Source organism: Microbacterium sp. (assembly GCF_031178445.1).
Taxonomy (GTDB): Bacteria; Actinomycetota; Actinomycetes; order Actinomycetales; family Microbacteriaceae; genus Microbacterium.
Window position 1 is genome coordinate 1 of record NZ_JAPSIY010000011.1, and the last position, 88,716, is coordinate 88,716.

The following is an 88,716-nucleotide window of genomic DNA, read 5'->3' on the forward strand; positions in this document are numbered from 1 at the left end:
GGGATTCCTCCACCGCGCGTCGACGACGATCGACGAGGCAGCCGACGGAGCGGCCAGGCGGGCAGCCGAGGAGGACTGACCCGAGAGAGACGGAAGGGGGGGGGCCCCCCCCCCCGGGGGGCGGCCGCCCCCCCCGCGGGGGCCCGCCGGGGGGGGGCCCCGCTTCGACGTTCTACACCCCTCGCCAGACGGGCCCCGCCGGCCGGAGGCTCCGCGCGCCGCCCTTTTCGCGGAACGCGACGTGCTTCTGTGCCTGCGGCGTGTGGAGAAGCCGCCGGTGACGCGGGGGCACGAACGTCCCTCCGCGCCTCAGAGCTGGTTCACGCGAATGAGATTGCCCGAGGGGTCTCGGAACGCGCAGTCGCGCACGCCGTAGTCCTGATCGGTCGGCTCCTGCACGATGTCGGCGCCGCCTGCCTCCAGGCGCTCGAACAGGCCGTCGAGGTCCTCCGTCGCGAGCGTCACGGCTCCGTAGACGCCCTTCGCGATGAGGTCGAGGATCGTCTCGCGCTCCTCGTCGGTGATGCCGGGGTCGACAGCCGGCGGGTGCAGGACGATCGAGGTCGACTGACCGGCGGGCCCCACGGTGATCCACCGCATGTTCTCGTACCCGACATCCTTGCGGACCTCGAAGCCGATCAGATCGCGGTAGAAGCCGAGGGCGGCGTCGGCATCGGTGTGCGGCAGGAAGGCGTTGTGGATGCTGATGTTCATGTGCTCAACGCTAGGACGAGGACGCCGAGACCGCTTCTCGATTCCTGACCGGTCTGGTGAACTGCTTGGCGAGGCACGGCGGGATGCCCTCGACCGATCGGGATGGATCCGCGCGGTAGGCGCTGGGGGAGAGGCCGACCAACTCCGAGAAGCGCGTGCTGAAGGTGCCAAGCGACGAGAAGCCCACGGCGAAGCAGACCTCCGTCACGGACAGGTCACCGCGGCGCAGCAGCGTCATCGCCCTCTCGATGCGGCGCGTCATCAGGTAGGAGTACGGAGACTCGCCGTAGACACGACGGAACTCCCGGCTCAGGTACCCGGCGGACATGTGCGCACCGCGGGCGAGCTCGTCGACGTTCAACGGCAGCGCGAAATCCCTGTCGATGCGGTCGCGTACACGTCGGATGACGGTGATGTCGCGTCGATCGCCGGCAGCAGCCATGCGTCCATCCTGGCATCGACCGCCGTCTGCCGCGCGCCGTCGGCGCGCCGGCTCACTTCGCGGGGTCCGGATGCTCGCCTTCTGCGGCGGTCACCGGCGCCGCCCCGAGGCGCTCCAGTGCCTCCGCGACCTTCTCTGCGAGATACCGATGTCCTGCGGTCGAGGGGTGCTTGCGTCCGACTCCCACATCGATCACGGAGAGATAGTTGTCGGGCGTGATCCACTGCTCCTCCACGGGGGAGACGTACCACCAGCCTCGCGATCCGGCGAGGGCAGCGAGCTCCCGGTCGATGCGCGCCGTGCTGGTGCCGACGGGAAGCTCGTGCGGGGCGGGTCCCAGCACCACGACGGGCACCTCAGGGAACTTCTGCGTCAGTGCGTCCCAGGCCGCGTTCACCGCAGCCGGGAGTGCTGCCGCGTCCTCGCGTCGGTCGTTGATCGAACCTTGGATGATGATCGCGTCGACATCGAGCCTCGGGTCGAGACCGGCGATCCGCTCGCCGAAGGCGGGACCTGTCGACCCGGGCCTCAGGTATCCGCTGCCTGGGACGCCGTCGACGATGGTCTCCCCGCCGATGAGATCTGCGAGCACGTACGCGTACCCCAGCGTCGGAACGCTTGCCGCAGCCCCGTACGTCCACGAGTCACCGAAGACGAGCAGGGTCGGATGCTCGGGCAGCGCGAGCGGCGCCGGAGCGACTCCGTCCTGCGCCGCCGCGACGGGGGCCGTCTCGACGGGCGGCTGCCAGGGCCTCGTGATGCTGAGGGAGACGCCGAGCACCACCGCGAACACGCCCGCGATCACGAGCGCTGTGCGGCGCCGTCGGGTGCGGACGCGCAAGGTCATGGGTCGAGGGTAAGCGATGAGAGGCCAGATGCGAATTCAGGCGTCCGTGAACGCCGATCGCCCCTCCGCCGCGAGGTGCGGGGAGGGGCGATCCGGAGTGTCGGGCTACTTCGAGGTGCCCTGCGACACCGACCCCTGCAGCTGACGCTGGAAGAGGACGTAGACGAGCAGCACGGGGATGATGGTGATCATCACCGCCGCGAACATGGCGCCGAAATCGACCTGGTAGCCGGCCGCCGAGGCGAAGCTGGCCATACCCTGCGACAGGACGTAGTTGCTCTGATCCGTGTTCAGTGAGATCGGCAGCAGGAACTGGTTCCACAGACCGAGGAAGTTCATGATCGCGACCGCCGCCATGCCCGGCTTCGCCATAGGCAGCATCACCTGGAAGAACGTCCGCCACTCGCTGGCACCGTCGACGTAGGCGGCCTCCTGGATCTCGTACGGCAGCGACTTGAAGAACGAGAACAGGAAGAACACCGTGAACGGCAGCGCGAAGGCGACGTACGTGATGATCAGGCCGGGGAGCGTGTTCAGCAGCCCCATGCCCTGCAGGATGAAGAACAGCGGCACGATGGCGAGGAACACGGGGAATGTGAGACCTGCGAGCATCAGGTAGTAGATGACTCGGCTGCCGGGCAGCGAGAAGCGGGCCAGAACGTAGGCGCACATCGCGCCGAGGATCATGACCAGCACCAGCGCCACGCCGACGACGATGACCGTGTTGAGGAACATCTGCCCGAAGTTGTTCTTCACCCACGCATTGACGTAGTTGTCGAAGTTCCAGTTCGCGGGCAGCCCGAACGGCGATCGGAAGATCTCCGGGGTGGTCTTGAACGAGCCGAGCAGCGTCCACAGCATCGGCAGGATCACGACGAGCGACCAGATCGCCAGGATCACGTGGGAGGTGCCACCGACCACCTTGTCGCTGGTGGTGGACTTCGTGGTGCGGTCGCGCGGCGCCGAGCCGGACCGTCTGGCCTTGTCGATCGTGACCGCGGCACGAGTGTCGGTGCTCATGAGCGTCCTCCTTCATCCTTGCCGCCGATAAGACGGAACACGCCGATGACGACAGCGGCGAACACGAGGGTGAGTACAGCCAGGACGACGCCCATCGCGCTGGCCAGGCCGAACTGGCCCTTCTCGAAAGCGGTGCGGAACAGGTACTGGCTCATCACCAGGGTGCTGTTACCGGGACCGCCTGTCGCGTTCAGACCGGCCATGTAGACGAAGGCGTCCAGTGCGAGGATGCCGAGGTAGATGTATGCCGTCTGCACGTTGTCGCGGATCTGCGGCATGAGGATCGACGTCACCGTGCGGAACCTGCCTGCGCCGTCGATGCGAGCGGCCTCCAGCGTCTCGGCGGGGATCCCCTTGATGGCTGCGACGAACAGCACCATGTAGAACCCGACCATGCTCCAGACGATCACGAAGATCGTCGCTCCCATGGCCGTACGGCCGTCACCGAGCCAGGCGAACTCGTTCGTGTCGATGCCGAACAGGCCCAGGATGCCGTTGAGCAGGCCGCTGGGCGTGTAGATCATGTTCCACAGGATGGCGATGACGATCGCCGGGATCACGTACGGGAAGAACGACACGACGCGGTAGAAGCTCGATCCCTTGAGCCCGCGCACCTGCCCGTGGCTGGCGCCGCCGACGGTGATCATGCTCGCGAAGATCAATGCGATCGTCAGGGTGATCAGCGGGACGACGATCGCCAGCAGGGCGTTGTTGCCCATCGCCTGCAGGAACGTCGAGTCCTGGAAGAGCCTCACGAAGTTCTGCACCCCGATGAAGTCCATGTTCGGCGAGAAGCCGGTCCAGTTCGTCATCGCGTAGTACACGGCCTGGATGAACGGCGAGATCACGAAGATCAGGAAGATCGCCAGTGGCAGGCCGAGGAACACCAGCAGGAAGGAGATGTAGTCGAAGGTCAGCTTGCGCCGCCCGAGGCGGGGCGGCTTGCGCCGCCCCGCCCGAGCTGCCGTGACTGCGACGGTGTCCAGCGCCGCGTCAAGACCTGGTGCTGCTGTCACTTGATCTCGATCTTCGTGACCGACGAGTCCTCGCGGACCTTGTCGGTCAGTGCCTGCAGCTGCTTGGTGATCTCCTCCACGCTCATCTTCCCGTCCAGGAACGAGTTCCAGATGGGAAGCTGGTCGGAGTTCATGCCGTAGAGGTTGAACGACTTGATCGTGAAGACGTTGTCACCCGCTGCAGCGAGCAGCTCCGACTGCGAGACGAGGGCGGTCGATCCGAAGCCGTCGGCGGGAACGGTGTCCTTGACGATCGTCGGGGCCAGCTTCGACTTCGCGAAGGCGGTCGCCGACTCCTTCGACAGCATGGTGCGCAGCAGTTCCTTGCCGCCCGCGGGGTTCTTCGCCTTCGACGGGACGATGAACGGCTCGCCGGCCTCGGCACGCATCGTGCCGGCAGGAGTGGTCTGGTTGCCGTCCAGCGGAAGCTCGGCGATGCCCTTCATCATGAAGTTCTCGGCCGTGGTGTCCTTCATCTCGTTCTCGATCCACGAGCCCGAGGGGTACAGCAGCGCCTCCTGGTCGAGGCTCCACTGCGCCTGCGCCTGGGTGAACTGCGTGCCGCCGCCACCAGGCTTGACGTAGCCCGACTGGATGAGGTCGTGCAGGATCGTCAGGATGCCCTGGAGAGCCGGGTGCGACCAGCAGCCCTCCTCCAGGTTCTCCAGAGGCAGGCGCACGTCGTCGCCGGCCTGGATCACGGCGGAGTCCACGACCATGGTCTGGTAATAGGTGGCCGCTTCCTTGCCCCACAGGAACAGGTACTTGCCCTTGGCCTTGGCCTGCTCGCCGAGCGACTTCAGGTCCTGCCACGACTTCGGCACCTCCCACCCGTTCTCCTCGAACAGGCTCGACGAGTACCAGATGCCGTACACCGTCATGACGTAGTTCAGCGCCACGAACCGTCCGTCGAACGTTCCGGGTGCTTCGACGCCGCCGAAGAGGGTGTCACGGATCTTGGTGCCCTCGAGGTTCTCCGCGTCGAGCACGTCATCGAGCTCCTCGAGCTGGTCGAGGATGGTGTTCCATCCGATCGAGTTCGCTCCGGAGTTGTCGATGAGGTCCGGCGGGTTGCCGCCCACGAACCGCGGCTGCAGCTCCTGGGCGATCTTGGTGGAGGCCGACACGGCGACGGTCACGCCCTCCAGTGCCTCATTGCCTTCCATGATCTTCGCCGAGTTCTCGACGTAGTCCACGCCGTAGCCGCCGTCGAAGATGACCGCGTCGACCTTGGCGTTGGCTGCGACGCCGAACGGGTTGTCAGCGGTGACCTCGCCCTGCGGGCCGGTTCCGCCGCCCCCGCCGCCGCCGGGCGCTGCGCAGGAGGCCAGGGTCATGCCGAACGGCAGCAGCATCGCTGCGGCAGCCGCGCCGCGCAGCAGGTTGCGGCGGCTGATGGATGCTTCGTTGAGTTCCATCTTCATACCTTCCTAGTGATGTGATCGGTGTTTGGGTTTCGGGCCGACCGGAGATCCGATCAAGCTCCCCGCCTGATGCGGCCCGCATAGCGGTCCTCAAGGACGGAGTTGTGCTCATCGCCGCCCGGGATGTTGGCGGAGATGTACATGGGGGGAGTGTCGCCTCGCTCTGCGATCGTGCGCGCGACGCCGAGCGTCAGCAGCTGCGCGATGAAGGCGGCCGTGATGGACGAGATCGCGCCGGCGCCGATGCCGTCGGCCACTTCCAGCGTCGAGTCGCCGTAGGGCGCGAGGTTGTCGATGACGATGTCGGCGACCTCGCTGAGACGCTTGCCGCTGGGGTGCTTGGGCTCGACTCGAGCGGTGTGCTCCAGGCTGGTCACGGCGATGACCTTGTGGCCGTGCTCCTTCGCCCACAGGGCCGTGCCGACGATGGATCCGTTCACTCCCGAGTTCGAGGCGATGACGAAGACGTCGCCCTCGCCCACGGGCACGGTCGCCATCAGCTCGTCCACCACCCAAGGTTCGCGCTCCAGGGACCCGGTCAGCACGTCGGTCTCGCGGTCGCCGTGCATGACGATGTCGCGCAGCGCGAAGCGATTGGTGGGGATGAGGCCGCCCGCACGGCCGGCGATCTCCATCGCGAAGGCTTCCGAGTGTCCGGTGCCGAAGGCCTGGATCACTCCGCCGCGGTCGAGTGCGTCGACGAGCAGCGCGATCGCGTCGTCGAGGGCTCCGCCCTCGGCGTCGGATGCGAGCCGGTCGAGACGGCCGGTGGCCTCGCGAAGCAGGTCGGACGGGGTAGCGGTCATCGGATCTCCTCGAGCAGTTGCGGGTTGTGGGGGTTCTTGGCGGTGCGCGCCGGACGACGATGCGCCGAGACGGCCATGGCACTGGCGGCGAGTCGCCGCGACGCCTGGCCGAACATCTGCTGCGCGATGAGCAGGTAGAGCAGATCGAGCACGAGCAGCTGCGAGTGCTTGACCGATAGGTCGTCCGGACGCAGATATCCGGTGGGCGCAGCCGTCGCCAGCGACACGTCGGCGAGACCGGCCAGCCAGGATTCGGCATCGTGCGTGATCGCCACGGTGAACGCGCCGGCGGCTCCGGCCTGAGAGAGCATCTGCACTGTCTCGTCGGTGCGGCCCGTGCTGGAGATGCCGACCGCGACCGAGTCGCGGTTCTGCAGCACGGCGCTCGTGAGTCCGTCGTGGACGTCGGACCACGCGTGCGCGTTGACGCCGATGCGGTACAGGCGGCCCTGGAACTCGCGTGCGATCACCCCGCTTCCGCCGACGCCGTAGATGTCGACGTGCCGGCTGGCGGTGATCGCGTCGGCGACACGCAGCACGTTGTCCAGATCGAGGCGGGCGGCCGTGCTCTCGAGACTGTCCACGTGCAGGGCGACGAGCGTCTGCAGCACCTTGCCCGGTTCGTCCTCGGCGCCGAACTCGCGGCCGATATCGGCTTCCCAGCTCTCCTCGGCATCACCGCGGCCGATCTCGCTGGCCACTCCGACGCGGAACTGGGTGTACCCGTCGAAGCCCAGTGCGCGGCAGAAGCGTGTCACCGTCGCGGGAGAGGTGCCGGCTCGGTCTGCGAGTTCCGTTATCGTCAGCTCGACGGGGGCGGTGGGGTGCTCGGTCACGACATCGGCGATCTTGCTCATCGCCGTCGGCATGGCCCGGCGACCTGCCGCGATGCGGCGAGCGATCGTCAGTCCGTTGCCGATGTCCCTGGACCGTGGCACCATAGCCTCCTGATTGCACTTCGCTGTCAATCTGCGTTGAGATGAAAACTATTCTCACGCGACGAAAACGTCAAATAGGACAACATCACGAATGAGTCACGAAGCGCTCCTGCTGGGTATCGATGCCGGGGGAACCTCGACCAGGGCGGTGCTCACCGACTCGCGCGGCGAGTGCCTCGGATACGGCATAGGCGGCCGCGGCAATCCGATCTCGGCAGGCCCTGAGCGCGCCGCAGACGGAGTCCTCGAGGCTATCGGCAGGGCGCTGCAGCCGTCGGGGGCCTCGCTGGCCGACATCGCCGTCGTCACCCCTGCGATGGCGGGCAGCAGGGCATCGGGCGACCACACCTGGCTGCACTCGCGGTTGATGCGCGAGGGGTTCGCGGGGCGGCTCGTGTTCGAGTCAGACCTGCTCGCGGCGTACTTCAGCGGCTCCGCATCGCCGTTCGGATACGCACTGGTGTCGGGAACCGGCGCATGCGTGGTGCGGGTGCGCGACGGCCGCATCGACGGCACCGGCGACGGCCTGGGCTGGCTGCTCGGCGACCGCGGCAGCGGGTTCTGGATCGGGCACGCCATCGCGCGTGCGGTGGTGCAGGACCTCGACCGCACGGGCCCCGCCACGGCCCTGACCGGCCAGGTTCTCGACCACTACGACCTGGTTCCGTCGGAGAGCGTCGTGCAGGGTCGGTCCGGCGCTCTGGACGCCCTGATCGAAGCGCTGTACTCGCGCCCTCCGATCGAGCTCGCAGCGCTGGCACCCTTCGCCTTCGATCAGCCCGACCCGGTCGCGGAGGGGATCCTCCGCGACGCCGGGCGCCATCTCGCCGACACGCTCGCGGCGGTGCTCGCGGGGCCGGGACCGCTGGTGATCGGCGGCAGCGTGCTCTCGCGCACGGGCCCGGTGCGCGACTCCTTCCTCGAGCGGCTCGGTGCCGCCGCAGAGGGACTGGACCTGCTCCCGGTCGGCGATGGCGCGATCGGTGCAGCCTTCCTCGCCGTGCGCGCGGCGGGCGGAGAGCCGGATGCGGAAACGCTGGATGCACTCACCCGCACGATCAGCCGGTTCCGCTGACCTCGCCTCGTTCGGAAAGGCACCCGGGAGCGACCCTGGCAGCGCGGCTAGGATTGTTCGTCTATGAACCCTGAAACCCTCGCCGCAGCCGTTCTCGCCGTCCTCGCTCCGATCGCGGCTTCGCTGCGACCCGACGAGGAGCTGGGCATCGCGGCATCCGACGTGGTCCTCGAACGCCCGCGCAACCGTGAGCACGGTGACTGGGCGACGAACGTCGCCATGCGCCTCGCGAAGCGTCTCGGGACGAACCCGCGTGAACTCGCGCAGCAGATCGCGGACTCGCTGTCCACGAGCGAAGGCATCGCCGCGGTCGAGGTCGCCGGTCCCGGGTTCATCAACATCCGCCTGGATGCTGCGGCGGCGGGGGCGCTGGCCAAGACGATCGTGGAGGCGGGTGCCGGTTACGGCACCAACGACTCGCAGGCCGGTGTGTCGGTCAACGTCGAGTTCGTCTCGGCCAACCCCACGGGCCCACTGCACATCGCGCACACCCGCTGGGCGGCGCTCGGCGACTCGATCGTGCGGCTGCTGCTCGCGAGCGGCGCGAACGCCGTCCGCGAGTACTACATCAACGACGCCGGGGCGCAGATGGAGCGCTTCGGGCGTTCCGTTCTGGCCGCGGCGAAGGGCGAGCCCACGCCCGAAGACGGCTACCCGGGTGCCTACATCGGCGAACTCGCCGCCAGGGTGCTCGCAGCGCGGCCCGACCTGCTCGAGCTGCCAGTGGACGAGCAGCTCGTCGTCGCGCGAGACCAGGCCTACGAGTACCAGCTGGCCGAAATCCGCACGTCGCTGGAGCGGTTCAACGTGCCGTTCGACGTGTGGTTCTCCGAGCGCGCCCTGCACGCAGCGGGAGACGGCGGTGAGCCGAGTCTGATCGATCGTGCCGTCGACAGGCTGCGCGAGCAGGGGCATGTCTTCGATGAGGACGGCGCGGTCTGGGTGCGCACGACCGACTTCACCGACGACAAGGATCGCGTGATCCGCCGCTCGAACGGCGAGTACACGTACTTCGCCGCCGACGCCGCGTACTACCTGAACAAGGGCGACCGCGGTTTCGAGAACAAGATCTACCTGCTCGGCGCCGATCACCACGGATACGTCAACCGTCTCAAGGCCGTTGCCGGCGCCGCGGGCGAGGATCCTGAGAAGAACATCCAGGTGCTCATCGGTCAGATGGTCTCGATCAACGGCGCCCGCCTCTCCAAGCGAGCGGGCAACATCATCGAGATGGACGATCTGCTCGACTGGCTCGGAACCGATGCGCTGCGCTATTCGCTGGAGCGCTCCCCGGCGGACTCGCCGCTGGATCTCGACCCTGAACTGCTGCAGAAGCGCACCAACGACAACCCGGTCTTCTACGTGCAGTACGCGCACGCCCGCACGCACAACGTGGAGCGCAATGCGGCCGATTCCGGAGTGGACCGCTCCGAGTTCTCCCCGGAGCTGCTCACCCACGAGACCGAATCCGCGCTGCTCGGAGCGCTGCAGGAGTTCCCGCGCATCGTCGGGTTCGCGGCCGAGGTGCGCGAGCCGCACCGCGTCGCCCGCTACCTCGAGGAGCTCGCCGGGCTGTACCACCGCTGGTACGACAACTGCCGGGTGATCCCGAAGGGCGACGATCCGATCGAGAGCGTGCACCGTACGCGACTGTGGCTCAACGACGCCACCGGCCAGGTGCTGCGCAACGGGCTGCACCTGCTCGGTGTCTCGGCGCCCGAGCGGATGTGACATGTCGGCGGCGCGGCGGGCGCGGTGGCCCTGGGTCCTGCTGATCCTGGCAGTGGTGCTTGCCACGCTGGTCGTCGCCGCGGAGCTTGTGGCCAGGGCAGTGGTTCCCGGTGTGGTCCGCTCCGTCGTCATCGACCAGCTCGACCTGCCCTCCGACCAGCAGATGCACGTCGAGGCGTCCGGTCTGCTGCTACCTCAGCTCGCCGTCGGCCGCCTCGACGAGCTGCACCTCACCTCGGACCGGGTAACCATCGGCGGCGTCACCGGCTCGGCGGACGTCACCGCGACCGGAGTGCCGCTGCAGGGCGGTGCGCTCGATCGCGCGCACGGCACCGTGGCCATCGAGGCCGACCAATTCCTGGCGCTCGTCGAGCCGTCCGACCTGCCCGTCGAGGGCATCGAGTTCCAGGAGCCGGATGTCACCGTCAGCGGCACGGTCGAGGTCTTCGGGCTCGCCTTGCCGCTCGGTCTGACCGTGACTCCGGGGGCCGACGGGGGTGAGTTGCTGCTGACGCCCGTGTCGGCATCGGTCGCGGGGGAGCTGCTCGACCTGCAGGAGCTTTCGGACAGGTTCGGCGGACTGGGGCGGGAACTGGTCGAGACCCGGCGGATCTGCATCGCCGATCAGCTTCCCGCAGGGATCACGCTGACCGGGCTGCGGATCGAGGGTACGAGAGCCGTCGCCGACATCGCCGCGGACGGCAGGATCGCCGTGGACCCCGCGCTGTTGGAGAACGGCACCTGTTGACGTCGGCTCAGTCTGGAGACCGCTCCGCGGCCACCGCCTCCTGAGCATCGCGCAGGCGTGCCGTCGCCGAGCGGACGTCCTGCTCCGCCAGGCGCAGCGCGTTCTCAGCCAGGGTCGAGGAGCCGTAGCGCTCCCCGACCCTGTCGCGCTCCTCATCGGCGGCCGTCGCGATGAACGCGCTGGCGAGGAGGATCACCTGAGTCGACAGATTCAGCCAGAGCAGCAGAGCCAGCAGAGAGGCGAACGAGGCCAGCAGCGGGTTGACACGAGCGCCTCCGATGAAGAGCCCGGAAAGCTCCTGCAGGCCTACGAGGGCGAGAGCGCCCAGAGCGGCACCGGGCAAGAGCGAACGCATCGGGGCGCGCACGCCCGAGAGCATCCGGAATGATGCCCCGATCAGGACGGCGTCGAGCGCGAAGACCACGACGAGCGAGAGCAGCCGCACGCTCCAGAACGCGACCGCCGAGTCCTGCGGTACGCCGAGCAGGCCCGCGCCGGCGTTCACGATGGCCTCACCGGCGAACGTCAGGACCGCGGCCCCGAGGAACGTTGCGGCGATGATGAGCGCGAGCAGCAGATTGCGGGCCACCACCAGATACCAGGCGGCATCGGCGCCGTCCGTGCCTGCGACGGTGCGGATGCCGACGCGCAGCGATCCGATCGCACCCAATGCGGCGCCGACGAGGCCGATCAGTGAGATCACCCCGGCGATCGAGAGTCCTGCGGGAGCGCGGATCGTGTCGAGGTCGACGATTCCGTCGCCGTCCGGCGTGGTCTTCACAAGTCCGGGCAGCGCGGCGTCGACGGCCGACACGACCGCGTCCCACGCCACGCTGTCGCTCGACAGCCAGAGCGCGACGGACGAGAAGCCGAGCAGAAGGGCGGCGAACACGCTGAACAGCGCGCGGTACGTGACTGCGTCGGCGAGCACGGGGCCGCGGCGACCCGCGTAGCGCAGCGCCGCGCGTACCAGCCTCCACCCCAGCAGGCGGCGGATCAGCGCCGCCAGGGCCGAGGCGAGGCGGCCGGGTCGGGCCGATCCGGAGGAGTCATCCATCTCCTCCACCCTAATCAGATCGGTGTCACAGCCGTGGAGGGTTGACAGGAGGCGGCCTGCCGGTGCCCTAGAATCGGGGGCAACCTCGGAGCCGCCGTCCGCCCGAGGTCCGTCCCACGATTGGTGCTCCGTGCATTCCGCTGCCTCATCACCCGCTCCCGGATGGCTCGTCGAGCCCGACGACGCCAACGACCTCGTCCTTTCGGTGTGGCCGGCCTCAGCGGGCCGCGACGAGGCCGGTTCACTGCAGCTCGGCGGTGTCGGCGCCGGCGACATCGTGCATCAGTACGGCACGCCTGTGATGGTCATCGACGAGTCCGAGGTGCGCAGTCGCGCAAGGGCGCTGCGCACGGCCTTCGAGCGCGCGGCGTCGGAGCACGCGACCACGGCACGCGTGTACTACGCGGGCAAGGCGCTGTTGAGCACCGAGATCGTGCGCTGGGTCATGGACGAGGGGCTCAACGTCGACGTCTGCACCGGGGGTGAGCTCGAGGTCGCCCTGGCCGCAGGTGCCGACGCTTCCAGGCTCGGCTTCCATGGGAACAACAAGTCGGTGGCCGAACTCGCGCGTGCAGTCGGGGCCGGCGTCGGCACGATCATCGTCGACAGCGCGATCGAGATCGAGCGCCTCGCCGCGCTCACCTCGCGCACCGGGACCGTGCAGCGCGTCATGGTGCGGGTGAACAGCGGCGTGCACGCCGAGACCCACGACTTCCTCGCGACGGCACACGAAGACCAGAAGTTCGGCTTCCCGCTCGGTGAGGCTCCGGCGATCGTCGCCCGCATCCGTGAGATCCCCGGACTCACTTTCGTCGGCCTGCACTGCCATATCGGCTCGCAGATCTTCGGCGTCGCCGGGTTCCGCGAGTCGGCCTCGCGACTGCTCGACGTGCACCAGGAGCTGCTTGCAGGAGGCGACATCCCGCAGCTCAATCTCGGCGGCGGCTTCGGCATCGCCTACACACGGGTCGACGACCCGACGCCGATCGCCGAACTCGCCGAGGGCATCGTCGCGGCGGTCGCCGAGGGGTGCGCCGCGCGCGGCATCCCGGTGCCGGCGCTGTCGTTCGAACCCGGCCGCGCCATCGTGGGCAACGCAGGCGTCACCCTGTACGAGGTCGGCACGATCAAGGACGTCACCCTGGATGCGGGCACGCGCCGCTACGTCAGCGTGGACGGCGGAATGAGCGACAACGCGAGGACGGCGCTCTACGGCGCGCAGTACTCCGCCCGGCTGGCGTCCCGCGTCGGCGGCGGGCCCCCGGTGCTGGTGCGCGTGGTCGGCCGTCACTGCGAATCCGGTGACATCGTGGTGGATCATGAGTATCTGCCCGCGGACGTCACGCCGGGAGACCTGCTCGCTGTGCCCGCGACCGGCGCGTACTGCGCACCGCTTTCGAGCAACTACAACCACGTTCCCCGACCCCCGATCGTCGCCGTGCGCGATGGGGCGTCGCGCGTGATCGTGCGCGGCGAGTCGATGCGGGATCTGCTGGCGCGCGACGCCGGCATCCAGCTGTGACCTGCGGACGGCCGTGCGCCGCCGCCTGACGAATGCGAAGAAACCCGACGTGCTGAGGAGCGCAGATGACTGACTACCGACGACTTCGCGTGGCGCTGCTGGGAGCCGGAGCGGTTGGTTCCCAGGTGGCGTCGCTGCTGCTGAAGCACGGTGACGAACTCGCCGACCGCGCCGGGGCATCGCTCGAGCTGGCCGGGATCGCCGTGCGCGACCTCGATGCGCCGCGAGACGTCGAACTTCCCCGCGAGCTCTTCACGACCGACGCCGAGTCGCTGATCACCGGCGCCGACATCGTCATCGAGCTGATGGGCGGCATCGAGCCCGCCCGTTCGCACATTCTGCTGGGGCTGGGCTCCGGTGCCGATGTGGTCACCGCCAACAAGGCGCTGCTGGCGACGCATGGTCCCGAGGTGTTCGAAGCGGCCGACAGGGTCGGCGCCTCGGTCTACTACGAGGCGGCAGCGGCGGGGGCCATCCCGATCATCCGACCGCTGCGGGACTCGCTCGCGGGGGACCGCGTCGTGCGGATCATGGGCATCGTCAACGGCACCACCAACTACATCCTCGATCGGATGGACAGCGAGGGCGCCGACTTCGCCGACGTGCTCGCCGACGCTCAGCGCCTCGGCTACGCCGAAGCCGATCCGACGGCCGACGTCGAGGGCTACGATGCAGCGCAGAAGGCCGCCATCCTCGCCAGCCTCGCCTTCCACACCGCTGTGCCCCTCGACGCCGTGCACCGCGAGGGAATCACCTCCATCACGGCCGCCATGATCGAAGAGGCCGCCGCGGCAGGCTTCGTGATCAAGCTGCTCGCGGTGTGCGAGCGCCTGAGCGGCGACGACAGCGAGTCCATCTCGGTGCGGGTCTACCCGGCCCTCGTGCCGCGCTCGCACCCGCTGGCATCGGTGCACGGCGCGAACAACGCCGTGTTCGTCGAGGCGGAGGCGGCTGGCTCGCTGATGTTCTACGGGGCGGGTGCAGGTGGTGTGCAGACCGCATCCGCAGTGCTCGGTGACGTCGTCTCGGCTGCCCGCCGGCACATCGCGGGCGGCGTCGGCGTCGGCGAGTCGACCAGGGCGAACCTGCCCATCGTCTCGATCGGGCATGTCACCACGCGCTACCAGATCACCCTCGAGGTCGCCGACGAGCCGGGCGTGCTCGCGACCATCGCCGGCATCCTCAGTGACGGCGGCGTCTCCGTCGCCACTCTCGTGCAGACGGTCGCGCAGACCGAGGAGGGCGCGACTGCGCACCTCATCATCGGCACCCATCGCGCTCCCGACAGTGCGCTGAGTGCCGCCGTCGACCGGCTGGCGGACAGCGGCGTGGTCGAGCGCGTCGTATCCGTGCTTCGCGTCGAAGGGGAGTGACAGTGAGCGTCACCGTCGTCCCCGCCGAGATGGCGCCGGCCGTCGTCGAGCCGCAGCACGTCGACGGGGCGCTGCGCACCGTCACCGTGACAGTCCCCGCGACGAGCGCGAACCTGGGGCCGGGATTCGACACCCTGGGCCTGGCCCTCAGCATCTACGACTCCCTCACGGTGTCCGCCTTCGCCGACGATCGTCTCGAAATCGAGGTGACGGGCTCGGGCGCGGAGGAGATCCCGCGCGACGGGACGAACCTGGTGGTGCGCGCGATCGCCCACGCGTACGCGGATGCCGGCCGCGACACGCCCGGGCTGCGCATGCACGCCGCGAACGGCATCCCGCACGGTCGGGGCATGGGCTCGTCCGGTGCCGCGGTGACCGCCGGCATCCTGATCGCCAAAGGGTTGCTCGCCGGTGACGTCGATCTCGACGACGACCGGCTGCTGCGTCTGGCCACGGAGCTCGAAGGACACCCCGACAACGTCGCACCCGCGCTATTCGGCGGGCTGACGATCGCGTGGTCGGGGGAACGGGGGCCTCAGCACAAGAAGCTGCTGGTGCATCGAGGCGTCGCTCCGCTGGTGTTCGTCCCCGGCTTCACGATGTCGACATCGCTCGCACGGTCGCTGCAGCCTCACCAGGTGCCCCGCGAGGACGCCGTGTTCAACGTGTCGCGCTCGGCTCTGCTGGTGGCCGCCTTGACGCAGAGCCCCGAGCTGCTGCTGGACGCCACCGCCGACCGGCTGCACCAGGACTACAGGGGAGCGGCCATGCCCGAGACGCTGCGCCTGGTTCAGGAACTGCGCGCGCAAGGGCTCGCCGCGGTCGTCTCGGGCGCCGGGCCCAGCGTGCTCGTGCTCGCCGACGGTCCGGGCGAGCGTCAGCGGGCGGTGGAGCTCGCCGACTCGGTGACGGACACCCCGTGGGAAGCGCACATGCTCGCAGTCGATGTGTTGGGTGGTACAGTTAGGGATCGAGCGGAGGGCTCCACGTGACTACGTGAATCTCGCCCCCTCGCACTTCTGCGAAATCCGCACGCGATCCCCAGAGTCATGGTGTTGCAGCATCACTGTTGCAGTGCGGTGCCGTATCGCCGTGAATCTGGCCACAGGCCTCAGCGCCGCGCGTGTGCGTGCAGCTTCCGCTGCACGCTTCCGGATCGCTCATCCCCACGACATATGAGGGAGTACTCGTGGAGAACTTCTCCGAGACCCAGAACGATCATCCGGCCGCCGATTCGGCCGCACCCGCGACCGAGGCTCCGGCCGCTCCGGCCCGCAAGCGCGCACCTCGACGTGCGACTTCCGCGTCCGCCGCGGCGACGGCCGAGGCGACCGTGAGCGAGGCGCCGCAGGCGACCTCCGCCGAGGCTCAGGCCTCGCCCGCCGAGGCATCAGGAGCCGATGAGGCACCGAAGGCGAAGGCACCGCGCCGCACTCGTGCGAAGAAGGCGGACGTCGAGAACGCGGATGCCGAGAAGGCGGAGGCCGCGACATCCGCCGCCCCGGCAGCGGAGGCCCCCGCCGATGCCCCCGCGAAGCCGGCGCGGAAGCGTGCGACGAGCAAGAAGGCCAAGGCGGACGACGAGGCGCCGGCATCGGACGCCGCGGACCAGCCCGCCGCAGCCGTTGCAGCACCTGCCGAAGGCGGCGACGAGACCAAGCAGGCGAAGCGTCCCGCACGCGGGCGCCGCGGTGCAAAGTCCGGTGACGCCGACGCCTCGGCGGAGCAGGGCGGCGAGGATTCGGCACCCGCCGAATCCTCTTCGCAGGCGGACCAGTCGCAGGGCGGCGAAGGCGCCGACAACGACGGCGAGGGCGGCGGACGTCGCAGCCGTAACCGCAGCCGCAACCGCGGCCGCGGTCAGAACGGCGGCCAGAACGACAGTGCCCCGGTCGAGGAGGACCAGTCCTCCGGTCGCACCCGCCAGCGCAACAAGCGCCGTGGCGGCGGAAACCAGACCGCCGACGAGTTCGAGACCGAGATCGGCGAGGACGACGTGCTCATCCCGATCGCCGGCATCCTCGACATCCTCGAGAACTACGCGTTCGTGCGCACCACCGGCTATCTCGCCGGCTCGAGCGATGTGTACGTCTCGCTCGGTCAGGTCAAGAAGTACAACCTGCGCAAGGGCGACGCCGTCGTCGGCGCCATCAAGCAGCCCCGTGAGGGTGAGCAGCAGGGGCGCCAGAAGTACAACGCGCTCGTGAAGGTGAACTCCGTCAACGGACTCTCGCCCGACGATGCGGCAGGGCGTGTCGAGTTCGGCAAGCTGACCCCGCTGTACCCGCAGGAGCGCCTGCGCCTGGAGACGGCTCCCGAGAAGCTGACGCAGCGCATCATCGATCTCGTCGCACCCATCGGCAAGGGACAGCGCGGCCTGATCGTCGCGCCGCCCAAGGCGGGCAAGACCATCGTGCTGCAGCAGATCGCGAACGCCATCGCGCAGAACAACCCTGAGGTCCACCTCATGGTCGTGCTCGTCGACGAGCGCCCGGAAGAGGTCACCGACATGCAGCGCTCGGTGAAGGGAGAGGTCATCGCCTCGACCTTCGACCGCCCTGCAGAGGACCACACCACGGTCGCCGAGCTCGCGATCGAGCGCGCCAAGCGTCTGGTCGAGCTCGGCCGCGACGTCGTCGTGCTGCTCGACTCGATCACCCGTCTCGGCCGCGCCTACAACATCTCGGCCCCGGCTTCCGGGCGCGTGCTCACCGGTGGCGTCGACGCCTCGGCGCTCTACCCGCCGAAGCGCTTCTTCGGCGCCGCACGCAACATCGAGAACGGCGGCTCGCTGACCATCCTCGCCACGGCCCTGGTCGAGACCGGATCCAAGATGGACGAGGTCATCTTCGAGGAGTTCAAGGGAACGGGCAACAGCGAGCTGCGCCTCTCCCGGGCACTCGCAGACAAGCGGATCTTCCCGGCGGTCGACGTCAACGCGTCGAGCACCCGCCGTGAGGAGATGCTGCTCTCCGCCGACGAGGTCAAGATCACCTGGAAGCTGCGCCGCGCCCTCGCCGGCCTCGACCCGCAGCAGGCGCTGGAGGTCGTGCTCGGCAAGCTGAAGGAGACCAGCTCGAACGTGGAGTTCCTGTTCCAGATGCAGAAGTCGATCCCGACGCCGCCCCAGACCGGCTCGAGCCACGGCCACGAGAACAACATCCGCTGACCGTCTTCCGAACGGAGCACAGGTGTTCGAGTCCGTCCAGGGACTGATCGACGAGCACCGTCGGGTGCAGGAGGAGCTCTCCGACCCGGCGGTGCACGCCGATGCGGCGCGCGCCAAACGAGTCAACCGCCGGTATGCCGAGCTGAACCGCATCGTCGCCGCGCATGACGCGTGGCTGGCGGCGTCGGAGGATCTGGATGCGGCGCGCGAGCTCGCCCGCGAGGACGAGGCGTTCGCCGCCGAGGTGCCAGCGCTCGAGGAGGGCCTGCAGGCCGCCCAGGAGCGGCTGCGTCGCCTGCTCATCCCGCGCGACCCGGACGACGCCCGCGACGTGATCATGGAGATCAAGGCGGGGGAGGGCGGTGCCGAGAGCGCCCTGTTCGCCGCCGACCTGCTGCGCATGTATGTGCAGTACGCAGCGTCGATGGGCTGGAAGACCGAGCTGCTTGAGCGCAACGAGTCCGACCTTGGCGGTTACAAGGACGTGCAGGTCGCGATCAAGGGGTCGTCGGCGGACCCCGCGCAGGGTGTCTGGGCCCATCTGAAATACGAGGGTGGCGTGCACCGTGTGCAGCGGGTGCCGGCGACGGAGTCCCAGGGGCGCATCCACACCTCCACCACCGGGGTGCTGGTGTTTCCCGAGGTCGACGAGCCGGACGAGATCGAGATCAACCAGAGCGATCTGAAGATCGACGTGTTCCGCTCGTCGGGTCCGGGCGGGCAATCGGTGAACACCACCGACTCGGCCGTGCGGATCACCCACGTTCCCACCGGCATCGTCGTGTCCATGCAGAACGAGAAGTCGCAGCTGCAGAATCGCGAGGCGGGTATGCGTGTGCTCCGCGCACGGCTGCTGGCGAAGCAGCAGGAGGAGCTCGACGCCGCGGCATCCGACGCCCGTCGATCCCAGATCCGCGGCATGGACCGCTCCGAGCGCATCCGCACCTACAACTTCCCCGAGAACCGCATCGCGGATCACCGCACGGGCTACAAGGCGTACAACCTCGATCAGGTGATGGACGGCGCGCTCGCTCCCATCATCGAATCGTGCATCGAGGCGGATGAGGCCGAGAGGCTCGCGGCACTGGGAGGCGATGAGCGATGACGTCGAACGACCAGATCGTCATCCGTGAGGCGACGGCGGATGACTGGGCGGAGATCTTCCCGTTCTTCTCCGCGATCGTCCAGGACGGCGAGACGTACGCCTACCCCGAGGAGATGAGTTCTGAACAGGCCGCTTCGCTGTGGATGGAGCACGCTCCGTCGCGCACCGTCGTCGCGGTCGTCGATGGGCGCGTGGTCGGCTCAGCGAAGATGGGGCCGAACCGGCCCGGTCGCGGGGCCCACGTGGGCACTGCCTCGTTCATGGTCGACCCCGCCGCCCGCGGGGGAGGGATCGGCCGTGCGCTCGGTGTCCACGTCATCGACTGGCATCGAGCCGAAGGATTCTCGGCCATCCAGTTCAACGCGGTGGTGCAGACGAACACGGGTGCGGTGCGGCTGTGGCAGTCGCTGGGCTTCGAGATCGTCGGCACGGTGCCGGAGGCCTTCCGCTCCCGCAGACACGGGCTGGTGGGCCTGCACGTGATGCACCTGCCGCTCTGAGCGGCCGGTGACTCAGATCGCGTAGTCGGCGGCGGTGAGCAGCGCACGCGACTCGTCCGCAGACGTGCGCGTGCGAGGTCTGGCGGGGATGCCGACCAGGATGCTGTCCGCGGGAGCGTCCTTGGTCACCACGGCGTTCGCCCCCACCACCGAGCGGGCACCGATCCGCACCGGTCCGAGGACTTTCGCGCCCGAGCCGACGGAGACGCCGTCATCGAGGGTGGGATGCCGCTTGCCGTGGTCACGGGTGCGCCCGCCCAGCGTGACCCCGTGGTAGAGCATGACGTCGTCGCCGATCTCGGCGGTCTCGCCGATCACCACGCCCATGCCGTGGTCGATGAAGAACCGCCGCCCGATCCTCGCCCCCGGGTGGATCTCGATCCCGGTCAGCCAGCGGGTCAGCTGCGATCCCGCCCTCGCCAGCAGATAGACCTTGCGCCGCCAGAGGGCGTGCCAGACGCGGTGCGCCCAGATCGCGTGCAGGCCGGGGTACAGCAGAGCCACCTCGACCCCGCTGCGTGCAGCGGGGTCGCGGCGGCGTGCGGCCGCGATGTCCTCGCGGATCCGGGCGATCATTCCCACAGGGATGTCAGTCCTCGCGCAGGTCCTCGAACAGCGCGGTGGACAGATAGCGCTCGCCCGTGTCGGGTGCGACGACGACGATCGTCTTGCCCGCGCTCTCCGGTCGCTTAGCGACCTTGAGCGCCTGAGCGACAGCGGCTCCGCTGGAGATGCCGACCAGGAGTCCTTCCTTGGCGGCCAGGGCGCGGGCGGTCGCCAGCGACTCGTCGAACTCGGCCGTGATGACCTCGTCGATCACCTCGCGATCGAGCACGTCCGGCACGAAGTTCGGCCCGATGCCCTGGATCTTCGCGGGGCCGGTGCGGCCCTCCGAAAGAAGCGGCGAGTCCTTCGGCTCGACGGCGATGACCTTGACGTCCGGGTTCGCCGCCTTCAGCGCCTGCCCGGTGCCCGTGACCGTCCCTCCGGTGCCGACGCCCGCGACGAACACGTCGACGGCGCCGTCGGTGTCGCGCAGGATCTCCTGAGCAGTGGTCTCGCGATGGATGCGCGGGTTCGCGGCGTTCTCGAACTGGCGTGCCCAGACCGCGCCCGGTGTGCTCTCGATGATCTCCTTCAGCACCTCGATGGCACCGCTCATACCCTTCGTGGGGTCGCTGAGCACGAGTTCGGCGCCGAACGCCTTGAGCAGCACCCGACGCTCCTTCGACATCGAGGCGGGCATCGTGAGGATGACCTTGTAGCCGCGCGCGGCGCCCACCATCGCCAGGGCGATGCCGGTGTTGCCGCTGGTCGCCTCGACGATCGTGCCGCCGGGCTTGAGCTCACCCGAGGCCTCTGCGGCATCGACGATGGCGATGCCGATGCGGTCCTTGACGCTGGATGCCGGATTGAACGACTCGAGCTTGACCAGCACGGTCGCGTCCAGCCCCTCGGTGAGGTGGTTCAGACGGACCAGGGGCGTGTTGCCGAAGGCCGTGGTGATATCGGAGTGGATGCCGGCCACGTCGGATCCTTTCGTCAGCGGATGATGGGCCAAGCCTACTTCGCGAGGTTCTGCGGCCGCCGAATGTGTCGGCGGCGGCGTAACGCATACGCTGAGGGGATGCCCGATCCGCTCTCCGCGCGCCTGCGCGCCATCGTCACGCAGCTGACTGCCGCCGGAGTGAACGACCCGGTCGTGGACGCGGAGCTGCTGATCGGGCATGTCCTGGGTCTCAGCAGGGGAGAGGTCCAGGCGGCGCTCGTGCGCGGTGACGGCATCTCCGACGACCAGGCGGCGGCGCTCGACGCGCTCGTCGCGCGCCGCGCCGCCCGCGAGCCCCTGCAGCATCTGACCGGCACGGCGGCCTTCCGTCACCTGGAGCTCGCTGTCGGTCCCGGCGTCTTCGTACCGAGACCCGAGACCGAGACCGTCGTGCAGTTCGCCATCGACGCGCTCCTCGGCGATGCAGCGCCCGAACCCGTCGCGATCGACCTCGGCACCGGCAGCGGGGCGATCGCCCTCGCCATGGCCACGGAGGTTCCCCACGCCCGCGTGTTCGCCGTCGAGCGCTCTCCCGAAGCGCATGCCTGGGCGGGTCGCAACACCGCGTCCGCGGCGAACGTCACCCTCGTCCTCGGCGATCTGGCCACCGCGTTCGACGAACTGCGCGGCACCGCCTCGGTCGTGATCTCCAACCCGCCGTACATCCCCGACGACGCCGTGCCGCGCGACCCGGAGGTGCGGTTGTTCGACCCGGCGCAGGCGCTGTACGGCGGCCCTGACGGACTCGACGTCGTGCGGGTGATCAGTCGCCGTGCTCACGAGCTGCTGCGGCGGGGCGGCACCCTCGTGCTCGAGCACGGCGAGCTGCAGGCGGCCGCGATCCGCAAGATACTCGAGACCGACGGATGGCGTGCCGTCGCGTCGCACCAGGACCTCACACGCCGCGACCGCGCCACCACGGCGCTCCGCCCCTGACCGCTCTCTCAGGGGCAACTCCGAGACCGCACCCGTAGAATAGGCATGCCATGTCCACTGTCTTCGATTGCCGCGACGAGGCGCAGATCCTCGCAGGCATGCGCCACGCCCGCCAGGCCATCGCCCGAGGCGAGCTCGTCGTGCTGCCCACCGACACCGTCTACGGGCTGGCCGCCGACGCCTTCTCGCCCGCGGCCGTACAGCGACTGCTCGACGCCAAGGGACGCAGTCGCGAGATGCCCCCGCCCGTCCTCGTCGCCGGGCAGGACATGCTCGCCGCGCTCGTCGAGTCGATCCCAGAGCCGGTTCAGCGGCTCGTCGACGCGTTCTGGCCCGGTGGTCTCACCATCGTGCTGCCCGCCCAGCCGTCACTGACGTGGGACCTGGGCGAGACCCAGGGCACGGTCGCCGTCCGGATGCCCGATCGGCGCATCGCCCTCGAACTGATCGCCGAGACCGGCCCGCTGGCAGTGTCGAGCGCGAACCTGACCGGTTACGCCGCGGCGGTCATCGCGTCCGATGCGGAGCGGATGCTCGGAGACAGCGTCGCCGTGTACCTGGAGGAGGGCTACAGCGACACGGGCGTCCCGTCGACGATCGTGGACGCCACTTCGCTCGTCGCCGTCGACGGCGAGGAGCGAGCCGCGATCCGCGTCCTGCGCGAGGGCGCCGTCAGCCGCGAGCAGCTCGAAGAGGTTCTCGGCGATCTGCTGGAGCCCGCGGAGAACCCCGATGACGCCGCGGCCCCCGCAGAAGCCGATCAGGCCGACGAGGCAGCCGGCGACGGAGAGGATCAGGACACCGCCGACACCGAGCCCGGTGAGCCGAGCGGCACGGCCTCCGCCGCTCGCGCGGACGGCTCGGCGTGAAGCAGTACCTGTTCACGATCATCCTGACGGCGGCGATCACCTTCGCGCTGACATGGGCGGTCTGGCGGCTGAGCCTGAAGTTCAAGCTCTACCCCGGCATCCGTGAACGGGACGTGCACAAGACACCGACCCCGCGTCTGGGCGGGGTGGCGATGTTCATCGGGATCGCGGCCGCCATCGGCGTCTCCGCGGCCAACCCCTTCTTCGAGCGGATGTGGGCGCCACCTCAGACCATGTGGGCGATCCTCGGCGCCGCGCTGCTGATTGCCGTGATCGGCGTCATCGACGACCTGTGGGATCTGGACTGGATGATCAAGCTCGCCGCTCAGTTCCTCGCGGCAGGCATCATCACCGCCGGGGGAGGACTGCAGATCCTTTCCCTGCCCGTCGGGGACATGATCCTGGTCTCACCGTGGGTGAGCATCTCGATCACCATGTTCGCCATCGTCGTCGTCATGAACGCGGTCAACTTCATCGACGGACTGGACGGCCTGGTCGCGGGCGTCTGCCTGATCGCCAACGGCGTCTTCTTCGTCTACGCGTACATCATCACCCGTGACTCAGGGGCGACGAGCTACTTCAACCTCGCGACCTTCCTCGCCGCCGTGCTGATCGGCGCCTGCATGGGATTCCTGCCGTTCAACTGGAGCCCCGCGAAGCTCTTCATGGGCGACTCCGGCGCGCTCGTGCTCGGCCTTCTGATGGCGACCTCGGCGATCGCGCTGACCACGCAGGGGGACGTCAATGCCTTCGACCCCGAGCGGTTCGGCCGCTCTCAGCTGCTGGGTGCGTTCATCCCGATCGTGCTGCCGCTGGTGATCGTGATGCTGCCGCTGCTGGATTTCGGGCTCGCCGTCTTCCGTCGCATGCGCGCAGGCAAGTCGCCGTTCGCCCCCGACCGCAAGCACCTGCATCACCGGATGCTCGACCTCGGCCACCGCGACCGCGATGCGGTGCTGGTGTTCTACGCCTGGACCGCTGTCATCTCGCTCGCCGTGCTGCTGATGTACATCGCCTCACGTCAGGACTGGCCCGGCGGCTACCTCGTGGGTGTCGGCTTCGGCATTCTCGGAGTCGCCGCCTGCCTGATCGTGACGCTGCGTCCGCCCCGTCGTCCCCTCGACTCTCACACCCACCAGGAGCCCCGATGAGCCCGAGCCCCGTCTCCAGCACCCCGATTCTGCGCCGCACGCTGCTGTGGTCGGCAGGCGCGGCCGTCGCCCTGGGAGTGATCGCCGGAGCGATCGGCTTCGCCGTGGCCGGTGTAAACGGCCTGTGGAGCGGTCTGCTCGGCGTGCTGCTCGCCGTGCTGTTCCTCGCCATCACCGGCGCCAGCATCCTGTTCGCCAACCGTTGGTTCGGTGACCCGCTCTACGTGCAGCTGTTCTTCGCGATCGTGCTCGGTGGCTGGCTGCTCAAGCTGGGGATCTTCATCGTCGTGATGATCGTGCTCAGCGGTCAACCATGGATCGTGCCGCTGGTCTTCTTCCTCTCGATCGTGGCCGGCGTGGCCATGTCGCTGATCGTGGATGTGATCGTGCTGGTGCGCATGCGGCTGCCGCACGTGAGCGACATCTCCCTGCCAACTGAGGTTCCCGAGGATCGCGCGCCCGGTCAGTCCGCAGGCGGCCAGTGAGACTGAGTCGCATCTCCGTTCTGATAGAGTGAAGTGGTGCCGCCCGCTCGCCCGCGAGCGCTTGCGCCGTGATGCACACAGACCATCGCCGTACCGGGTTCTCCCGGTGCCCCGACGCTGGAGCCCGCGCTGTTTAATCTTGCTGCGAACCTGATTCCCAAACTGGCCACCGACGGCGAGTTCCACGGTCCGTCGATGGCGGATTTCTTCCCTGAGATCCTCTTCAACGTCTTCGGCGTCATCCCGATGCACCGCATCCACCTGATCCAGCTGCTCTCGGTCATCGCCGTCGTGCTGATCCTGTGGCTGGGAACCCGTCGCATGAGGGTCGTCCCCGGCCGCTTCCAGAGCCTGGTCGAGATGGGTGTCGGCTTCGTCCGAAACGGCATTGCGCACGACCTGCTCGGGCGCAAGGACGGTGAGCGCTTCGCTCCGCTGCTCGTCACGATCTTCTTCATGATCCTGTTCATGAACATCACGGGCATCATCCCCTTCCTGAACATGCCCGGTACTGCGATCATCGCCGTGCCGCTCACGCTCGCCGTGATCAGCTACGTCACCTTCATCTACGCGGGCATGAAGAAGAGCCCGCTCGGCTTCTGGAAGAACTCGCTGTTCCCGTCCGGCGTCCCGTGGCCGGTCTACATCATCGTCACGCCGCTGGAGTTCATCTCGACCTTCATCATCCGGCCCGTGACCCTCACCCTCCGACTGATGATGAACCTGGTCGTCGGTCACATGATCCTGGTGCTGTGCTTCTCGGCCACCGCCTTCTTCATGTTCACCGCAGGGGGCGGCTGGGCCGCCCTCGGCGTCGGCACCCTCGCCTTCGGCGGCGCGTTCACGATCTTCGAGATCCTGGTCGTCGTGCTGCAGTCCTACGTCTTCACCGTCCTCACCGCGATCTACATCCAGCTCGCGGTCGCAGAAGAGCACTGAGCGGGTCGGCCCCGGCCACCCACCCAACCGAAAGGAAAACCCCGTGGACGCAACTACGGTTCTCGCTGACATCAACGGCCACCTCGCAGCGGTCGGCTACGGCCTCGCCGCCATCGGTCCGGCCATCGGTGTGGGCATCGTCGTCGGCAAGACCATCGAGGGCGTCGCCCGTCAGCCCGAGCTGGCCGGTCGTCTTCAGGTCCTCATGTGGATCGGTATCGCCTTCACCGAGGCGCTTGCGTTCGTCGGCATCGCCGTCGGATTCATCCCCTTCCCGTAATCCGCACCGACTTCTGAAGGAGACAGGATGCTGAACGCTCTTGTCACACGCCTCGCGGCGGAGGAGACTCCCAACCCGCTGATCCCGGCGTGGTACGACATCGTATGGTCGGCGCTGTGGTTCGTCATCATCCTCGTGGTGGTGTGGAAGGTCGCCCTCCCGCGTCTGACCGCGATGCTCGACGAGCGCTCCGCCGCCATCGAGGGGAACATCGCCAAGGCCGATGAGGCGCAGAAGCAGGCCGAGGCGGCGCTGGAGGAGTACACCCGCCAGCTCGCCGAGGCTCGCACCGAGGCCGGTGAGATCCGCGAGGCCGCCCGTGAGGACGGCAAGAAGATCGTCGCCGAGGCCAAGGAGACCGCCTCTTCCGAGGCCGCGCGCATCACCGCGGCCGCGCACACGCAGATCGAGGCCGAGCGCCAGGCGGCGTTCGTTTCGCTGCGCAACGAGGTCGGCACGCTGGCGATCGACCTCGCCGGCGGCGTGGTCGGGGAGACGCTCTCCGACGACGCGCGTGCGACGGCCGTCGTGGACCGCTTCCTCGCGGACCTCGAGGCCTCCGAGAAGGCAGCGCAGTAATGGGCAGCGCGACCACTCAGGCACTCGCGGCATCCACGGATGCGCTTGCCGCAGCGTCGGGACTCACCCTCGGCAGCGCAGCGGAGCTGTTCGCAGCGGCCCGCGCGCTGGGGGAGTCGTCCCAGCTGAGCGGCGCGCTGGCTGATCCCACGGCACCCGCCCAGGCCCGCACGGCACTCGTCGAAGGCGTGTTCGCCGGTGCCTCGGCGCCGGTGCGCGCGTTGCTGACGATCGTCGCCGGTGAGCGCTGGTCGAGCGCCGCGCAGCTCATCGACGGCGTCGAGGAGCTCGCGATCCGCACGGCCGCCATCGCCTCGCCGAAAGATGACGTCGCGTCGGAGCTGTTCGGCTTCTCGCGCGTCGTCGCAGCGAACCCCGAGTTCGAGCTCGCCCTCGGCAGCCGGCTGGGAGACGCCGCATCGAAGGGGGCGCTGGTCGAGAAGGTGCTCGGATCCTCCGCTTCGGCCGCAACCGTGCTGATCGCGTCAGCGCTGGTGCGCCAGCCGCGTGAGCGTCGCGTGCGCCAGCTGCTCAGCCGCGCGATCCGCATCGTGTCCGCCCAGGCCGGGCGCACGGTGGCCACCGTGCACACGGCCGTACCGCTCGCCGCGGCGCAGCAGACCCGTCTCCGCGATGCGCTCGCGCGTCGCTACGGAGGCGAGGTCTCGCTGAACCTGGTGATCGACCCCGCCGTCGTCGGAGGCCTGCGCGTGCAGATCGCCGACGACGTCATCGACGGCAGCATCTCCGCCCGACTCGCCGACCTTCGCCAGAAGCTCGCGAGCTGACAACGATTTGGCGCGGGGAACCGCGCGGACTCTCTCACATACAAAGGGAAGACAATGGCAGAACTATCGATCAGCCCCGACGTCATCCGTGACGCGCTGAAGGACTTCGCCGCCGCCTACGAGCCCACCGGGGCTGCGGCGACCGAGGTCGGCACCGTCATCGACGCCGCCGACGGCATCGCGCACGTCGAGGGGCTGCCCGGTGTGATGGCGAACGAGCTCGTGACGTTCGGCGACGGCACTAAGGGCCTCGCGCTGAACCTCGACGAGCACGAGATCGGCGTCGTCGTCCTCGGCGACTTCACCGGCATCGAGGCGGGCCAGGAGGTCACCCGCACGGGCGAGGTCCTCTCGGTCCCCGTCGGTGACGGCTACCTCGGCCGCGTGGTCGACCCGCTCGGCAACCCGATCGACGGTCTCGGCGAGGTCGCGACCGAGGGCTCCCGCGAGCTCGAGCTGCAGGCGCCGGGCGTCATGCAGCGCAAGTCGGTCCACGAGCCGCTGCAGACCGGTGTGAAGGCCATCGACGCGATGATCCCCGTCGGCCGCGGTCAGCGCCAGCTCATCATCGGCGACCGCCAGACCGGCAAGACCGCGCTCGCGATCGACACGATCATCAACCAGAAGGCCAACTGGGAGTCGGGCGATGTCGACAAGCAGGTGCGCTGCATCTACGTCGCGATCGGCCAGAAGGGCTCGACCATCGCCTCGGTGAAGGGCGCGCTCGAGGACGCCGGCGCGATGGAGTACACCACCATCGTCGCCGCTCCGGCATCCGACCCCGCCGGCTTCAAGTACCTCGCCCCCTACACCGGCTCGGCCATCGGCCAGCACTGGATGTACGGCGGCAAGCATGTGCTGATCATCTTCGACGACCTGTCCAAGCAGGCCGAGGCGTACCGCGCCGTGTCACTGCTGCTGCGCCGTCCGCCGGGGCGTGAGGCCTACCCTGGTGACGTCTTCTACCTGCACTCGCGTCTGCTCGAGCGCTGCGCGAAGCTGTCCGACGAGCTGGGCGCCGGCTCGATGACGGGTCTGCCGATCATCGAGACCAAGGCGAACGACGTCTCGGCGTACATCCCGACCAACGTGATCTCGATCACCGACGGACAGATCTTCCTGCAGTCCGACCTGTTCAACGCCAACCAGCGTCCGGCGGTCGACGTGGGTATCTCGGTGTCGCGAGTCGGCGGTGACGCACAGGTCAAGTCGATCAAGAAGGTCTCCGGAACGCTGAAGCTCGAGCTCGCGCAGTACCGCTCGCTCGAGGCCTTCGCGATGTTCGCGTCCGACCTGGACGCCGCCTCGCGTCGTCAGCTGGCACGCGGTGCGCGCCTGACCGAGCTGCTCAAGCAGCCGCAGTACTCGCCGTACCCGGTGGAGGAGCAGGTCGTCTCGATCTGGGCCGGCACCAACGGCAAGCTCGACGGTATCGAGGTCGAGGACGTGCTGCGGTTCGAGCGCGAGCTGCTCGACTACCTGCGCCGCAACACGAAGGTGCTGGACACGCTGCGTGAGACGAACGTCCTCGACGACGACACGATCGCCGAGCTCGAGAAGCAGACGGACGCGTTCGTCCTCGAGTTCCAGGGCGGCAAGGGCCACGCGATCGGCGCTCCCGGTCACGAGGAGCACGGTGCGGCCGAGGCCGAGGACGTGAACCAGGAGAAGATCGTCAAGGGCCGCCGCGGCTGATCGCCGGGGCAGGAGAATCATGGGCGCTCAACTCAGGGTCTACAAGCAGAAGATCAGTTCTGCTCAGACGACCAAGAAGATCACGAAGGCGATGGAACTCATCGCGGCTTCGCGCATCCAGAAGGCGATGGCACGCGTCAAAGCGGCCAGCCCCTTCGCGCGAGCCGTGACGCGCGCCGTCGCAGCCGTGGCCACGCACTCCAACGTCGACCATCCGCTCACCCGCGAGCCCGAGACGATCCGCCGCTCCGCGGTTGTGATCTTCTCGTCCGACCGGGGCCTGGCGGGAGCCTTCAACTCGCAGATCCTCCGCGAGGGTCTGGAGCTCGCCGAGCTCCTGCGCGAACAGGGCAAGGAGCCGGTGTTCTACCTGATCGGGCGAAAGGCCGTCGGATACTTCCAGTTCCGCCGCATCGCTTCGGCCGCCGAGTGGACCGGGGACACCGACACGCCCTCGTTCCACACGGCGGAGGAGATCTCGCAGACGCTCCTGGACGCGTTCTCTCGCGGTGGGGATGACAACGGGGTGGACGAGATCCACCTCGTGTACAACCGCTTCGTCAGCATGATGACGCAGTCTCCCGAGAGCCTGCGCCTGCTGCCGCTGGAGATCGCCGAAGCCGACGCCTCGGAGGCGGGAAGCCAGGTCTACCCGCTGTACGAGTTCGAGCCGGATGCCGAGACCGTGCTGGACGCGATCCTGCCGGTGTACATCCAGAGCCGTGTCTTCAACGCGCTGCTGCAGTCCTCGGCCGCCAAGCAGGCCGCGACGCAGAAGGCGATGAAGTCGGCCAGCGACAACGCCGACAAGCTCATCACCGACTACACCCGTCTGCGCAACAACGCGCGTCAGGCGGAGATCACGCAACAGATCGCCGAGATCGTCGGCGGCGCCGACGCCCTGGCGTCGAGCAAGTAAGCCTCAGGAGAGAGACGAAGATATGACCCCCACCGCCACGGCTGAGAACGCCGCGACCGCGGTCGTCGGGCGCGTCGCACGCGTCACGGGCCCGGTCGTCGACATCGAGTTCCCGCACGACTCGATCCCGGAAATCTACAACGCACTCAAGACGACGATCACGATCGGCGACGAGTCGACCGAGATCACGCTCGAGGTCGCCCAGCACCTCGGCGACGACCTGGTGCGTGCCATCTCGCTGAAGCCCACCGACGGCATGGTCCGCGGCCAGGAGGTGCGCGACACGGGCGAGGCGATCTCCGTCCCGGTCGGCGACGTCACCAAGGGCAAGGTCTTCAACGTGATCGGCGAGGTGCTGAACGCCGAGCCCGGTGAGCAGATCGAGATCACCGAGCGTTGGCCGATCCACCGCAAGGCCCCGAACTTCGACCAGCTCGAGTCGAAGACCACCATGTTCGAGACCGGCATCAAGTCGATCGACCTTCTCACCCCGTATGTGCAGGGTGGCAAGATCGGTCTCTTCGGTGGTGCGGGCGTGGGCAAGACCGTCCTCATCCAGGAGATGATCCAGCGCGTCGCGCAGGACCACGGTGGCGTGTCGGTGTTCGCCGGCGTCGGTGAGCGCACCCGTGAGGGCAACGACCTCATCCACGAGATGGAGGAGGCGGGCGTCTTCGACAAGACCGCTCTCGTCTTCGGTCAGATGGACGAGCCGCCGGGGACGCGTCTTCGCGTCGCCCTGTCGGCGCTGACCATGGCGGAGTACTTCCGCGATGTTCAGAAGCAGGACGTTCTGCTGTTCATCGACAACATCTTCCGCTTCACGCAGGCGGGCTCCGAGGTGTCGACGCTGCTCGGCCGCATGCCTTCCGCGGTGGGCTACCAGCCGAACCTCGCCGATGAGATGGGTGTGCTCCAGGAGCGCATCACCTCGACGCGCGGTCACTCGATCACCTCGCTGCAGGCGATCTACGTGCCGGCCGACGACTACACCGACCCGGCGCCGGCGACCACGTTCGCGCACCTCGACGCCACCACCGAGCTCTCGCGTGAGATCGCCTCGAAGGGTCTGTACCCGGCGATCGACCCGCTGACCTCTACCTCGCGGATCATGGACCCCCGCTACCTGGGCGAGGACCACTACCGCGTCGCCACGACGGTCAAGCAGATCCTGCAGAAGAACAAGGAGCTGCAGGAGATCATCGCGATCCTCGGTGTCGATGAGCTCTCCGAAGAGGACAAGATCATCGTCTCGCGCGCGCGTCGCATCCAGCAGTTCCTCTCGCAGAACACCTACATGGCGAAGAAGTTCACCAACGTCGAGGGTTCCACCGTTCCGCTCAAGGACACGATCGAGTCCTTCGACGCGATCGCCCGAGGCGACTTCGACCACGTCGCGGAGCAGGCGTTCTTCAACGTCGGCGGCATCGGCGACGTCGAAGAGAAGTGGGCGCAGATCCAGAAGGAGAACGCCTGATCATGGCGCTGAACGTGCACCTCGTCTCCGCCGAGGCGGAGGTCTGGTCCGGTGAGGCCAGCCTCGTCGTGGCGAAGACCGTCGAGGGAGAGATCGGCATCATGGCCGGTCACGAGCCGGTGCTCGCGATCCTCGCCAAGGGCGAGGTGCGGATCACCGAGCCCGACGGCACGAAGATCATCGCCAGCGCCCAGGACGGCTTCCTGTCCATGGAGGGCGGCGACGTGACGATCGTGGCCGGCAACGCCGCGCTCATCGCCTGACACACGTCACAGAACGCGCCCGTTCGGCCCCCGGGGGCCGAACGGGCGCGTTCCGGTTTCGAAGAGAGCAATGAAGATCCTCCTCCCGCCGTCCGAGACCAAGCATCCCGGCGGCACCGGCGCATCCCTCGAACTCGGAGACCTTGCTCTGCCGTCGTTGCGTGCGGAGCGCGAGGCCGTCTTGGACGCGCTGACAGCGCTGGCATCGGACCTCTCCGTCGCCCAGCGGGTGCTGAAGCTCAGCGATCGTCAGACGGGCGAGATCGAGCACAACCGGATGCTGCGCACGGCGCCGACCATGGCCGCGGTGGATCGCTACACCGGGGTGCTGTTCGATGCGCTCGATGCCCAGGGGCTCGATCGTGCCGCACGTCGCTGGCTGGGGGAGCACGTGCTCATCCATTCTGCTCCGTTCGGCCCCGTCGGCGCCCTGGATGGCATCCCTGCGTACCGGCTCGCGGCCGGCACGTCGCTGCCGGGTATCGCGCCCCTGCGCCGGCATTGGGCGGCGGCGACGACGAGGGCGCTGGAGGGCAGCGGATTCATCCTCGACCTGCGCAGCGAGGCCTACGTGGCCCTGGGGCCCGTCCCTGATTCGGTCCGATCGGCCTACGTTCGCGTCGTGACCGCGAACGGGCGCGCACTGAACCATTTCAACAAGAAGGCGAAGGGCGAGCTGGTGCGCTCTCTCGCGACGTCGCGCCCGCGCGTCGGGTCGTTGCCCTCCCTGCTGTCCTGGTCGGGTGGGGCCGGGATCGACCTGCGGACGACCCAGGATCAGGGGATTCTCGAGCTCGTCGTCCCGGTCTGAGTCGCTCGCACGATGGGGAGTATCATCCGTCTCGGGCCGTTGCCGCCGGGTGACGCGCTTCGCTAGTGTGGTCACGCGACGCAGACCTGCGCTCGCTCGATAGGAGGCTCATGTACGACTATTACGACGGTAGTGCGATTGCGGTGCTGCTCGCGTTGAGCGGCTTCCTGTTCGTGCTCGGCATCGCCAGCTACGTCATCGGGTCGTTCTTCCTGATGAAGATCTTCGAGAAGGCGGGTGTGCAGGGCAAATGGCGCGCCTGGGTGCCGGTCTACAACTTCCTCGTCCTCGCGAAACTCGGCGACGTCTCGCCCTGGGTCGTTCTCGTCGCACTGGTGATCAATGTGATCCCGGTCCTGAACTACATCGCCTGGATCGCATGGATCGCCGTGCTCGTCATGGTCATGTGGCGGGTCGGCCTGAAGCTGCAGAAGGAGCCGGTCTGGGTCCTTCTCATGCTGATCCCCGGGATCGGCTTCCTGATCTGGTCGGGCATCCTCGCTTTCGACAAGTCGCGCTGGAACCCGAACATCGCACCGGCGCCGTGGGGCGCCAACGCGTTCTTCGGCGATCGCACCGTGTGGGACGGGATCCCGGTGCAGCCCTCGCAGGGCGCGGCACCGCAGACTCCCGGATACGGGGGTCCGCAGGGCTACGCGCAGCCGCAGCAGCAGGGCTACGCTCCGCCGCAGCAGCAGGGCTACGCTCCGCCGCAGCAGCCGGGTTATGCTCCGCCTCAGCCCGGGTACGGCACCCAGCCGCCCGCCCCGGGATCGCCGGTGCCCCCGCAGGCCACGCCTCCGGCACCGCCTGCCACGCCTCCGGCCCCTCCGGCACCTCCGGCGCCCCCGACGGATCCGAATCGACCGCCGGTGTGAGCTGAGCTGCACTGATCCGAGAGGCCCTCGACGTTCGTCGGGGGCCTCTCGGCGTCTGGGGATTCGATACGGTGGAGACATGGCAACCTCCCAGCGTCGCGTCGGCGCATCCGGTCTCGTCGTATCCGCCGCAGGGCTGGGATGCAACAACTTCGGGCGCGCCGGAACGGCGACAGAGACGCTCGACGGCACACGAGAGGTGATCGACGCCGCGCTGGCGAACGGAGTGTTCTTCTTCGACACCGCCGATATGTACGGGGCGGAGCCCGGTGCCAGCGAGTCACTGATGGGCGAGGCGCTGCAGGGCAGGCGCGACCGGGTGGTGCTCGCCACGAAGTTCGGACATGAGCGCGACATGGGTTACGGCTTTCCGGGAGGCCGGGGCTCCCGGCGTTACGTGCGGCTCGCCGTCGAGCAGTCTCTGCGCCGGCTGCGAACGGACTGGATCGACCTCTATCAGCTGCACCTGCCCGATCCGGAGACGCCGATCGCCGAGACGATCGATGCGCTGCACGAGCTGGTCGACGAGGGCAAGATCCGCTACTACGGCCACTCCAACTTCGACGGCTGGCAGATCGCCGAGGCCGAGTTCACCGCCCGCGCACGCTCGACGGGGCGCTTCATCTCCGCACAGAACCACTACTCTCTGCTGGCGCGGGCCTCCGAGCGCGAGGTGCTGCCGGCGACGAACAGGTACGGCTTGGGCTTCCTGCCGTACTTCCCCCTGAAGAACGGTCTGCTCACGGGCAAGTTCACCCGCGAAGGCGGACCTGCGGAGAGTCGGATCATGGGTACCCGCCGCCACATCTGGGCCGATGCGCCGTGGGACGCGCTCGAGGCATACGAGGCCTTCTGCGCAGGGCGCGGTGTCACCATGCTCGAGGCCACCTTCGGCTGGCTGCTCGCGCAGCCCGGCGTGTCGAGCGTCATCGCGGGAGCGACCAGCGCCGCGCAGGTGGAGTCCAACGCTGCGGCCGCCGACGCCTGGAAGCCCTCGCAGGACGACCTCGCCGAGATCGACCGGCTTTTCCCGCTGCCCGAAGACCCTGCGGCGCAGATGTGATGCCGGATTCCACTACGATGAGTCGGTATCCCTCGACCTCGATCGAGGCCCCCCGCCCGACGGAGACCGCCCGTGCCTGAGACGACGACGCACACGCACAGCGTCAGCGATGATCTTCGGCTGGAATGGGCAGGAGTGACCGACCGCGGCCGCCGGCGCGAGAACAACCAGGATGCGTTCCTGGCGCGCTTCCCCCTGTTCGTCGTCGCAGACGGCATGGGTGGCCACGCAGGCGGCGAGATCGCGAGCCAGAGCACCATCAGCCGGCTCGAGGCGCTGGTGGACGACGGCACGGTATCCGCGCGCGATCTCGAAGAGGCGCTGCAACTCGCCGTGGACGACATCCACGAGCATCCGGAGACGACCGACGAGGGGACCGGGACGACGCTCACCGGCGTGTTCCTCGACCGCGATGAGGGCGAGTGGCGCTGGATCGCGCTGAACATCGGCGATTCGCGGGTGTATCTGAAGCGCGGTGAGCGTCTCATCCAGGTCACCACGGATCATTCGGTCGTGCAGGAACTCATCGCCTCCGGCAAGATCAGCCCCGAGGAGGCGGACGGGCACCCCTACAGCAACGTCATCACCCGCGCGGTCGGTGCCAACGAGCTCCTGCCGCCGGACTACGTCTCCGTCGACGTGCAGGACGATGACCGGCTGGTCATCTGCTCCGACGGTCTGACGAAGGAGCTCACCGACTACGGCATCCTGCACTTCCTGCGGGAGAATCCCGATCCCGGCGCCGCGGTGGACGCCATGCTCGAGGCGGCGCTCGAGAACGGCGGGCGGGACAATGTGACCCTGATCGTGCTGCGCGTCATGACGGGGGGATCGTCCTCCACAGAGGCCGATTCCGGCGACTGAGCCGCTCTTCCTGTGGACGGAGCCGTCCCAGGGTCGACGATGCGATCGAATCGTCCGTATGGACGCCACCACGATCGTGCTTCCCTCCCCGCCCGCGGAACCGCGCCGACCTCCGCTTCCGCTGCTCGCGGCCATCGTGCCTGTCATCGCCGGGGTCGTGCTCTGGCTGATCACCGGCTCGCTGTTCGCGCTGTGCTTCGCGGCGCTGGGGCCGCTGATGCTGATGGCGTCGTTCCTGGACGGCATGCGCGTGCGACGCCGCGAACGGCGCACCGGCCTGGCGGAGGCCACGGAGTCCTGGACCCGGGCCGAAGTTGAGCTCGAGCGTCTGCACAGGCAGGAGCATGAGAGCATCTGGCGGGCGAATCCGGATGCCGCAGGCTGTCTTGCCGAGCCTCCGCTGCGCGGACATCTCGACCCGGACCGGAACACCCTGATCGTGCTGGGACGAGGTGAGCGACCCAGCCGCGTCGGCGTCAGCGGTGCGGAGGATGAGCGTTCCCGGGCGTTCCGCGAAAGGGCGGCACGCCTGAGGGATGCGCCGATCACGGTGGCGATCGGCGGCGGGGTCTGCATCCGGGCGACGGAACCCGTCGCGGCCGCTGTCGCCCGGGCGCTCACGACGCAGCTCTGCCTGCGCTTCGCGCCCGGGAGGCTCACGCTGGTCGGCGATCGCATCGACGCGTGGGGCCTGGAGAGATTCCCGCATGCGCGCCGGCGTCGCGGCGCTTTCCGGATCGCGATCGGCGACTCCGATGAGGCTGCGGATGCCTTCATCTGCGTCAGGCGGCCGGGGGAGGAGCCCCCTGATGGGGTGACGACCGTGCTTGACCTGTTGGCTCCGGCGCGTGCACGGCTGCGGACGCCCGAGGGCGTGTGCGAGCTGTCCGCCGAGGCGATGTCGGAGCAGCAGGCGAGGACGATCGCGGTGCACAGCGCCGACCGAGCGGCTGCAGGGGACGCCGTTCCAGCGCGCGTCGCGCTCGATGAGCTGCCGCAGGCGGGGCGGCGCGGGCTCTCGGCGGTCTTCTGTCACGGTGAACGCGAGCCGATGGCGATCGACCTCGTGGACGACGGCCCGCACGCCGTCGTCACCGGCATGACCGGTACCGGCAAGAGCGAACTGCTGATCAGCTGGGTGGTCGGCATGGCGGCAGCGCACTCCCCGGACGATGTCGCGTTCGTGTTGATCGATTTCAAGGGCGGTACCGCCTTCGAACCGTTGCGACGGCTGCCTCATGTGGCCGCGGTCATCACCGACCTCGATGCCGAGGGAGCGCGTCGCGGCGTCGGAAGCCTCACGGCGGAGCTGCGCCGGCGGGAAGCGGAGCTCGCGGCCGCCGGGGCACGCGATGTGAGCGAGTGCCAGGGGCTCGCCCGCCTCGTCATCGTGGTGGACGAGTTCGCGGCGCTGCTCCAGGAGCATCCCGATCTGGCGGCGGTGTTCACGGATGTGGCGGCACGCGGCCGCGCACTCGGCATGCACCTGGTGCTCGGTACACAGCGCGCAAGCGGTGTCATCCGCGAGGCGCTGTCGGCGAACTGTCCGTTGCGAATCAGCCTTCGCGTCGCGGACACGGCGGACAGCCGCCTGGTGATCGGATCCGCGGACGCGGCCGAGTTGCCAGGCGGCGAGGAGTCGCTCGGGATGGCGTTCGTGCGACGCCAGCGTGACATGAAGGCGCACGCGGTCCGCGTCGCGCTGACGGCACCGGCGATGCTCGATTCCGTTGCGCGCAAGTGGTCGTTCTCAGACGCGCCGCGGAGCCCGTGGCTTCCCCCGCTGCCCACTCAGCTGGCTCTGCCGGATTCGGAGGCCCTCCGGGCCGGTCGCGCGACGCCCGACCTGCATGCGGCGACGGCCACTGCGGTGTTGTTGGGCATCGCAGACGAGCCGGAGCTCCAGCGTCAACCCTGGGTCGAGCTGCCTGCAGGCAGCGGCCTTGCGATCGTCGGCGGGCCGAGCTCGGGCAAGAGCACCGCGATCGCGTTGGCGGCGGAGCAGCGACCCGACGCCGTCGTCGTCCCGGCCGATCTCGAAACGGCGTGGGATGCGGTGGCCGAGCTCTCGGCGGGCAGGCACGGCATCGTCCTCTGCGACGACCTCGATCTCCTCGCCTCCCAGTACCCGCCTGAGTACGCACAGCTCTTCCTGCAGCGATGGGAGAGCATCGTCCGGGCGCCGGCGGGAGCGATCGTGACCGTCTCGCGCGTCACCGGCCCCATCGCGCGCCTGCTCGACGCCCTGCCCCACCGTGCAGTGCTGCGGCTGAGCAGCAAGGTCGAGCACGTTGCCGCCGGCGGCGACGTCGATGCCTTCAGACGGGACCGGCCTGCCGGGCGCGCCTGGATGGACGGTCGCGAGGTGCAGATATGTCAGCCCTCCGACGTTCAGGAGGCATCGGACGAGAACACCGTGCACCTTGAGGCCTGGACACCCCGGCGAGCCCTCGCCGGTGTGGTCACGCTCTCCGCAGCGGCGACGCGAGCGGAGCTGGCCGCGCGCCACCGCACCCACGAAGTGCTGGACCTCAGTGCGAGCGTCGAGTCGGCGTCGTCGTCTGCCGCGCGGCGCATCCTCGTGGGGGATCCGGAGCAGTGGCGAGGGCAGTGGGCGGTCCTGCAGGAGGTGCGATCCGCGGGTGAGCTGCTCGTCACAGCGGAGTGCGCGCCGGAGCTGCGTCAGCTGGCCGGGGTTCGCGAGCTGCCGCCGTACGCCCGAACCCATGCCGGCCGTGCGTGGGTGAGCGGGCAGGGGCGTCCGCCGCGGCGCGTGCGTCTCGCGTGACCGCACCCGCCGCGCCAGCACACGGCGCGACGGTGCCTCAGATGCCGGCTCCAGCGCGGATCGCGCCCACGGGCAGGCCTCCGCCGAGTACTTCGAGAGGAAGCGCGGCGGACAGAGCATCGACATCGGCCTCCGCGATCGCTCCCGCCCGCGCGAGCAGCATCGCCGCGACGACTGTCGCCGCGCGACCGGATCCGTCGAGCATCTTCAGCGCCACGGATGTGCCGTCCGGGGCGACCATGACCATCACGCCCTCAGCACCGCCCTTGGCGAACACGCCGAGTCTCTCGATGGCGATGGTGTCCGGCTCGCCGGGGCCGCCGATCGTCCACGGGTTCTCCCGTACCGCGCGCACCAGCGTCCCGGCGACCCGGTGCAGCGCGAACGGCGAACGTTCGGATGCCGAGCCGATGCGGTGCACGCCGCGGGCCAGCCCGGTCAGCGTAATGGCGTGCACAGGCGCGCCGCAGCCGTCCACGGAGGTGTGCGCGATCTTCTCTCCGGTGAGGCGTTCCACGACCTCACGTATGTGCAGCTGAAGAGGATGGCTCGAATCGAGGTAGCCGTCAGTCGCCCACCCGGTGGCCACGCAGGCGCGCAGCATCAGGGCGTGCTTGCCCGAGCAGTTCATGCGGATCCGGGCCTCACCGGCGTGGTCGGCGATCATCTCGCGGCGAGTGCCGGCATGCGAAGGCCATGCCGGCGGACAGGCCAGGTCATCCTCGTTGAGGCCACCGGCGGCGAGCATCTCCCGAACCACCTCGACATGTCGGTCGGTGCCCGAGTGGCTGGCGGTACCGAGCGCGAGCTGCTCCCCGTCCAGTGCCGCGCCGGCGGTCACGCACGCGACGGCCTGCAGAGGCTTCAGGCTCGAACGCGGCAGGATCAGCGCATCCGGATCGCCGTGTCGTGCGACCACTTCGCCCTCGGAGGAGAGCACGACCGCCGAACCGGCATGACGTGATTCCACGAAGCCGCTCCGCTCCACGATCGCGAGTTCGACGGCATCCGCAACTTTGAAGGTCTCCAGCACCACACCAGCTTATGGGCCGTGTCAGCGCTGCGTGGCAGACTGACGGCATGGCTCAGCATCCACTCGGAGAACACCGCTACGCCCTCACAGCCACCTGGACGGGGAACCGCGGCACCGGCACCAGCGGATACCGCGACTACGCACGCGACGTGACCGTCAGCATCGACGGCAAGCCAGAGCTCCTCGCATCCGCCGACCGGCCGTTCCGCGGAGACGCCACGCGATGGAATCCCGAGGACCTGCTCCTGGCAGCGCTGGCCGAATGCCACCTGCTGTCGTATCTGCACGCCTGTGTGACGGCCGGGGTGGTCGTCACCGCCTACAGCGACGATGCCACCGGCGTCATGCGCGAGGACGGCAGAGGCGGCGGCTCCTTCACCGAGGTGAGGCTCCGTCCACGCGTGACGGTCGCCGACGCATCGATGATCGAGGCTGCCGAACGAGCTCACGCGCAGGCGAACGAGTGGTGCTTCATCGCGAACTCGGTGAACTTTCCCGTGCTGCACGAAGCGACGGTCGTCGCCGCCTGACTGGATGCCGGCTGCGCCCGGAGCGGGGTGCGGGTCAGCGCCGCTCGTGCGGCAGCGCCTGCTTGAGCTTCTCGATGGCGCCTTGAGCGGGCGGCTCGTTGTACACCCCGGCGAGCTCCTGACCGGACAGTTGATGGATCGCCGCCATGATCTCGTCCGTCGCCAGCCGACGGGCCTTGCCGCTGGTCGCAGGGCCGTGCCTTGAGACGTCGATCGGCTCGCCGAAACGCACCGTGACCTTCTCTTTCAGGGAGGGCAGCTTCGCGCCGACCGGCATCACCCGATCGGTGCCGGTGAGACCCACGGGGACGACGGGGGCTCCGGTCTGGAGCGCCAGGAACGCCACCCCTGTGCGTCCTTTGTACAGGCGGCCGTCGGTCGAGCGGGTGCCCTCCGGATAGAGCGCCACAGCGAGACCTTCCTCGAGCAGCTGCCGCTGCTGATCGAGGGCGTCGAGCGCCGCCTGGCCCGCACCGCGGCGCACCGGGATGGCGCCGACGGAGGTGAAGAATCCGCGCGACAGGGCGCCGGAGAATCCGCTGCCCTCGAAGTAGCTCGACTTCGCGAGGAAGTGCACCGGCCGGGGCGCGGCGACCGGGATGGCCATGGAATCGATGAACGACAGATGATTGCTGGCGAGGATGACGGCGCCGGTGCGCGGCACGTTGTCGCGACCTTCGATGCGAGGGCGATAGACGGCACGCGCGAGCGGGGCGGCGATCATGCGGCCGACAGCGTAGCGGAGGCCTGCTCTGCGCGGTACGGGAGCCCCGGTTGACTCGACGTCGGATGGAGCCTGCTGCTCAGAGATCATCAGAAAAGCTTAGACGCGCGCACATTCCTCGAGCGGAATGACCGTCGGTGGTGTGCGCAGGCACGCCCCAGCGGCGTGTCGACGACTGGCGTTCAGCATGGCCAAAGCCGAATGCGCGAAGATGGGAGCTTCCCGTTCTCGAACAGAGGTCTCTCACCGTGCGTATGCGTCCCCTCGCCGTCCTGTCCACCGTCGCCGTCTCGGCCGTCGTGCTCGCCGGTTGCGCGGGAAGCCCGGAGGGAGCCGAGACGCCGGACCCGACGTCCTCCTCGTCCCAGGAATGCCTGGTCGACGCGCAGCCTGGCGCCGGCTCCGACGCGATCAAGGTGACGGGGGAGGGACTCGACGCCAAGGTCGAGGTTCCCGAAGGCACCGAGTTCGACGACGTGCAGCGCACGATCCTGAAGGAGGGCGACGGCGACGAGGTGCAGGCCGGCGACTTCATCTCGATCCGCTACCAGGTGGTGGAAGCAGACACGAACAAGGTCGTCGAGACGTCGGAGCGCGGCGCGGACGGTGTGCTGCCGATGCTGCTCGACCCGGCCAACGCGCAGCGTCAGATCGTCGACTCGACCCAGTCACCCGTGTTCATCGCGGCTGCGGAGTGCGCACCGCTGGGTTCGGAGATGGTACTGGCGCTTCCGGGCCAGGAGGGGCAGGGCGCGATCGTCGTGTACATGCAGACGATCGAGAAGCTGCCCACGACGGCATCCGGCGACGACACGGAGGCGCCGGAAGGCATGGCGACCGTGAAGCTCGCGAAGGACGGCGCCCCGTCGGTGTCGATCCCCAGTGACGACGCACCCGGCGAGACCGTCATCGGGGTGCTCAAGCAGGGCGAAGGGCCGAAGGTGGGCGAAGGCGACCTGGTCACCGTCCAGTACCTCGGTGTCAAGTGGAGCGACGGGACCGAGTTCGACTCGTCGTGGAGCCGCGACGCAGCTCCCAGCCAGTTCCAGACCACCGGCGTGGTCACCGGCTTCCGTAAGGCACTCGAGGGCCAGCAGGTCGGTTCGCAAGTGCTGGTCGAGATCCCGCCGGCCGAAGGATACGGCGCGAGCAAGGGCCACGAGCTCGAGAAGGAGACGCTGGTCTTCGTCGTCGACATCTTGGGCACCACACCGCTGCTCTCCGCACCCGTCGAGTGAGCAGTGCGGAGCCGCCGCGCGGCATAGGCTGAAGTCATGCGTCGCGTCATCGTCCTCGGCTCCACCGGTTCCATCGGCACACAGGCGCTCGATGTGATCCGCTCACATCCGCGTCGTTTCGAGCTGGTCGGCATCGCGGCAGGTACCAACGCCGAAGCGGTGGCCGCACAGGCGGCGGAGTTCCAGGTCGAGCACACGGCGCTCGGCGCCACCGAGGCGGAGCAGCTGGTGCGGGACGTCGAGGCGGATGTCGTGCTCAACGCGATAACGGGATCGATCGGACTCGGATCCACGCTCGCTGCGCTCCAGGCGGGACGCACGCTCGCGCTCGCCAACAAGGAGTCGCTGATCGTCGGCGGTGCACTCGTGCAGGCCGCGGCCGCCGCCGATCAGATCGTGCCGGTGGATTCCGAGCACTCCGCGCTGGCGCAGGCGTTGCGTTCCGGCACGCGCGACGAGGTGCGCCGGCTCGTGGTCACGGCATCCGGCGGGCCGTTCCGCGGCCGCACGCGCGCCGAGCTCACGGACGTCACGCCCGCCGAAGCCCTGGCGCACCCGACCTGGGACATGGGCCGCGTCGTGACGACGAACTCCGCGACGCTGGTCAACAAGGGGCTCGAGGTGATCGAGGCACACCTGCTGTTCGACGTGCCCTACGACGACATCGAAGTGGTCGTGCATCCTCAGTCCATCGTCCACTCGATGGTCGAGTTCGTCGACGGCTCCACGATCGCGCAGGCCTCCCCGCCAGACATGCGGCTGCCGATCTCTCTCGGACTCGACTGGCCGCACCGCGTCGGCGGGGTGGGCCGCCCGCTCGACTGGCGTGAGGCGACCAGCTGGACCTTCGAGCCGCTCGACGACGAAGCGTTCCCCGCGGTGGCGCTGGCTAAGGCCGTCGGGCGCGCCGGTGGGACATTCCCCGCGGTGTACAACGCGGCCAACGAACAGGCGGTGGACGCATTCCACGAAGGTCGCCTGCCGTTCCTGGGTATCGTCGACACCATCGACCGTGTCATCGACGCCCATGACGCCCCCGACGAGCTCACGGTCGAGACTCTCGCCGAAACGGAGCGCTGGGCACGCGAGAAGGCGGACTCCCTCATCGCTCGTGCCGCGTAGCGGCCAGGGTCAGTCTTCGTCGGGGTACGGCACGGGCCAGTGCGGGGCCGGCACCGGCCACCCTGCCGCCTTCAGAGCGCGACGCGCCAGCTCGCGGGCCGAGTACGGAGTGCGCACGCCGCGGATGTCGCGGTAGTCCTGGTGACCCGGCCCTGCCCACAGGATCGCATCGCCATCGCCGACAAGGCTGACGGCCGCTTCGATCGCCTTCTCGGGTGGTGAGAACTCGTGGATCTGCGCATCGGGACGCGCTCGCCTGGCGCCCTCGATCAGTGTCGCCCTGATCGATGCCGGGTCCTCGAAACGGGGGTGATGATCGGTGATCACCAGGATGTCACTGCCCTCCACGGCGGTGCGCGCCATGTCGAAGCGCTTGGTCGCGTCGCGGTCGCCGTCGGCGCCGAAGAGCATGAGCACCTTGCCAGGTGTGACACGTCGCACCGCTGCGAGCGTCTTCTCGAACGCGTCGGGGGAGTGGCCGAAGTCCACGTACACCGCCGGGCCCGTCTCGCCGGAGATGAACTGGGTCCGTCCGGGGAGGTGCGCCACGATCTGTCCGTCGCGCTCGAACGCGTTCGCGATGCGCTCCCAGGCGTACCCGGCCTCGAGCAGCATGACGATCGCGAGGCCGGCGTTCGCCGCCATGTGCTGGCCGATCACCGGGACCATGGTCGTGAGCGTGCGACCGTCGTTGCCGGTGAGGGTGAAGACGGTGCCGCTCTGGCGCTCGTCCTCGATTGTGACGACCCAGTCGGCGGCCGCCGCGGCGACCGGATCCGCGGCGATCGAGGGCGTTCCGATGGTCACGACGGGAATGCCGGAGCGCTCGACGACTCGTGCGCCGGACGGTGAGTCCAGGCTGACCACAGCGCGACGCGCCCGCTCGGGCGTGAACAGCGGCAGCTTCGCCTCGAAGTACTCCTCCATGTCGGCGTAGTCGTCGAGGTGATCGTGGGACAGGTTCGTGAACCCGGCGACGTCGAACACGATTCCGTCGACGCGGTGCCGGGAGAGGGCCTGGGCGCTGACTTCGACGGCGACGGCCTCGACGTCTCGCTCACGCATCAGCGCGAGCAGGGCGTGCATCTCGGAAGCCTCAGGCGTGGTCAACCGCGAGACGATCACCTGACCGGCGATGTGACGCTCAGCCGTCGATGACAGCCCCGACACGATCCCGAGCTGGTCGAACATCCCCTGCAGCAGGTGCGAGACGCTCGTCTTGCCGTTCGTTCCCGTAGTGCCGAACAGCAGCGGCAGCCGGTCGTCCGCCCCGGTGCGGTAGACCCACGCGCTCAGCTCGCCGAGCACGCCCCGCGGGTCGTCGACGACGACGATAGGAAGACCCGCGGATGCCGCGATGCCGGCCCCCGCCTCATCCGTGATGATCGCGACAGCGCCCTGGTCGGCTGCGGTCTGCGCCAGCTCGGCACCGTGGCGGTTGACGCCGCGGATCGCTACGAACGCCTCGCCGGCACGCAGGTCGGCGGTCGCGAGGGTGATGCCGCTCAGCACGACGTCCGCGACATCGCCGCGGACCTCTCGTGCGAAGCGGTCGGCGAGCTCGGCCAGGGCGCGACGGGGTGGGTCGGCGGGGCGGAGCACGGGAGGCAGGCTCGGCTGATCAGTCATAGCTGATCAATGATCTCACGCGGGGCGGTGAATCCTGCTCGTGCGCGGGACACAGCCGATTCCACACCGCGGGCACTAGCGTTGTCGCGTGGAGATCCTGCTGTACCTGGGCGGCATCCTGTTCATGCTCGTCGGCCTCGGACTGTCGATCGGTCTGCACGAGGTCGGCCACCTCGTGCCGGCCAAGCTCTTCGGCGTGCGCGTGGGCCAGTACATGATCGGCTTCGGCCCGCGGCTGTGGTCCAAGCGGGTCGGCGAGACCGAGTACGGCTTCAAGATCCTGCCCCTGGGCGGGTTCATCTCCATGTCGGGCATGTACCCGCCGTCGGCGCAGTCCGGCCCCGCCAAGGGGGTGTTCCGCTCGCTTGTGCAGGACGCCCGGTCGGCCAACGACGAGACGATCGCCGAAGGCGACGAGAATCGGGTCTTCTACCGGCTGCCGGTGTGGAAGCGGGTCGTCGTGATGCTCGGTGGGCCGGCGATGAACCTGGTGCTCGGCATCCTGATCTTCACCGTGCTCGCTTCGGGCATCGGCATCCAGCAGGCGAGTACCACGGTCGCCGGTCTCAGCGAGTGCGTGCTGCCTGCAGGCACCAGCAAGACCGAGTGCGAGCCCGGCGACCCCGCCGCGCCTGCGGCCGCCGCGGGCATCGAACCGGGTGACGTTCTGCTCAGCCTCGACGGGGAGGCGGTCCAGACCTTCGCCGAGGCCTCGGCGATCATCCAGGCCTCGCCGGATCGCCCGCTGGAAGTCGTGGTCGAGCGTGAAGGCGAACGCATCGATCTCACCCTGACTCCCGCGCGTGCCCAGCGAGGTGAGGTGGATGCCGCTGGCAGGCCTGTGCTCGACGCAGGCGGTGCACAGGTGATGCACACCGTCGGCTTCGCCGGCGTCACCTCGCAGCTGGAATACGTGCGTCAGCCCATCGGCACCGGCACAGAGCTCGCGATGCAGCAGTCAGGCGCTGTCGCGTCGATGATCCTCACGCTGCCTCAGAAGCTGTGGGACATCGGGGTCTCCGTCGTCACAGGCGGTGAGCGCGATCCGAACGGCCCGCTCAGCGTGGTGGGCGTCGGCCGCATCGCCGGGGAGGTCGCGGCGACCGACGCGCCGGTGCTCAACCGCCTGGTCGTGCTGCTCAACCTGCTCGGAGCCCTGAACATCGCGTTGTTCGTGTTCAACATGATCCCGCTGTTGCCGCTTGACGGCGGTCACATCGTCGTGGCCCTGTGGGAGGGCCTCAAGCGGGCGTGGTCCCGGCTCACGGGGAGAGCGTCGCCGAATCCCGTCGACGCGACGCGCCTCGTGCCGCTGACGGTGGTGGTGGCGGTGATGCTGATCGGCATGGGAGGACTGCTGCTCATCGCCGACCTCGTCAACCCGGTCGATCTCTTCGGCTGAGCGGCTTTCACCGGTCAGCCGAGGACGTGGGCGGTGAGGCGCTCCAGGGTCGCGATGCCGTCACGGGAGAGGATCGATTCCAGGTGGCCCTGGATGGATGCGAATCCCTTGCCCCGGATCGCATAGACATCGCCGCTGACGCGGTCGGCCGAAACCTCTGCGCCGCCGACCCGCTCGGTGCCGGCAGGAACCCTGGCGGTGAAGGTGTTGTAGAAGCCCACCGAGGCCTCTTGACCGAAGACGGGGACGGTCTTCTGTACCCCTTGATACGGCGCATCCAGCGGAGTCAGGGCGATACCCAACCGGTCGGCGAGGATCTGGTGGCTCAGGCACACCGCGAGCAGCGGGGCGCCAGCGTCGAGGCGGCGGGCGACGACCTGCTGCATCCGCGCGATGCGAGGCGAGGCCGCGTCGCGCGGGTCGCCCGGCCCCGGGCCGGACACCACGAGGTCGGCCGTGTCGATGTCCGGGTCCGCCACCTCGTCCCACGGTGCGATCTCGACCTCGAGGCCGAGGTGACGCAGCTGGTGCGCGAGCATCGTCGTGAATCGATCCTCGGCGTCGACGACGAGTGCCCTGCGCCCGGTGAACGGGCCGGACGGTGCGGAGTCCTGCGGCTGCATCCAGAAGTCCGCGAGCCGGTTGTTCCGGGAGGCGAGCTGGGCGGCCACCTCCGGGTCGTCCGCGAGCCGTACTGGCGCCGGAGCGTCGTCGTCCAGAGCCTCGGCGACGACATCGCGCTCGATCGCGCCTATCGCCCCGAGCACGCCCGCCGCCTTGCCGTGCGTCTCGCCGACCTCTCCGGCGGGATCGGAATGGCGGACCAGGGTCGCGCCGACTGGCACTCTCAGATGCCCGCCGTCGATGTAGACGGTGCGGATCAGGATCGGCGCGTCCAGATCGTGGCCGCCGTCTGCATTCGGGGTGAACAGCGCGGCGACCCCGGAGTAGTACCCGCGGGGTGAGCGCTCATGGCGCCGGATGACCGCGCAGGCGTTCTGCATGGGTGAGCCTGTCACGGTGGGGGCGAACATGGTCTCGCGCAGGATCTCCCGAGGGTCCAGCCTGCTGCGCCCGCGCAGCATGTACTCCGTGTGCGTCAGCCGGGACATCTCCTTCAGATGCGGGCCGGTGATGCGTCCGCCGTCGGAGCACACCTGGCTCATCATCTTCAGCTCTTCGTCGACGACCATGAACAGCTCCTCCGTCTCCTTCGCGGAGGAGAGGAACGCGCTCAGCGTCTGCTTGGTGGCACCGCCGGCGGGGTGGCGGAACGTCCCGGAGATCGGGTTCATGGTGACCACGCCGCCGCGGGCGACGACGTGCGCCTCGGGGCTCGCGCCGACCGCGATCCGTCCAGGGGTGATGACGGCGAAGGTCCAGTATGCGCCGCGCTCGTGCTCCAGCAGTGCCCGGAACCACGTGAGTGCCGCGATGCGGTCGTCGCATTCGAAGCTGGCGCGGTAGTCGCGGCGGATCACGAAGTTCGCACCCTCGCCGCGTCCGATCTCCTCCGCTATCACTTGCTCGACGATCCGCGCGTACTCCGCGTCGGAGATGTCGAAGCCGCCGCCGCGAAGCGGGATCGGCGCATCGGGCAGCGCGTCGACCAGTTCGTCGACGTCCAGCTGTTCCCGGGCGTCGACGAGCAGGCAGCGCAGTGGCGTGCCGTCGTCCTGCGCGTCGAAGCCCCGTTCGCGCACCTGGTGGTAGGGCACCATCGCGAACACCTCGCGGGCGCCGTCCTCGCCGGTCAGCGGGATGTCGGCGAGCCGGTCGACGTCCAGCAGCTCACCCGTCAGCAGCTCGGCGCTGCCGTCGCGCGCGATCAGCACGAAGGAGGCGGCAGGGTCGGCCGTGAGCTCCCGGATGCGGTCGGGCAGCGGTGCGGTCATCGGTGTCTCCTCGGTCGGGGATCCGGTGCGGAGAACAAGAAGACCGCCCCGGAAGGCGGTCTGGTTCTCGTGGGTACGCGAATCACCGCCTAGAAGGCGGGCCACCAGGTGCGGATCGCGTGCATACCGCGAAAGTACCACATCGGCCGGCCGTGCCCCTCGCGCGTGACGTCACCAGACGCTCCCGCCGGGATGGGATTCCTCCGGTTCGAAGACGTGGTCGATCACGACGCCCACGGCGCGCGCGAGATCCTCGTCCGGAAGGTGCGCCGCGCCTTCCGGAGCGCAGGAAGACGACCACGGGAGGTGGACGAACCCCGCACGCGCGTCGCCCCGCACGGCGGACAACGCCGTGTACAGCACGTGATTGCACACGTAGGAGCCCGCCGAGAGCGACAGTCGCGCAGGCAGGCCGTGGTCATCGAGCGCCCGCGCGATGCGCTTGACCGGAAGAGTGGCGAATCGGGCGGCTGGGCCGCCGGGTTCGCTGGCCTCATCGGCGGGCTGTCGGCCGTCGTTGTCGGGGATGCGGGCATCCATCAGGTTGACGCCGACCCGCTCCACGGCGATGCGGTCACTTCCGGCCGCGAGTCCGGTCGCGACGACCGCGTCCGGGGTGTGCTCGTCGATCAGTGCCCGCAGTCGCTCCGCCGCGCGGGCGAACGCGACAGGCAGAGTCGCGGTCACGAGCTGGTGCGGGCCGCGGTACGTCCGCGCGACCTCCGTGACCGCCTCGCCGGAAGGATTGCGATCGGCGCCGTCGAAGGGCTCGAAGCCGGTCAGCAGGATCGTGCTCATCCGATCAGCCTACGGACATCCAGCCTGCGTCGATCCTGCGACGGTAGCCTTGTAGCGTGCCTGCTGTGAACCTTGGGATGCCGCGCGTCCCCGAAGTCCTCGCCCCGCGTCGCAAGTCCCGGCAGATCCGGGTCGGCAAGGTGCTCGTCGGTGGCGATGCGCCTGTCAGCGTGCAGTCGATGACGACCACGAAGACCACCGACATCAACGGAACGCTGCAGCAGATCGCCGAGCTCACCGCATCCGGATGTGAGATCGTGCGTGTCGCCGTGCCGTCGCAGGACGACGCCGATGTGCTGCACATCATCGCGAAGAAGAGCCAGATCCCCGTCATCGCCGACATCCACTTCCAGCCGAAGTACGTCTTCCAGGCCATCGACGCAGGCTGCGCGGCCGTGCGGGTGAATCCGGGCAACATCCGCAAGTTCGACGACCAGGTCGGAGCCATCGCCAAGGCGGCGCAGGCCGCGGGCGTATCCCTGCGCATCGGGGTCAACGCCGGGTCGCTGGATCGGCGGCTGCTCGAGAAGTACGGCAAGGCCACGCCGGAAGCATTGGTGGAGAGCGCCGTCTGGGAGGCGTCGCTGTTCGAGGAGCATGATTTCCACGACTTCAAGATCTCCGTCAAGCACAACGACCCCGTAGTGATGGTCAAGGCCTACCGTCAGCTCGCCGAACGAGGCGACTGGCCGCTGCACCTGGGCGTCACCGAGGCCGGGCCCGCGTTCCAGGGCACCATCAAGAGTGCGACCGCGTTCGGGATCCTGCTCGGAGAGGGCATCGGCGACACGATCCGGGTCTCGCTCTCGGCACCTCCCGCTGAGGAGGTCAAGGTCGGTCACCAGATCCTGCAGTCGCTGAATCTGCGCGAACGCAAGCTCGAGATCGTCTCGTGCCCGTCCTGCGGTCGCGCGCAGGTCGACGTGTACACCCTCGCCGACGACGTCACCGAGGGTCTCAAGGATATGACGGTTCCTCTGCGAGTGGCGGTGATGGGCTGCGTCGTGAACGGACCCGGTGAGGCGAGGGAGGCCGACCTGGGCGTCGCCTCGGGTAACGGCAAGGGGCAGATCTTCGTCAAGGGCGAGGTCATCAAGACCGTGCCGGAGGCCGACATCGTGCAGACGCTGATCGAGGAGGCCAACCGCATCGCCGCTGAGATGGGACCGGACGCCCCCATCGGCACCGCTCAGGTGGTCACGAGCTGATGCATCAGCCCACCCGAGTCGCATTCCCCGACGGCGCGCTGACCGGCGAAGGCGAGGTGCTCCTCGTCGACCCCGAGCACTCGATCGTCGTCGTCGACACGACGCCGTTCCATCCGGTCGATCACACCTGGCCGGACCAGCCGGGTGACTCGGGTCGGATCCGGTTCGCGGACACGGTCATGGTCGTCTCGGAAGCGGCGATGGCCGCTGTCAGCGAAGAGGGCGTGTTCGCAGTGGGTGCGGACATCCCTGTCAAGCGGGGTGCGCCGGGGTGGACCTGGTTGGTCGGACACCGAGTAGAGGGCGAGCTGCCCGAAGGACTCGTCACCGGAGCATCCGTCGAACTGGAGGTGGATTCCGAACGCCGCGACGCGCTGAGCCGTGGTCACACGGCTTGCCACCTGGCCTCACTGGCTCTGGATGCGGCGCTCGCCGACCTGTGGCGGAAGGACGTCGGCGCCGATCCGCTCGGCAACCCGGATTTCGAGGGCAGGGCGAACCAGTCGAGTCGCATCGACGCAGACGCCAGCGTGGACGAGTACCGGTTGGGGAAGAGCCTGCGCAAGGCGGGCTTCGACTCGGAGGGTTTCGCCGGCTCACTTGATGCACGTGAGTCACGCATCAACGAGCTCCTGGCGGCGTGGGTGGCCTCGGGCGGCGCCAGTCGGATCGACGTGGACGGCCCAAGCATCGTCGATCGCCGCCACTGGCGCTGCGTGCTGCCCGAGGGAGAGGTCGGATTCCTCTGCGGAGGCACGCACGTGCGCTCCCTGACGGAGTTCGCATCGATCACCGTCGCGCTCGATCTGAGCGACCCGCAGCTGCTGGTGATGCGAACCAAGGCCGTCCCCGCAGGCTGAGAGCCGCGGCTAGCCGATGAATCGTTCGGCCACGGCGGTGAAATCCACCCGATCAGGGTATCGACGACAACTGCGCGTGTTCACCCGGACGATCAGGCGAGGGTCTTCACCATGCGAAAGTTGGTCATCCGCACCCCGCCGATGACCGGATGCTGCACTACCTGCACGCTGAATCCGGCGTGCTCGAAGAATCCGCGCGCGGTGATGCTCACGTCGGCCCATAGCCGCGGCGTCCCGGCTCGCCGCGCCCTCGCCTCGATCTCGCGCATCAGGGCGCGCCCGACCCCTCTGCCGCTGGACGCCGGGGACACGAACATCATGTCGACGTGACCGTCGCCGCTGACATCCGAGAATCCGGCGACAACACCGCGCACGAGCGCGACGAAACCGGAACGAGCGCTCATTGAGCGGTCCCAGTCGTCGAGGTGGCGCTGCTCCGGACGCGCCCACGCGGTGATCTGCTCGGGGGAGTAGTCGGCCGACGCGGTGACCGTGATCGCCTCGATGAACACTCGCAGCGTCGCCGCCGCATCCCCGGCACGATAATCGCGGATCGTGACCTCGGTCATCCCCCGGCACCCTGCCTCGTCAACGTGCCGAGCTTCGCACCCAGCCCTGCGGCGAGCACGTGCGCCTGCGTCAGCGGCATCCACCAGCAGGTCCATGAAGTCGGGGCGCCGCCGTCGGCCGGCATCGCTTCACCGGCGAACCAGATGTCGGTGACATCGGCGCCCTGCACGCGCATCTCGAAGAAGTGGCGGCGCGCGATCTCGTCCCGCGTCGGCGACAGGTCGTACTCGGCGACGCCGAGAGAGCGCACCACCACTCCGCCGAGTCCGGTTTCCTCGCGCAGCTCACGCACGGCCGCCGCCTCTGGATCCTCACCAGGGTGGATCGTGCCGGCAGGCACCTGCACGCCGGTGACGGTCAGCGGCTCGTCGTCATGCGTGAAGACGAGCAGATGGTCGTGGGCCACCACGTAGCAGACGACCTTGTCGACGATGAGCGCCATGCGCTTATAGTACGAGCGGCATCAGGCGGCGGCGAACACGATTTCGCCGCTCTGGACCTCGGCCGAATTCAGCCGAACGCGCACCGAGCTGCCCGGCGCCGCTTCCGGCGAGATCTTCGCGCGGGCGGTGACCGCCGGCTCCGCGAGCTGGATCGTCGCCTCTCCTTCGCCGTTCGCCGCACGGACCACCGACGCCTCGAAGACCTCGCCCACGTGCGGGGCGAGCAGCGCCGCCTCCACGAGGCCGATCGTGCGCGAGTTCAGCTGAGACGCCCTCGACGATGACCTCTGCATGAGCTCTGGCAGCTCCGTCAGGCTGAGGCGGGCCCAGTCGGGGATGCCCTTGCCTTCGGCGACGGCGAGGCACACCGTCAGCGACCAGCGGTCGACCAGCCGCCGCAGCGGAGCAGTGGCGTGGGCATACGGTGCGCCGATCGCGGCCTGCTCGGTCTCCGCCGGAATCTCCCCGTCGAACGCGACATAGCCCGCCCCACGGAAGAGTGCGCTCGCCGCCTCCAGGATCGGCAGTGTGAGCGGGTCGGCACGTTCCAGGCCGCGCAGGTAATCGCCGTATCTGCCCTCGGTCCAGGGGCGTCTCAGCGCGGCGGTCTGTCGTCTGAATGTCTCGAACGCCTCGTCGCCGGGCTGTGGCATGGTTCGCAGCACGCCGACCTTGGCACTCAGCATCATCTCGGCTGCGGCCATGCCGGTCATCAGCGACAGCTGCGCGTTCCAGTCCTCGATGGGCAGGGGATGCCGTCGCTCGATCCCGTAGCGCCCGTCGTCGTACCTGACGACCTCGGTGTCGGGAAGGTTCAGGCTCGCGCCGCCGCGCTCGGCCTCTCGCTCGAGCCGGAGCCGCCCGATCTCCGGCAGCAGGGCCGCGGGGGACTCTTCGCCGCGGTCGAGCGATGCCTGAGCACCGATGTAGTCCAGTTGCGCGCGCGAACGGATGAGCGCCCGCTGCAGGTCGACATCGGTTACGGCGCCTTCGGCATCCAGACCGAAGCTCCACACCAGCGCGGGCCGCTCCTCATCGGGCAGCAGCGACGCGCTTCCCTCACTGAGCACGCGCGGATGCAGCGGGATCGACCCGTCCGCCGCATAGAGCGTCTGGCCGCGATCGCGGGCCGCACGGTCCAGCGCGCCGCCGGGCTGCACGAACGCCGGCACGTCCGCGATCGCATAGTGCACCCGGTATCCCCGCCCCGCGCGCTCGAGGTGAAACGCCTGGTCGAGGTCGCGGGAGCCGGCCGGGTCGAGCGTGACGAACGGGAGATCGCGCAGGTCCAGGTCGGGTGCGGATGCCGTGGCCTGCTCGGCCTCGGCGAGGGCCTCAGCGGGGAACGGCGTCTCGTAGTCGGCTCGAAGGTCGGCGAGGGCGCTGGCCAGGCCGCTCTGCTCGGCGGACGGGGCGACGTGCGATCGGCGCTGAGGCATACCGTCAGCCTAGGCCGCGAGTGCTCGATCGCGCCTCGGTGCCGGACGCAGGGCGCCCGGCCGTGACCGCCTGCCATTAGCGTGGAGGGATGAGCTCCGCGGAGAACGCACAGACCTTGTCCCGCCTTCACGCCGCGCCGGAGATCCTCCGCGTGGTCAACGTCTGGGACGTGGTGTCCGCGAAGGCGGTCGCCGCTCTGCCCGGCACCACCGCGATAGCGACGGCGGGACACTCGATCGCCGCATCCTTCGGCTTCGCCGATGGTCAGATCCCGCGGGAGCTGATGATCGACATGGCCGGTCGTATCGCAGCGGCCGTCGACGTGCCGGTGACCGCCGATCTCGATGACGGCTACGGCGACGCGGGGGAGACCACGCGGCTCGCCATCGGCGCCGGGATCGTCGGCGCCAACATCGAGGATCGCCTCCGACCGATCGGGGAGTCGATCGCGCAGGTCCGAGCGATCGTCGACGCAGGGGAGGCCGAGGGGGTTCCGTTCGTGCTGAACGCACGAACCGACGCGCTCGTTCGTGGCGGCGACCGGCCGTTCGCCGACAAGCTCGCCGACGCGATCGAAAGAGGCCGCGCCTACCTGGACGCCGGTGCCGCAGCCGTGTTCGTCCCCGGTGTGCTGGATGCCGACGCGACCCGCACGCTCGTCGGCGGGATCGGCTCGGGGAAGCTCAGTGTGATGGGCCTGCCGGGCGCGCTCACGGCCGCCGAGTACGAGGAGCTCGGCGTGGCCCGCATCTCGTACGGGCCCCTTCCGCAGCGTGTGACGCTGACGGCGCTGCAGGACCTGACGACGAGCCTGTACGCCGGCGGTGTCATCCCCGAGCACACCCGCGCGCTGAACTGATGCGGCGCGGGGCGGGCGTATGCGGTCACTAGAATCGTCCCGTGGTCACACGTCTTTCGAACTTCTTCCTCCGCACGCTCCGCGAAGACCCGGCCGACGCCGAGGTCACCAGCCACAGGCTGCTGGTCCGCGCCGGCTACATCCGTCGCGCCGCACCAGGCATCTTCACGTGGCTGCCGCTGGGCCTGCGCGTCAAGGCGAAGCTCGAGCAGATCATCCGCGAGGAGATGGCCGCGGCAGGCGCCTTCGAGGTTCACTTCCCCGCATTACTGCCCCGTGACCCCTATGAGCAGTCCGGGCGCTGGGAGTCATACGGCGACGGCATCTTCCGGCTGCAGGATCGGAAGCGAGCTGATTACCTGCTCGCACCGACTCATGAAGAGATGTTCACGCTGCTCGTGAAGGACCTCTACTCCTCGTACAAGGACCTACCGCTGACGATCTACCAGATCCAGGACAAGTACCGCGACGAGGCGCGCCCTCGGGCAGGGCTGCTGCGGGGCCGGGAGTTCACCATGAAGGACGCCTACTCCTTCGATTCCTCGGACGCCGGCCTCGAAGCCAGTTACCAGGCGCAGCGCGACGCCTACGAGCGCATCTTCCAGCGGCTCGGCCTCGAGTACGTGATCGTCGCCGCTGACAACGGTCTGATGGGGGGCGCACGCAGCGAGGAGTTCCTGCACCCGACCTCCGTCGGCGAGGACACGTTCGTCCGCAACGCGGGCGGTTACGCAGCGAACGTGGAGGCCTACACGACCACCGCTCCGGAGCCGACGGGGTGGGACGACGCTCCGCAGGCGACGATCTTCGACTCGCCCGACACCCCCACGATCGAGACGCTGGTCTCGCACGTCAACGCGCACCTCGAGGGCGAGTTCACCGCCGCCGACACGCTGAAGAACGTCGTGCTCGCCCTCACCCACCTGGACGGCTCCCGTGAGCTCGTGGTGGTGGGGCTGCCCGGAGACCGCGAGGTCGATGAGAAGCGCGCCGAGGTCGCCTTCGCCCCCGCAGCCGTGGAGCCGGCCACTGACGCCGACTTCGAGAGACAGCCGCTGCTGGTGCGCGGCTACATCGGACCGTGGTCGCCCACCGGCGCGGTGCTGGGGGAGGAGTCGGCCACCGGGATCCGCTACCTCGTCGACCCGCGCGTCGCCGACGGCACCCGGTGGATCACCGGCGCGAACATCGACCAGAAGCACGCGCACTCCGTCATCGCCGGGCGCGACTTCATCGCCGACGGCACCGTGGAGATCGCGAACGTCCGCGACGGTGACCCCGCCCCCGACGGCTCCGGTCCCGTCTCGCTCGCGCGCGGCATGGAGATCGGTCATGTCTTCCAGCTCGGTCGCTTCTTCGCCGAGACCCTGGGGCTGAAGGTGCTCGACGAGAACGGCAAGCTCACCACGGTCACGATGGGCTCCTACGGCATCGGCGTGACCCGCATCCTCGCGATCATCGCCGAGCTCAATAACGACGAGAAGGGCCTGATCTGGCCGGCGTCGGTGGCGCCCTTCGACGTGCACGTGGTCGCCACAGGCAAGGATCGGCTCGCCTTCGAGATGGCCGAGCGCGTCTCGGCCGAACTCGAGGGGTCGGGCCTCGACGTGCTCTACGACGACCGCCCGAAGGTGTCGCCGGGGGTGAAGTTCGGCGATGCCGAACTGGTCGGAGTGCCGCGAGTGCTCGTCGTCGGCCGGGACGCCGCCGAAGGGCGGGTCGAGCTGTGGGACCGTCGTACCGGGGAGCGGGAGGCGCTGGCGGCGGATGAAGCCGTCCGCCGCCTGATCGCCGAGCGCTGAAGCGCGCCGGTCACAGCTCGCATACGCGGGCTGTGACAGGCTGGTGCCATGACGGATGCTGCGCTGGACGACGACCTGAGGCGCCGGATGACCGAGCTCCTCGACGAGGCGGGCATCCGCACGGAACGAGGGCTCGTCACACGGCTGCTCCAGACCTCTCTCAGGCTCGGGCTGGAGCACACCGACAGACTCGATCTGAAGATCGCGTCGGCGGCGCTCGGCGAGATGCATGAGGCATTCCGGTTGTTCCGGCCGTTCCACCACGTGCCGAAGGTGACGGTGTTCGGGTCGGCGCGCACGCTGCAGGACGATCCGCTGTACGTGCAGGCCCGCGATGTCGCCTCCGAGCTGGCCGCGGACGGATGGATGGTCGTCACCGGCGCAGGTCCAGGGATCATGCAGGCCGCGGCTGAGGGTGCAGGGTCCAAGATGTCGCTCGGCGTGTCCATCCGCCTGCCGTTCGAGGAGAAGGCCAACACGATCATCGAGCAGGACGCCCAGGTCGTCTCGATGAAGTACTTCTTCACTCGCAAGCTGATGCTCATGAAGGAGTCAAGGGGGTTCATCTGCCTGCCGGGGGGATTCGGCACGATGGACGAGATGTTCGAGCTGCTCACGCTGCAGCAGACGGGCAAGGCGGAGCCGATGCCCATCGTCCTGCTCGACGCGAAGGGCGGTTCGTTCTGGGGCGGCCTCAAGACCTTCGTCGACGAGCACCTGGTGCCGGCCGGTGTCATCTCGGCTGACGATCTCGACCGCGTGCTCATCACCGACTCCGTCGATGAAGCGGTGAACGACATCACCGGGTTCTGGCGCAACTACGACTCGCTGCGCTGGGTCGGCGACCGGCTCGTCATCCGGCTCGTGCACGCGCCGACGGACGCGGAGGTCGACGACCTCAACGAGCGCTTCGGCCATATGTGCTCGCAGGGGCGGATCGAGCGCTCCGAAGCGCTCGAGGTCGAACGCGTCAGCGGCGATGCGGTGGACCTGCCGCGCCTCATGATGCACCTCGAGCAGCGCGCCGTCGGCTCGCTGCACCGGCTGATCCGCGCCGTCAACGACCTGCCGTCCGCGACCTGAGCGCCGAAGGTTCATCGCGCGTTCACCGCGGTGTCATGCGTCGCCGGAATCCTGTCGACTGCGACATCCGACGAGGAGGACCGATGACCCTGGCCGAACCCACCCGACGCCCTCTGCCCATGCTCGATCACGTGCGAGGCAAGCGCTCAGCCGTCACCTGCCAGCTGAAGTGCGCGAACGCGTGCCTCGGCCCTGAGTGCAACACCTCGGACAACGAGGACTTCCGTTCGATCGCCTCGGCCGTGTTCTCACGGCGCGCGCTGTTCGGGCTCGGTGCGGCCGCAGCGGTCGCGGTGGCCGTCGGAGCACAGTCCGCAGCCCCGGTGTCGGCACCGTCAGCGGCGGGAGCCGCGGGCCCTGGAGCGTCCTTCGCGCGCCCGGGCCGCTCGGGCCTCGCCTTTCAGCCCATCGCGCCGGTGCCTGCCGAGGTCGACGCGTTCACCGTGCCGGACGGCTACACCTGGAAGCCGATCATCCGCTGGGGCGACCCGCTGTTCTCGCGCACCCCGGCATTCGACATCGAAGCGCAGAGCCCCGAGGCGCAGACCGGTCAGTTCGGCTACAACAGCGACTACCTCGACATCATCGCCGACCCGAGCGGCAAGACCGGCGTTCTGGTGAACAACCACGAGTACGTCAACCCGGAACTGATGTTCCGCCCGACCGCTGATCCCGCGGAACTGCGCCGGCGCGGCGACATCTACAAGGCCGCGCAGGGGATGTCCGTCGTCGAGATCCGCCGCCGCAAAGTCGGCGACCCGTGGGAGTACGTCGTCGACGGCAAGCGCAACCGCCGCATCACGGTCGAGACCGTCTTCGAGCTGACAGGGCCCGCCGCCGGCTCCGACCTCGTCAAGACCGCCGCCGATCCGGAGGGGCGCTGGGTGCACGGCACGCTCGGGAACTGCGCAGGCGGCACCACGCCGTGGGGCACGGTCCTCTCGGGTGAGGAGAACTTCAACGGCTACTTCGCCTGGGCGGCCGACACCGCCGAGCAGAAGCGCTACAGCGGATCCAGCACCACCAGCACCTCCACGGGGTGGGAGGCGTACGACCCGCGCTTCGACGCGCACGACGCCGGCTACGTCAACGAGCCGAACCGCTTCGGCTACATCGTCGAGATCGACCCCCAGGATCCGACCTCCACGCCGCGCAAGCACACGGCCATGGGACGCATGAAGCACGAGGGTGCCAACGTGCGCGTCGCCGAGGATGGCCGGGTCGTCGCCTACATGGGCGACGACGAGCGAGGCGACTACCTGTACAAGTTCGTGTCGAAGAACCGCATCTCGGGATCCAGGAAGAAGAACCTGAAGCTGCTCAGCGAGGGCGACCTGTACGTCGCGAAGTTCCGTGGCAATTCGCCGGTGGCCGAGATCACGGGCACGGGTGCGCTCCCGGCGGACGGCGCGTTCGACGGCACGGGGGTGTGGATCCCGCTCACGCAGGGCGGGAAGAGCGTCGTACCAGGGTTCAGCACCGAGGAGGTGCTGGTCTACACCCGTCTCGCGGCCGACGCCGTCGGCGCCACCAAGATGGACCGCCCCGAGGACGTCGAGCCCAGCCCCGTCACAGGAAAGGTGTACGTCGCGCTGACGAACAACTCCAGGCGTACCGCGCTGGACGAGGCGAACCCGGTCACCGGCAACCGGTACGGTCATGTGCTCGAGCTCACCGAGACCGCCGGCCAGAGCGGCACGACGTTCGGATGGAGCGTGCTGCTGCTGTGCGGTGACCCGGATACGTTCGACAACGCGTACTTCGCAGGCTTCCCGAAGGAGCTGGTCTCGCCGATCTCCTGCCCGGACAACGTCGCCTTCGACTCAGAGGGCAACCTTTGGATCTCGACCGATGGCGCGCCGAGCACCATCGGCTACGGCGACGGCCTGTTCAAGGTGCCGCTCGAGGGGGAGGCGCGCGGCCACGTGCAGCAGTTCCTCTCGGTTCCGCGCGACGCGGAGACATGCGGTCCCGTGATCAAGGACAAGGAAGGGCTCGTGTTCGTCGCCGTGCAGCATCCCGGCGAGGACGGCAGCTTCGACGCGCCCCGATCGCTCTTCCCCGACTACGGCTCGACCGCGCACGGCGACGTGGCGACGGCACCGCGCCCGTCTGTGGTGCAGGTCCACCGCGCCTGATCTCGCGACGGCACCGGAGGAGGCGACCGCCTCCTCCGGTGTCGTCATCAGCGCGCGTCGTCTCGTCGAGCCCGCGCTGCGTGGCTCCGCACCGGAGCGCGACGTGCAGGCGTCGGCGCTCGTCCGCCACCGTCGGTTTCGGCTATTCTGTACGGATGCCCGCGGAGAGCCTGATCGCGGGGAGAGCTGAATAGAGGAGACCGCTGATGGACATCGAACTCGGACTGCTGCGCGGAATCGAGAAGGAGAAGGCGATCCCCTTCGATGAACTCGTGTCGATCATCGAGCAGGCGATCCTGACCGCATACGGAAAGCACGTGTCGGCCGACGGCGCCGTGCCCGAGGGAGTGCGCGTCGAGCTCGACCGCAAGACCGGTCACGTCGCGGTCCTGCAGCCGGTGCGCGACGACGAAGGCGCGGTGATCGGCGAAGAGGAGACGACCCCAGAGGACTTCGGTCGCATCGCCGCGTACGCCGCGAAGCAGGTCATCGGCCAGCGCCTGCGCGACATCGCGGACGACGCCGTGCTCGGCGAGTTCCGCGGCAAGGAGGGCGACATCGTCGCAGGTGTGGTGCAGCAGGGACCCAACCCGCGCATGATCCACGTCGACCTCGGTACGGTCGAGGCGATCCTCCCGCCCGAGGAGCAGGTGCCGGGTGAGGAGTACACCCACGGTTCGCGACTGCGCGTGTACGTCACCAGCGTCGCAAAGGGCGCCAAGGGGCCCTCGATCACGGTCTCCCGCACCCACCCGGGCCTGGTGCGCAAGCTCTTCGCGCTCGAGGTCCCCGAGATCGCCGCCGGCCTGGTCGAGATCGTCTCGCTGGCGCGCGAGGCCGGGCACCGCACCAAGATCGCGGTCCGCGCGACCGACGCCTCCGTGAACGCCAAGGGTGCCTGCATCGGTGAGATGGGGCGTCGCGTACGGGCGGTCACGGAAGAGCTCGCGGGGGAGAAGATCGACATCGTCGATCACCATGCCGACCTCGCGACGTTCGTGGCCAACGCCCTTTCGCCTGCGAAGGTCACCTCTGCCTTCGTGCTGGATGCCGGCACGAAGGCGGTGCGCGCCCTGGTGCCGGACTATCAGCTCTCGCTCGCAATCGGCAAGGAGGGCCAGAACGCCCGCCTGGCGGCGAAGCTCACCGGCGCGAAGATCGACATCCAGCCCGACAGTGTGATGGATTGAGGCGGCCCACGCGACGCGCGCGTCGCGTGCGGAGCTTCGACCGCCACGGCGAGGTGTAACATGGAACCTGTACGAACGTGTGTCGGTTGCCGCGGTCGTGCCTCTCGATCCGCCCTGATCAGGGTGGTCCAATGTGATGGTGAGCTCGTCTTCGATGAGCGGGCGGTCATGCCGGGGAGGGGTGCGTGGCTGCATCCCTCATCCGAATGTCTGGATGCCGCACTGCGGCGCCGGGCTTTCGCACGAGCACTCCGCGTCTCACCCGCGATCGGTTTTCCCGAGGCGGAGGATGCGCAGACCATCGAGAAACGGCTGAACGGCTATGGAATCAAAGTGAACGGCTCGAAATGAGACCCGTCCGCGACTAGTGGTCTGCCCTGCCTGGGCGGACCGACCCAGACAGGAGAATTGTGGCTGCCAAACCACGTGTGCACGAGATCGCCGCTGAACTCGGCGTCGACAGCAAGTTCGCGCTCGCGAAGCTCAAGGAGCTCGGCGAGTTCGTGAAGAGTCCCTCTTCCACCATCGAGCCTCCGGTGGCGCGCAAGCTGCGCGCCGCGATCGAGGCCGACCCCGCCGCGAAGCCCGCGGCCAAGAGCGACGAGAAGCCCGCGGCCAAGGCCACGGCACCCAAGTCCGGTGCACCAGTGCCCGGTCCCAAGCCCGGTCCGGCGAAGCCCGCCGCGCCTGAAGCCCCTGCTGTCGAGGCCGAGGCACCGCAGGCGCCTGCGCCGAAGGCCGATGCCCAGCCGGCAGCCGAGAAGCCCGGCGCCCCGGCACCCGGCCCGGCCAAGTCCCCCGGCCCTAAGCCCGGCGGTTCGGCTCCCAAGCCCGGCTCGCCGCGTCCAGGTAACAACCCGTTCTCCTCGGCGCAGGGCATGGGCCAGCGTCCCGCCGGTCCGCGTCCAGGCAACAATCCCTTCGCGTCCGCGCAGGGCATGGGCCAGCGCCCGACTCCCGGCAACATTCCGCGTCCGCAGGCACCGCGTCCCGGCTCGCCGCGTATCGGCGCCCCGCGTCCCGGTCGTCCCGGTGGCGGTGCGGGTGCGCGTGGCGGCCAGGGCGGTCGCCCCGGCGCACCGTTCCAGCAGCGTTCCGGCGGTCCGGGTCGTCCCGGTGGCGGCCCCGGTGCAGGTGCGGGCGGCGGCGGCTTCCAGCGTCCTGGCGGCGGCTTCGCAGGTCGCCCCGGCGGCGGTGGTGGCCGTGGTCGCGGACCCGGCGGTGGCACGGCAGGTGCGTTCGGCAAGGGCGGCGGCAAGAGCAAGCAGCGCAAGTCGCGTCGGGCCAAGCGCCAGGAATTCGAGATGCGGTCGGCGCCGGTCGTCGGCGGCGTCAACGTCCAGAAGGGTAACGGTGAGACGATCCGCCTGCGCCGCGGCGCGTCGATCGCCGACTTCGCCGACAAGCTCGAAGCGCTGAACGGCTACACCGTCCAGCCCGGCACGCTCGTCACCATCCTGTTCAACCTCGGTGAGATGGCCACGGCCACCGAGTCGCTCGACGAGGCGACCTTCGAGGTGCTCGGTGCCGAGCTGGGTTACAAGATCCAGATGGTCTCGCCCGAGGACGAGGACAAGGAGCTCCTCGAGGGCTTCGGTCTCAATCTCGAGCAGGAGCTCGAGGAGGAGGACGAGGACGACCTCGAGATCCGTCCCCCCGTGGTCACTGTCATGGGCCACGTCGACCACGGTAAGACCCGACTGCTCGACGCGATCCGCCAGACCAACGTCACCGAGGGTGAGGCCGGCGGCATCACCCAGCACATCGGTGCGTACCAGATCTGGACCGAGCACGACGGCATCGAGCGTGCGGTCACCTTCATCGACACCCCTGGTCACGAGGCGTTCACCGCCATGCGTGCCCGTGGTGCGCAGGTCACCGACATCGCGATCCTCGTGGTCGCCGCCGACGACGGCATCATGCCCCAGACGGTGGAAGCCCTGAACCACGCCCAGGCGGCCGGTGTGCCGATCGTGGTCGCGGTCAACAAGGTCGACAAGCCGGAGGCCAACCCGGCGAAGGTTCGTCAGCAGCTCACCGAATACGGTCTGGTCGCAGAGGAGTACGGCGGCGACGTCATGTTCGTCGATGTGTCGGCGCGCAATGGCACCGGCATCCAGGGCCTGATCGACGCCGTGCTGCTCACGGCCGACGCGGGACTCGACCTGACGGCGAACCCGAACAAGGCCGCACGCGGTGTCGCGATCGAGGCGAAGCTCGACAAGGGCCGCGGTTCGGTGGCGACCGTGCTGATCCAGTCGGGGACGCTGCGCGTCGGCGATGCGATCGTCGCAGGCACCGCCTACGGCCGTGTGCGTGCGATGCTCGACGAGAACGGCGAGTCCGTCTCGGAGGCCGCTCCGTCGCGACCCGTGCAGGTGCAGGGTCTCAACTCCGTGCCCCGCGCCGGTGACGTCTTCATCGTCACCGAAGAGGACCGCATGGCGCGTCAGATCGCCGAGAAGCGTGAGGCCGTGGAGCGCAACGCTCAGCTGGCCAAGGCTCGCAAGCGCATCTCGCTCGAGGACTTCACCCGTGCTCTCGAGGAGGGCAAGGTCGAGACTCTCAACCTCATCATCAAGGGCGACGTGTCCGGTGCCGTCGAGGCGCTGGAGGAGTCGCTGCTCAAGATCGAGGTCGACGACTCCGTGCAGCTGCGGATCATCCACCGCGGTGTGGGCGCGATCACCGAATCGGACGTCAACCTCGCGACGATCGACAACGCGATCATCGTGGGCTTCAACGTCCGCCCCGACACCAAGGCCCGTGAGGCCGCGGCCCGTGAGGGCGTGGACGTGCGGTTCTACTCGGTGATCTACTCCGCGATCGACGAGATCGAGAACTCGCTGAAGGGCATGCTCAAGCCCGAGTTCGAAGAGGTCCAGTCGGGTGTCGCAGAGATCCGCGAGGTGTTCCGCTCCTCGAAGTTCGGCAACATCGCCGGTGTCATCGTCCGCTCGGGAACGATCACGCGCAACGCCAAGGCGCGCGTCATCCGCGACGGCGTGGTCATCGCCGATGGCCTGGCCATCGAGTCGCTGCGCCGCTTCAAGGACGACGTCACCGAGGTCCGCACGGACTTCGAGGCGGGTATCGGACTCGGCAAGTACAACGACATCCAGATCGGCGACGAGATCGAGACCACCGAGCTCATCGAGAAGCCTCGCGGCTGATCCGATCGATCGTGAGGGGCGCCCGCGGGCGCCCCTCATTCGTCACAGAGGAAGAGATTATGGCTGGAGAACGACAGGCACGCCTCGCGGACCGCATCCGCGTGATCCTCGCCGAGCGCCTGGAGAAGGGCCTGCGCGACCCGCGCCTCGGCTTCGTCACCATCACCGACGTCCGGGTGTCAGGCGACCTCCAGCACGCGTCCGTGTTCTACACGGTGCTCGGCACCGATGAGGAGCGGGTGGCCAGCGGGGCCGCGCTCGCGTCAGCGACGGGGATGCTCCGCAAGGAGGTCGGACGTCAGCTGAACGTGCGGCTCGTGCCCACGCTGGAGTTCATCCCAGATGCCCTTCCCGAGTCGGCCGGTCACATCGCCGACCTCTTGCGCCAGGCGCGCGAGCGGGACGAGGAAGTGGCCAGGATCGCCGCCTCGGCGAAGCACGCAGGTGAGACGGACCCGTACCGCCGCGAGGGCGAAGAGGACAGCTGACCTCCGGACCTCGGCGGCGCAGGTCTGCTCACGAGGGAAGCCGCAGCACATCATCGACGGCCTCGAGCAGGCCGTCGGCGATGAGGGAGCCGATCGCCCGGTCGCGCTGGGCGGCATCGGCCCAGTCGGCGAGCACGTCGGATGCAGGCAGGGAATGGCCGTCGACCTCTCGCAGCCGTCGCAGCACAGCCCCGCGGGCCTGGCGGTCCGACCCTTCGTACCGCGCCTGCCTGCGGCGCCGGTCGCCGGTATCGGGCCGACCCGCCAGCAGCCACGTACATCGAGACGCGATCGGGCACGCCGTGCAATCCGGGTTCCTGGCGGTGCACACCGTCGCGCCCAGTTCCATCATCGCGGCGTTGAACACCGCTGACGATCCGTCGTCGTGCGGCAGCAGCCGCTCCATGCGCTCGAGATCCCGCTTGGAAGGCGGACCCGGTTGCGACTGTCCGTCCACGGCGCGAGCGATGACGCGCCTGGTGTTCGTGTCGACGACGGGGTGCCGGTCGCCGTAGTGGAAGACGGCGACGGCTCTGGCGGTGTACTCGCCGATCCCGGACAGCGCCAGCAGAGAGGCGACGTCTCGGGGTACAACGGCGGCGTGTCTCTCCGTGATCTCGATCGCAGCCCTGTGCAGCCACAGCGCGCGGCGCGGATAGCCGAGGTTCGCCCACTGGTGGACGACCTCGGCGGGAGTGGCGCCCGCGAGGCTCGGCGGATCGGGCCATCGCAGCAGCCATGCCTCGAGATGGGGGATCACGCGGTTCACCGGCGTCTGCTGCAGCATGAACTCGCTCACCAGCGTCCCCCATGCGCCATAGCGCTCGTGGAACTCTGGCCTTCGCCACGGAAGGTCCCTGGCGGCCGTCCGGTACCAGCTCGTCAGCTCGCTCGCCGAGAGCGCAGCGGATTCCAGGGTGCCGGCGGACATGCCTCTCAGCCTATTGCGCCGCAGGCCGCACGCGCCGCGAGGAGACGGCGGGCGGAACGCGTAGGCTGATCGGGTGGTATCGCCCGGAATCCTTCTCGTCGACAAGCCCGGTGGCCTGACCAGTCACGATGTCGTCGCGCGCACGCGCCGCGCATTCGGCACCCGGAAGGTCGGGCATGCCGGCACTCTCGATCCGATGGCCACGGGGCTCCTCGTGATCGGGATCGAGGGAGCCACCCGGCTGCTGACCTACATCGTGGGCGCTGACAAGACCTACACGGCGACCATCCGTCTCGGGCAGGCAACGACGACCGACGATGCCGAGGGCGATGTCGTCGCCACGGCGGAGGCGGGCGCGCTGGCCGATGTCGATGCGGATGCGGTGCTCGCCGGCATCCGAGATCTCACCGGGGCGATCTCCCAGGTACCGAGTGCCGTCTCGGCGATCAAGGTCGACGGCCGCCGCGCATACGACCGGGTGCGAGCGGGGGAGAGCGTCGAACTCGCCGCGCGCGCCGTGACCGTGTCACGATTCGACGTCCTCGCGCAGCGCCGCGACGACGGCATGCTCGACGTGGACGTCGTCGTCGACTGCTCCTCCGGCACGTACATCCGCGCCCTCGCCCGCGACCTGGGCGGCGCACTCGGCGTCGGCGGCCATCTCACTGCGCTGCGCCGCACCCGCGTGGGCGGGTTCGACGTCGAAGATGCCATCGGCGTGGACGAGCTCGCCGGCGCCGTCGCGCTCACCCCGGCCGAGGCTGTACGCCGCGTGATGCCCGTGCTCGACGTCTCGGCCGAAGAGGCGCGGGACCTGCGCCACGGCAAGCGCCTGCCCGGTGAGGCGGGGAGGCTGACGTCATCGGAGGTGGCGGCCATCGATCCGGACGGCGAGCTCGTCGGCGTCGTCGAAGCCAGGGGCAAGGACATCAAGAGCGCGATGAACATGCCGGAGGCGCAGTCATGATCCTGTGGTTCACCGTCGTGCAGATCTCGGTCGCCTGTGCCTCGGGCCTGTTCTGCCTCATCGCGGGTCTCGCGGGCAGACGCCCGAGTGACTGGACGGTCGGCAGCCTGGCCCTTGTGGAGCTGCTGCTGGTCGCGCAGGTGATCGTCGCGATCGTCGCTCCGCTGGCAGGCAATCCTCCCACCGGCGACCTGCTGGAGTACTGGGTCTACCTGATCTCGGCCGTGCTTCTGCCGCTGGGCGGCGTTGCATGGGCGCTGCTGGAGCGAAGCCGGTGGAGCACTGTGATCCTCGGTGTGATCGGGCTGTCGCTGGCGATCATGCTCTGGCGCATGCAGGTCATTTGGACCGTGCAGCTCGCGTAGTCGCGCCTGCTTCACGGCGGATTAGGATGGAGGACGCAATGTCCAACACCGTTTCGCGCGCCCGCATGTCGGGCATCGGCCGCGTTCTCGTCATCGTCTACGCCGTGATGGCGCTGGCCGCCACGGGGCGCAGTTTCGTGCAGATCATCCGTCGTTTCGACGAGGCGCCGCTGGCCTATACGCTCTCGGCGGTCGCGGCCGTCGTGTACATCCTCGCGACCCTCGCGCTCGTCCTCGCGGGCAGGACGGGCTGGTACGCCGTAGCCTGGATCGCCATCGTCTTCGAGCTCACGGGCGTGATCGTGGTCGGGGCGATGAGCCTCGCTGTGCCGGAACTGTTCGCGCACGACAGCGTCTGGTCCTTCTTCGGCATTGGATATCTCTTTGTGCCGCTGGTGCTGCCGGTCTTCGGTCTGTGGTGGTTGCGGACCCATCGTCCGCAGGCCGTGCCGGTGCCGCAGGAGGCGCGGGCATGATCATCTTCCGGGATCCATCCGAGGTGCCGGCCGATTTCGGCCGCACCGTCGTCGCGATCGGAAAGTTCGACGGCGTCCACATCGGGCACAGGGCCGTCATCGAGCGGATGCGGCAGGAGGCGGCGCTCGTCGGTGCGCGCACAGTGGCCGTGACCTTCGACCGCAACCCGCTCGAGGTGCTGCGCCCCGAAGTCTGTCCCGAGAACGTCGTCGCGATCGAGCGCAAGCTCGAGCTGCTCGGCGAGCTCGACCTCGACGCCACGTTGCTGCTGACCTTCGACAGACCCCTCGCCTCCCTCGAGGCCGAGCAGTTCGTGCGCCGCATCCTGGTCGATGCGCTGCGGGTGAGGACTGTGCTGGTCGGCCGCGACTTCCGCTTCGGAAAGGGTGGAGCGGGGACTCCGGAGCTGCTGCGTGAGCTCGGTTCCGTTCACGACTTCACCGTGGAGGTCGTCGACGACGTGTATCCCGAGGGCTCGGAGCGGCGGGTGTCTTCGACGTGGGTCAGGGAGCTGCTGGCGGCCGGCGACGTCGCCGGCGCGGCCCGCGTGCTCGGCCGCCCCGTCACCGTGTCCGGGGAGGTCGTGCACGGCCTCAAGCGCGGGCGAGAGCTCGGGTTCCCGACGGCCAACCTCTCGGAGCTCGTCGACGCGCTCGTCCCCGCCGACGGCGTCTACGCCGGATGGCTGCGCGACGACGTGACCGGCATCCGCCATCCGGCGGCCATCTCGGTCGGCACCAACCCGACGTTCGACGATGTCGAGCGGCGCCAGGTCGAGGCGCACGTGCTGGACGAGACTGGACTCGACCTCTACGGGCACCGTGTCACAGTCGAGTTCACCGACCACCTGCGCGGCATGGTGGCGTTCGAGGGCATGGACACGCTGATCGCGCAGATCGCCGCCGATGTGGCGCAGGCACGCGGAAGGCTGGGCCTGGAGGACTGAGGGCATTGCCCGCGTGCGCTCGCGGGTCTACGATCTCGTTCGTGGACGTGGTGGAGCTGCTCGCCGCCGAGGTCGCGGCGAAGGCGCCCAACCTCTGGGGTGCTCTGGGGTGCGCGATGGCGTACGCCGCCGCCCTGCTCACAGCGCTGGACTCCTTCGCCGACCTGCTGATCGCGCACCAGAGCAGCGACGACGGCGGGATCGGGCCGGCGCACGGGCTGAAGTTCGGCGGCAAGCTGACGGCCGCAGGCGTCACGGTGGTGTCGGCCGGAACGGTGCTGGCGCTCGACAGTAACTGGTTCGCGTTCGTGGCCCTCTCGAGCGTGTTCGCCGTGGTGCTCACGATCGCGATCCTGCTGATGCGACGTCACCGGCTGCGCGTCATCCGCATGCGCGGAACTGCCGAACCGGCGCGTCCCGCGGCTGACATGCCGGGGAGCATGGCGTAGAATCCAGGCGAGGGTTCTGAATCCGCGCGTCTGACCAGGTCCGCGTCCGCAGCCCCCACTCTCCGCAATCTCGCGGCGTCCTCTCCAGGAGCCGCTCGCGGAGCGCAGAATCCGGCCACGCCGGATGCCCAGGTACTCACGCTCAGGAGGAGCATGCCGACCACCACGGCGACAGCCGCATCGCGGCGGAAGAAGACGTCTCGTCGCGACGACGAGGCCCCCCTCATCCCGATCCTCGCGCGCAAGGTGCGCGAGATCGAGGCGAAGGCTCAGCGCTCGAAGCTCGGGCCCACGAATCGTGTCAAGTTCCAGGTGATCGCCTTCCTCGTCCGCGAGGAGCGCGCCAGGGTCAAGGCGGATGCCGAGCTGACGGATGCCGCGCGGGCCGAGCTGCTGAAGCGGCTCGACGGCGTTGCGACCATCCTCGCGAAGACGGCGGCGCGCGACACCTCGCTGATCCAGCTGCTCGAAGCCGACCAGGCGACGTCACCGGTCGCGAAGCGCATGCGCCGTGACTGGTTGCTGGAGTCGGGTGCGGAGCTGCCGCCAGAGGAGCTGATCATCACGGACATCGCGCCGGTGCAGACTCCTGTGGTTCCCGCCGCTCTGGCCGAGAAGCAGGTAACGCCGCCGTCTATGGAGGCGCGCCAGCTCGCGAACCCTTTCCTGGCACCTGATCTCACTCCGCGCCCAGCGGCCGTGCCGCGCCGGCGTCTGGACGGCTGGGAGCTGATGGGGCCGCTGTACAAGTCGTTCGAGACCGGTGCTGGGGGCGGCGCGGCGACCATGCAGCTGCCGCCCACGCCGGAATACGATCACGTCTCTCCCAAGGGACGCGAGGTGATGGCGCATCAGGCTCGCTTCCTCGAGGCCGTGCGCGGCGGGCACCGCAGCTTCCTGCTCGCCGACGAGCCCGGCCTGGGCAAGACGGCGCAGTCGGCGCTGGCGGCGTCGATCGCGAACGCGTACCCCCTGCTCGCGGTGGTGCCCAACGTCGTGAAGATGAACTGGGTGCGCGAGGTCGAACGGTGGACGCCGCAGCGGCGCGCCACCGTCATCCAGGGCGACGGTGCGGACATCGATGCGTTCGCGGACGTCTTCATCGTCAACTACGAGATCCTCGACCGTCACCTGTCCTGGTTGTCGTCGATCGGCCTGAAGGGCATGGTCGTCGACGAGGCGCACTTCATCAAGAACCTGTCCTCCCAGCGGTCGCAGAACGTACTGGCGCTCGCCGGCCGCATCCGCGAGCGCGAACGCGACCCGTTGATGCTCGCACTGACCGGAACGCCGCTGATCAACGACGTCGAGGACTTCGACGCGATCTGGCGCTTCCTCGGCTGGACGAACGGCGAGAAGCCGGGCCCCGAGCTGATGGAGAAGCTCGACGCCACCGGCCTCACGCCGGCGGACAAGTTGTTCTACGCGGAGGCGCGCGAGGCGGTCATCTCGATGGGCATCGTACGTCGCAAGAAGAAGGACGTCGCCGCCGACCTGCCCGACAAGCTCGTCGCGGATCTGCCCGTGCAGCTCGACGACGAGTTCGGCCGTGGTATCCGCCAGGCCGAGCGCGAGCTCGGCGAGCGCATGGCCGCGAAGTACCGCCGGATCGTCGAGGCGCGCACCGCGGCGCACGGCGCGAGCGGACCGGGCGACATCGACGAGGACATCGTCCGCCTGGTCGCCCACAACGAGCTCGAGGAGTCGAAGGCGGCAGGCACGGGCGGAGACAACGTCTTCACCATGGTGCGCAGGATCGGTCAAGCCAAGGCGCAGCTGGCCGCCGATTACGCGGCACAGCTGCAGCGTTCGGTGGCGAAGGTGGTGTTCTTCGCCAAGCACATCGACGTCATGGACCAGGCGGAGGCGCACTTCGCGGCATCCGGTATCAAGGCCGTGTCCATCCGGGGAGACCAGTCGACTCCGGCGCGCCAGCAGGCGATCGACGCGTTCAACACCGACCCCGAGGTGGGTATCGCGGTCTGCTCACTGACCGCCGCTGGGGTCGGGGTGAACCTGCAGACGGCATCCAACGTCGTGCTCGCCGAACTCAGCTGGACCGCCGCAGAGCAGACCCAGGCCATCGACCGCGTGCATCGGATCGGGCAGGACGAGCCGGTCACGGCGTGGCGCATCATCGCCGCGCACACGATCGACACCAAGATCGCCGAACTGATCGATCAGAAGCAGGGACTCGCCGCACGTGCACTCGACGGCGAGTCGGTGGAGGAGACCGCGGGCGAATCGGTGCAGCTCGCCGCGCTCATGCACCTGCTCCGCGAGGCGCTCGGCGCAGCCTGACCCGGTGACCTCCGAAGGGGCGTTAAGAACTCGCGTTCTTGACGCCCCTTCTCTCGTCTTTCGGGCAGGATCTTGTCAGAACCGTCGTCGATACGCGTATCGGGCGTGAAGATCGGCGATTCTCACCGGCTGAGAATGGCATCAGCGCGCCACGACCACTAGTGTCGAAGACAGGCAGCGTCGCCTTGCAACCCCTTTTCGAATCACCCGAAGGCACCAGCATGAAGATCGGCATCCTCACGAGCGGCGGCGACTGCCCCGGCTTGAACGCAGTCATCCGTGGCATCGTGCTCAAGGGCACCACGAACTACCAGCTCGAGTTCGTGGGTATCCGCGACGGCTGGCGCGGTGTCGTCGACGGAGACTTCTTCCCGCTCACCAGACACGAGGTGAAGGGCCTCTCGAAGGTGGGCGGTACGATCCTCGGCACCAGTCGCACGAACCCGTACGAGGGATCGCGCGGCGGTGCGGAGAACATCGCCAGGACCCTCGCGGCGCACAACATCGACGGCATCGTCGCCATCGGCGGCGAGGGAACGCTCGCGGCAGCTGATCGGCTGTCGAAGGACGGCATCAACGTCCTCGGCGTGCCGAAGACGATCGACAACGACCTGCGCGCGACCGACTACTCGTTCGGGTTCGACACAGCGGTCAACATCGCCACGGATGCCATGGACCGGCTGCGGACCACAGGCGATTCGCATCAGCGGTGCATGGTCGCGGAGGTCATGGGGCGCCACGTCGGATGGATCGCGCTGCACGCGGGCATGGCCGCTGGGGCCCACGTGATCTGCATCCCCGAGGTGCCGATGTCGATGGACGAGATCAGCTCCCTCGTCACGAGCGCCTTCGACAGGGGGCGAGCACCGCTGGTGGTCGTGTCGGAGGGATTCAAGCTCGAGGGAATGGACGAGGCCTACAGCGACAAGGGGCTGGATGCGTTCAACCGCCCGCGGCTGGGCGGGATCAGCGAGATCCTCGCTCCAGAGATCGAGCGGATCACGGGCATCGAGACGCGCTCCACGGTGCTCGGCCACATCCAGCGCGGCGGATCCCCGTCCGGCTTCGACCGGGTGCTCGCCACCCGACTGGGACTGAACGCCGCCGACGCTCTGGTCGAGCGGTCATGGGGCCAGATGGTCGCCATGCGCGGCACCGAGATCGTCCGAGTGCCGTTCGCCGAGGCGCTGGGGGAGCTGAACACGGTGCCCCGCGAGCGCTACGACGAGGCCGCCGCCCTGTTCGGCTGACACGACTCATCCGAAACAGGAGGATCGCCGAGAATAGGATGCTTCCGCGGCATCCGTCCTGCGTTGAGTGAATCCCCTGTCCTCGTGCTACGCGGCCAGGGGATTGCCGATCACGCCAGTCTGAGCACGTCGAGCATCCAGGCGATCTCGAAGGCCCGCTCGCGCCAGGCGTTGTAGCGCCCGCTGACGCCGCCGTGTCCCGCCGACATCTCGCACTTCATCATCACGTCCTGCGCACCCGCTTCGCGCAGCGCGGCCACCCACTTCGCGGGCTCCACGTAGAGCACGCGGGTGTCGTTGAGCGAGGTCATGGCCAGAATGCGCGGGTAAGCGGCATCGGTGCGGATGTTCTCGTACGGCGTGTACGTCTTCATGTAGGCATACACCTCGGGGTCGTGAAGCGGATCGCCCCACTCGTCCCACTCCACGACCGTGAGCGGCAGCGAGGGGTCGAGGATCGACGTCAGCGCGTCGACGAACGGCACGCCGGCGAGGATGCCGCCGAACAGCTCCGGCGCCATGTTGGCGACAGCGCCCATGAGCAGGCCGCCCGCGCTGCCGCCCTCGGCGACCATGCGCTCGGGTGTCGTGACACCGGTCTCGACGAGATGCCGCGCGCACGCGATGAAGTCGGTGAAGGTGTTGCGCTTGTTGAGCTCCTTGCCGTCCTCGTACCAGTGCCTGCCCATCTCGCCGCCGCCGCGCACGTGGGCCACCGCGAAGACGACGCCGCGGTCCAGCAGTGACAGCCGCATGGTCGAGAACCCGGGGTCGATGGAGTGCTCGTACGACCCGTAGCCGTAGAGGTGCACCGGGCGCGGCTGCGTGCCGGGGTCGCCGAAGGAGCGCTTCCAGACCAGGGAGATCGGCACCTGCGCCCCGTCGGGGGCGGTGGCCCACACTCGCCGCTGACCGTAGGCGGCGGGGTCGTAGTCGCCGAGCACGGGCTGCTGCTTGCGGACGTGCTTCTCGCCGGTGGCGAGTTCGAGCTCGAGCACCATGGACGGCGTCACGAATGAGGTGTACCCCATTCGCAGGAAGGGAGCGTGCCACTCGGGGTTGCCGCTGAAGTACGCCTCGTACAGGGGCTCGTCGAACTCGACGACGTCCAGTTCGCCGCTGCGGTAGTCGAGGATCGCAGCTCGGGGCATGCCGCCGGACCGGTACTCGACGGTGGCGAAATCGCGGAAGCAGTCCACGTCGAGCAGACGCGTGCCGGCCGTGTGGGGGAGCAGGACACGCCGTTCGCCCTCGGGGTCCGATAGCGCGACAGAGACCAGTTCGAAGTCGAGGGCGCCGTCGTTGTGCAGGATGAGCAGCCGGTCCTCTCCGTCGACGACCGCATGGTCGACGGAGTACTCGACGCCGTCGCGGCGGGGCCAGATGACCCGCGGGCTGGCGGTGAGGTCGGAGAGGTCGAGCAGCAGCTCCTCGCTGGTGACCTTGGAGCCCAGCCCGATCACCAGGAACCTCTTGCTGCGCGTGATCCCCGCGCCGAGCCAGAATCGCTCGTCGGGTTCGTGGAACAGTTTGACGTCCGCGTTCGCCGGGGTGCCGAGGCGGTGCAGCCAGAGTGTGTCGGGTCGCCACGCCTCGTCGCGAGTGGTGTAGATCACCGACTGGCCGTCCGGGGTGAAGAAGGCCTGTCCGGTGTTCTCGATGACGTCGTCGAGACGTTCGCCCGAGACGAGATCGCGCACATGAACGGTGTACAGCTCGGAGCCGTCGACGTCGACCGACCACAGCAGTCGCGATCCGTCATCGGAGATGTCGAAAGCGCCGAGTGAGAAGAACTCGTGCCCCTCGGCCTCGGCGTTGCCGTCGAGCAGCACCTGCTCACCCGGCACAGGTGCACCGGGTTCGAGTTGAGGGGGAGTCCAGTCGCCGGGGTCCGCGGCCGTGCGGCACTGGATGCCGTACTGCGCGCCCTCCTCGGTGCGGCCGTAGTACCACCAGTCGCCGCGACGAGTCGGCACCGACAGGTCGGTCTCGAGCACGCGCGCCTTGACCTCCTGGAAGAGCTGCTCGCGCAGCGGCTCGAGGTGGGCTGTACGCGCATCGGTGTACGCGTTCTCCGCCTCGAGATGAGCGATCACCTCGGTGTCGTCCTTCTTCCTCAGCCACTCGTAGGGATCCTGGAAGGAGTCGCCGTGATGGGTGCGCAGGATGGGGCGACGGGCGGCAACGGGCGGCCGGATGCTGGATTCGCTCACGCCTCAACGCTATCGGAGCGGTCCGCGGCGAGTTGACCGCCGACCGGCGGGGTGGGAGGATTCCTACGGGCCCTTGAACGGATCATGAACCCACGGTGAACTCTTCGTTCGTCACGCCGATTCCCGGCAACCTCTCCCTGGCAGTCCCAACGAAAGAGAACGGTGGAAACCGCAGCCCTCATCGTCGTGCTGGTCATCGCGCTGGCACTGTTCTTCGACTTCACCAACGGGTTCCACGACACGGCGAACGCCATGGCGACCCCGATCGCGACCGGGGCACTCAAGCCCAAGACCGCGGTGCTCCTGGCCGCCGTCCTCAATCTGATCGGCGCGTTCCTCTCGACCGAGGTGGCCAAGACCGTCTCCGGCGGTATCGTCCGGGAAGAGGCGATCATTGAGATGGGCGCCGAGGTCTTCCTGCCGCTCATCTTCGCCGGCCTCATCGGCGCGATCACGTGGAACATGCTCACCTGGCTGCTCGGGCTGCCCTCCAGCTCTTCGCACGCGCTGTTCGGAGGCCTGATCGGAGCGACGCTCGTCGGCGTTGGCGCCACCGGCATCGACTTCGGCATGGTCCTGTCGAAGATCATCCTCCCCGCTGTCATCGCGCCCCTGACGGCAGGCATCATCGCGTTCGTGGCGACGAAGGTCGCCTATGCCGTCACACGCCGGTACGACGGCAAGCCGGACGGCCGCTCCGGTTTCCGTTGGGGCCAGATCTTCACGTCGTCCCTGGTGGCCCTCGCGCACGGCACCAACGACGCCCAGAAGACCATGGGTGTCATCACCCTCGCGCTCATCACGATCGGCTGGCAGTCCGCAACGCACCACGAGCCCGAGCTCTGGGTCATCGTGGCCTGCGCGTTCACAATCGCACTGGGCACGTACCTGGGCGGATGGCGCATCATCCGCACGCTCGGCAAGGGCCTCACCGAGGTCAAGCCGGCGCAGGGCTTCTCGGCTGAGAGCTCGACGGCTGCGACGATCCTCGCCTCCAGCGCCCTGGGCTTCGCCCTCTCGACGACTCAGGTCGCCTCGGGATCGGTGATCGGATCGGGGCTCGGCCGCCGCGGGTCGACGGTGCGCTGGCGCACTGCCGGCCGTATCGGCATCGGCTGGCTCCTGACCCTTCCCGCCGCGGGCGGGGTCGGCGCCCTTGCGGCCCTGCTGGTGATCTGGCTGGGCAACTGGGGCGTCGCCATCGACGCGGTGCTCGCCCTGGCCGTCATCATCGGGCTGTTCCTCTTCTCTCGCCGCGACGCCGTCACGCATGCCAACGCGATGAGCGATGTCGCGGAGTCCGGGCTCGCGGTCGACCTCCCCGAGGTGCCCGGCCCGACACGCCGTCGCAGCCGCATGGAGCTCGTACGGGCGCTCGAGCGAGCCGAGCGGAAGGCCGATGAGGCGGAGAAGGCCGCGCGGCGGGCCAAGAAGCTCAAGAAGGCCGGTGGGTCACCGAGCGAGATCAAGGCCGCGCGCAAAGCCGCCGATAAGGCCGCGAAGAAGTATGCGGAAGCCGAGAAGGCCGCTCACGAGTGGGAGGTCCTGAGCGCCAGCCGCCGCGCCCGCGCCAAGCTCGCGGAGTGGGATCTGTCGGTGGATGAGCAGGAGGATGCACGATGAGCGTCGAGATCGACTGGCTCGCGTTCCTGAACGTCTTCATCGCCGCGCTGCTCGGCGCGGGGGCCATCGTGCTGTTCTACGCGGTGGGGCTGCGGATGCTGGTCCGCAGCGGCCGCGTGCCCGTGGTCACACCGGCCGAGTTCACCGATGCGATCACCGTGCTCTCCGAGAAGGAGATCAGGAAGGCGGAGAAGCAGGCGGCGAAGGCCGCGCGCAAGAACCCGCTGACCGAGGGGCAGAAGACGCTCGCGTTCGTCGCCGCGCTCGGATGCTTCGCGCTGTGCGCGGCCGCGGTGATCGGCGGCATCCTGATCATCGTCATCGGGCACTGAGCCGTGTAGGGGCCGTGGCCGGCGCAGCCACGGCGCGTCCCAGCCTGGTCGTAGGCTGGGCGCATGCTCGAGCAGCCCGTCTTCGGACGCCACCAGCCGGCGTCGCACACGATCATCCATCTCAGCGACCCGCACTTCCTCGCCGACGGCGCGCGTCACGCCGGGGGAGCCGACTCCGAGGGCAACCTCGAGCACACTCTGGCGGCCGTCAGGCGCGTGCACCCGCATCCGTCCGCGATCGTCGTAACGGGCGATCTGACCGACTTCGGCGAGCCCGACGCGTACCGGCGTCTGCGCGCGGCGCTGGAGCCTGTGGGGGCGGAACTGGGCTGCCCGCTGATCTGGGTCGCGGGCAATCACGACGAGCGGCCGGCGCTGCGAGCGGAGCTGCTCGATTCCGAGCCGACCGAGGAGCCCGTCACAGGGGTGTGGGATCTCGACGGACTGCGGTTGGTCGCGCTGGACACCAGCGTGCCCGGATGGCATCACGGCGACATCGACGAGGCGCAGCGCGCGTGGCTCTCCGATGTGCTCAGCGATCCGGCACCGCATGGCACCCTGCTCGCGATGCATCACCCCCCGCTGCCCGCACATGTGCCGCTGTTCGACATCCTCGAGCTGCGTCATCAGGACGAGCTCGCCGAGGTGATCCGCGGTACGGACGTGCGCGGGATCCTCGCAGGCCATCTGCACTATTCCTCGTCCGGCATGTTCGCGGGGGTCCCGGTGAGCGTGGCCTCGTCGACCTGCTACACGATGAACCTCGGCCGGCCGGCTGCGGAGGTCAACGGCATGGACGCGGCACAGTCGTTCCAGCTCGTGCACGTGCGTCCCGAGACCGTGACGCACACCGTTGTGCCCGTCGCCGAGGCCCCCACCGGCGACTACTTCAGCGAGGAGTGGCTGCGCGAGATGGCTGCACTGACGCCCGAGGAGCGCCTTCAGGCGTTCTCGCGCAAGCCGCCTCGCGCCCGGGCGTAGACTGGACGGCATCCCCCATGATCCCGTTAGCCACCACCCACAAGGAAGTGACATGGCCGCCGATGCGCCTGCCCTGACCCGAACTGAGACCGATTCCCTCGGAAGCATGGAGATCCCCGCCGACGCCTACTGGGGGGTGCACACCGCGCGTGCCGATGCGAACTTCCCGATCACGAAGCGTCCCATCTCGGTCTATCCGGATCTCATCCGCGCGCTGGCCATGGTCAAGCAGGCCAGCGCACGCGCGAACAAGGAGATCGGCGTGCTCGACGCCGATCGCGCAGACCTCATCGACCGCGCTTCGCAGCGGGTGATCGACGGCGAGTTCCACGATCAGTTCACGGTCGGCGTCATCCAGGGCGGCGCCGGCACCTCGACGAACATGAATGCGAACGAGGTGATCACCAACATCGCGCTCGAGCTGGCCGGCCGCGAGAAGGGCGACTACGCCTACCTCTCGCCGATCGACCACACCAACCGCAGTCAGTCGACCAACGACGTGTACCCGACCGCGGTGAAGATCGGCCTGTCGCTCAACCTGCGCTCGCTGCTCGACGAGCTCGACCTTCTCCGACGGGCCTTCCTGGCGAAGTCGGGTGAGTTCCACGACATCCTCAAGGTCGGGCGAACCCAGCTGCAGGATGCGGTGCCGATGACGCTGGGGCAGGAGTTCCACGGCTTCGCCACCACGCTCGGCGAGGACCACAGCCGCCTGACCGAGAACGCCTCGCTGCTGACCGAGATCAACATGGGCGCCACAGCCATCGGCACGGGGATCACGACCCATCCCGATTACGCGCCGACCGTGCTGCGCCACCTGCGCGAGATCAGCGGGCTCGACCTCAGCACGGCGACAGACCTCGTCGAGGCGACCAGCGACACCGGAGCGTTCATGTCGTTCTCGTCGTCGCTGAAGCGCAACGCGATCAAGCTCTCGAAGATCTGCAACGATCTTCGTCTGCTCTCCTCCGGTCCGCAGGCAGGCTTCGGGGAGATCAACCTCCCCGCCATGCAGGCCGGTTCCAGCATCATGCCCGGCAAGGTCAACCCCGTCATCCCCGAGGCCGTCAACCAGGTCGCGTTCGCCGTGGCCGGCGCCGATGTCACGGTGACGATGGCGGTCGAGGGCGGACAGCTGCAGCTGAACGCCTTCGAGCCGGTGATCGCACACTCGATCTTCCAGTCGATCACGTGGATGCGTCAGGCGATGTGGACGCTGCGGGTCAACTGCGTCGAGGGCATCACCGCCAACCGCGACCGACTCGGCGCGATGGTGGGAGCCTCGGTCGGCGTGGTCACCGCCCTCACGCCGTTCATCGGCTACGCGGCGTCCGCGGCGCTGGCGAAGACCGCGCTGCTCACCAACCGCAACATCGCCGATCTCGTCGTCGAGGCGGGCCTGATGACGAGGGAAGAGGTCATGAAGCAGATCTCGCCGGCGCGTCTGTCCGGTCTCGAGACGGTCACCTCGACGATCGATGTCATCGCGGCCGAGGACGTCGCGCAGAACTGATCTCCGCTCACGTGGAAGAGGCGGGTGCCGGATGGCACCCGCCTCTTCTGCGTTCGTGACCGCGGCGCTGGGGGTGAGGCCGCGGCGGGGATTCCGCTGATCAGCCCAGGATCCGGCAGTGCGTCGTCAGTTCGCCGATGCCGTCGATTCCCACCGTGACGGTGGAGCGGTCGCGCAGGAAGATCTGCGGGTCACGCGAGTAACCGGCGCCGCCGGGGCTGCCAGTGGAGATCAGAGTACCGGGCAGCAGGGTGATCGATGTCGAGAGGTGAGCGATGAGCGTCGCCACGGAGCGCACCATCTGCCCGGTCGAGGCGTCCTGAACGGTGTGCCCGTCGATCACGGTCCAGATGTGCAGATCCTGCGGGTCCGGCACCTCGTCGGCGGTGACCGCGAACGGCCCGGTCGGGGTGAAGCCGTCGAAGGACTTGCATCGTGACCACTGCGCCTCGGCGAACTGGATGTCGCGCGCCGTGATGTCGTTCACGACGGTGTAACCCCAGACCGCGTCGAGTGCGTCCTCGGCCGAGACGTCCTTGACGGGGCGCCCGATGATCACGCCCAGCTCGGCCTCGTAGTCGACCGATTCGCTGAGGGTGCGAGGCCAGGCGGTGGTCTGCCCGTGGCCCGACAGCGAGTTCGGCCACAGGGTGAACACCGTGGGGGCGGTGTCGGTCTTCAACCCGAGCTCGCTGGAATGGGCAGCGTAGTTCAGTCCGACCGCGAGAACGGCAGGCGGCGCGATCACCGCGGAAGCGAAGCCGAAGCCGGCGAGCGGATGCCGCGGTGCGTCGCTCTGAGCGAGCGCGCCACGCAGCCGGTCGAGAAGGTCGTCGCCGCCTTCGATGAGAGCCTGCAGGGTCGGCGGGGCGGGGGAGAGGAGGTCGCTGACGAGTATGGCGTCCTCGCCGTCGACGACGGCGAGATGGACGGAGTCGGACTCGGGAGCGCGCAGATGGGCAAACCGCATCCCTCTACGCTACCGGGCATTGCCGCGGTGACACCTCAGGCGACCTCTAGGCTTTCAGCATGAGCTTTGGAGGAGAGCCCCCCGTGTATTCGCCGCCGCCAGCGGGGGATCCGCCCCGGTCGTCGCAGCCTCCCTCGCACTCCGCTGATGGAGAGTCCGCCGGTCAGCCTCCTCAGCCGCGGTACGGTCAGCCGCCGCAGCCGCTGTACGGTCGGCCTCCTCAGCCGGTGTACGGTCAGCCTCCGTATCCCGTGTACGGTCAGCCGCCTCGGCCGCCGGCCCACGGCGGTTTCGCCTCGGCTTTCGACAGGGCGGCGGGATTCGCGGCGCCGCCGCCGCCGCAGGCGCCCTCGCCCGCGCCGGCGATGCCGGCGCTGCCGCTGCCCGCGCGCAAGGGCCGCTCGGCGTCGATCTGGGTCTTCGGCGTGCTCGGCTTCGCGATGCTGGCCCTGATCGCCTACTTCGCCATCATGCTGGGCACTGCGGCATCCGTCATCGGCATGGTGCTCGCGCTTGTTCCGCTGGCGATCGTGCTCTTCGGCGTTCGGCTCATCGATCGCTGGGAGCCCGAACCGCGGAGCCTGGTGATCTTCGCACTGACATGGGGCGCCGTCGCATCGATCGGCCTCACGCTGTTGTTCGACCTCGCGCTCACCGTCGCGGTCGGCATGAGGAATGACTTCTTCAGCGCCGTCATCCAGGCCCCGATCGTGGAGGAGATCACCAAGGGGCTCGGAGTCTTCCTTGTCTTCGTGATCGGTCGCCGAGCCTTCGACGGACCGGTCGACGGTGTCGTCTACGGCGCGCTGGTCGGCGCGGGGTTCGCGTTCACCGAGAACATCCAGTACTTCGGCATCAGCCTCATCGAGGGGGGTGCGCTGCAGCTCACAGTGACGTTCGTCCTTCGCGGGCTGGTGTCGCCGTTCGCACACGCGATGTTCACCGCGCTGACCGGATTCGCCATGGGTCTCGCCGCACGCAGGGGCAGTGGCGCCGCCGGCGTCATCGGCACGGGCGCGCTTGGACTGCTCGGCGCGATCGCGCTGCACGCCTTCTGGAACGGGTCGTCGCTGCTCGGCGACTTCCTGCTTCTCTACCTCACGACGCAGGTGCCGCTGTTCGCGGGCTTCATCCTCGCCATCATCGCGCTGCGCCGGGAGGAGGCCAGACTCACCAAGGCACGACTGGATGACTACGCCGCCGCAGGCTGGTTCACGCCTCAGGAGGTGGTCATGCTGGCCACGCCGGCTGGACGCAGAGCGGGGATGCAATGGGCCGCCGGTCTACGCGGCGATCGCCGGCCGCTGATGCGCTCGTTCATCCATGACGCGGCTGCCCTGGCCGCGGTGCGCCAGCGTGCCCTGCACGGTCACGACGCCTTCGCTGCTGCCGATGAGCAGGTGCTGCTGATGCGCGCGAGGGCGACGCGAGCGCAGCTGCTGGCCTACTGAATCCGGTCGAAGCAAGACTCAGCGCCCGGTGCTGCGGCGATGCCTGCTGGTCTCCCGGGCGCTGAGTTGATCTTCTGACAGACTGCACGCGACCGGAGTGGATGTCAAGAGTCGCTGTGGCCGCCGCCACTCAGAGGTCTTCGACGATCACATCCAGCGCGACCCCCGCGCAGGAGATGCGCGGGAGATCGGCGAGCCTGCTGCCGCGCACGGAATCGCCGGTGGCGCATCGCGGGTCGGTGGAGACCACGACGCGACCCACTCCGTTGGTCAGGGTGACCTGCTGGCCAAGCGCCGCGAACCGCGGAGTGAGTTCGCGCTCGACCTCCGAGACCAGCAGGTCCAGGCCCGCCACGCCGAGATGCGTCCCGTCCGCGATGGCGGGCACGGCGATGGTGATGGTGTACTCGTCGCTGCACAGGTAGTCGACGTAGGGTCCGGCGACATGCGGCTCGCCTGTCGACATGGGAACGCGGTACCACTCGAGTTCGCTGTAGTCGATGTGCTCTTTGTTCACCGACTGCGAGGCGAGCACCAACTGGCGACGTTCCGCGCCCTGCCACCAGGCCAGGTGGCTGTGCGCGTCGGAGAGGACGTCGATCGCGGCGATGAATCCCGCGCCGTACACGGGCACGTCCTCGAGGTCGAGCGTGCGCAGCGCATACGGCTCGACGAGGGAGTCCAGCTTGGCGCGGGTGAGGGCGCCGTCCTGAAGCGCCGTCGCCAGTTCGTGCGACACCGGTTCGATCCAGCTGAGCAGCATCCGGATGGGATCGCCGAAGTACTCCTCGACGATCTTCGCCGCGGCCGCCGGGGTGGTGGGGGTCCTGGTGCTCATCGCGTCCTCCTGTGCACGTCGATGGGGGTGCCGGTCATGGGGATTCCCGGAGGGTGATCTGGAGCTCGATCAGTGCGTCGATGACCTCGGCGACCATGGCCTCAGTGCGCCGCCCGGCCTCGTCCTGCCTGCCTTCTTCGACGGCGTCGATCACCGCGATGAGACTGTCGGCCTGCCGACGCAGCCCCGCAGTGTCGGGTCCTACGAGCCGCAGGTAGGGAGAGAACTCGGCCTGCAGCTTCATCTGCTCCCTGGTGAGCCGGGCGGACTGACTGAGGGATACGAGCTCCACCTGCACGTCGTCGATCAGACGACGCTGCTGCTCCGGGTCGAGCTCCTCCAGCCGTTCCAGACGGGCGCGCACATGGCCTGCCTCGCTCGGGTCCGCTCGGCGAGCGGCCAGCCGCACGGCCGACGCCGTGATCGCCGCATAGTGCGCCCCCATGTCGCGTAGCGCGAGCCGCGACGTCGTCCGCAGTTCCGCGCGGGTGAACGCCAGCGGATCGGCATCGTCGGCGACGAAGCTGCCGCCGTGGCGGCCGCGCCTCGTCACGATCAAGCCGCGACCCCGCACGGCCAGCAGTGCTTCACGCACCGTCACAGGCGCGACGCCGAAGCTGCGCGCCAGCTCCGACTCCGAAGGCAGACGCTCTCCCGCGCGCAGATGTCCGCGGTTGATCGCGTCCACCAGCCGGCGCTCCACCAGTTCGGCGCGCCCCTCATCTCCGATCGGCTGGAAGAGCGCGCCCTGAAGACGGTGGGGCTGACGAGTGCGTGTCGGCTCGGAGGCCGCTCCGGACGGCGCGCTGGACTCGATCCCGGGCGACGACGTCAGCGAGTCCATGTGGGGATTCTTTCATCTCGAGCACGTCATTGCGAGCACTTGAAATATGTCCTACGGTTTTATATGTTTACGAAACCTTCCTAGTTCGATGAGGATCGAGGAGCACGAACATGACGCTTGCCGCACGCACCGCACCGTCGGCGACCGAGCACACCGCCCGCGCGGGCAGCGTGTCGTTGCGGGGGCTGACCAAGTCCTTCGGGGAGTTCACCGCCGTTCGTGAGCTCGACCTGGACGTGGCGCCGGGCGAGTTCCTGTCGATGCTCGGTCCGTCGGGCTCGGGTAAGACGACGGTGCTCCGCGTCATCGCGGGCTTCGAGGACGCGACCTCTGGCAGTGTGCTGCTGTCGGGCAAGGATGTCACCCGTACGCCGCCGCACTCTCGTGACGTCAACACCGTCTTCCAGGACTACGCGCTGTTCCCGCACCTGAGCATCGCCGAGAACGTCGGCTACGGACTGCGGGTGCGGGGCACCTCGAAAGCGGCTCGCGGGGAGCAGGTGTCTGAATCACTGCGCCGCGTCCGTCTCGACCACGTCGCGGACAGGTTGCCCCACCAGCTCTCCGGAGGGCAGCGGCAGCGTATCGCTCTGGCGAGAGCGCTGATCCTTCGCCCGCAGGTGCTGCTGCTCGACGAACCGCTCGGTGCGCTCGACAAGCAGCTCCGCGAACAGATGCAGATCGAGCTCAAGCAGATCCAGCGCGAAGTCGGCATCACCTTCATCTTCGTCACTCACGATCAGGAGGAGGCGCTCACCCTGAGCGATCGGGTGGCAGTGTTCAACAACGGACGCATCGAGCAGGTCGGCAGCGCCCGCGAGGTGTACGAGGATCCGCAGACCGAGTTCGTCGCCCGGTTCCTCGGCCTGTCCAACCTCATCGAGGGCGATCTCGCCGACGAGCTCACCGGCGACCGGCGCACCATGAGCATCCGCCCGGAGCGCGTGCGGCTGCAGGCGCCGTCCGATCCCCTGGCAGATGGAGACGTCGGGCTTCTCGGAGCCGTCAAGGAGATCGTCTACACCGGCCCGGCGACCCGCTACCTCATCGCGGCCGACGCCGGCATGGACCTCATCGCCGAACGCCCCAACTCCGACCGGCCCGCGCAGCAGCATGTCCTGCGGCGCGGAGACCACGTGCGCGCCGTGTGGACCCCCTTGCACGCCGCGCGACTCCCCTGAACCCAGCCGAAATCCGCAGATCACGAAGGAGCGATCCCATGCGAAAGAAGATCCTGGCCACCACGGCGGTGGCCGCAGCAGCAATCCTCACCCTGTCCGGCTGTTCCGGGGCGGGTGCGCCCGCGGCCGGAGGCGGCGACGGACAGCTCGAGATCGACGTGCCCGACATCCCGATGATGGAGGAGCTCGGAGAGAACGAGGGCGAGGTGAACATCATCGCCTGGTCGGGCTTCGTGGAGCCCGCATGGAGCGACGAGTTCACGGAGATGACCGGATGCACGGTCAATCGCCGCGTGGCCGGCACCAGCGACGAGATGGTCCAGCTGATGCGCACGGGCGATTACGATCTGGTCTCTGCATCCGGCGACGCCAGCCTGCGGTTGATCGCCGGTGGTGACGTCCAGCCTCTGAACCTCGATCTGATCCCCAACTTCGGCGATGACATCGTCGAAGGGATGAAGGGGCAGATCTACGACACCATCAACGGCCAGTCCTACGGCATCCCTATCGGACGCGGGGCGAACATCCTGCAGTACAACAGCGACGTGGTCACCGAGGAGCCGACCAGCTGGGATGTCGCCTGGGAGAAGGACAGCCCGTACGCGGGCAAGGTCATCGCGTACGACGCGCCCATCTACATCGCCGACGCTGCGGTGTACCTGATGGCGCACGAGCCGGAGCTCGGCATCAAGAACCCGTACGCGCTCGACCAGAAGCAGCTGGACGCCGCTGTCGACCTGCTCAAGCAGCAGAACGAGATCGTCTCCGAGTACTGGGCCGATCCGGCCGCGCAGATCACGTCGTTCGCGGGAGGCACGACCGTCGTCGGCACGTCGTGGGAGGTGCTGCGCAAGCTCACGGAGGACGAGAAGTTCAAGAGCGTGCTGCCTGAGGAGGGCTCGACCGGATGGTCCGACGCCTGGATGCTGGCCGTGGAGTCGAAGAACCCCAACTGCGCGTACGCGTGGATGGACTACGCCTCCTCTCCTGATGTGAACGGCGCGATCGCCATGAACTTCGGCATGGCGCCGGCGAACGCCGCGTTCTGCGAGACGAGTGACGAGGCCAAGGCTCACTGCGAGTACTACAACGCCACGAACGAGGAGTACTTCAAGAAGGTGTGGTTCTGGACCACCCCGATCGAGCAGTGCATCGACGGCCGAACCGACGTCACCTGCACCAACTTCCAGCAGTGGACCGACGCCTGGTTGTCCGTCAAGGGCTGACCTCCACACCGTCCGGGGCGCGGACCGCCAGGCTCGCGCCCCGGACACCGACTCGACCACGACAGGATCGACATGAAGCGCCGCGCACGGATCGCGGGCCTGCTGGCCCTGCCGATGACCTGGCTCATCGGCATCTACATCTTCTCGCTCGTGATGCTGCTGATCACCGCCTTCTGGGTGACCGACCCGTTCACTTCCAAGGTGAAGCCCGGCTTCACGATGCGCAACTTCGAACAGCTCGTCGCCAATCCGGCGTACCTGTCGACGTCCCTTCGCACACTGGGGATCGCCCTGGGAGTGACGGCCCTCGCGATCGTGATCTCGGTGCCGCTGGGCATCTTCATGGCGAAGGTCGCCTCGCCGTGGCTGCGTGCCGTGCTCGCCGTGTCCATCACCCTCCCGCTGTGGGCCGGATACCTGGTGAAGGTGCTCGCCATGCGCATCACTTTCACCCAGGAGGGCTTCTTCAACTGGATGCTCTCGCCGCTGGGCATCGAAGGCCCAGGCTTCGCGCTCGTCACGGTGGTGCTGACTCTGACCTACCTGTGGCTGCCGTACATGGCGGTGCCGGTGTACACCGCGATCCGCCAGTTGCCCCCGAACCTCTTCGATGCCTCGGCCGATCTCGGAGCCGGATCGTGGCGCACCGTCCGCACCGTCGTGCTGCCCCTGATCAGGCCGGCGATCATCGCCGGCTCCGTGTTCACGTTCTCGCTGAGCCTCGGCGACTATCTGGTGGCCAAGTTCGTCGGCGGGGACACGCAGATGATCGGAAGCGTGATCGCCTCGAACATCAACCTCAACCCCCCGCTCGCCGCCGCCTTCTCACTCGTGCCGATCGCCTTCGTCGTCGTCTATCTGGTGAGCGTGCAGCGCACCGGCGCCCTGGAAAGGATGTGAGCGCACCATGTTGAGACTCTCGCGCACCTCGAAGCTCGTCCTCGGGGCGATCGTCGCGGTCATCCTCGCCTTCATGTACGTCCCGCTGATGCTGGTGATCCTCAACTCGTTCAACGCCGCCCGCATCGCCAGCTGGCCCGTGGCGGGCTTCTCGCTCGAGTGGTGGGGGAAGGCGTTCACCAGCCGCCCCGTCCGCGATGCGCTGCTGAACTCGGTGCTCGTCGCGGCCGGTGCCACCGTCATCGCGGTGGTGCTCGGCACCCTGGTCGCCTTCGCGCTGCAGCGGTACCGCTTCTTCGGTCAGCGCACCGTGAACCTTCTCGTGGTGCTGCCCATCGCGCTGCCGGGAATCGTCACCGGTGTGGCGCTGAACAACACCTACAACCAGATGCTGGAGCCGATCGGCATCCAGGTCGGCTTCTACGGCATGATCATCGCGCACGGCACCTTCTGCATCGTCATGGTCTTCAACAACGTGCTGGCGAGGCTGCGTCGCCTGAATCCCAGCATCGAGGAGGCGTCGAAGGATCTCGGAGCCACCCCGTGGCAGACCTTCCGGCTCGTCACCTTTCCGCAGTTCCGCAGCGCGCTCGTCGCCGGCGCGATCCTCGCCTTCGCGCTCAGCTTCGACGAGGTGTACGTGACGATCTTCACCGCGCCGCCCGGTGTCGACACCCTGCCGCTGTGGATCATGAACCAGATGGCCAGGCCCAACGAGGCGAACGTCGTGAACGTCGTCGCCACGATCGTGATCCTGGCATCGTTCATCCCGGTGTGGGTGTCGCAGCGTCTGGCCAGAGACGTCAGTGAGCGTGACGGCTGATTTCGCCCTCAGCGGAGCGGCTGCGTTGACCACGGACTACGACCTCGGGTTGGATGTACCCATGACTGAACGCACGAAGCCCGAGTTCGACGCCCCGACCGGTCCCGCGCCCGCGGAGCTCGTCATCCGCGACATCATCACCGGCGACGGTGACGAGGCCAAGCCCGGCGACACTGTCACCGTGCACTATGCCGGTGTCGAATTCGACTCGGGCGAGGAGTTCGACTCCTCGTGGGGTCGCGGCGAGACCATCCAGTTCCCGTTGCGCGGGCTCATCCAGGGGTGGCAGGACGGCATCCCGGGAATGAAGGTCGGCGGAAGGCGAGAGCTCGTCATCCCGCCGCACCTGGCTTATGGCCCCGCAGGCGCAGGCCACTTCCTGTCGGGCAAGACGCTGATCTTCATCATCGACCTGGTCGCCGTGGGCTGATCGGTCGCCGTCGGCAAAGCGTCTCCGAGCCCCCGTCCGCACTTCGCGGACGGGGGCTTTTCGCAACCCGGGAATATATGCATCTGCATGTAAGTTGGGACTCTGTGTGCAGCAGGATGCGGCACCGAGTTCTGAGGAGAAACACATGTCGATCGAGATTCCCGGCTACCGTCCCGGCACCTGGGTACTGGACCCTTCGCACAGCGAGGTCACCTTCAGCGTGCGCCACATGATGATCTCGAAGGTGCGAGGCACCTTCGGGATCAAGGAGGCGACGCTGGTCGCGCCCGAGAACCCGCTCGAAGCCAAGGTCGAGGCGAAGGTCGATGTGACATCCGTCGACACCAACGACAAGAACCGCGACGCGCATCTGCGTTCCGCCGACTTCTTCGACGTCGAGAACCACCCCACCATGACGTTCGTCTCCACAGGCACACGCGTCCAGGGCGGCGACTTCTTCGTCGACGGAGATCTGACGATCCGCGGCATCACCAAGCCGGTGAGCTTCGAGTTCGACTTCGGCGGCTTCGGGCAGGACCCGTACGGCAACTACAAGGCGGGCGCTTCGGCGACCACCGTCATCAACCGCGAGGACTTCGGGCTGACCTGGAACGCCGCGCTCGAGACCGGCGGCGTGCTCGTCGGCAAGGAGATCACGATCGGACTCGACCTGCAGGGTGCGCTGCGGTCCTGAATCCGGCGCCGGATCCCGGGCCCGTCAGGGCTCGGGATCCAGCGCGTCGTAATCGCGGAAACGCGGCGTGAGCCGCGCGAGCACCGCGGCGATGCCGATCACCAGGAACCCGCCGAGCAGGGGAGGGAACCACAGTGACGTCAACGTGGCCAGGCTTCCGGCGTACAGCGCGCCGACGCGAGGGCCCCCGGCCACCACGATGATGAACACTCCTTGCAGCCGGCCCCGTATCGCATCCGGCACCGCGGCCTGCATCATGGTGTTGCGGTATATGGAGCTGATGTTGTCGCAGGCGCCTGAGAGCGCGAGCGCGACGCACGCGGCGCCGATCAGTGCGAGATTCGGTGAACCCTCTGAGGCCGGCGGGAGGAACACGCCGGCCAGCAGCACACATCCGAACAGGGCGACGGCGGCGCCATAGGCCTGGACCGCACGGGCGATGCCCCGCCCATGCCAGCGATACTGCACGACGCGACCGGAGAACAGGCTCGATCCGAACGTGCCGACGGCCACCGCTGCCGTGAGCACCCCGGTCGTGATCGCTCCGCCGCCGAGCAGTACGGTGCCGAGCGCCGGGAACAGCGCCAGCGGCTGTCCGAATGTCATCGCGGTGATGTCCATGAGGTACTGCATGCGGATGTTTCCCGCTCGTCGCAGGAACCGCCATCCGTCGACCAGTGAGGCGAGGCCGGGGCGCACGATGTCGCCCTCCGGCCGCAGCGACGGCAGAGTCAACAGCCCGAGGAACATCGACAGCATCAGCACGACGTCGATCGTGTATGTCCAGCCGAATCCCGTGAGCGCGACCAGCATCCCGGCGACTGCCGGGCCCACCATGACGGTCAAGCCGAACGAGATGCCGTTGAGCGCGGAGGCGGCGGCCAGCTGGTCACGTGGAATCAGCCGCGGCACGATCGCGGTTCGCGTCGCCATGCCGACAGAGTTGGCGGCCGCGATGATCATGCTCAGCGCGTAGAGCCACCAGATCGTCTCGGTGCGCGTCCAGGTGAGTCCGGCGAGCAGTGCTGTCGAGGCGAACGCGACGGATGCCGAGACGAGTGCGACCCTGCGCCGATCGAACGCGTCGGCGAGCATGCCGCCGTAGAGTCCGGCGAGGATCATCGGCACGAGTCCGGCGACCGCGATCATCGACACGGCGAACGTGCTCGCCGTGAGCTCGAACACGTGCAGCATGACCGTGACGATCGTCAGCTGGCCGCCGATCCCGGCCAGGGAGGAACCGATCCACATCCGCGCGAAGGCGGGCGATGACCGCAGAGGAGAGATGTCGATCAGGTGGCCGCGAGAGAACTGCACCCACTGAGGCTACCGAGTGATCGGCGGCGCGGAGCCGGTCGAGCGGAGCGCTCGGCGCCTGGTAGACTGTTTCGGTTGCCGTTTGATCGGCCGCGGATAAAGAGAGCCTGCGCATCCGGCGTCGGGCACCGCGCAACAAGCAGAGAGGGGATCGAATCTATGGCACTGGAAGCAGACGTCAAGAAGGCGATCATCGAAGAGTACGCGACGCACCCCGGTGACACCGGATCCCCCGAGGTGCAGGTCGC

General features: G+C 68.5%; 83 protein-coding genes and 1 pseudogene. 59 read left to right on the forward strand and 25 right to left on the reverse strand.

Annotated features, from left to right (window positions below; all coding sequences use genetic code 11):
• Nucleotides 1-309 precede the first annotated feature (309 nt).
• From RIN43_RS14230 to RIN43_RS14265, 8 genes are all read right to left on the reverse strand, one after another.
• Nucleotides 310-714, reverse strand: a complete 405-nt coding sequence (locus tag RIN43_RS14230) for a VOC family protein (RefSeq protein ID WP_309129585.1) — start codon at nucleotides 712-714, stop codon at nucleotides 310-312.
• Nucleotides 715-724: 10 nt separating this feature from the next.
• Entirely contained in the window at nucleotides 725-1,156 is a 432-nt protein-coding gene (locus RIN43_RS14235; RefSeq protein ID WP_309129586.1) for a helix-turn-helix transcriptional regulator, read from the reverse strand.
• Nucleotides 1,157-1,208: 52 nt separating this feature from the next.
• Nucleotides 1,209-2,003 (reverse strand): SGNH/GDSL hydrolase family protein, encoded by a 795-nt coding sequence (locus RIN43_RS14240; RefSeq protein ID WP_309129587.1) that lies wholly within the window; start codon nucleotides 2,001-2,003, stop codon nucleotides 1,209-1,211.
• 105 nt (nucleotides 2,004-2,108) lie between these two features.
• Entirely contained in the window at nucleotides 2,109-3,023 is a 915-nt protein-coding gene (locus tag RIN43_RS14245) for a carbohydrate ABC transporter permease (RefSeq protein WP_309129588.1), read from the reverse strand.
• On the reverse strand, nucleotides 3,020-4,039 hold the full coding sequence (locus RIN43_RS14250) for a sugar ABC transporter permease (protein ID WP_309129589.1): 1,020 nt from the start codon (nucleotides 4,037-4,039) through the stop codon (nucleotides 3,020-3,022). The genes RIN43_RS14245 and RIN43_RS14250 overlap by 4 nt, the downstream gene beginning before the upstream one ends.
• A complete protein-coding gene (gene ngcE, locus RIN43_RS14255) occupies nucleotides 4,036-5,457 on the reverse strand; it encodes an N-acetylglucosamine/diacetylchitobiose ABC transporter substrate-binding protein (protein WP_309129590.1) in 1,422 nt (473 codons plus the stop codon). The genes RIN43_RS14250 and ngcE overlap by 4 nt, the downstream gene beginning before the upstream one ends.
• A gap of 59 nt (nucleotides 5,458-5,516) precedes the next feature.
• Nucleotides 5,517-6,269 carry an SIS domain-containing protein gene (locus tag RIN43_RS14260; RefSeq protein ID WP_309129591.1) on the reverse strand — a complete coding sequence of 251 codons (753 nt, stop codon included), beginning with the start codon at nucleotides 6,267-6,269 and terminating at the stop codon, nucleotides 5,517-5,519.
• On the reverse strand, nucleotides 6,266-7,207 hold the full coding sequence (locus RIN43_RS14265) for a MurR/RpiR family transcriptional regulator (RefSeq protein ID WP_309129592.1): 942 nt from the start codon (nucleotides 7,205-7,207) through the stop codon (nucleotides 6,266-6,268). Before RIN43_RS14265 ends, RIN43_RS14260 begins: the two co-directional genes overlap by 4 nt.
• A gap of 91 nt (nucleotides 7,208-7,298) precedes the next feature.
• Here RIN43_RS14265 and RIN43_RS14270 point away from each other — a divergent pair, with 91 nt between their 5' ends.
• From RIN43_RS14270 to RIN43_RS14280, 3 genes are all read left to right on the forward strand, one after another.
• Nucleotides 7,299-8,282: a BadF/BadG/BcrA/BcrD ATPase family protein gene (locus RIN43_RS14270; RefSeq protein ID WP_309129593.1), complete on the forward strand. Its 984-nt coding sequence runs from the start codon at nucleotides 7,299-7,301 to the stop codon at nucleotides 8,280-8,282.
• Between the two features lie 63 nt (nucleotides 8,283-8,345).
• Nucleotides 8,346-10,013, forward strand: a complete 1,668-nt coding sequence (argS, locus tag RIN43_RS14275) for an arginine--tRNA ligase (RefSeq protein ID WP_309129594.1) — start codon at nucleotides 8,346-8,348, stop codon at nucleotides 10,011-10,013.
• Nucleotide 10,014: 1 nt separating this feature from the next.
• Nucleotides 10,015-10,761 (forward strand): LmeA family phospholipid-binding protein, encoded by a 747-nt coding sequence (locus RIN43_RS14280; RefSeq protein ID WP_309129595.1) that lies wholly within the window; start codon nucleotides 10,015-10,017, stop codon nucleotides 10,759-10,761.
• Between the two features lie 7 nt (nucleotides 10,762-10,768).
• On the opposite strand, the gene RIN43_RS14285 is transcribed toward RIN43_RS14280, so the two are convergent.
• Nucleotides 10,769-11,818 (reverse strand): YhjD/YihY/BrkB family envelope integrity protein, encoded by a 1,050-nt coding sequence (locus RIN43_RS14285; RefSeq protein WP_309129596.1) that lies wholly within the window; start codon nucleotides 11,816-11,818, stop codon nucleotides 10,769-10,771.
• A 130-nt stretch (nucleotides 11,819-11,948) separates the two neighbouring features.
• Between RIN43_RS14285 and lysA the strand changes: the two genes are divergently transcribed.
• The 6 genes from lysA to RIN43_RS14315 all read left to right on the forward strand — a co-directional run bounded on the left by lysA (nucleotide 11,949) and on the right by RIN43_RS14315 (nucleotide 19,487).
• On the forward strand, nucleotides 11,949-13,340 hold the full coding sequence (lysA, locus tag RIN43_RS14290) for a diaminopimelate decarboxylase (protein ID WP_309129597.1): 1,392 nt from the start codon (nucleotides 11,949-11,951) through the stop codon (nucleotides 13,338-13,340).
• A gap of 65 nt (nucleotides 13,341-13,405) precedes the next feature.
• Nucleotides 13,406-14,713 carry a homoserine dehydrogenase gene (locus RIN43_RS14295; protein ID WP_309129598.1) on the forward strand — a complete coding sequence of 436 codons (1,308 nt, stop codon included), beginning with the start codon at nucleotides 13,406-13,408 and terminating at the stop codon, nucleotides 14,711-14,713.
• A gap of 29 nt (nucleotides 14,714-14,742) precedes the next feature.
• A complete protein-coding gene (gene thrB / locus RIN43_RS14300; RefSeq protein WP_309129663.1) occupies nucleotides 14,743-15,705 on the forward strand; it encodes a homoserine kinase in 963 nt (320 codons plus the stop codon).
• A 197-nt stretch (nucleotides 15,706-15,902) separates the two neighbouring features.
• Nucleotides 15,903-17,882, forward strand: a complete 1,980-nt coding sequence (gene rho / locus RIN43_RS14305) for a transcription termination factor Rho (RefSeq protein WP_309129599.1) — start codon at nucleotides 15,903-15,905, stop codon at nucleotides 17,880-17,882.
• 22 nt (nucleotides 17,883-17,904) lie between these two features.
• Nucleotides 17,905-18,987 carry a peptide chain release factor 1 gene (prfA, locus tag RIN43_RS14310; protein ID WP_309129600.1) on the forward strand — a complete coding sequence of 361 codons (1,083 nt, stop codon included), beginning with the start codon at nucleotides 17,905-17,907 and terminating at the stop codon, nucleotides 18,985-18,987.
• Nucleotides 18,984-19,487, forward strand: coding sequence for a GNAT family N-acetyltransferase (locus RIN43_RS14315; RefSeq protein WP_309129601.1), 504 nt, complete (start codon nucleotides 18,984-18,986; stop codon nucleotides 19,485-19,487). The genes prfA and RIN43_RS14315 overlap by 4 nt, the downstream gene beginning before the upstream one ends.
• A gap of 12 nt (nucleotides 19,488-19,499) precedes the next feature.
• On the opposite strand, the gene epsC is transcribed toward RIN43_RS14315, so the two are convergent.
• Together epsC and cysK are read right to left on the reverse strand one after the other, a co-directional pair.
• Nucleotides 19,500-20,063, reverse strand: coding sequence for a serine O-acetyltransferase EpsC (gene epsC / locus RIN43_RS14320; protein ID WP_309129602.1), 564 nt, complete (start codon nucleotides 20,061-20,063; stop codon nucleotides 19,500-19,502).
• Nucleotides 20,064-20,076: 13 nt separating this feature from the next.
• Complete coding sequence (gene cysK, locus RIN43_RS14325; protein WP_309129603.1) at nucleotides 20,077-21,015, reverse strand: cysteine synthase A; 939 nt, start codon at nucleotides 21,013-21,015, stop codon at nucleotides 20,077-20,079.
• 99 nt (nucleotides 21,016-21,114) lie between these two features.
• Between cysK and prmC the strand changes: the two genes are divergently transcribed.
• The 17 genes from prmC (at nucleotide 21,115) to RIN43_RS14410 (ending at nucleotide 37,821) form a co-directional block, all read left to right on the forward strand.
• The gene (gene prmC, locus RIN43_RS14330) at nucleotides 21,115-21,972 is read left to right on the forward strand and encodes a peptide chain release factor N(5)-glutamine methyltransferase (protein ID WP_309129604.1); all 858 of its coding nucleotides are present in this window, start codon (nucleotides 21,115-21,117) and stop codon (nucleotides 21,970-21,972) included.
• A 50-nt stretch (nucleotides 21,973-22,022) separates the two neighbouring features.
• Nucleotides 22,023-22,841 (forward strand): L-threonylcarbamoyladenylate synthase, encoded by an 819-nt coding sequence (locus RIN43_RS14335; protein WP_309129605.1) that lies wholly within the window; start codon nucleotides 22,023-22,025, stop codon nucleotides 22,839-22,841.
• Nucleotides 22,838-23,992, forward strand: a complete 1,155-nt coding sequence (locus RIN43_RS14340; protein WP_309129606.1) for an MraY family glycosyltransferase — start codon at nucleotides 22,838-22,840, stop codon at nucleotides 23,990-23,992. Before RIN43_RS14335 ends, RIN43_RS14340 begins: the two co-directional genes overlap by 4 nt.
• A complete protein-coding gene (locus RIN43_RS14345) occupies nucleotides 23,989-24,477 on the forward strand; it encodes a hypothetical protein (protein WP_309129607.1) in 489 nt (162 codons plus the stop codon). Before RIN43_RS14340 ends, RIN43_RS14345 begins: the two co-directional genes overlap by 4 nt.
• A 195-nt stretch (nucleotides 24,478-24,672) precedes the next feature.
• On the forward strand, nucleotides 24,673-25,416 hold the full coding sequence (gene atpB / locus RIN43_RS14350) for a F0F1 ATP synthase subunit A (RefSeq protein ID WP_309129608.1): 744 nt from the start codon (nucleotides 24,673-24,675) through the stop codon (nucleotides 25,414-25,416).
• Nucleotides 25,417-25,459: 43 nt separating this feature from the next.
• Nucleotides 25,460-25,696 carry an ATP synthase F0 subunit C gene (gene atpE, locus RIN43_RS14355; protein ID WP_067198640.1) on the forward strand — a complete coding sequence of 79 codons (237 nt, stop codon included), beginning with the start codon at nucleotides 25,460-25,462 and terminating at the stop codon, nucleotides 25,694-25,696.
• A gap of 27 nt (nucleotides 25,697-25,723) precedes the next feature.
• Entirely contained in the window at nucleotides 25,724-26,275 is a 552-nt protein-coding gene (locus RIN43_RS14360; protein WP_309129609.1) for a F0F1 ATP synthase subunit B, read from the forward strand.
• Nucleotides 26,275-27,063, forward strand: coding sequence for a F0F1 ATP synthase subunit delta (locus RIN43_RS14365; protein WP_309129610.1), 789 nt, complete (start codon nucleotides 26,275-26,277; stop codon nucleotides 27,061-27,063). The genes RIN43_RS14360 and RIN43_RS14365 overlap by 1 nt, the downstream gene beginning before the upstream one ends.
• A gap of 54 nt (nucleotides 27,064-27,117) precedes the next feature.
• Complete coding sequence (gene atpA / locus RIN43_RS14370; RefSeq protein WP_309129611.1) at nucleotides 27,118-28,758, forward strand: F0F1 ATP synthase subunit alpha; 1,641 nt, start codon at nucleotides 27,118-27,120, stop codon at nucleotides 28,756-28,758.
• A 19-nt stretch (nucleotides 28,759-28,777) separates the two neighbouring features.
• Nucleotides 28,778-29,677, forward strand: coding sequence for a F0F1 ATP synthase subunit gamma (locus tag RIN43_RS14375; protein ID WP_309129612.1), 900 nt, complete (start codon nucleotides 28,778-28,780; stop codon nucleotides 29,675-29,677).
• Nucleotides 29,678-29,699: 22 nt separating this feature from the next.
• Nucleotides 29,700-31,154: a F0F1 ATP synthase subunit beta gene (gene atpD, locus RIN43_RS14380; RefSeq protein WP_309129613.1), complete on the forward strand. Its 1,455-nt coding sequence runs from the start codon at nucleotides 29,700-29,702 to the stop codon at nucleotides 31,152-31,154.
• Nucleotides 31,155-31,156: 2 nt separating this feature from the next.
• A complete protein-coding gene (locus RIN43_RS14385; RefSeq protein WP_309129614.1) occupies nucleotides 31,157-31,417 on the forward strand; it encodes a F0F1 ATP synthase subunit epsilon in 261 nt (86 codons plus the stop codon).
• Nucleotides 31,418-31,487: 70 nt separating this feature from the next.
• Nucleotides 31,488-32,228 carry a peroxide stress protein YaaA gene (gene yaaA, locus RIN43_RS14390; protein ID WP_309129615.1) on the forward strand — a complete coding sequence of 247 codons (741 nt, stop codon included), beginning with the start codon at nucleotides 31,488-31,490 and terminating at the stop codon, nucleotides 32,226-32,228.
• Between the two features lie 110 nt (nucleotides 32,229-32,338).
• Nucleotides 32,339-33,106, forward strand: a complete 768-nt coding sequence (locus tag RIN43_RS14395; protein WP_309129616.1) for a large exoprotein — start codon at nucleotides 32,339-32,341, stop codon at nucleotides 33,104-33,106.
• Nucleotides 33,107-33,185: 79 nt separating this feature from the next.
• The gene (locus RIN43_RS14400) at nucleotides 33,186-34,169 is read left to right on the forward strand and encodes an aldo/keto reductase (RefSeq protein ID WP_309129617.1); all 984 of its coding nucleotides are present in this window, start codon (nucleotides 33,186-33,188) and stop codon (nucleotides 34,167-34,169) included.
• A gap of 72 nt (nucleotides 34,170-34,241) precedes the next feature.
• Nucleotides 34,242-35,033 (forward strand): protein phosphatase 2C domain-containing protein, encoded by a 792-nt coding sequence (locus tag RIN43_RS14405; protein WP_309129618.1) that lies wholly within the window; start codon nucleotides 34,242-34,244, stop codon nucleotides 35,031-35,033.
• A 58-nt stretch (nucleotides 35,034-35,091) separates the two neighbouring features.
• Nucleotides 35,092-37,821 (forward strand): FtsK/SpoIIIE domain-containing protein, encoded by a 2,730-nt coding sequence (locus RIN43_RS14410; protein ID WP_309129619.1) that lies wholly within the window; start codon nucleotides 35,092-35,094, stop codon nucleotides 37,819-37,821.
• Between the two features lie 37 nt (nucleotides 37,822-37,858).
• Here the strand turns inward: RIN43_RS14410 and RIN43_RS14415 are convergent, their stop codons facing one another.
• The gene (locus RIN43_RS14415) at nucleotides 37,859-38,854 is read right to left on the reverse strand and encodes an asparaginase (protein WP_309129620.1); all 996 of its coding nucleotides are present in this window, start codon (nucleotides 38,852-38,854) and stop codon (nucleotides 37,859-37,861) included.
• A 47-nt stretch (nucleotides 38,855-38,901) separates the two neighbouring features.
• On the opposite strand from RIN43_RS14415, the gene RIN43_RS14420 reads away from it, so the two are divergent.
• Nucleotides 38,902-39,384, forward strand: coding sequence for an OsmC family protein (locus RIN43_RS14420; protein ID WP_309129621.1), 483 nt, complete (start codon nucleotides 38,902-38,904; stop codon nucleotides 39,382-39,384).
• A 34-nt stretch (nucleotides 39,385-39,418) separates the two neighbouring features.
• Here the strand turns inward: RIN43_RS14420 and RIN43_RS14425 are convergent, their stop codons facing one another.
• Nucleotides 39,419-40,198, reverse strand: coding sequence for a lysophospholipid acyltransferase family protein (locus RIN43_RS14425; protein ID WP_375163755.1), 780 nt, complete (start codon nucleotides 40,196-40,198; stop codon nucleotides 39,419-39,421).
• A 164-nt stretch (nucleotides 40,199-40,362) separates the two neighbouring features.
• Between RIN43_RS14425 and RIN43_RS14430 the strand changes: the two genes are divergently transcribed.
• Together RIN43_RS14430 and dxr are read left to right on the forward strand one after the other, a co-directional pair.
• Nucleotides 40,363-41,346 carry an FKBP-type peptidyl-prolyl cis-trans isomerase gene (locus tag RIN43_RS14430; protein WP_309129665.1) on the forward strand — a complete coding sequence of 328 codons (984 nt, stop codon included), beginning with the start codon at nucleotides 40,363-40,365 and terminating at the stop codon, nucleotides 41,344-41,346.
• A 36-nt stretch (nucleotides 41,347-41,382) separates the two neighbouring features.
• Nucleotides 41,383-42,468, forward strand: a complete 1,086-nt coding sequence (gene dxr / locus RIN43_RS14435; RefSeq protein ID WP_309129622.1) for a 1-deoxy-D-xylulose-5-phosphate reductoisomerase — start codon at nucleotides 41,383-41,385, stop codon at nucleotides 42,466-42,468.
• 9 nt (nucleotides 42,469-42,477) lie between these two features.
• Here dxr and RIN43_RS14440 read toward each other — a convergent pair whose 3' ends face one another.
• Complete coding sequence (locus RIN43_RS14440; RefSeq protein ID WP_309129623.1) at nucleotides 42,478-44,097, reverse strand: UDP-N-acetylmuramoyl-L-alanyl-D-glutamate--2,6-diaminopimelate ligase; 1,620 nt, start codon at nucleotides 44,095-44,097, stop codon at nucleotides 42,478-42,480.
• A gap of 88 nt (nucleotides 44,098-44,185) precedes the next feature.
• On the opposite strand from RIN43_RS14440, the gene RIN43_RS14445 reads away from it, so the two are divergent.
• Nucleotides 44,186-45,499, forward strand: a complete 1,314-nt coding sequence (locus tag RIN43_RS14445) for a site-2 protease family protein (RefSeq protein WP_309129624.1) — start codon at nucleotides 44,186-44,188, stop codon at nucleotides 45,497-45,499.
• Between the two features lie 14 nt (nucleotides 45,500-45,513).
• On the opposite strand, the gene RIN43_RS14450 is transcribed toward RIN43_RS14445, so the two are convergent.
• Nucleotides 45,514-47,394, reverse strand: coding sequence for a chorismate-binding protein (locus tag RIN43_RS14450; protein WP_309129625.1), 1,881 nt, complete (start codon nucleotides 47,392-47,394; stop codon nucleotides 45,514-45,516).
• Between the two features lie 171 nt (nucleotides 47,395-47,565).
• Nucleotides 47,566-48,192 carry a pyroglutamyl-peptidase I gene (locus RIN43_RS14455; RefSeq protein WP_309129626.1) on the reverse strand — a complete coding sequence of 209 codons (627 nt, stop codon included), beginning with the start codon at nucleotides 48,190-48,192 and terminating at the stop codon, nucleotides 47,566-47,568.
• Nucleotides 48,193-48,248: 56 nt separating this feature from the next.
• On the opposite strand from RIN43_RS14455, the gene ispG reads away from it, so the two are divergent.
• A complete protein-coding gene (gene ispG / locus RIN43_RS14460) occupies nucleotides 48,249-49,400 on the forward strand; it encodes a flavodoxin-dependent (E)-4-hydroxy-3-methylbut-2-enyl-diphosphate synthase (RefSeq protein ID WP_309129627.1) in 1,152 nt (383 codons plus the stop codon).
• A complete protein-coding gene (locus RIN43_RS14465; RefSeq protein ID WP_309129628.1) occupies nucleotides 49,400-50,260 on the forward strand; it encodes a hypothetical protein in 861 nt (286 codons plus the stop codon). The genes ispG and RIN43_RS14465 overlap by 1 nt, the downstream gene beginning before the upstream one ends.
• A gap of 92 nt (nucleotides 50,261-50,352) precedes the next feature.
• Here the strand turns inward: RIN43_RS14465 and RIN43_RS14470 are convergent, their stop codons facing one another.
• From RIN43_RS14470 to RIN43_RS14480, 3 genes are read right to left on the reverse strand one after another with little or no spacing between them, the layout of a single operon-like run.
• Nucleotides 50,353-50,829: a GNAT family N-acetyltransferase gene (locus RIN43_RS14470; protein ID WP_309129629.1), complete on the reverse strand. Its 477-nt coding sequence runs from the start codon at nucleotides 50,827-50,829 to the stop codon at nucleotides 50,353-50,355.
• Nucleotides 50,826-51,272 (reverse strand): NUDIX domain-containing protein, encoded by a 447-nt coding sequence (locus tag RIN43_RS14475; RefSeq protein ID WP_309129630.1) that lies wholly within the window; start codon nucleotides 51,270-51,272, stop codon nucleotides 50,826-50,828. The genes RIN43_RS14470 and RIN43_RS14475 overlap by 4 nt, the downstream gene beginning before the upstream one ends.
• A 21-nt stretch (nucleotides 51,273-51,293) precedes the next feature.
• Complete coding sequence (locus RIN43_RS14480) at nucleotides 51,294-52,712, reverse strand: RNB domain-containing ribonuclease (protein WP_309129631.1); 1,419 nt, start codon at nucleotides 52,710-52,712, stop codon at nucleotides 51,294-51,296.
• An 89-nt stretch (nucleotides 52,713-52,801) separates the two neighbouring features.
• Between RIN43_RS14480 and RIN43_RS14485 the strand changes: the two genes are divergently transcribed.
• From RIN43_RS14485 to rbfA, 8 genes are all read left to right on the forward strand, one after another.
• On the forward strand, nucleotides 52,802-53,572 hold the full coding sequence (locus RIN43_RS14485) for an isocitrate lyase/phosphoenolpyruvate mutase family protein (RefSeq protein WP_309129632.1): 771 nt from the start codon (nucleotides 52,802-52,804) through the stop codon (nucleotides 53,570-53,572).
• Nucleotides 53,573-53,613: 41 nt separating this feature from the next.
• Nucleotides 53,614-55,374, forward strand: a complete 1,761-nt coding sequence (locus tag RIN43_RS14490) for a proline--tRNA ligase (protein WP_309129633.1) — start codon at nucleotides 53,614-53,616, stop codon at nucleotides 55,372-55,374.
• Nucleotides 55,375-55,422: 48 nt separating this feature from the next.
• The gene (locus RIN43_RS14495; protein WP_309129634.1) at nucleotides 55,423-56,457 is read left to right on the forward strand and encodes a TIGR00730 family Rossman fold protein; all 1,035 of its coding nucleotides are present in this window, start codon (nucleotides 55,423-55,425) and stop codon (nucleotides 56,455-56,457) included.
• Nucleotides 56,458-56,540: 83 nt separating this feature from the next.
• Complete coding sequence (locus RIN43_RS14500; RefSeq protein WP_309129635.1) at nucleotides 56,541-58,595, forward strand: PhoX family phosphatase; 2,055 nt, start codon at nucleotides 56,541-56,543, stop codon at nucleotides 58,593-58,595.
• 206 nt (nucleotides 58,596-58,801) lie between these two features.
• Nucleotides 58,802-59,785 (forward strand): transcription termination factor NusA, encoded by a 984-nt coding sequence (gene nusA / locus RIN43_RS14505; protein WP_309129636.1) that lies wholly within the window; start codon nucleotides 58,802-58,804, stop codon nucleotides 59,783-59,785.
• Nucleotides 59,786-59,845: 60 nt separating this feature from the next.
• Nucleotides 59,846-60,136, forward strand: coding sequence for a YlxR family protein (locus RIN43_RS14510; RefSeq protein WP_309129637.1), 291 nt, complete (start codon nucleotides 59,846-59,848; stop codon nucleotides 60,134-60,136).
• A gap of 59 nt (nucleotides 60,137-60,195) precedes the next feature.
• Complete coding sequence (gene infB, locus RIN43_RS14515) at nucleotides 60,196-62,958, forward strand: translation initiation factor IF-2 (protein WP_309129638.1); 2,763 nt, start codon at nucleotides 60,196-60,198, stop codon at nucleotides 62,956-62,958.
• 59 nt (nucleotides 62,959-63,017) lie between these two features.
• Nucleotides 63,018-63,446, forward strand: a complete 429-nt coding sequence (gene rbfA, locus RIN43_RS14520; RefSeq protein ID WP_309129639.1) for a 30S ribosome-binding factor RbfA — start codon at nucleotides 63,018-63,020, stop codon at nucleotides 63,444-63,446.
• 28 nt (nucleotides 63,447-63,474) lie between these two features.
• On the opposite strand, the gene RIN43_RS14525 is transcribed toward rbfA, so the two are convergent.
• A complete protein-coding gene (locus tag RIN43_RS14525) occupies nucleotides 63,475-64,377 on the reverse strand; it encodes an A/G-specific adenine glycosylase (protein WP_309129640.1) in 903 nt (300 codons plus the stop codon).
• 73 nt (nucleotides 64,378-64,450) lie between these two features.
• On the opposite strand from RIN43_RS14525, the gene truB reads away from it, so the two are divergent.
• The 7 genes from truB (at nucleotide 64,451) to RIN43_RS14560 (ending at nucleotide 71,132) form a co-directional block, all read left to right on the forward strand.
• Nucleotides 64,451-65,344 (forward strand): tRNA pseudouridine(55) synthase TruB, encoded by an 894-nt coding sequence (truB, locus tag RIN43_RS14530; RefSeq protein WP_309129641.1) that lies wholly within the window; start codon nucleotides 64,451-64,453, stop codon nucleotides 65,342-65,344.
• Nucleotides 65,341-65,709 (forward strand): hypothetical protein, encoded by a 369-nt coding sequence (locus RIN43_RS14535; protein WP_309129642.1) that lies wholly within the window; start codon nucleotides 65,341-65,343, stop codon nucleotides 65,707-65,709. The genes truB and RIN43_RS14535 overlap by 4 nt, the downstream gene beginning before the upstream one ends.
• Before the next feature lie 38 nt (nucleotides 65,710-65,747).
• Nucleotides 65,748-66,185, forward strand: coding sequence for a hypothetical protein (locus tag RIN43_RS14540; protein ID WP_375163756.1), 438 nt, complete (start codon nucleotides 65,748-65,750; stop codon nucleotides 66,183-66,185).
• Entirely contained in the window at nucleotides 66,182-67,132 is a 951-nt protein-coding gene (locus RIN43_RS14545) for a bifunctional riboflavin kinase/FAD synthetase (RefSeq protein WP_309129643.1), read from the forward strand. Before RIN43_RS14540 ends, RIN43_RS14545 begins: the two co-directional genes overlap by 4 nt.
• 41 nt (nucleotides 67,133-67,173) lie before the next feature.
• A complete protein-coding gene (locus RIN43_RS14550; protein ID WP_309129644.1) occupies nucleotides 67,174-67,581 on the forward strand; it encodes a hypothetical protein in 408 nt (135 codons plus the stop codon).
• 153 nt (nucleotides 67,582-67,734) lie between these two features.
• Complete coding sequence (locus tag RIN43_RS14555) at nucleotides 67,735-69,882, forward strand: DEAD/DEAH box helicase (RefSeq protein ID WP_309129645.1); 2,148 nt, start codon at nucleotides 67,735-67,737, stop codon at nucleotides 69,880-69,882.
• Nucleotides 69,883-70,103: 221 nt separating this feature from the next.
• Nucleotides 70,104-71,132: a 6-phosphofructokinase gene (locus tag RIN43_RS14560; RefSeq protein WP_309129646.1), complete on the forward strand. Its 1,029-nt coding sequence runs from the start codon at nucleotides 70,104-70,106 to the stop codon at nucleotides 71,130-71,132.
• Nucleotides 71,133-71,242: 110 nt separating this feature from the next.
• On the opposite strand, the gene RIN43_RS14565 is transcribed toward RIN43_RS14560, so the two are convergent.
• Nucleotides 71,243-73,345, reverse strand: coding sequence for a S9 family peptidase (locus RIN43_RS14565; protein ID WP_309129647.1), 2,103 nt, complete (start codon nucleotides 73,343-73,345; stop codon nucleotides 71,243-71,245).
• 162 nt (nucleotides 73,346-73,507) lie between these two features.
• Between RIN43_RS14565 and RIN43_RS14570 the strand changes: the two genes are divergently transcribed.
• From RIN43_RS14570 to RIN43_RS14585, 4 genes are all read left to right on the forward strand, one after another.
• Nucleotides 73,508-74,968, forward strand: a complete 1,461-nt coding sequence (locus RIN43_RS14570) for an anion permease (RefSeq protein WP_309129648.1) — start codon at nucleotides 73,508-73,510, stop codon at nucleotides 74,966-74,968.
• Nucleotides 74,965-75,300: a peptidase gene (locus RIN43_RS14575; RefSeq protein ID WP_309129649.1), complete on the forward strand. Its 336-nt coding sequence runs from the start codon at nucleotides 74,965-74,967 to the stop codon at nucleotides 75,298-75,300. The genes RIN43_RS14570 and RIN43_RS14575 overlap by 4 nt, the downstream gene beginning before the upstream one ends.
• A 63-nt stretch (nucleotides 75,301-75,363) precedes the next feature.
• Nucleotides 75,364-76,281, forward strand: a complete 918-nt coding sequence (locus tag RIN43_RS14580; protein WP_309129650.1) for a phosphodiesterase — start codon at nucleotides 75,364-75,366, stop codon at nucleotides 76,279-76,281.
• A gap of 52 nt (nucleotides 76,282-76,333) precedes the next feature.
• Nucleotides 76,334-77,794, forward strand: a complete 1,461-nt coding sequence (locus RIN43_RS14585; protein ID WP_309129651.1) for an aspartate ammonia-lyase — start codon at nucleotides 76,334-76,336, stop codon at nucleotides 77,792-77,794.
• Nucleotides 77,795-77,894: 100 nt separating this feature from the next.
• Here the strand turns inward: RIN43_RS14585 and RIN43_RS14590 are convergent, their stop codons facing one another.
• Entirely contained in the window at nucleotides 77,895-78,764 is an 870-nt protein-coding gene (locus RIN43_RS14590) for a fumarylacetoacetate hydrolase family protein (protein ID WP_309129652.1), read from the reverse strand.
• Nucleotides 78,765-78,991: 227 nt separating this feature from the next.
• Here RIN43_RS14590 and RIN43_RS14595 point away from each other — a divergent pair, with 227 nt between their 5' ends.
• Entirely contained in the window at nucleotides 78,992-80,215 is a 1,224-nt protein-coding gene (locus RIN43_RS14595) for a PrsW family intramembrane metalloprotease (protein ID WP_309129653.1), read from the forward strand.
• 130 nt (nucleotides 80,216-80,345) lie between these two features.
• Here the strand turns inward: RIN43_RS14595 and RIN43_RS14600 are convergent, their stop codons facing one another.
• A complete protein-coding gene (locus RIN43_RS14600) occupies nucleotides 80,346-81,053 on the reverse strand; it encodes a cache domain-containing protein (protein ID WP_309129654.1) in 708 nt (235 codons plus the stop codon).
• Nucleotides 81,054-81,087: 34 nt separating this feature from the next.
• A complete protein-coding gene (locus RIN43_RS14605; protein ID WP_309129655.1) occupies nucleotides 81,088-81,897 on the reverse strand; it encodes a GntR family transcriptional regulator in 810 nt (269 codons plus the stop codon).
• A 110-nt stretch (nucleotides 81,898-82,007) separates the two neighbouring features.
• Here RIN43_RS14605 and RIN43_RS14610 point away from each other — a divergent pair, with 110 nt between their 5' ends.
• The 6 genes from RIN43_RS14610 (at nucleotide 82,008) to RIN43_RS14635 (ending at nucleotide 87,151) form a co-directional block, all read left to right on the forward strand.
• The gene (locus tag RIN43_RS14610) at nucleotides 82,008-83,078 is read left to right on the forward strand and encodes an ABC transporter ATP-binding protein (RefSeq protein ID WP_309129656.1); all 1,071 of its coding nucleotides are present in this window, start codon (nucleotides 82,008-82,010) and stop codon (nucleotides 83,076-83,078) included.
• Nucleotides 83,079-83,116: 38 nt separating this feature from the next.
• A complete protein-coding gene (locus RIN43_RS14615) occupies nucleotides 83,117-84,304 on the forward strand; it encodes an extracellular solute-binding protein (protein ID WP_309129657.1) in 1,188 nt (395 codons plus the stop codon).
• A gap of 72 nt (nucleotides 84,305-84,376) precedes the next feature.
• Nucleotides 84,377-85,204, forward strand: a complete 828-nt coding sequence (locus RIN43_RS14620) for an ABC transporter permease (RefSeq protein WP_309129658.1) — start codon at nucleotides 84,377-84,379, stop codon at nucleotides 85,202-85,204.
• Nucleotides 85,205-85,211: 7 nt separating this feature from the next.
• Complete coding sequence (locus RIN43_RS14625) at nucleotides 85,212-86,027, forward strand: ABC transporter permease (RefSeq protein WP_309129659.1); 816 nt, start codon at nucleotides 85,212-85,214, stop codon at nucleotides 86,025-86,027.
• A gap of 61 nt (nucleotides 86,028-86,088) precedes the next feature.
• Nucleotides 86,089-86,457: an FKBP-type peptidyl-prolyl cis-trans isomerase gene (locus RIN43_RS14630; RefSeq protein ID WP_309129660.1), complete on the forward strand. Its 369-nt coding sequence runs from the start codon at nucleotides 86,089-86,091 to the stop codon at nucleotides 86,455-86,457.
• Between the two features lie 145 nt (nucleotides 86,458-86,602).
• Complete coding sequence (locus RIN43_RS14635; RefSeq protein ID WP_309129661.1) at nucleotides 86,603-87,151, forward strand: YceI family protein; 549 nt, start codon at nucleotides 86,603-86,605, stop codon at nucleotides 87,149-87,151.
• 24 nt (nucleotides 87,152-87,175) lie between these two features.
• Here RIN43_RS14635 and RIN43_RS14640 read toward each other — a convergent pair whose 3' ends face one another.
• The gene (locus RIN43_RS14640) at nucleotides 87,176-88,468 is read right to left on the reverse strand and encodes an MFS transporter (RefSeq protein WP_309129662.1); all 1,293 of its coding nucleotides are present in this window, start codon (nucleotides 88,466-88,468) and stop codon (nucleotides 87,176-87,178) included.
• Nucleotides 88,469-88,627: 159 nt separating this feature from the next.
• Here RIN43_RS14640 and rpsO point away from each other — a divergent pair.
• Nucleotides 88,628-88,716 (forward strand): annotated as a pseudogene (gene rpsO, locus RIN43_RS14645) (30S ribosomal protein S15); the annotation flags it as partial.

Bases quoted from the DNA above. Each gene is read 5' to 3' on its own strand.
- RIN43_RS14230 (WP_309129585.1), bottom strand. From the start codon at position 714: ATGAACATCAGCATCCACAACGCCTTCCTGCCGCACACCGATGCCGAC.
- RIN43_RS14235 (WP_309129586.1), bottom strand. From the start codon at position 1,156: ATGGCTGCTGCCGGCGATCGACGCGACATCACCGTCATCCGACGTGTA.
- RIN43_RS14240 (WP_309129587.1), bottom strand. From the start codon at position 2,003: ATGACCTTGCGCGTCCGCACCCGACGGCGCCGCACAGCGCTCGTGATC.
- RIN43_RS14245 (WP_309129588.1), bottom strand. From the start codon at position 3,023: ATGAGCACCGACACTCGTGCCGCGGTCACGATCGACAAGGCCAGACGG.
- ngcE (WP_309129590.1), bottom strand. From the start codon at position 5,457: ATGGAACTCAACGAAGCATCCATCAGCCGCCGCAACCTGCTGCGCGGC.
- RIN43_RS14260 (WP_309129591.1), bottom strand. From the start codon at position 6,269: ATGACCGCTACCCCGTCCGACCTGCTTCGCGAGGCCACCGGCCGTCTC.
- RIN43_RS14270 (WP_309129593.1), top strand. From the start codon at position 7,299: ATGAGTCACGAAGCGCTCCTGCTGGGTATCGATGCCGGGGGAACCTCG.
- argS (WP_309129594.1), top strand. From the start codon at position 8,346: ATGAACCCTGAAACCCTCGCCGCAGCCGTTCTCGCCGTCCTCGCTCCG.
- RIN43_RS14280 (WP_309129595.1), top strand. From the start codon at position 10,015: ATGTCGGCGGCGCGGCGGGCGCGGTGGCCCTGGGTCCTGCTGATCCTG.
- RIN43_RS14285 (WP_309129596.1), bottom strand. From the start codon at position 11,818: ATGGATGACTCCTCCGGATCGGCCCGACCCGGCCGCCTCGCCTCGGCC.
- RIN43_RS14295 (WP_309129598.1), top strand. From the start codon at position 13,406: ATGACTGACTACCGACGACTTCGCGTGGCGCTGCTGGGAGCCGGAGCG.
- thrB (WP_309129663.1), top strand. From the start codon at position 14,743: ATGGCGCCGGCCGTCGTCGAGCCGCAGCACGTCGACGGGGCGCTGCGC.
- RIN43_RS14315 (WP_309129601.1), top strand. From the start codon at position 18,984: ATGACGTCGAACGACCAGATCGTCATCCGTGAGGCGACGGCGGATGAC.
- epsC (WP_309129602.1), bottom strand. From the start codon at position 20,063: ATGATCGCCCGGATCCGCGAGGACATCGCGGCCGCACGCCGCCGCGAC.
- prmC (WP_309129604.1), top strand. From the start codon at position 21,115: ATGCCCGATCCGCTCTCCGCGCGCCTGCGCGCCATCGTCACGCAGCTG.
- RIN43_RS14335 (WP_309129605.1), top strand. From the start codon at position 22,023: ATGTCCACTGTCTTCGATTGCCGCGACGAGGCGCAGATCCTCGCAGGC.
- RIN43_RS14345 (WP_309129607.1), top strand. From the start codon at position 23,989: ATGAGCCCGAGCCCCGTCTCCAGCACCCCGATTCTGCGCCGCACGCTG.
- atpB (WP_309129608.1), top strand. From the start codon at position 24,673: ATGGCGGATTTCTTCCCTGAGATCCTCTTCAACGTCTTCGGCGTCATC.
- RIN43_RS14360 (WP_309129609.1), top strand. From the start codon at position 25,724: ATGCTGAACGCTCTTGTCACACGCCTCGCGGCGGAGGAGACTCCCAAC.
- RIN43_RS14365 (WP_309129610.1), top strand. From the start codon at position 26,275: ATGGGCAGCGCGACCACTCAGGCACTCGCGGCATCCACGGATGCGCTT.
- atpA (WP_309129611.1), top strand. From the start codon at position 27,118: ATGGCAGAACTATCGATCAGCCCCGACGTCATCCGTGACGCGCTGAAG.
- RIN43_RS14375 (WP_309129612.1), top strand. From the start codon at position 28,778: ATGGGCGCTCAACTCAGGGTCTACAAGCAGAAGATCAGTTCTGCTCAG.
- atpD (WP_309129613.1), top strand. From the start codon at position 29,700: ATGACCCCCACCGCCACGGCTGAGAACGCCGCGACCGCGGTCGTCGGG.
- RIN43_RS14385 (WP_309129614.1), top strand. From the start codon at position 31,157: ATGGCGCTGAACGTGCACCTCGTCTCCGCCGAGGCGGAGGTCTGGTCC.
- yaaA (WP_309129615.1), top strand. From the start codon at position 31,488: ATGAAGATCCTCCTCCCGCCGTCCGAGACCAAGCATCCCGGCGGCACC.
- RIN43_RS14395 (WP_309129616.1), top strand. From the start codon at position 32,339: ATGTACGACTATTACGACGGTAGTGCGATTGCGGTGCTGCTCGCGTTG.
- RIN43_RS14400 (WP_309129617.1), top strand. From the start codon at position 33,186: ATGGCAACCTCCCAGCGTCGCGTCGGCGCATCCGGTCTCGTCGTATCC.
- RIN43_RS14410 (WP_309129619.1), top strand. From the start codon at position 35,092: ATGGACGCCACCACGATCGTGCTTCCCTCCCCGCCCGCGGAACCGCGC.
- RIN43_RS14420 (WP_309129621.1), top strand. From the start codon at position 38,902: ATGGCTCAGCATCCACTCGGAGAACACCGCTACGCCCTCACAGCCACC.
- RIN43_RS14425 (WP_375163755.1), bottom strand. From the start codon at position 40,198: ATGATCTCTGAGCAGCAGGCTCCATCCGACGTCGAGTCAACCGGGGCT.
- RIN43_RS14430 (WP_309129665.1), top strand. From the start codon at position 40,363: ATGCGTCCCCTCGCCGTCCTGTCCACCGTCGCCGTCTCGGCCGTCGTG.
- dxr (WP_309129622.1), top strand. From the start codon at position 41,383: ATGCGTCGCGTCATCGTCCTCGGCTCCACCGGTTCCATCGGCACACAG.
- RIN43_RS14440 (WP_309129623.1), bottom strand. From the start codon at position 44,097: ATGACTGATCAGCCGAGCCTGCCTCCCGTGCTCCGCCCCGCCGACCCA.
- RIN43_RS14450 (WP_309129625.1), bottom strand. From the start codon at position 47,394: ATGACCGCACCGCTGCCCGACCGCATCCGGGAGCTCACGGCCGACCCT.
- RIN43_RS14455 (WP_309129626.1), bottom strand. From the start codon at position 48,192: ATGAGCACGATCCTGCTGACCGGCTTCGAGCCCTTCGACGGCGCCGAT.
- RIN43_RS14465 (WP_309129628.1), top strand. From the start codon at position 49,400: ATGCATCAGCCCACCCGAGTCGCATTCCCCGACGGCGCGCTGACCGGC.
- RIN43_RS14470 (WP_309129629.1), bottom strand. From the start codon at position 50,829: ATGACCGAGGTCACGATCCGCGATTATCGTGCCGGGGATGCGGCGGCG.
- RIN43_RS14475 (WP_309129630.1), bottom strand. From the start codon at position 51,272: ATGGCGCTCATCGTCGACAAGGTCGTCTGCTACGTGGTGGCCCACGAC.
- RIN43_RS14480 (WP_309129631.1), bottom strand. From the start codon at position 52,712: ATGCCTCAGCGCCGATCGCACGTCGCCCCGTCCGCCGAGCAGAGCGGC.
- RIN43_RS14485 (WP_309129632.1), top strand. From the start codon at position 52,802: ATGAGCTCCGCGGAGAACGCACAGACCTTGTCCCGCCTTCACGCCGCG.
- RIN43_RS14495 (WP_309129634.1), top strand. From the start codon at position 55,423: ATGACGGATGCTGCGCTGGACGACGACCTGAGGCGCCGGATGACCGAG.
- RIN43_RS14500 (WP_309129635.1), top strand. From the start codon at position 56,541: ATGACCCTGGCCGAACCCACCCGACGCCCTCTGCCCATGCTCGATCAC.
- nusA (WP_309129636.1), top strand. From the start codon at position 58,802: ATGGACATCGAACTCGGACTGCTGCGCGGAATCGAGAAGGAGAAGGCG.
- RIN43_RS14510 (WP_309129637.1), top strand. From the start codon at position 59,846: ATGGAACCTGTACGAACGTGTGTCGGTTGCCGCGGTCGTGCCTCTCGA.
- rbfA (WP_309129639.1), top strand. From the start codon at position 63,018: ATGGCTGGAGAACGACAGGCACGCCTCGCGGACCGCATCCGCGTGATC.
- RIN43_RS14525 (WP_309129640.1), bottom strand. From the start codon at position 64,377: ATGTCCGCCGGCACCCTGGAATCCGCTGCGCTCTCGGCGAGCGAGCTG.
- RIN43_RS14535 (WP_309129642.1), top strand. From the start codon at position 65,341: ATGATCCTGTGGTTCACCGTCGTGCAGATCTCGGTCGCCTGTGCCTCG.
- RIN43_RS14540 (WP_375163756.1), top strand. From the start codon at position 65,748: ATGTCCAACACCGTTTCGCGCGCCCGCATGTCGGGCATCGGCCGCGTT.
- RIN43_RS14545 (WP_309129643.1), top strand. From the start codon at position 66,182: ATGATCATCTTCCGGGATCCATCCGAGGTGCCGGCCGATTTCGGCCGC.
- RIN43_RS14555 (WP_309129645.1), top strand. From the start codon at position 67,735: ATGCCGACCACCACGGCGACAGCCGCATCGCGGCGGAAGAAGACGTCT.
- RIN43_RS14560 (WP_309129646.1), top strand. From the start codon at position 70,104: ATGAAGATCGGCATCCTCACGAGCGGCGGCGACTGCCCCGGCTTGAAC.
- RIN43_RS14575 (WP_309129649.1), top strand. From the start codon at position 74,965: ATGAGCGTCGAGATCGACTGGCTCGCGTTCCTGAACGTCTTCATCGCC.
- RIN43_RS14580 (WP_309129650.1), top strand. From the start codon at position 75,364: ATGCTCGAGCAGCCCGTCTTCGGACGCCACCAGCCGGCGTCGCACACG.
- RIN43_RS14585 (WP_309129651.1), top strand. From the start codon at position 76,334: ATGGCCGCCGATGCGCCTGCCCTGACCCGAACTGAGACCGATTCCCTC.
- RIN43_RS14590 (WP_309129652.1), bottom strand. From the start codon at position 78,764: ATGCGGTTTGCCCATCTGCGCGCTCCCGAGTCCGACTCCGTCCATCTC.
- RIN43_RS14600 (WP_309129654.1), bottom strand. From the start codon at position 81,053: ATGAGCACCAGGACCCCCACCACCCCGGCGGCCGCGGCGAAGATCGTC.
- RIN43_RS14605 (WP_309129655.1), bottom strand. From the start codon at position 81,897: ATGGACTCGCTGACGTCGTCGCCCGGGATCGAGTCCAGCGCGCCGTCC.
- RIN43_RS14610 (WP_309129656.1), top strand. From the start codon at position 82,008: ATGACGCTTGCCGCACGCACCGCACCGTCGGCGACCGAGCACACCGCC.
- RIN43_RS14615 (WP_309129657.1), top strand. From the start codon at position 83,117: ATGCGAAAGAAGATCCTGGCCACCACGGCGGTGGCCGCAGCAGCAATC.
- RIN43_RS14620 (WP_309129658.1), top strand. From the start codon at position 84,377: ATGAAGCGCCGCGCACGGATCGCGGGCCTGCTGGCCCTGCCGATGACC.
- RIN43_RS14625 (WP_309129659.1), top strand. From the start codon at position 85,212: ATGTTGAGACTCTCGCGCACCTCGAAGCTCGTCCTCGGGGCGATCGTC.
- RIN43_RS14630 (WP_309129660.1), top strand. From the start codon at position 86,089: ATGACTGAACGCACGAAGCCCGAGTTCGACGCCCCGACCGGTCCCGCG.
- RIN43_RS14635 (WP_309129661.1), top strand. From the start codon at position 86,603: ATGTCGATCGAGATTCCCGGCTACCGTCCCGGCACCTGGGTACTGGAC.